General features: G+C 68.4%; 125 protein-coding genes, 4 tRNA genes and 1 pseudogene (1 of these 130 cut by a window edge). 51 read left to right on the top strand and 79 right to left on the bottom strand.

What is annotated here, in order from left to right; translation table 11 throughout:
* The 3 genes from OPU66_RS04165 to OPU66_RS04155 all read left to right on the top strand — a co-directional run.
* Positions 1–97, top strand: partial view of a cytochrome b gene (locus tag OPU66_RS04165; RefSeq protein ID WP_498552344.1) — the final stretch only. Its footprint begins 500 nt before the window's first position; only the last 97 of its 597 coding nucleotides appear in the window; its start codon lies off the left edge, out of view; its stop codon occupies positions 95–97.
* Positions 98–291: 194 nt separating this feature from the next.
* On the top strand, positions 292–1,164 hold the full coding sequence (locus OPU66_RS04160) for an imm11 family protein (RefSeq protein ID WP_498552343.1): 873 nt from the start codon (positions 292–294) through the stop codon (positions 1,162–1,164).
* Between the two features lie 38 nt (positions 1,165–1,202).
* Positions 1,203–2,000 carry an Imm43 family immunity protein gene (locus tag OPU66_RS04155; protein ID WP_498552342.1) on the top strand — a complete coding sequence of 266 codons (798 nt, stop codon included), beginning with the start codon at positions 1,203–1,205 and terminating at the stop codon, positions 1,998–2,000.
* A 112-nt stretch (positions 2,001–2,112) separates the two neighbouring features.
* On the opposite strand, the gene OPU66_RS04150 is transcribed toward OPU66_RS04155, so the two are convergent.
* The gene (locus OPU66_RS04150) at positions 2,113–2,991 is read right to left on the bottom strand and encodes an N-formylglutamate amidohydrolase (RefSeq protein ID WP_498552341.1); all 879 of its coding nucleotides are present in this window, start codon (positions 2,989–2,991) and stop codon (positions 2,113–2,115) included.
* A 162-nt stretch (positions 2,992–3,153) separates the two neighbouring features.
* Between OPU66_RS04150 and cpdR the strand changes: the two genes are divergently transcribed.
* The 3 genes from cpdR (at position 3,154) to OPU66_RS04135 (ending at position 4,422) form a co-directional block, all read left to right on the top strand.
* Positions 3,154–3,531 carry a cell cycle two-component system response regulator CpdR gene (cpdR, locus tag OPU66_RS04145; RefSeq protein ID WP_498552340.1) on the top strand — a complete coding sequence of 126 codons (378 nt, stop codon included), beginning with the start codon at positions 3,154–3,156 and terminating at the stop codon, positions 3,529–3,531.
* Positions 3,532–3,607: 76 nt separating this feature from the next.
* Positions 3,608–3,682: transfer RNA gene (locus tag OPU66_RS04140), tRNA-Val, on the top strand.
* A 140-nt stretch (positions 3,683–3,822) separates the two neighbouring features.
* A complete protein-coding gene (locus OPU66_RS04135) occupies positions 3,823–4,422 on the top strand; it encodes a pyridoxamine 5'-phosphate oxidase family protein (protein ID WP_498552339.1) in 600 nt (199 codons plus the stop codon).
* Between the two features lie 190 nt (positions 4,423–4,612).
* Here the strand turns inward: OPU66_RS04135 and OPU66_RS04130 are convergent.
* Together OPU66_RS04130 and OPU66_RS04125 are read right to left on the bottom strand one after the other, a co-directional pair.
* Positions 4,613–4,688, bottom strand: a tRNA-Ala gene (locus OPU66_RS04130).
* A gap of 134 nt (positions 4,689–4,822) precedes the next feature.
* Entirely contained in the window at positions 4,823–5,137 is a 315-nt protein-coding gene (locus tag OPU66_RS04125; RefSeq protein WP_160592652.1) for an FYDLN acid domain-containing protein, read from the bottom strand.
* Positions 5,138–5,306: 169 nt separating this feature from the next.
* Here OPU66_RS04125 and aroA point away from each other — a divergent pair, with 169 nt between their 5' ends.
* Genes aroA through OPU66_RS04110 form a run of 3 tightly spaced genes read left to right on the top strand, consistent with a single transcriptional unit; the run spans position 5,307 to position 8,556 of the window.
* On the top strand, positions 5,307–6,620 hold the full coding sequence (gene aroA, locus OPU66_RS04120) for a 3-phosphoshikimate 1-carboxyvinyltransferase (protein WP_498552338.1): 1,314 nt from the start codon (positions 5,307–5,309) through the stop codon (positions 6,618–6,620).
* Positions 6,617–7,915, top strand: a complete 1,299-nt coding sequence (locus OPU66_RS04115; protein ID WP_498552337.1) for a tetratricopeptide repeat protein — start codon at positions 6,617–6,619, stop codon at positions 7,913–7,915. Before aroA ends, OPU66_RS04115 begins: the two co-directional genes overlap by 4 nt.
* Entirely contained in the window at positions 7,912–8,556 is a 645-nt protein-coding gene (locus OPU66_RS04110; RefSeq protein WP_498552336.1) for a (d)CMP kinase, read from the top strand. Before OPU66_RS04115 ends, OPU66_RS04110 begins: the two co-directional genes overlap by 4 nt.
* Before the next feature lie 211 nt (positions 8,557–8,767).
* Here OPU66_RS04110 and OPU66_RS04105 read toward each other — a convergent pair whose 3' ends face one another.
* Entirely contained in the window at positions 8,768–11,083 is a 2,316-nt protein-coding gene (locus tag OPU66_RS04105; RefSeq protein WP_498552335.1) for an EAL domain-containing protein, read from the bottom strand.
* Between the two features lie 482 nt (positions 11,084–11,565).
* Here OPU66_RS04105 and rpsA point away from each other — a divergent pair, with 482 nt between their 5' ends.
* The 5 genes and pseudogenes from rpsA to OPU66_RS04080 all read left to right on the top strand — a co-directional run.
* Entirely contained in the window at positions 11,566–13,272 is a 1,707-nt protein-coding gene (rpsA, locus tag OPU66_RS04100; protein WP_160592657.1) for a 30S ribosomal protein S1, read from the top strand.
* Between the two features lie 232 nt (positions 13,273–13,504).
* Positions 13,505–13,783: an integration host factor subunit beta gene (gene ihfB, locus OPU66_RS04095; RefSeq protein WP_498552334.1), complete on the top strand. Its 279-nt coding sequence runs from the start codon at positions 13,505–13,507 to the stop codon at positions 13,781–13,783.
* Between the two features lie 194 nt (positions 13,784–13,977).
* Positions 13,978–14,115, top strand: a complete 138-nt coding sequence (locus OPU66_RS04090; RefSeq protein ID WP_498552333.1) for a hypothetical protein — start codon at positions 13,978–13,980, stop codon at positions 14,113–14,115.
* Entirely contained in the window at positions 14,067–14,468 is a 402-nt protein-coding gene (locus OPU66_RS04085) for a hypothetical protein (protein ID WP_498552332.1), read from the top strand. The genes OPU66_RS04090 and OPU66_RS04085 overlap by 49 nt, the downstream gene beginning before the upstream one ends.
* Before the next feature lie 542 nt (positions 14,469–15,010).
* Positions 15,011–15,115: pseudogene (locus OPU66_RS04080) on the top strand (PEPxxWA-CTERM sorting domain-containing protein); the annotation flags it as partial.
* 18 nt (positions 15,116–15,133) lie between these two features.
* On the opposite strand, the gene OPU66_RS04075 reads toward OPU66_RS04080, so the two are convergent.
* From OPU66_RS04075 to OPU66_RS03935, 29 genes are all read right to left on the bottom strand, one after another.
* The gene (locus OPU66_RS04075) at positions 15,134–17,788 is read right to left on the bottom strand and encodes a hypothetical protein (RefSeq protein WP_498552331.1); all 2,655 of its coding nucleotides are present in this window, start codon (positions 17,786–17,788) and stop codon (positions 15,134–15,136) included.
* Positions 17,785–18,255: a hypothetical protein gene (locus tag OPU66_RS04070; protein ID WP_498552330.1), complete on the bottom strand. Its 471-nt coding sequence runs from the start codon at positions 18,253–18,255 to the stop codon at positions 17,785–17,787. The genes OPU66_RS04075 and OPU66_RS04070 overlap by 4 nt, the downstream gene beginning before the upstream one ends.
* A gap of 121 nt (positions 18,256–18,376) precedes the next feature.
* Complete coding sequence (locus tag OPU66_RS04065) at positions 18,377–18,964, bottom strand: hypothetical protein (protein ID WP_498552329.1); 588 nt, start codon at positions 18,962–18,964, stop codon at positions 18,377–18,379.
* 22 nt (positions 18,965–18,986) lie between these two features.
* Positions 18,987–19,295, bottom strand: a complete 309-nt coding sequence (locus tag OPU66_RS04060) for a hypothetical protein (protein WP_498552328.1) — start codon at positions 19,293–19,295, stop codon at positions 18,987–18,989.
* On the bottom strand, positions 19,292–19,774 hold the full coding sequence (locus tag OPU66_RS04055; protein WP_498552327.1) for a hypothetical protein: 483 nt from the start codon (positions 19,772–19,774) through the stop codon (positions 19,292–19,294). The genes OPU66_RS04060 and OPU66_RS04055 overlap by 4 nt, the downstream gene beginning before the upstream one ends.
* Positions 19,771–20,388 carry a glycoside hydrolase family 19 protein gene (locus OPU66_RS04050; protein ID WP_498552326.1) on the bottom strand — a complete coding sequence of 206 codons (618 nt, stop codon included), beginning with the start codon at positions 20,386–20,388 and terminating at the stop codon, positions 19,771–19,773. Before OPU66_RS04050 ends, OPU66_RS04055 begins: the two co-directional genes overlap by 4 nt.
* A complete protein-coding gene (locus OPU66_RS04045) occupies positions 20,378–20,515 on the bottom strand; it encodes a hypothetical protein (RefSeq protein ID WP_498552325.1) in 138 nt (45 codons plus the stop codon). The genes OPU66_RS04050 and OPU66_RS04045 overlap by 11 nt, the downstream gene beginning before the upstream one ends.
* Positions 20,512–20,856 (bottom strand): hypothetical protein, encoded by a 345-nt coding sequence (locus tag OPU66_RS04040; protein WP_498552324.1) that lies wholly within the window; start codon positions 20,854–20,856, stop codon positions 20,512–20,514. Before OPU66_RS04040 ends, OPU66_RS04045 begins: the two co-directional genes overlap by 4 nt.
* 37 nt (positions 20,857–20,893) lie before the next feature.
* Positions 20,894–21,154, bottom strand: coding sequence for a hypothetical protein (locus OPU66_RS04035; protein WP_498552323.1), 261 nt, complete (start codon positions 21,152–21,154; stop codon positions 20,894–20,896).
* Positions 21,139–21,666: a hypothetical protein gene (locus tag OPU66_RS04030; RefSeq protein ID WP_498552322.1), complete on the bottom strand. Its 528-nt coding sequence runs from the start codon at positions 21,664–21,666 to the stop codon at positions 21,139–21,141. Before OPU66_RS04030 ends, OPU66_RS04035 begins: the two co-directional genes overlap by 16 nt.
* Position 21,667: 1 nt before the next feature.
* Positions 21,668–23,761, bottom strand: coding sequence for a hypothetical protein (locus tag OPU66_RS04025; RefSeq protein ID WP_498552321.1), 2,094 nt, complete (start codon positions 23,759–23,761; stop codon positions 21,668–21,670).
* A complete protein-coding gene (locus tag OPU66_RS04020; protein WP_498552320.1) occupies positions 23,761–24,585 on the bottom strand; it encodes a hypothetical protein in 825 nt (274 codons plus the stop codon). The genes OPU66_RS04025 and OPU66_RS04020 overlap by 1 nt, the downstream gene beginning before the upstream one ends.
* On the bottom strand, positions 24,582–24,944 hold the full coding sequence (locus OPU66_RS04015; RefSeq protein ID WP_498552319.1) for a hypothetical protein: 363 nt from the start codon (positions 24,942–24,944) through the stop codon (positions 24,582–24,584). Before OPU66_RS04015 ends, OPU66_RS04020 begins: the two co-directional genes overlap by 4 nt.
* Entirely contained in the window at positions 24,944–27,907 is a 2,964-nt protein-coding gene (locus tag OPU66_RS04010) for a phage tail length tape measure family protein (RefSeq protein WP_498552318.1), read from the bottom strand. Before OPU66_RS04010 ends, OPU66_RS04015 begins: the two co-directional genes overlap by 1 nt.
* Before the next feature lie 11 nt (positions 27,908–27,918).
* A complete protein-coding gene (locus OPU66_RS04005; RefSeq protein WP_498552317.1) occupies positions 27,919–28,593 on the bottom strand; it encodes a DUF6441 family protein in 675 nt (224 codons plus the stop codon).
* A 147-nt stretch (positions 28,594–28,740) separates the two neighbouring features.
* Positions 28,741–29,421 (bottom strand): hypothetical protein, encoded by a 681-nt coding sequence (locus tag OPU66_RS04000; protein ID WP_498552316.1) that lies wholly within the window; start codon positions 29,419–29,421, stop codon positions 28,741–28,743.
* Between the two features lie 13 nt (positions 29,422–29,434).
* Entirely contained in the window at positions 29,435–30,658 is a 1,224-nt protein-coding gene (locus tag OPU66_RS03995) for a hypothetical protein (protein ID WP_498552315.1), read from the bottom strand.
* A 10-nt stretch (positions 30,659–30,668) separates the two neighbouring features.
* Positions 30,669–31,100, bottom strand: coding sequence for a hypothetical protein (locus OPU66_RS03990; RefSeq protein WP_498552314.1), 432 nt, complete (start codon positions 31,098–31,100; stop codon positions 30,669–30,671).
* The gene (locus tag OPU66_RS03985) at positions 31,097–31,420 is read right to left on the bottom strand and encodes a head-tail joining protein (protein ID WP_498552313.1); all 324 of its coding nucleotides are present in this window, start codon (positions 31,418–31,420) and stop codon (positions 31,097–31,099) included. Before OPU66_RS03985 ends, OPU66_RS03990 begins: the two co-directional genes overlap by 4 nt.
* A gap of 2 nt (positions 31,421–31,422) precedes the next feature.
* Positions 31,423–31,728: a hypothetical protein gene (locus OPU66_RS03980; protein ID WP_498552312.1), complete on the bottom strand. Its 306-nt coding sequence runs from the start codon at positions 31,726–31,728 to the stop codon at positions 31,423–31,425.
* A gap of 11 nt (positions 31,729–31,739) precedes the next feature.
* Complete coding sequence (locus OPU66_RS03975; RefSeq protein ID WP_498552311.1) at positions 31,740–32,066, bottom strand: DUF2190 family protein; 327 nt, start codon at positions 32,064–32,066, stop codon at positions 31,740–31,742.
* An 84-nt stretch (positions 32,067–32,150) separates the two neighbouring features.
* The gene (locus tag OPU66_RS03970) at positions 32,151–34,238 is read right to left on the bottom strand and encodes a prohead protease/major capsid protein fusion protein (protein WP_498552310.1); all 2,088 of its coding nucleotides are present in this window, start codon (positions 34,236–34,238) and stop codon (positions 32,151–32,153) included.
* A complete protein-coding gene (locus tag OPU66_RS03965; RefSeq protein ID WP_498552309.1) occupies positions 34,171–35,721 on the bottom strand; it encodes a phage portal protein in 1,551 nt (516 codons plus the stop codon). Before OPU66_RS03965 ends, OPU66_RS03970 begins: the two co-directional genes overlap by 68 nt.
* The gene (locus OPU66_RS03960; RefSeq protein ID WP_498552308.1) at positions 35,721–35,912 is read right to left on the bottom strand and encodes a phage head-tail joining protein; all 192 of its coding nucleotides are present in this window, start codon (positions 35,910–35,912) and stop codon (positions 35,721–35,723) included. Before OPU66_RS03960 ends, OPU66_RS03965 begins: the two co-directional genes overlap by 1 nt.
* Before the next feature lie 9 nt (positions 35,913–35,921).
* Positions 35,922–37,901 (bottom strand): phage terminase large subunit family protein, encoded by a 1,980-nt coding sequence (locus OPU66_RS03955; RefSeq protein ID WP_498552307.1) that lies wholly within the window; start codon positions 37,899–37,901, stop codon positions 35,922–35,924.
* Positions 37,786–38,436 carry a terminase gene (locus OPU66_RS03950; RefSeq protein WP_498552306.1) on the bottom strand — a complete coding sequence of 217 codons (651 nt, stop codon included), beginning with the start codon at positions 38,434–38,436 and terminating at the stop codon, positions 37,786–37,788. The genes OPU66_RS03955 and OPU66_RS03950 overlap by 116 nt, the downstream gene beginning before the upstream one ends.
* A 340-nt stretch (positions 38,437–38,776) precedes the next feature.
* On the bottom strand, positions 38,777–39,367 hold the full coding sequence (locus tag OPU66_RS03945; protein WP_498552305.1) for a hypothetical protein: 591 nt from the start codon (positions 39,365–39,367) through the stop codon (positions 38,777–38,779).
* Positions 39,364–39,903, bottom strand: coding sequence for a hypothetical protein (locus tag OPU66_RS03940; protein WP_498552304.1), 540 nt, complete (start codon positions 39,901–39,903; stop codon positions 39,364–39,366). Before OPU66_RS03940 ends, OPU66_RS03945 begins: the two co-directional genes overlap by 4 nt.
* Before the next feature lie 67 nt (positions 39,904–39,970).
* Entirely contained in the window at positions 39,971–40,195 is a 225-nt protein-coding gene (locus OPU66_RS03935; RefSeq protein WP_498552303.1) for a phage replication initiator YdaU family protein, read from the bottom strand.
* Between the two features lie 492 nt (positions 40,196–40,687).
* Between OPU66_RS03935 and OPU66_RS03930 the strand changes: the two genes are divergently transcribed.
* The gene (locus tag OPU66_RS03930) at positions 40,688–40,873 is read left to right on the top strand and encodes a type II toxin-antitoxin system HicA family toxin (protein WP_498552302.1); all 186 of its coding nucleotides are present in this window, start codon (positions 40,688–40,690) and stop codon (positions 40,871–40,873) included.
* Between the two features lie 86 nt (positions 40,874–40,959).
* On the top strand, positions 40,960–41,361 hold the full coding sequence (locus OPU66_RS03925) for a type II toxin-antitoxin system HicB family antitoxin (RefSeq protein ID WP_498552301.1): 402 nt from the start codon (positions 40,960–40,962) through the stop codon (positions 41,359–41,361).
* 17 nt (positions 41,362–41,378) lie between these two features.
* Here OPU66_RS03925 and OPU66_RS03920 read toward each other — a convergent pair whose 3' ends face one another.
* The 11 genes from OPU66_RS03920 to OPU66_RS03870 form a co-directional block, all read right to left on the bottom strand.
* Positions 41,379–41,765, bottom strand: a complete 387-nt coding sequence (locus tag OPU66_RS03920) for a hypothetical protein (RefSeq protein ID WP_498552300.1) — start codon at positions 41,763–41,765, stop codon at positions 41,379–41,381.
* A 26-nt stretch (positions 41,766–41,791) separates the two neighbouring features.
* Positions 41,792–42,034 (bottom strand): hypothetical protein, encoded by a 243-nt coding sequence (locus OPU66_RS03915; RefSeq protein WP_498552299.1) that lies wholly within the window; start codon positions 42,032–42,034, stop codon positions 41,792–41,794.
* The gene (locus OPU66_RS03910; RefSeq protein ID WP_498552298.1) at positions 42,034–42,273 is read right to left on the bottom strand and encodes a DUF2312 domain-containing protein; all 240 of its coding nucleotides are present in this window, start codon (positions 42,271–42,273) and stop codon (positions 42,034–42,036) included. The genes OPU66_RS03915 and OPU66_RS03910 overlap by 1 nt, the downstream gene beginning before the upstream one ends.
* Entirely contained in the window at positions 42,266–42,829 is a 564-nt protein-coding gene (locus OPU66_RS03905) for a hypothetical protein (protein WP_498552297.1), read from the bottom strand. The genes OPU66_RS03910 and OPU66_RS03905 overlap by 8 nt, the downstream gene beginning before the upstream one ends.
* Positions 42,826–43,206, bottom strand: a complete 381-nt coding sequence (locus tag OPU66_RS03900; protein ID WP_498552296.1) for a hypothetical protein — start codon at positions 43,204–43,206, stop codon at positions 42,826–42,828. The genes OPU66_RS03905 and OPU66_RS03900 overlap by 4 nt, the downstream gene beginning before the upstream one ends.
* A complete protein-coding gene (locus tag OPU66_RS03895) occupies positions 43,203–43,904 on the bottom strand; it encodes an MT-A70 family methyltransferase (protein ID WP_498552295.1) in 702 nt (233 codons plus the stop codon). The genes OPU66_RS03900 and OPU66_RS03895 overlap by 4 nt, the downstream gene beginning before the upstream one ends.
* A 200-nt stretch (positions 43,905–44,104) precedes the next feature.
* Positions 44,105–44,542 carry a hypothetical protein gene (locus tag OPU66_RS03890; RefSeq protein ID WP_498552294.1) on the bottom strand — a complete coding sequence of 146 codons (438 nt, stop codon included), beginning with the start codon at positions 44,540–44,542 and terminating at the stop codon, positions 44,105–44,107.
* A gap of 150 nt (positions 44,543–44,692) precedes the next feature.
* Positions 44,693–44,854: a hypothetical protein gene (locus OPU66_RS03885; protein ID WP_498552293.1), complete on the bottom strand. Its 162-nt coding sequence runs from the start codon at positions 44,852–44,854 to the stop codon at positions 44,693–44,695.
* Complete coding sequence (locus OPU66_RS03880) at positions 44,854–45,039, bottom strand: hypothetical protein (RefSeq protein WP_498552292.1); 186 nt, start codon at positions 45,037–45,039, stop codon at positions 44,854–44,856. The genes OPU66_RS03885 and OPU66_RS03880 overlap by 1 nt, the downstream gene beginning before the upstream one ends.
* A gap of 1 nt (position 45,040) precedes the next feature.
* A complete protein-coding gene (locus OPU66_RS03875) occupies positions 45,041–45,619 on the bottom strand; it encodes a hypothetical protein (protein WP_498552291.1) in 579 nt (192 codons plus the stop codon).
* On the bottom strand, positions 45,616–45,831 hold the full coding sequence (locus OPU66_RS03870) for a hypothetical protein (RefSeq protein WP_498552290.1): 216 nt from the start codon (positions 45,829–45,831) through the stop codon (positions 45,616–45,618). The genes OPU66_RS03875 and OPU66_RS03870 overlap by 4 nt, the downstream gene beginning before the upstream one ends.
* A gap of 105 nt (positions 45,832–45,936) precedes the next feature.
* Between OPU66_RS03870 and OPU66_RS03865 the strand changes: the two genes are divergently transcribed.
* The 22 genes from OPU66_RS03865 (at position 45,937) to OPU66_RS03760 (ending at position 57,084) form a co-directional block, all read left to right on the top strand.
* A complete protein-coding gene (locus OPU66_RS03865; RefSeq protein WP_498552289.1) occupies positions 45,937–46,575 on the top strand; it encodes a helix-turn-helix domain-containing protein in 639 nt (212 codons plus the stop codon).
* Between the two features lie 24 nt (positions 46,576–46,599).
* On the top strand, positions 46,600–47,037 hold the full coding sequence (locus OPU66_RS03860) for a hypothetical protein (protein ID WP_498552288.1): 438 nt from the start codon (positions 46,600–46,602) through the stop codon (positions 47,035–47,037).
* A gap of 128 nt (positions 47,038–47,165) precedes the next feature.
* Complete coding sequence (locus OPU66_RS03855) at positions 47,166–47,606, top strand: hypothetical protein (protein WP_498552287.1); 441 nt, start codon at positions 47,166–47,168, stop codon at positions 47,604–47,606.
* A complete protein-coding gene (locus OPU66_RS03850; RefSeq protein WP_498552286.1) occupies positions 47,606–47,764 on the top strand; it encodes a hypothetical protein in 159 nt (52 codons plus the stop codon). The genes OPU66_RS03855 and OPU66_RS03850 overlap by 1 nt, the downstream gene beginning before the upstream one ends.
* A complete protein-coding gene (locus OPU66_RS03845; RefSeq protein WP_498552285.1) occupies positions 47,761–48,042 on the top strand; it encodes a hypothetical protein in 282 nt (93 codons plus the stop codon). Before OPU66_RS03850 ends, OPU66_RS03845 begins: the two co-directional genes overlap by 4 nt.
* On the top strand, positions 48,042–48,530 hold the full coding sequence (locus tag OPU66_RS03840; RefSeq protein WP_498552284.1) for a hypothetical protein: 489 nt from the start codon (positions 48,042–48,044) through the stop codon (positions 48,528–48,530). The genes OPU66_RS03845 and OPU66_RS03840 overlap by 1 nt, the downstream gene beginning before the upstream one ends.
* Positions 48,530–48,916, top strand: coding sequence for a hypothetical protein (locus OPU66_RS03835; RefSeq protein WP_498552283.1), 387 nt, complete (start codon positions 48,530–48,532; stop codon positions 48,914–48,916). The genes OPU66_RS03840 and OPU66_RS03835 overlap by 1 nt, the downstream gene beginning before the upstream one ends.
* Positions 48,913–49,590 carry a 3'-5' exonuclease gene (locus OPU66_RS03830; protein WP_498552282.1) on the top strand — a complete coding sequence of 226 codons (678 nt, stop codon included), beginning with the start codon at positions 48,913–48,915 and terminating at the stop codon, positions 49,588–49,590. The genes OPU66_RS03835 and OPU66_RS03830 overlap by 4 nt, the downstream gene beginning before the upstream one ends.
* On the top strand, positions 49,583–49,924 hold the full coding sequence (locus tag OPU66_RS03825; RefSeq protein ID WP_498552281.1) for a hypothetical protein: 342 nt from the start codon (positions 49,583–49,585) through the stop codon (positions 49,922–49,924). Before OPU66_RS03830 ends, OPU66_RS03825 begins: the two co-directional genes overlap by 8 nt.
* Positions 49,917–50,195, top strand: coding sequence for a hypothetical protein (locus tag OPU66_RS03820; RefSeq protein ID WP_498552280.1), 279 nt, complete (start codon positions 49,917–49,919; stop codon positions 50,193–50,195). Before OPU66_RS03825 ends, OPU66_RS03820 begins: the two co-directional genes overlap by 8 nt.
* A gap of 1 nt (position 50,196) precedes the next feature.
* Positions 50,197–51,243 carry a DUF5131 family protein gene (locus tag OPU66_RS03815; RefSeq protein WP_498552279.1) on the top strand — a complete coding sequence of 349 codons (1,047 nt, stop codon included), beginning with the start codon at positions 50,197–50,199 and terminating at the stop codon, positions 51,241–51,243.
* Complete coding sequence (locus tag OPU66_RS03810; RefSeq protein ID WP_498552278.1) at positions 51,236–51,604, top strand: DUF4326 domain-containing protein; 369 nt, start codon at positions 51,236–51,238, stop codon at positions 51,602–51,604. The genes OPU66_RS03815 and OPU66_RS03810 overlap by 8 nt, the downstream gene beginning before the upstream one ends.
* Positions 51,597–51,884: a hypothetical protein gene (locus OPU66_RS03805; protein WP_498552277.1), complete on the top strand. Its 288-nt coding sequence runs from the start codon at positions 51,597–51,599 to the stop codon at positions 51,882–51,884. Before OPU66_RS03810 ends, OPU66_RS03805 begins: the two co-directional genes overlap by 8 nt.
* Positions 51,881–52,120, top strand: a complete 240-nt coding sequence (locus OPU66_RS03800; protein ID WP_498552276.1) for a hypothetical protein — start codon at positions 51,881–51,883, stop codon at positions 52,118–52,120. Before OPU66_RS03805 ends, OPU66_RS03800 begins: the two co-directional genes overlap by 4 nt.
* Positions 52,117–52,803 carry an HNH endonuclease gene (locus OPU66_RS03795; protein ID WP_498552275.1) on the top strand — a complete coding sequence of 229 codons (687 nt, stop codon included), beginning with the start codon at positions 52,117–52,119 and terminating at the stop codon, positions 52,801–52,803. Before OPU66_RS03800 ends, OPU66_RS03795 begins: the two co-directional genes overlap by 4 nt.
* Positions 52,800–53,258, top strand: coding sequence for a hypothetical protein (locus OPU66_RS03790; protein ID WP_498552274.1), 459 nt, complete (start codon positions 52,800–52,802; stop codon positions 53,256–53,258). The genes OPU66_RS03795 and OPU66_RS03790 overlap by 4 nt, the downstream gene beginning before the upstream one ends.
* Positions 53,255–53,608 (top strand): hypothetical protein, encoded by a 354-nt coding sequence (locus OPU66_RS03785; RefSeq protein WP_498552273.1) that lies wholly within the window; start codon positions 53,255–53,257, stop codon positions 53,606–53,608. The genes OPU66_RS03790 and OPU66_RS03785 overlap by 4 nt, the downstream gene beginning before the upstream one ends.
* On the top strand, positions 53,605–55,284 hold the full coding sequence (locus OPU66_RS03780) for an SNF2-related protein (RefSeq protein WP_498552272.1): 1,680 nt from the start codon (positions 53,605–53,607) through the stop codon (positions 55,282–55,284). Before OPU66_RS03785 ends, OPU66_RS03780 begins: the two co-directional genes overlap by 4 nt.
* Positions 55,281–55,418: a hypothetical protein gene (locus tag OPU66_RS03775; RefSeq protein ID WP_498552271.1), complete on the top strand. Its 138-nt coding sequence runs from the start codon at positions 55,281–55,283 to the stop codon at positions 55,416–55,418. Before OPU66_RS03780 ends, OPU66_RS03775 begins: the two co-directional genes overlap by 4 nt.
* Entirely contained in the window at positions 55,415–55,672 is a 258-nt protein-coding gene (locus tag OPU66_RS03770; protein WP_498552270.1) for a hypothetical protein, read from the top strand. The genes OPU66_RS03775 and OPU66_RS03770 overlap by 4 nt, the downstream gene beginning before the upstream one ends.
* Before the next feature lie 172 nt (positions 55,673–55,844).
* Positions 55,845–56,843, top strand: coding sequence for a tyrosine-type recombinase/integrase (locus tag OPU66_RS03765; RefSeq protein WP_498552269.1), 999 nt, complete (start codon positions 55,845–55,847; stop codon positions 56,841–56,843).
* Positions 56,844–56,998: 155 nt separating this feature from the next.
* Positions 56,999–57,084: transfer RNA gene (locus OPU66_RS03760), tRNA-Leu, on the top strand.
* 46 nt (positions 57,085–57,130) lie between these two features.
* Here the strand turns inward: OPU66_RS03760 and rnhA are convergent.
* On the bottom strand, positions 57,131–57,595 hold the full coding sequence (gene rnhA, locus OPU66_RS03755; RefSeq protein ID WP_498552268.1) for a ribonuclease HI: 465 nt from the start codon (positions 57,593–57,595) through the stop codon (positions 57,131–57,133).
* Positions 57,592–58,530 (bottom strand): homoserine kinase, encoded by a 939-nt coding sequence (gene thrB, locus OPU66_RS03750; RefSeq protein ID WP_498552267.1) that lies wholly within the window; start codon positions 58,528–58,530, stop codon positions 57,592–57,594. The genes rnhA and thrB overlap by 4 nt, the downstream gene beginning before the upstream one ends.
* Before the next feature lie 138 nt (positions 58,531–58,668).
* Between thrB and OPU66_RS03745 the strand changes: the two genes are divergently transcribed.
* Positions 58,669–61,890, top strand: coding sequence for a WD40/YVTN/BNR-like repeat-containing protein (locus OPU66_RS03745; protein ID WP_498552266.1), 3,222 nt, complete (start codon positions 58,669–58,671; stop codon positions 61,888–61,890).
* A 166-nt stretch (positions 61,891–62,056) separates the two neighbouring features.
* Here OPU66_RS03745 and rplL read toward each other — a convergent pair whose 3' ends face one another.
* The 5 genes from rplL to OPU66_RS03720 all read right to left on the bottom strand — a co-directional run bounded on the left by rplL (position 62,057) and on the right by OPU66_RS03720 (position 67,325).
* On the bottom strand, positions 62,057–62,434 hold the full coding sequence (gene rplL, locus OPU66_RS03740; RefSeq protein WP_498552265.1) for a 50S ribosomal protein L7/L12: 378 nt from the start codon (positions 62,432–62,434) through the stop codon (positions 62,057–62,059).
* A 24-nt stretch (positions 62,435–62,458) separates the two neighbouring features.
* On the bottom strand, positions 62,459–62,974 hold the full coding sequence (rplJ, locus tag OPU66_RS03735) for a 50S ribosomal protein L10 (protein ID WP_498552351.1): 516 nt from the start codon (positions 62,972–62,974) through the stop codon (positions 62,459–62,461).
* Positions 62,975–63,247: 273 nt separating this feature from the next.
* Positions 63,248–64,393, bottom strand: coding sequence for an NAD(P)/FAD-dependent oxidoreductase (locus OPU66_RS03730; protein ID WP_498552264.1), 1,146 nt, complete (start codon positions 64,391–64,393; stop codon positions 63,248–63,250).
* A gap of 113 nt (positions 64,394–64,506) precedes the next feature.
* A complete protein-coding gene (locus tag OPU66_RS03725; protein WP_498552263.1) occupies positions 64,507–66,552 on the bottom strand; it encodes a putative bifunctional diguanylate cyclase/phosphodiesterase in 2,046 nt (681 codons plus the stop codon).
* 122 nt (positions 66,553–66,674) lie between these two features.
* Entirely contained in the window at positions 66,675–67,325 is a 651-nt protein-coding gene (locus OPU66_RS03720) for a peptidylprolyl isomerase (RefSeq protein WP_498552262.1), read from the bottom strand.
* A 286-nt stretch (positions 67,326–67,611) separates the two neighbouring features.
* Between OPU66_RS03720 and OPU66_RS03715 the strand changes: the two genes are divergently transcribed.
* From OPU66_RS03715 to OPU66_RS03705, 3 genes are all read left to right on the top strand, one after another.
* On the top strand, positions 67,612–67,752 hold the full coding sequence (locus tag OPU66_RS03715) for a hypothetical protein (protein WP_498552261.1): 141 nt from the start codon (positions 67,612–67,614) through the stop codon (positions 67,750–67,752).
* A 163-nt stretch (positions 67,753–67,915) separates the two neighbouring features.
* On the top strand, positions 67,916–69,211 hold the full coding sequence (locus OPU66_RS03710; protein WP_498552260.1) for a dicarboxylate/amino acid:cation symporter: 1,296 nt from the start codon (positions 67,916–67,918) through the stop codon (positions 69,209–69,211).
* A 384-nt stretch (positions 69,212–69,595) separates the two neighbouring features.
* The gene (locus OPU66_RS03705) at positions 69,596–69,940 is read left to right on the top strand and encodes a UrcA family protein (protein ID WP_498552259.1); all 345 of its coding nucleotides are present in this window, start codon (positions 69,596–69,598) and stop codon (positions 69,938–69,940) included.
* 106 nt (positions 69,941–70,046) lie between these two features.
* On the opposite strand, the gene OPU66_RS03700 is transcribed toward OPU66_RS03705, so the two are convergent.
* Together OPU66_RS03700 and OPU66_RS03695 are read right to left on the bottom strand one after the other, a co-directional pair.
* Entirely contained in the window at positions 70,047–70,805 is a 759-nt protein-coding gene (locus tag OPU66_RS03700; protein ID WP_498552258.1) for a LytR/AlgR family response regulator transcription factor, read from the bottom strand.
* A complete protein-coding gene (locus tag OPU66_RS03695; protein ID WP_498552257.1) occupies positions 70,792–71,916 on the bottom strand; it encodes a sensor histidine kinase in 1,125 nt (374 codons plus the stop codon). The genes OPU66_RS03700 and OPU66_RS03695 overlap by 14 nt, the downstream gene beginning before the upstream one ends.
* Before the next feature lie 153 nt (positions 71,917–72,069).
* Between OPU66_RS03695 and OPU66_RS03690 the strand changes: the two genes are divergently transcribed.
* Together OPU66_RS03690 and OPU66_RS03685 are read left to right on the top strand one after the other, a co-directional pair.
* The gene (locus tag OPU66_RS03690) at positions 72,070–72,309 is read left to right on the top strand and encodes a hypothetical protein (RefSeq protein ID WP_498552256.1); all 240 of its coding nucleotides are present in this window, start codon (positions 72,070–72,072) and stop codon (positions 72,307–72,309) included.
* Positions 72,310–72,508: 199 nt separating this feature from the next.
* Positions 72,509–73,060: a hypothetical protein gene (locus OPU66_RS03685; protein WP_498552255.1), complete on the top strand. Its 552-nt coding sequence runs from the start codon at positions 72,509–72,511 to the stop codon at positions 73,058–73,060.
* Between the two features lie 21 nt (positions 73,061–73,081).
* Here OPU66_RS03685 and OPU66_RS03680 read toward each other — a convergent pair whose 3' ends face one another.
* From OPU66_RS03680 to map, 10 genes are all read right to left on the bottom strand, one after another.
* Positions 73,082–74,230 (bottom strand): mechanosensitive ion channel family protein, encoded by a 1,149-nt coding sequence (locus tag OPU66_RS03680; RefSeq protein ID WP_498552254.1) that lies wholly within the window; start codon positions 74,228–74,230, stop codon positions 73,082–73,084.
* Between the two features lie 119 nt (positions 74,231–74,349).
* The gene (locus OPU66_RS03675; RefSeq protein ID WP_498552350.1) at positions 74,350–74,799 is read right to left on the bottom strand and encodes a BLUF domain-containing protein; all 450 of its coding nucleotides are present in this window, start codon (positions 74,797–74,799) and stop codon (positions 74,350–74,352) included.
* 215 nt (positions 74,800–75,014) lie between these two features.
* A complete protein-coding gene (locus tag OPU66_RS03670) occupies positions 75,015–75,434 on the bottom strand; it encodes a hypothetical protein (RefSeq protein ID WP_498552253.1) in 420 nt (139 codons plus the stop codon).
* Between the two features lie 74 nt (positions 75,435–75,508).
* A complete protein-coding gene (locus OPU66_RS03665) occupies positions 75,509–75,778 on the bottom strand; it encodes a hypothetical protein (protein ID WP_498552252.1) in 270 nt (89 codons plus the stop codon).
* Entirely contained in the window at positions 75,775–75,945 is a 171-nt protein-coding gene (locus OPU66_RS03660; RefSeq protein WP_498552251.1) for a hypothetical protein, read from the bottom strand. The genes OPU66_RS03665 and OPU66_RS03660 overlap by 4 nt, the downstream gene beginning before the upstream one ends.
* Before the next feature lie 113 nt (positions 75,946–76,058).
* Entirely contained in the window at positions 76,059–77,621 is a 1,563-nt protein-coding gene (locus OPU66_RS03655; RefSeq protein ID WP_498552250.1) for an MBL fold metallo-hydrolase, read from the bottom strand.
* Between the two features lie 120 nt (positions 77,622–77,741).
* Positions 77,742–79,154 (bottom strand): type I glutamate--ammonia ligase, encoded by a 1,413-nt coding sequence (gene glnA / locus OPU66_RS03650; RefSeq protein WP_498552249.1) that lies wholly within the window; start codon positions 79,152–79,154, stop codon positions 77,742–77,744.
* A 114-nt stretch (positions 79,155–79,268) separates the two neighbouring features.
* Positions 79,269–79,607, bottom strand: a complete 339-nt coding sequence (locus tag OPU66_RS03645) for a P-II family nitrogen regulator (protein ID WP_160592676.1) — start codon at positions 79,605–79,607, stop codon at positions 79,269–79,271.
* A 178-nt stretch (positions 79,608–79,785) separates the two neighbouring features.
* Positions 79,786–81,963, bottom strand: a complete 2,178-nt coding sequence (locus OPU66_RS03640) for a PQQ-dependent dehydrogenase, methanol/ethanol family (protein ID WP_498552248.1) — start codon at positions 81,961–81,963, stop codon at positions 79,786–79,788.
* 298 nt (positions 81,964–82,261) lie between these two features.
* On the bottom strand, positions 82,262–83,083 hold the full coding sequence (gene map, locus OPU66_RS03635) for a type I methionyl aminopeptidase (RefSeq protein WP_498552247.1): 822 nt from the start codon (positions 83,081–83,083) through the stop codon (positions 82,262–82,264).
* A gap of 59 nt (positions 83,084–83,142) precedes the next feature.
* On the opposite strand from map, the gene OPU66_RS03630 reads away from it, so the two are divergent.
* Entirely contained in the window at positions 83,143–83,901 is a 759-nt protein-coding gene (locus tag OPU66_RS03630) for a competence/damage-inducible protein A (protein ID WP_498552246.1), read from the top strand.
* A gap of 116 nt (positions 83,902–84,017) precedes the next feature.
* On the opposite strand, the gene OPU66_RS03625 is transcribed toward OPU66_RS03630, so the two are convergent.
* Both OPU66_RS03625 and OPU66_RS03620 read right to left on the bottom strand, forming a co-directional pair.
* On the bottom strand, positions 84,018–85,262 hold the full coding sequence (locus OPU66_RS03625; protein ID WP_498552245.1) for an MFS transporter: 1,245 nt from the start codon (positions 85,260–85,262) through the stop codon (positions 84,018–84,020).
* 62 nt (positions 85,263–85,324) lie between these two features.
* Positions 85,325–85,398, bottom strand: a tRNA-Gly gene (locus OPU66_RS03620).
* Positions 85,399–86,174: 776 nt separating this feature from the next.
* Between OPU66_RS03620 and panB the strand changes: the two genes are divergently transcribed.
* From panB to OPU66_RS03605, 3 genes are all read left to right on the top strand, one after another.
* Positions 86,175–87,032, top strand: coding sequence for a 3-methyl-2-oxobutanoate hydroxymethyltransferase (gene panB, locus OPU66_RS03615; RefSeq protein ID WP_498552349.1), 858 nt, complete (start codon positions 86,175–86,177; stop codon positions 87,030–87,032).
* A 96-nt stretch (positions 87,033–87,128) separates the two neighbouring features.
* Positions 87,129–87,809, top strand: a complete 681-nt coding sequence (locus tag OPU66_RS03610) for a tetratricopeptide repeat protein (RefSeq protein ID WP_498552244.1) — start codon at positions 87,129–87,131, stop codon at positions 87,807–87,809.
* Positions 87,810–87,883: 74 nt separating this feature from the next.
* Positions 87,884–89,254, top strand: coding sequence for a PQQ-binding-like beta-propeller repeat protein (locus tag OPU66_RS03605; protein WP_498552243.1), 1,371 nt, complete (start codon positions 87,884–87,886; stop codon positions 89,252–89,254).
* 26 nt (positions 89,255–89,280) lie between these two features.
* On the opposite strand, the gene OPU66_RS03600 is transcribed toward OPU66_RS03605, so the two are convergent.
* Together OPU66_RS03600 and OPU66_RS03595 are read right to left on the bottom strand one after the other, a co-directional pair.
* Positions 89,281–89,631, bottom strand: coding sequence for a hypothetical protein (locus tag OPU66_RS03600; RefSeq protein WP_498552242.1), 351 nt, complete (start codon positions 89,629–89,631; stop codon positions 89,281–89,283).
* 18 nt (positions 89,632–89,649) lie between these two features.
* On the bottom strand, positions 89,650–91,311 hold the full coding sequence (locus OPU66_RS03595; RefSeq protein WP_498552241.1) for an alkaline phosphatase family protein: 1,662 nt from the start codon (positions 91,309–91,311) through the stop codon (positions 89,650–89,652).
* Between the two features lie 129 nt (positions 91,312–91,440).
* On the opposite strand from OPU66_RS03595, the gene OPU66_RS03590 reads away from it, so the two are divergent.
* Positions 91,441–93,510 carry a protein-disulfide reductase DsbD family protein gene (locus OPU66_RS03590; RefSeq protein WP_498552348.1) on the top strand — a complete coding sequence of 690 codons (2,070 nt, stop codon included), beginning with the start codon at positions 91,441–91,443 and terminating at the stop codon, positions 93,508–93,510.
* Positions 93,511–93,527: 17 nt separating this feature from the next.
* On the opposite strand, the gene OPU66_RS03585 is transcribed toward OPU66_RS03590, so the two are convergent.
* From OPU66_RS03585 to OPU66_RS03555, 7 genes are all read right to left on the bottom strand, one after another.
* A complete protein-coding gene (locus tag OPU66_RS03585; RefSeq protein WP_498552240.1) occupies positions 93,528–94,139 on the bottom strand; it encodes a hypothetical protein in 612 nt (203 codons plus the stop codon).
* Entirely contained in the window at positions 94,126–95,781 is a 1,656-nt protein-coding gene (locus tag OPU66_RS03580; RefSeq protein WP_498552239.1) for an amidohydrolase, read from the bottom strand. The genes OPU66_RS03585 and OPU66_RS03580 overlap by 14 nt, the downstream gene beginning before the upstream one ends.
* Positions 95,778–96,644: an NAD(P)-dependent oxidoreductase gene (locus OPU66_RS03575; protein WP_498552238.1), complete on the bottom strand. Its 867-nt coding sequence runs from the start codon at positions 96,642–96,644 to the stop codon at positions 95,778–95,780. Before OPU66_RS03575 ends, OPU66_RS03580 begins: the two co-directional genes overlap by 4 nt.
* A gap of 54 nt (positions 96,645–96,698) precedes the next feature.
* Positions 96,699–99,029, bottom strand: a complete 2,331-nt coding sequence (glf, locus tag OPU66_RS03570) for a UDP-galactopyranose mutase (protein ID WP_498552237.1) — start codon at positions 99,027–99,029, stop codon at positions 96,699–96,701.
* A gap of 393 nt (positions 99,030–99,422) precedes the next feature.
* Positions 99,423–101,372: an ATP-dependent zinc metalloprotease FtsH gene (gene ftsH, locus OPU66_RS03565; RefSeq protein ID WP_498552236.1), complete on the bottom strand. Its 1,950-nt coding sequence runs from the start codon at positions 101,370–101,372 to the stop codon at positions 99,423–99,425.
* A 65-nt stretch (positions 101,373–101,437) separates the two neighbouring features.
* Positions 101,438–102,388, bottom strand: a complete 951-nt coding sequence (gene tilS / locus OPU66_RS03560; protein ID WP_498552235.1) for a tRNA lysidine(34) synthetase TilS — start codon at positions 102,386–102,388, stop codon at positions 101,438–101,440.
* Positions 102,389–102,501: 113 nt separating this feature from the next.
* Positions 102,502–102,714, bottom strand: coding sequence for a hypothetical protein (locus OPU66_RS03555; protein ID WP_498552234.1), 213 nt, complete (start codon positions 102,712–102,714; stop codon positions 102,502–102,504).
* 166 nt (positions 102,715–102,880) lie between these two features.
* Between OPU66_RS03555 and OPU66_RS03550 the strand changes: the two genes are divergently transcribed.
* Positions 102,881–103,054, top strand: a complete 174-nt coding sequence (locus OPU66_RS03550) for a hypothetical protein (RefSeq protein WP_498552233.1) — start codon at positions 102,881–102,883, stop codon at positions 103,052–103,054.
* Between the two features lie 24 nt (positions 103,055–103,078).
* On the opposite strand, the gene OPU66_RS03545 is transcribed toward OPU66_RS03550, so the two are convergent.
* From OPU66_RS03545 to OPU66_RS03530, 4 genes are all read right to left on the bottom strand, one after another.
* Positions 103,079–103,675 carry an MT-A70 family methyltransferase gene (locus OPU66_RS03545; RefSeq protein WP_498552232.1) on the bottom strand — a complete coding sequence of 199 codons (597 nt, stop codon included), beginning with the start codon at positions 103,673–103,675 and terminating at the stop codon, positions 103,079–103,081.
* A gap of 72 nt (positions 103,676–103,747) precedes the next feature.
* Positions 103,748–104,659, bottom strand: coding sequence for a tol-pal system YbgF family protein (locus OPU66_RS03540; RefSeq protein ID WP_498552231.1), 912 nt, complete (start codon positions 104,657–104,659; stop codon positions 103,748–103,750).
* 160 nt (positions 104,660–104,819) lie between these two features.
* Positions 104,820–105,968 carry an alpha-hydroxy acid oxidase gene (locus OPU66_RS03535; RefSeq protein WP_498552230.1) on the bottom strand — a complete coding sequence of 383 codons (1,149 nt, stop codon included), beginning with the start codon at positions 105,966–105,968 and terminating at the stop codon, positions 104,820–104,822.
* Positions 105,968–107,413 carry a hypothetical protein gene (locus tag OPU66_RS03530; RefSeq protein WP_498552229.1) on the bottom strand — a complete coding sequence of 482 codons (1,446 nt, stop codon included), beginning with the start codon at positions 107,411–107,413 and terminating at the stop codon, positions 105,968–105,970. Before OPU66_RS03530 ends, OPU66_RS03535 begins: the two co-directional genes overlap by 1 nt.
* A 104-nt stretch (positions 107,414–107,517) precedes the next feature.
* Here OPU66_RS03530 and OPU66_RS03525 point away from each other — a divergent pair, with 104 nt between their 5' ends.
* Positions 107,518–108,519 carry a D-alanine--D-alanine ligase family protein gene (locus OPU66_RS03525; protein ID WP_498552228.1) on the top strand — a complete coding sequence of 334 codons (1,002 nt, stop codon included), beginning with the start codon at positions 107,518–107,520 and terminating at the stop codon, positions 108,517–108,519.
* 220 nt (positions 108,520–108,739) lie between these two features.
* Here the strand turns inward: OPU66_RS03525 and OPU66_RS03520 are convergent.
* The coding region (locus OPU66_RS03520) for a LytTR family DNA-binding domain-containing protein (RefSeq protein ID WP_498552227.1) at positions 108,740–109,126 on the bottom strand (387 nt) is incomplete at its 5' end.

Genomic DNA, 109,126 nt, shown 5'->3' with positions numbered 1-109,126 from the left:
GGCGCTGCATGTCGGGGGCGCGGTGCGCCATCATTTCGCGCATGGCCGGACCTTCCTGTTCCGCATGATGCCGGGGCATCGCAGCAGCGGCGTCTGAGGCCGGCGTCCGAAACGGACCTTAATCTCCGACCTTCCCGCTTCAGCATCTTGCCCGTCGCAACCCTGACGGGCAGTCAAAGTCTGCTTGGGAAATCTTGCCTGCCCGATCCGCAAAACCCCTAGCTTGAAGCTTGGCGCGGATTTCCTATCTTCACTTTAGCGCGCGGGAGTTCCCCCCCTTTTCTCCCCGCGTTGATCGCGCCTTCGGGCGTGTTCCTCCCTGAACCTTGGCCGCTCCGCGCATCGCGCGGGGCGGCTTTTTTATTTGCGCCACACCGTTATCATCCGCCTGCGGGAGCTGGGTGGCCGGATTTCGGATCGGCCCGCGACCGTCAGAGCATTTCTGTTGTCGAGGACCTGCCAGACATGATGACCCCGCCGCCGCTGCGCCCCGGCATGTTGCCGCCCAGCCCCGATCCGCTGCCGATGCCGGATCTGAAGGACGGTGAGTGGGTCTGGTATCAACCGCCGGTGCGGCCCGAAATGGGGGAAAGCGGCTATTGGGCATTCAAGGATCCGCACACATCGTCGTCCGCCGATACGCTGTGGGTCAATAGATCCGACTTTCCGGGGGTGGGGCCTTCGCGGGAGGAGTTTTACGACAACCGCGTGTTGCCGCATTTTCTGTCGACGCGGCCGGCGCCGAAGCGGATGGGCGAATATTATCGCGGGCTGAGCCATATGGTGTCGGAGCGCGTCGTCAACATCTTCCGCGATTTTGACCCTGACGGCTTCAAGTCGATCGAGATCAACATGGAGTTCAAGGACGGCTTGCGTCCGGAGCAGCGTTATTACTGGATCTATGTCACGCGACAGGTCAGCGCGATAGACTACCCCAATTCGAGAATATATTATAAAAAGACAGAAGGGTATCCAAGCCGTCCTGCGGGATGCAGCTTCACAAGGCTTCTGCCCGAGGCCTATCAATTTCCGTATTTTTGCAACTTTCCGAGACCGGGCGGGCGGTTGATATTTGTCTGTGATGAAATGAAAAAGCGTTTCATCAAAGACAAAATCCGTTACGTCAAGCTCGTCGATATTTCAAATCCGATCACGAGCTTGTGATTGATCTTTGACCGATGCCCGGACGTGTTTGCGGCCAGATGGCGATAGCGTCCGGGCGGCGATTGTCGCCGGAGCAGCCGGATTTCGGTGCGTGCTCCGACCGTCAGAGCATTTCTGTTGTCGAGGACCTGCCAGACATGATGACCCCGCCGCCGCTGCGCCCCGGCATGTTGCCGCCCAGCCCCGATCCGCTGCCGATGCCGGATCTGAAGGACGGTGAGTGGGTCTGGTATCAACCGCCGGTGCGGCCCGAAATGGGGGAAAGCGGCTATTGGGCATTCAAGGATCCGCACACATCGTCGTCCGCCGATACGCTGTGGGTCAATAGATCCGACTTTCCGGGGGTGGGGCCTTCGCGGGAGGAGTTTTACGACAACCGCGTGTTGCCGCATTTTCTGTCGACGCGGCCGGCGCCGAAGCGGATGGGCGAATATTATCGCGGGCTGAGCCATATGGTGTCGGAGCGCGTCGTCAATATCTTCCGCGATTTTGATCCTGACGGCTTCAAGTCGATCGAGATCAACATGGAGTTCAAGGACGGCTCGCGTCCGGAGCAGCGTTATTATTGGATCTATGTCACGCGACAGGTCAGCGCGATAGACTATCCGAACTCCGAAATAAAGTATCACAAGTCAGCAGGATATCCAAGCGGCCCCGTCGGATACGGTTCTATCAGACTGCTTCCCGAGGCCTATCAATTTCCGTATTTTTGCAGCTATCCAAGTCCGGGCGAGCGGCTGATATTTGTCTGTGACGAAATGAAAAAGCGTTTCATCAAAGACAAAATCCGTCACGTCAAGCTCGTCGATATTTCAAGCCCTATCGCGAGCTTGTGATTGATCTTTGACCGCTGCCCGGACGTGTTTGCGGCCAGACGGCGATGGCGAATTGGCGGCGATTGTCAGCGGAGCAGGGGCAGGATCGGCGCGCGCCCCGGCTGAAAACCCCTTATTCGGCGGCGACGGCGAAGGGCGCGCGGGGAATGGCGGCGTCCAGCCCGGCGATCATGTCGCGGACAAAATCCTGCACGCGCGCCAGGCCTGCCGGGTCGCAGCGGTCGAGCGCTGGGTCGAGATACAGGCTCCGGTCCAGCTCGATCTGCAGCGCATGCACGCCCCGGCGCGGGTCGGCATGGCGTTCGATCACATGGCCGCCGGCATAGGGATGGTTTTCGCGCCAGGACAGGCCGGCGCGTGCGGCGGCTGCGATCACCGGGGCCACAAAGGCGCGGTGACAGGTGGCACCGTGGCGCGTGCCGATCACCAGCCGCGGCGGCTCTGCCCCGGCCAGTGGCGGCATCGAATGCAGATCGACCAGCACCGCACAGCCATTGCGGGCGCGGGCGCGGGCGATCAGCGCGGCCAGCGCGGCATGATAGGGGCGGTGATCCTCGGCGATCCGCCGGGCGATGTCGGCGGCGCTCAGCCGCCCCGCCCACAGTTCGCCCAGCCCATGCAGCCGGCGCGGCACCAGCCCCAGCCCGCTGCGCACCTTGGGCGACAGGGTGAAACCGCCCGCAAGGCCCGAACCGCTGGCCCGGTTCGGGTCGGGCGCGATCATCTCCGGGTCGATCTCGGTCTCGGCGCGGTTGAGGTCGATCCACAGCCGGGGGCGGCGGGCGATGAGCATTGGCACGTCCGTCACCGCCTGCGCCACTTCGTCGATCCGCCGGTCTTCGAGCGCGGCCAGCTTTTCGGGCGGCGGGCGCAGCATCGCCAGCATGGCCGGCGGATAGTCGCGCCCGGCATGGGGCACCGACATCACGACCGCGCCGCCCGCATCGGCGGCCAGCAGGTCGAAGCTGGCCGGGGGCGGGGGCTGCGACATGCCCCGGTGCTAGAGGCTCGCTGCCCGACCCGCAAGCCGCGGAAAGCTGCACGCCCGGGCCGAACGCGGCGATGCGGAACGGCTGGAAAAAATTAAGCTCTTCGCGCATAATCGGTTTGCACGGCGCGGCCCGGATCGGGGGGCGGCCCGGCGGGGATGCCAATGATCAGAATCTTGCTGGCCGAAGATGACGAGGCGATGCGCCAATATCTGCACCGCGCGCTCGAACGGGCCGGCTATGCGGTGACGGCGGTCGATCGCGGCACGGCGGCGCTGCCGCTGCTTGAAAATGACCGGTTCGACCTGCTTCTGACCGACATCGTGATGCCGGAAATGGACGGGATCGAACTGGCCCAGCGTGCCGCCGCGCTCGCGCCCGACATGCGGGTGATGTTCATCACCGGATTCGCGGCGGTGACGCTCAAGGCCGGCAAGGCGGTGCCGCAGGCCAAGGTGCTGTCCAAGCCCTTCCATCTGCGCGACCTGGTGCTGGAGGTCGACCGGATGTTCGAGATCGGCAGCGCCAGCGGGCTCAGCTGAAAAAAAAAGCCGCACCGGAGGGTGCAAAGCCGCTTGCGCCGGTGCGCGGGCTTGGCTAATGGCTGCCCTCCCTTGGGGGCGCGTAGCTCAGTGGTAGAGCACTGTGTTGACATCGCAGGGGTCGCAAGTTCAATCCTTGCCGCGCCCACCATTTGAAAACCCCGCCCGCCGGACCGGCTGGCGGGGTTTTTCATGTCCGGTCGCGGTGACGCGGGGATGCGCCTTTCCTTTGCCGGCCGGCCGCGCCAGAACGCGCCCGGCACCCCTTCAGCCTGCACAGAGAGGAGCTTCATGCCCCAGCCGCTGTCCGCCCCGGCCACACTTGACGAGGCGCTAGCCCATGGCCTGGCCGAGCTGAGGCGCGGCGTTGCCGACCGGCGGCATGGCCTGCGCACCGTCAATGTCGCCAGCATCGGCACCGATGGCGGCCCCGATGTGCGCACGATGGTGCTGCGCGCGGTCGATCCGGCGGCGCGGACGCTGCGGCTGCACAGCGATGCGCGCAGCGGCAAGATCGCGCAGATCGCGCGCGATTCCCGGGTGATGGTGCATGGCTATGACGCGCGCGCGCGGTTGCAGCTGCGGCTTCGGGGGCATGCGGTGATCGACCGCGCGGGTGCGGTGGCCGATGCGGCATGGGCGGCGTCGCAGCCCATGGCCCGGCTCTGCTACGCCCCCGATATCGTGCCCGGATCGCCGATCCCCGCCGCGCCGCTGACGCCCGCGACCGAGGAAGCCGGCGCGCGCGCGCATTTCGCGGTGATCCTGGTCCGCTTCGATATGCTGGAATGGCTGTGGCTGGCCGCCGACGGCCATAGGCGGGCGCGGTTCGTGTGGGATCAGGGCGGCGATGGCGCTGCGCCCGATCAGGCGATGTGGCTCGCGCCCTAGAGCATTTGCAAGCCGGGTTGGATCATCCGGCGACTCGGAAAATGCGCCAAATCAAAGGCCTGGAGCGGCCGATTCGATACAATCGGATCGGAAACCGCACTAGCGCGGCTGGGGCGCGCAACTCATTCAGACCAAAGCTGCGCGCACCGACAATCGGGCAGTACAGGGTCTGGCGATCTTGTCAGGGAAATGGTGGAGCCGAGGGGGATCGAACCCCTGACCTTCGCAATGCCATTGCGACGCTCTCCCAGCTGAGCTACGGCCCCACATTTTTCAAGGCTGCCGGTCCGGGACCGGTGGCCCGCCGGGCTGGTCCCCGGCGTTTGAGAGCGCCGCCCTTAGACCGGGCGGCGCCCCCTTTGCAATCCGATTCTTCAAAAAAATGTCGTCGATGTGCGGATCAGTTTTCGTCGCCATCATCGCCGGTGTCGACGCCGAGATCGTCGTCGCCGCCCAGATCGACATCCTCGTCCGGCGACACTTCGCCGTCGTCAATGTCCAGATCCTCGTCGCCGACGAGCACCGCGTCATCGCCCTTGGCTTCTTCCTTCTTGGGCGCGTCGAACGGCAGCGGCTGCTTGGACTTCAGCACCGGTTCCGGCTCCCAGGCATAGCCGCAGTTGATGCAGGTGACGGGATCGTCCTTGCCGAGATCGTAGAACCGGGTCGCGCATTTCGGGCAGCTGCGCTTGCTGCCCCATTCAGGCTTCACCATCTGTGGCCGTGCCTCCGAAACCAAAGAAAAAGGGGCGGCGCATCGTGGTGATGCCCCGCCGGACGGGCCGCGCCTTGCCATAGTGCAGCCGCGCTGTCAAAAACTGCCGCCGTCCGGTGCCGCCCTCTGGCCCGCCGGGAGCAGATCAGGGACAATGACCGTGCAATCGATGAGTTTTGCGGCCGCGCCGCCACTGAGCGGGATCGTGCGCGTCCCCGGCGACAAGTCGATCAGCCACCGTGCCCTGATGCTCTCCGCGCTGGCGGTCGGCACCAGCCGCATCACCGGCCTGCTGGAGGGTGAGGATGTGCTGGCGACGGCGGCGGCGATGCGCGCGATGGGCGCGGGGATCGCCCGCGCGCCCGACGGGCTGTGGACGGTCGACGGGGTCGGCGTGGGCGGGCTGTTGCAGCCCGAAGCCGCGCTCGACATGGGCAATTCGGGCACATCGACGCGGCTGCTGATGGGGCTGGTCGCCAGCCATCCGGTCGCCGCCACCTTTACCGGCGATGCCTCGCTCAGCCGCCGGCCGATGGAACGGGTGATCGCGCCGCTCAGCCAGATGGGGGCGGAGATCACAGCGACGCCCGGCGGCCGCCTGCCGCTGATGGTGCGCGGGGCCTGCCCGGCGGTGCCGATCCGCTACCGGCTGCCGGTCGCCTCGGCGCAGGTGAAATCCGCGCTGCTGCTGGCCGGGCTCAACGCGCCGGGCATCACCCATGTCGAAGAGCCGGTGCCGACCCGCGACCATAGCGAGCGGATGCTCAAGGGCTTTGGCGCCGATCTGACCGTCGAGACCGAAGGCGGCGTGCGCCATATCCGGCTGCGCGGCGAGGCGGAACTGTCGCCCCAGACCATCGAGGTGCCGGGCGATCCGTCTTCGGCCGCCTTCCCGGTCGTCGCCGCGCTGATCGTGCCGGGGTCGTCGATCCGGGTGAACAATGTGGGGATCAACCCGACCCGGTCCGGCCTTTACGAGGTGTTGCGGATGATGGGCGCGGACCTTGATTTCGCCGATCAGCGCGTCGTCGGCGGCGAGCCGGTTGCCGATATCGTCGTCCGCCACAGCGCGCTCACCGGCATCGAGGTGCCGCCCGAAATCGCCCCGGCAATGATCGATGAATATCCGGTGCTTGCCATCGCCGCCGCCATGGCCGCCGGGCGCACGGTGATGCGCGGGATCGAGGAGCTGCGCGTCAAGGAATCGGACCGGATCGCGGCGATGGTCGCGGGCCTGCGCGCGATCGGCGTTGCGGTCGAGGAGCTGCCCGACGGGATGATCGTCGACGGGCGGGGCGGCGATCTGCTGCCCGGCGGGGCGACGATCGCGTCGCTGCTCGACCACCGGATCGCGATGAGCTTTGCCGTGGCGGGCCTCGCATCGCGCGCGCCGGTCACCATCGACGACATGTCGCCGGTTGCGACCAGCTTTCCCGATTTCGTGGCGCTGCTTGACCGGCTGGGCGCGGGGCAGGCGCGGTGATCGGCGCGCTGCTCGCCACGGCGTTGCAGGCCGCAACCCCCGCGATGGCGGCCAACCCGGCCAATTTCATGCTGGGTGGCGATGGCAAGCCGGTGGTGATCGATCCGGCCTGCATGGTCGCCAGCGAAGCGCTGCTGGCATCGCGCCCCGGCTGTGCCGAACGGCTGGCGCGCGGTGAAACCGGGGTGGCGCTGCAACTGGCGGCCCAGCTTGCCGCCGGCCCGCCCAGCGGAGCGCCGCGCGCGCTGGCGATCCTCGAGCGGGCGATTGCCGCCGAGGATCATCCGGCGGCGCATTATCTGCTCGGCGCTCTGCTCGGGAATGCCGAGCGGCTGCCCCCCGATTATGCGCGCGCCCGGCGGCATCTGCAGATCGCGGCCGATCGCGGCAATGTCGCGGCCGCCGATCTGCTCGGCACGTTGCTGATCGATGGCAAGGGCGGCCCGCGGGATGCGGCAGGTGGACTTGCGTTGCTCGACCGGGCGGCAAAGGCCGGTTTTCCCGGCTCGTCGGTCAAGCTTGCCTTGACGCTGTTGCAGGGGCGGCGGGTGCCGCGCGATGTTGCGCGGGGGCTGGCGGTGCTCGATGCGGCCCAGGCGGCGGGCGACCGGCAGGCGCAGATGCTGCGGGTGATGGCGACCAGCACCAAGGTGCATAATGTCCAGCTGTTGCCCGCCCCCGATCCGGCTCAGGTGCGCGCGCAGAATTATTCGGTGATCGACAATCCGCGCATTCCCCCGGCCTTCGGCTTCGATGTGGAGATGCAGCGGCTGCACGATCTGCCGTTCAGCGATCAGGCGGTGCTTGACGATCTGGCGCGCCGCGCGCCGACCGGGCCGACGCCGCTGCTGTATGAGCTGGCGCGCCGTCAATCCGGCATTGACGCTGAACGGGCGCTCGCCACTTATATGCTGGCCAAGCTGCGCATGACCTATGACGCTGCGCGCTGCGTCGATCCGGCTGCGGACGAGGCGCTGACCGCCTGGGACCGGCTGGTCGGCAGCGACATGGCCTTTTTGACCCGCTGGCGCGGCGATGCCCGCTACCGCGCTGCAATCGACGCCGCGCTGGCGCAGGAGGCTGCACTGCCGGGCGATGCCGAGCCCTGGTGGGTGTGCCGCGCCGGGATGGCCGCGATGACCGCCGCGATGGGCGGCAATGCCGGGCCGCTGCGCCTGCACCCGCGCGAGCGCTGGCCGGCGCTGCGCGATGCCGCGCGGGCGGCGCTGCGCGCGCTTGCCGTCAACGGCACAGATCCGGCTGCATCCGCGCCGGCCAGCAAGGATTCGCAATGATCATCGCTGTCGACGGACCGGCGGCCAGCGGCAAGGGCACCATCGCCCGCGCGCTCGCCCGCCATTATGGCCTGCCGCATCTCGATACCGGGCTGCTTTACCGCGCGGTCGGGCAGGCGGTGCTTGATGCCGGGGGTGATCCGGCCGATCCCGATCAGGCGCTGGGCGGCTGCGGCTTTGACGATGCGCTGCTCGCCGATCCCCGGCTGAAGCTCGATGCCGCGGCGGTGGCGGCATCGCAGGTGTCCGCTCATCCGGCGGTGCGGGCGGCCTTGCTCCAGCGTCAACGCGACTTTGCCGCACGCCCGGGCGGGGCGGTGCTTGACGGGCGCGACATCGGCACGGTGGTCGCGCCCGACGCCGATGCCAAGCTGTTCGTCCGCGCGACATCGGCGATTCGCGCCCGCCGCCGGCATGACGAGCTGGCGGCCGCGGGATCGCGGCTGAGCTATGATCGGGTGCTCGCCGACATCAAGGCGCGCGACCTGCGCGATTCGACGCGCGCGACCGCGCCGCTGCGCCAGGCCGAGGATGCCGTGCTGCTCGACACCAGCTACATGTCGGTCGAGGCGGCGGTCAGCCACGCGATCGAGATCGTCGAACGCCAGCGCGCCGCACGCCGGGCCGCCGCCGGGGGCTGAACGGCGGCCAAGCAAAAGGGGCTTCGGATCGCTCCGAAGCCCCCCATCACAAAATGACGTCCAGATCAGCTCAACGGATACCGAAGATGGTACCAACCAGCGTCCAGAAGCCACGGCCCTGCTGGGCAGTCTTCTTAGCCATAATCGTTCCCCTTATCGACACGGGCGCAGAACATGATTCTTTGCCCAGAAATCAGGGTTAACGAGGCGTTTACGAAATGACAACCCGCAGCTTTTGCGTGGTGGTATCGGCCGAAAGCATTGCCGACAGCTGGGTGCAGGGCAGCGGTTTGCCGATCAGATAGCCCTGCGCGATGTCGCAGCCGAGCTCGCGCAGCAGCCGCATCACCGCTTCGTTTTCGACCCCTTCGGCCACGACGCGGCGGCCGAGATTATGCGCCATTTCGAGCGTGGAGCGGACGAGGATCAGATTCTGGGCATTGCGGTCGAGATCGCTGATGAACGTGCGGTCGATCTTGACTTCCTGCGAGGGCAGGCGGCTCAGATATTCAAGCGTCGCATTGCCGGTGCCATAATCGTCGATCGAAATCTGGACGCCGGTCGCGGCCAGTTTTTCCATCATCGCGATCTTGGCGGGCGTCGACAGCAGCTCCCCGGTCTCGGTGATCTCCAGCGTCAGCTTGGCACGGGGCACGTCGTAGCGCGCGAGCAGGGTTTCGACCCGCTGGACGAGATCGGCATCGTCGAGCATCTGCGACGACAGATTGACCGCCATGCCAATGTCATGGCCGGCCGCGCGCAGCCCGGCGAGATCGCGGAGCGCGGTTTCGAGCACGAAATAGGTCAGCTGGCCGATGCGGTTGTGCGCCTCCGCAGCGGCAACGAACTGTTCCGGGCTGATCGCGCCGGCGGTCGGGTGCAGCCAGCGCACCAGCGCCTCGGCCCCGACAATGTCGCGCGTCGCCATATCGACCTTGGGCTGATAGGCGACCCACACTTCGCCGCTGTCGATCGCCTGGCCCAGCCGGCTCATCAGCGACAGCTGCCATGCCGCCTGGTGCAGGCGCTGCGGGTCGTAGAGCTTCCAGACGTCATTGCCGCGCGCGGCTTCTTCGGCCGACAGGATCGCGCTGCCGATGCGGCTGCTGAGCGGGCGTTCGGGATCGGCGTCGACGCCGAAGGACAGCAGCAGGTCGACCTCCCGGTCGCCGATGCGGATCGACTGGGCGGTCAGCTTGTGCAGCCCGGTCAGATGGTTGGCGAGTTCCTGGCCCATGGGCTGGGGGGTGAACCAGAGCAGCGCATCATCGCCGTGATAGATTTCGCTCGCATCCCCCGACACGCCGATGCGGCGGCGGATTTCGGCATAGATTTCGCGCTCGACCTTCACTTCGAACGAGGCTGCGATTTCCGAATGGTTGCGCAGCTTGGCGGCAACTAGCGTGCCCGGATTGCGTTCATGATCCTCTTCGAGCGCGACCAGATTGGGCAGGCCCGAGGCCGGGTGGTGACGGCGCGTTTCGCGCTGCCGGCGCAGCATCGCCGAGCGATAGGCAACCGTCAAGAACAGGAGTGCCGCCGGTACGATATCAACCTCAATCAGCTGATAATCGAGATAGACGGGCAGGAACCCCAACGCGATCACTGCGATTATCACCGTCGTGCTGCGAACTGCCCGGTTGGACGTGCAAAGGCATATGATGGCCAGAACGGTCGCAAGTACGAACGGAGGGAACCACCGCCACCTGCTCGGTATGCCCCGCTTGAGTGTTTCGGCGCCGACGACGTGAAAATAGACCCCGGGCTTGATCCCCTGCGAAAGAATATTGTGAACGTCCCGGAATGAAGGGGCCGTCCAGCCGATCACGACGTCCTTCCCGCGGATCTGTTCGGGCCTCACTCGTTTTTTCAGAATGTCGACGAAGCTGACCGTAGGGATCGTGTCCATCTGAATGGACCAGTCGGGGCGGTAAAAACCGGGTTCAGGAGGGCTTACCCCCGCAAGGCTAGCAGAAAGCGAGGGAACCATCCGGCCCTCAAAGCTGTCGCCGAGGCTGAGTTGCGCAGACAAAGAAAACGGGGTCGGCAAGCCGGTGAGCGACCGATAGCCGGTTGCATCGCGGAACAAGCGCATCGGAATGGTGACTTCCTTGTCCTGTCCCTCAAGCCAGGGCGTGGCTGCGCCCAGAAAGACCCGGCCACGGTGACGCCTGAGCGTGGCGGCAAACGCGCGGTCAGCCTCAACGGTCGTGCTATCCGCGTAGATGCGGTCGAAAAATACGCGCTTCGCGCCCATCGCGAACAGATTTTCGATCACCTGCGCATCGACCCTGCGATCAAAGCCGAATCCGCCCATGTCCGCGCCGGTGCGCTCATCGACGCCGACGACGACGATCGATCCGCTGGCCGGCTGGCGGCGGATATAGTCGCGCCCGGCCTTGATCACGTCCTCAAGCGGCTCGCCAAACTCGATCGCGCCGCAGATCAGGCTGATGATGAACGCCCACAGAAAGATGCGCAGCCGCGGATTGGGCTTGGCGGGCGTGCGGGCGGTGCTTTTGCTCATGCCCGTGCGCGCCCCGAGCGCCGGTTGGCGGGGGCAGGGGCAGCCGGTGCCGTGCCGACGGACAAGGCCGCGGCAGCGATGGGCGGGCGTGACATGGCGGGCAGCGATAACGCAAAGTCGTTAATCATGACTTATCCGCCTGAAATGACGGCATCTGCCGTTTCTGGCTGCCGGCCAGCGCCCGGTGCGCTTGCCGGGCGCGGGCTTTCGGGCTATGGGCGGCAGGTCTGACGGCTGACCGTGGACGGAATGGGAAGGCGCGGCGGGATTCCGGCGCGCCCTTTGGCGTTGAGCATCGGCGGTGGCCCGGGATCGGGCATCTCTCCGGTCCGCGCCGCGTTCCGGCCCTGCGCTCTGCTCGCCGGATGCACGTCCGGCACGGGGCCGGGCGGGCGGATTGGCCTTGGCCCGGCCTCAAGCCGGGCTAGACCGCCGGAGACAACCGGCTGGCCAGCAACGACAGTTGAGGAAGACCTAGCTCTATGGCCACGGCCGCATTCCCCTCGCGCGATGATTTTGCCGCGCTGCTCAACGAAACGCTTGGCGACAATGAAGGCTTTGAAGGCCGCGTCGTCAAGGGCACCGTCACCGCGATCGAAAACGACATGGCGGTGATCGATGTCGGCCTGAAGTCCGAAGGCCGCGTGCCGCTGCGCGAATTCGCCGCGCCGGGCCAGAAGGCCGATCTGAAGGTCGGTGACGAAGTCGAAGTGTTCGTCGACCGCGTCGAGAACATCCATGGCGAAGCGATGCTGTCGCGCGACCGCGCGCGCCGCGAAGCCGCATGGGACAAGCTCGAGCATGAATTCGCCGCCGGCAACCGCGTCGACGGCGTGATCTTCGGCCGCGTCAAGGGCGGCTTTACCGTCGATCTGGGCGGTGCCGTGGCCTTCCTGCCGGGCAGCCAGGTCGATATCCGTCCGGTCCGCGACGTGCAGCCGCTGATGGATATTCCGCAGCCCTTCCAGATCCTGAAGATGGACCGTCGCCGCGGCAACATCGTCGTGTCGCGCCGCGCCGTGCTCGAAGAAACCCGCGCCGAACAGCGCACCGGCCTGATCCAGTCGCTGGCCGAAGGTCAGGTGATCGACGGCGTTGTCAAGAACATCACCGATTATGGTGCGTTCGTCGATCTGGGCGGCATTGACGGCCTGCTCCACGTCACCGACCTCAGCTACAAGCGGGTCAACCACCCGTCGGAAGTGCTGAACATCGGCGACACCGTCCGCGTGCAGATCATCCGCATCAACCGCGAGACGCAGCGCATCTCGCTGGGCATGAAGCAGCTGGAAAGCGATCCGTGGGAAGGCGCTGCCGCCAAGTATCCGGTCGGCGCGAAGCTGTCGGGCCGCGTGACCAACATCACCGAATATGGCGCGTTCGTCGAACTGGAAGCGGGCATCGAAGGCCTGGTCCATGTCTCGGAAATGAGCTGGACCAAGAAGAACGTCCATCCGGGCAAGATCGTGTCGACCAGCCAGGAAGTCGATGTGATGATCCTGGAAGTCGATCAGGACAAGCGCCGCATCTCGCTGGGCCTCAAGCAGGCCCAGGCCAATCCGTGGGAAAAGTTCGCCGAAGAACATCCCGTCGGCTCGGTGGTCGAAGGCGAAGTCAAGAACGCGACCGAGTTCGGCCTGTTCATCGGTCTCGACAACGATGTCGACGGCATGGTCCATATGTCGGACATCGCCTGGGGCATTTCGGGCGAGGACGCGCTCAACCTGCACCGCAAGGGCGAAATGGTGAAGGCGATCGTGCTCGACGTCGATGTCGAGAAGGAGCGCATCTCGCTCGGCATGAAGCAGCTTGAGCGTGGCGCTCCGGCGGCTGGCGGCGTCAGCGACGGTTCGCGCCTGCACAAGAACGAGATCGTCACCGTGACCGTTCTCGAAGTGCGCGACGGCGGCCTCGAAGTGCAGGCCGGCGAAGACGGCGCGACCGGCTTCATCAAGCGGTCGGACCTTGGCCGCGACCGCGACGAGCAGCGCCCCGAGCGCTTCCAGGTCGGCCAGAAGTTCGACGCGATGGTCACCGGCTTCGATCGTTCGAAGAAGCCGACCTTCTCGGTCAAGGCGATGCAGATCGCCGAAGAGAAGCAGGCCGTTGCCCAATATGGTTCGTCCGATTCGGGTGCATCGCTTGGCGACATTCTGGGCGAAGCGCTGAAGGCGCGCGAAGGCAAGTAAGCCTCTCCCGCTTTTTCACTGCTAAGTATCTGATCCGCCGGCCCAATCGGGCCGGCGGACTTTTTTGTGCCTGCCCTCGCGCTGCCGGCAGGGCTTTGATATAACTCATGTTCCGAGTGGCGTAGCGGGCGGATGTTGACACCGTGATCAGGGGGGATCGCGGCGGCGACAGACCGGGCGGCGGCCATCCGGCCGTGTCGCATCATCGAACAAGGCGGGGGATGAAGCGCTTATGATCCGATCGGAGCTGGTCCAGCTGATCGCCAAGGACAATCCGGGGCTGTCGGCCAAGGAAATCGAACGGATCGTCAGCATCTTCTTTGACGAGATCAGCGACCGTCTGGCCCAGGGCGGCCGTGTCGAGCTGCGCGGCTTCGGAGCCTTTTCCACCCGCGCGCGCGACGCCCGTGTCGGCCGCAACCCGCGCACCGGCGACACCGTCGCCGTCGACGCCAAGCGCGTCCCCTATTTCAAACCCGGCAAGGAAATGCGCCTGCGCCTCAACATGTAAGGCGTGATCGTGGGCAGGCCGGCGCACTTGACCGCCAGCCCCGGTCCATCCCACAAGCCGATCGCCGCCGGGCGGACGTGGCGAAATCGGTAGACGCAGCGGACTTAAAAGCCGCTGATTCTGCAATCAGTTCAATGTCATTTCCGACATGTTCCTTGTTTGTACCCTGACATGAACTCAAGGGCTTAGAGGCAATGTCTGAACGCGCGCAGGGTGGCTGGCAGGTCAATCCGGCGCTGTCCGGCATGGGCGATGTTCGCCATCCGTTCTATATCCGCAGCGGATGCGAATCGAGCATGACGAACTGGTGTTCCGTGCCCTGGCGGCGCTGACCGATGCGGCCGAGCGGTGCGGCGACGCGCCGCTCGCGGCGACCGGCGAGCTGCGCTTTGCGCTGCTGATCGCATGGGCGGCGGGCAGGGGGCCGCGCGATCCGTTTGATGAGTTCTGGCGCGCGGTGCGCGATCCGGTGCGCCATGCGCCGCACCCTTCCGCCGCGCGGACCCACCGTCAGCTCTATGCCCGGCGCGCGCTGGAGGCGATCAAGATTGCGCTCGGCGTGCCCCCGCTGCCCGAGGTCGAACAGGCGATCAGGCGAGGCGCGCGCGGCGACCGGCAAGCTCTGGCGGCCTATGCTGCCGCGATTGATCGCTGGCGCGCGGAGCGCCGGCCGGGCCGGAACTGATCCGATATGGTCGCAAATCGGGACGCGGCTTGTTTGTTAACCCTCTCGACAAACGGTTAACAGCCGTTAACCCTCCGTGCGTCAAAGGGGAGTTTGATATGATCAAGGGGTTGATCGCGGCGGTGGCCGCGCTTGCGGCGATGCCGGCTCAGGCTGCGGACATCGATCCGGACAGCTTTGGCGTTTATACCAACAGCATCACGCGCGAAGGCGCGGCGGGCACTTGGGCCGGAACGTGGTGGTGGATGACCTTCAACTTCAACCGCCTGCCCGCAGTCGACCGCGCCGCTGACTTCACCATCAACGACGCGACAGCCTCGCTCGGCGGGAGCCTGTCAGCGGGCAACCCGATCACGCTGGAATACAACGCCGCGCTGGACCGGCTCACGATGTTCGGGGCCAATGGCGGGCAGAATGTCGTCAACACCACGAACGACTTTTTCGCCACCATCGACAACGTGTTTCGCGGGACCCCCACGGCTGGCGAGATCACGTTCAGCCTCGCCAGCGCCCCCGGCGGCGTCTGGCGCTCAAACTACAGCCTCGCGGTCGTTCCAGAGCCCGCCGCCTGGGCGATGATGATCAGCGGCTTCGGGCTGGCTGGCGCAGCGGTACGTCGTCGCCGCGTCAACCTCGCCTTCGCCTGAACGGCGCGCGGATCGGGGCTAGACAAAGGCCCCGATCCGCGACGTGCCGGCGACACGCTCGATGCCGGCCAGATCGACCGGCGGCGCTGCGCCGCTCGCCGCGAGCACGATGCTGCTGCCATCGCCCCGCCGGGTAATCTGGAACGTCGCCTGTCCGGTCGCACCGCCCCCGGTCGTGTCGCGGTTGCCCTGGCGACCCCATTGGCTGTTTCGGGAATAGAAGCCCCGGTCGAACAGCGCATTGCCGCTGCCGGCCGTGCTGATCCCCGAGAGATAGCTGTCGGTGATGCTGGCGCAGTGCCACCGCACATGCGGCTGGTTGGCATAGACGATGATGTCGCCGCCATAGAGGCCCGGATATGCGAGCGTGGATCCGCGCACATAGAAATCGCTGATGGGCGAGCTGATCTCGGGGGACGCTCCACCTCCCCAGAAGAAGCTGTTGCGGATCGCCAGCCCATTGAGGCAGGCGCGCGCGCCGAATGTCCGGCCGCTGATCGCCGCGCCAGAGAAGGGCGCGACCGGCTGATTGGCACCGTTGACCGTTTGCCGCACCTCCACCTGCGTCGGCGAAATCACCCGCTGGACGATTGCGCTGCTGCCGAGCGCCGGAGCTGACCCGTCGGTGATGTGAATCAGATCGCCGCGCCGGATGTTCGGGTTGGCTTGCAGGAAGGTCAGCGTGTTCCCCGACAGCGAACAGGTGCCGAACACCTCGCGCGGCAAGCCCCACTGCCAGAGCTGATACTGCTCCGGGGCGTCCGCATTGACGTGCGAGATCATGATGTTCTCGGCATTGTCGCTGATCGCGAAGCCGCCGGCGTTCGTGCCCGGCTGGCCGAAAAACGCATGGTTGCCGTGATGGCGCAGGCAGCGCAGGCTCGCGACCGGGCCGGGGTCCGTGAACAGCCAGACGATGCGGTTGGCGCTGTCATAGCCGCAGATCGAATGGCCCAGGTCGGGGCGCACTGCCCAGAGGCCGTTGATGCTCGGCGGCGACGGCGGGCCGATCGTGTCGATCCAGTTTCCCGCCGCCCGGCTCAGCGGGTTCAGGATTATGTTGCCCCCGGCGTCGAAGCATTGTGCGAAATGCTGTCCGTGGCTGGTCGACGGGATGTTGGTGCGCGCCGCGATGGATGGCGCGTTCGTCCAGTCTGGCCCGGTGCTGTAGAACAGGCCGGTGCCAGGCCCGGGCGCGATCTTGACCTCCCACAGGGTGCGCGCCTGCCCGGCGATGGTGAATACGCGGGGCGTGACCGTCTCGACCGTCAGGTCCAGCGCATCGTGCATGCGGACGTAGAAATTCTCGAGGCCGGTCACGGTCACATTGCCGACTGACTTGCCTCGATAGAGCGGGAGGTTTTGGAAGAAGATCAGGCTGTAGGCGACCTGCCCTTCCATCTCCCAGTATTTGTGCGCGCCCCCGATGTGCGTCGTCCGCACTCGCACCGGGTTCGCGGCCGTGCCGATGACGGCCATGATGCCGTTCTGGTCGCGATTGAATGCGCTGGGATTGCGCCCTTGCCCGAAAATCTGGGACTGGGGCACCCCGACCGGCCGGCCCTTGTCGTTCGGCCCCCAGCAGTTCGCTGAAGCGAAAGGCCCGCCGGCGGCGTCGAAAAGATCGCAGCCCGGCCCGAAAATGATGGAGCCATTGCCGGGCGTCGCCGTCGCGGTGACGAAGCCAGCGCCAACCGACAACCCGCCATCAGCGGTCTGCCAGGTGTCGATCTGGAGATCGAGCAGCATCAAACGGCGCACGCGGAATCGGGCCGTCAAATCGGCACTCGCCCCGCCCATGATCGCGCGAACATCGGCCTTGGCGACGCCCGGTGCCGGGCTGGCCGTGATCGGGCCGGTGTTGTTCACCGGATTGCCGAACAGGCTCAGCCCGTTGTTGATCGTGGCGCCAAACTCGAACGTCCCCGGTAGGATGTTGATATGCCAGCCCGACGCCATCAGGCTGGAGTTCTGGGCATAGCCCTCGGTCGCACCCAGCCAGCTGCGCTTCGCGGTGCCGGCCGTCAGCCCGTCATTGCTGTCGTTGCCGTTGACCGGGTCCATCCAGCGCACCGGGCGCGGCAGGGCAGGCACCCCGCCCGAACGGCGCGTGTTGAGATAGACGGTGAAGTCGACGAACCGAGGCCGACCGCGACGCGGGAACACCGCGCACCGCCCCTGGACGAAGCCGCGCAGCGCCGGCCCCGTCTCGGGGCAGCGCACGCGCACGGCCAGGCCATGTCGCAGCTTGCCGTCGATCACGACCAGCCCCGGCCCGGTCGGGAAGTTGGCGGAGACGCCGCCAAACTCCACCCAGCCGTGCGAGAAGCCGTCGTCGTTTCCGATGTCCATCTCGAAGAACAGCACCTTGCCGTTCTCCGCCTCAATCGGCTCGAAATCCTCGGAGTTCATCAGGCTCAGCACCGCCTGCCCCGGATAGGAGAAACCGGTCGCGGGGTTGGTCAGCGCCGTCTCGGTATCGACGGCCGTGAATGCGGGCGTGGCGTCAAAGATCGTCGGCTCGAGGGTGGGGACGCCCGGCACCGGCGTCGGGGTGGGCGTCGGGCTGGGCGCGGGCGCCGGGCTTGGCGATGGGCTGGGGGCAGGGGCCGGCGGCGGGATGATCGCGCCGGTCGCGGTCTGCGCCAGCAGCAGTGCGATGATCGCGCTCATGCCAGCACCACCACCTGCGGGCCACCTACCGTCTCGGCCAGCACGATCTCAGCAAAGCCCATGCGGTTCCCGAACGGCGACCAGAGCCGGACACGCCAGAAGCCCGGCGTTCCGCCTGCGGTGCCGAAGTCGAGCGAGATTTCCTGACCGGCATCGGGAGGAGTTTCCCAGAACACCGCAGTGGTGCCTTTTTGGGTCCAGCTGACGCCATCGGTCGAATAGAGCAGCGCGGCCGCGCCTGCAAAGTTGGCAGCACTGCCGAACGTCGCCGAGCGCCGCAGCCTCAACTGGCGAACATTCCCGGAACCCGTAAAAACAAACGTCAGCTCGGCCGGCGTCGTCCCCGTGCCGGGAGGATCGCCCATGTTATTGCCATTATCGTTGAAGCGCAGGTCCGTCCCCGCATTGCCATCGAACGCCCATGCCAGCGGGAACCCCGGCTCCGGCGTGTTGCCGGTCAGCGTCACCGTCGCCGTCCCCCAGCCCGGGGCGGGCGTGGGCGTCGGGCTGGGCGCAGGCGCGGGGGTGGGGCTGGGAGTGCTGGTTTGCTGGCTGAGGATCCAGCTCATGATCGGGGAGCCGAACATGTCAGCGCACCACGAACGGACGGATGATCAGCCCGGCGGCGGTGTGCGTCGGCGTCCCGCGCGTCACCCCCACCATCCACACCGATCGCATCCCGGCCACCGACGCGCCCTGCGCATCGCCGCGCAGGCCGAGGGGGCGGTTGCCGGGCACCGCGACATGCGCGATCCGCGCGCCGCCCACATCCTCCCAGTCGCCGGCCGCCACCGTCACCCGGCCCAGAAACTCCGATGCGTGCGCGTCGCTCAGGCCGCCGCTGGCCGCGTTGATCGCCCCCATGCTGACGGATTCGGAGAAGAAATACAGGTCCAGCGCGGCCCCCACATCGTCCCGGTCGATCAGGGTGACGGAGGCGAGCAGGGCCGGGCGGCCGTCATAGGCGGCGTTCGCGATCTCGGTCGCCACGAACAGCACATCACCGCTGGCATAGGCCGCCGTGTCCAGCACCGGCTGGATGTCGGGCATGAAGGTGTCGGATGCGACGACAGCAGGGCCGCCCGGGCCGGCCACAACCTGCGCAAACGTGCCGTCGCCCATGTCGCGATAGCGCATCGGCACTCCGGCCACGAACCCAATGATCTGGTCAGGCATGATGGTCTCCTTCAAAGCGTCGTCAGCGGCAGGCGAAGGTGGCGGCGGCGATGGCATCGCCCCGGTTCTGGTGGCGCAGGGCCTGGGCCGCGACGGCGGCGGCCTTCTGCGCCGGGGTCAGCGCCGCCCAGGCGGCGGCGTCATATCGGTCGCGCAGCGGCACCGGCGCGGCGGGTCGGTCGCCGGCAACGCAGCCGGTCGCGACCGGCACCGGCACGCGCTCGACAACGGGCAGGGGCGGGGCCTGCAGGCCGGCGCAGCCGGTCAGCACCAGGGCGGTCAGCAACAGGGCGGCGATCCGGGCGGCTGCGATCAGGGGCGCGCGCGTCACAGGCCGGCCTCCCGCAGCGCATCCAGCACCGCCTCGGCCTCGCGCAGGTCGCGGGCGCAATCACCGCGCTCGCGGCGGTCCAGCGCCATGGTGTCGAACCGGCGCAGCGCTTCATCGCGCCGCCGCATCGCGGCCTCGGCCGTCGCCCGCGCCTCGGTGCTCATCGTCTTCAGCCGCGCGGTCTCGGCGGCCAGATCGGTGATGCGGGCCGACTGGATTTCGGCGGTGGTCTGCCACTCGCGCCGCGACGCGGCGAGTTCCCCGATCCGGCGCGGGGCGCTGCGCCAGTCGATCCGGCCGCCCAGCGCGGTGCCGAGGGCGGACTGCACCTCGCCGCGCCAGGCCGACAGCGCCTCGGCCTCCGCCCGCCAGTGCGCCCGCCGCTCGTCCAGCCGCCAGATCCATGCGACCAGCACGGCAAGCGCAACGACCGCGCCGATCGCGCCATACAGGCGCAGCCCAGTCAGCCCGGCAATCACAGCAGCACGCGCCGCGCGCGGGCCGTCAGCTCGCGCCGGTCCTCGATGCCGTTGGTCCCGCCGTTGATTAGCCAGGTAACTTGCTCCAGATCATCGTCATCGGCGGCATCGTTGATGTTGCGGCTGCGCCAGTAATCGGCCGCCACCAGCACCGCGATGTCAGGCCGCGCGGCAAGCTCCGGGCTGGCCTCGAGCGGCAGGCCGAGCCGCGCCCCTGCGTCCCTGTAGTTGGCGCGCCCGGTCAGCTGGATGATGCCACGCCCCAGATAGCGGCGGCCGTCGCCGGGCCGGACATTGCCCAGGGCGCGACGCCCCTCATAGCGCTGCTGCGTAGGCGACGGTCCCCAGATTTCCACGAAGTGGCGGAACCGCCCGCTTTCATGCGCGGTCTGGCCCAGAAAATGCGCCAGCCGCCGGCCCGTGGTGATGTCGTAGCTGCGCAGGTGCATGTTCGCGCCCACGCCCAGATCGCGGCCGATGCCGCCCAGCTCGCGCCCGGCGACGAAGGAAAACAGCCTGGCATAGGTGCGCGGACCCAGCCGGCCGTCCACCGCACCGGGGCTGAACCCGGCCTCGGTCAGCCGGCGCTGGAGCCGGAAAATGTCAATCGTCATGGCGGGCCTCCACCTTGTGGATCTGATCGATCAGGGATTGGGGGGTGCGGTACGCATTCACGGCAGCGAGCAGCGAGATGCAGGCGGACAGCGCGCCGATCGCGCACAGGATCGTCTCCACCGTCACGGCTGCACCTTCGGCAGCTTGGAGCGGATCACGGATTCGAGCGCATGGACAAAGAAGGCGAAGCCCAGCGCCCCCGAAACCAGCGCCGCGATCACGGCGGCGACGGGGGTCAGCCAGCCCTGCCAGGCGGCCAGCACCGACAGGGTGGCGAACATCGGCAGCGCCGCGAACTCCGACGCCACCAGCCATCGCCGCCGGCGCTGCCAGCGCGCCAGCTGCAACGGGTCATCCGGCGGGTCGACGGTGACGACGCCCAGCATGTAGACGATGCGCGCGACGAACGCGCAGAGCGCCGAGCCATAGGCAATCAGCCACAGCACCGCGGCGTCGCGATGGGTCATGATCAGCTCCTCAGGTGATGCGGCAGCGCCGCGGGGATCAGGTGCCGATGTTCCGGCGGCAATGCCCCGGGCCATCGCCCAGGATCAGGAAAACCGTGTCGATCACGCGCTCCGCGATCAGCGCCCAGCGCTTGCCGGCCACCGCCGCGCGGCCGACGCGGCTGCTCAGCGTCTCATCCCGGTCAGGCATTGCCATGTCGTCGATCGCGACGTGCAGCAGGCCGCCCAGCACCAGATGCAGCAGCTGCGACAGGCTGGCGCCGATCTGGATCAGCAGCGCGGTCAGGCGGCGAACCATGTGCCGTCCAACACCGCCGCCCAATCGACCTCGGCCGCCGCCAGCTTGGCCTCCGGTGTCTCGGCCGCCTGCACCGCAACAATCGCCCCGCGCCGCGCCGCCTCGATCCGCGCATCCAGCAGCCGCCAGTGATCGGCGGTGGCGATCACCAGCGCCGCCACATCGGCAACGCTCATCCCGGTCGCCTCGGCCTCAAGCGCCAGATGCGGATGCTCGGCGGGGTCGGGCGATGCAGTCGCCACCCATGCGCGGGCCTGCGCCTCCTTGACGAGATAGGTGCCCATCTGCCCCGGCACATCGGTGATGAAGCGCCGCCGCACCTCGCCCGCCTCGGCGCTGATCCGCGCGTGCAGATCGACATCGCCGGGCGCGTCGATGAACCCGCCGGCCTCGGCCGACCAGATGCAGCCCAGCGCCCATTCGACGACGCGCTCCCCCTCGCCCGGCACCGGCGCGGGCGACACCGGGCCGGCCAGCAGCGCGTTGTCGGTGATGCGGATCAGCGCCCACATGTCAGTTCTCCGGCCGGAAAAAGGATCGCACCGGGTCGGTCGCCACTTGCCCGCCGACACGCGACAGGACGAGGCGCAGGTCGTAGTTTCGCGCGACGCCCCCGCTGTTGGTGAGTGAGCCGGCGAGATCGAACGCCGTCGGCTCGAAGGCCGCATAGGTTCCGCTGCCCGTGGCGACGACAGACCAGGAGTTTGCGCCGGATTCCGACACCTGAATCTGCGCCGTCAGCGTGCCGCTGTTGGCATTCGACACCGTGAAAACGCTGCCGATAAAGCTGCGCGACCCGCCCGCGCCGATCCGCACCGCCTGCGGATACGGGATCGTGACCGGTCCGGGATTGAGGTTGGCCGACACCGGCTGGGGTGCATATCCGGCGGGGCCGGCAACACCGTCGCGTACCTTGACCAGCGTGACGCGGATTATTGCGGCCACGGTGCCGCTGCGCAGCCCCCGGACCTCCACGCTCGCGCTGTCAGCAGACATCGCGCTCACTGTCAACGTCTGCCCGCGCGACCCGCTCAGCGCGGCCGTGCAGCCGGTCGCCGCGATGATCTCGAACAGCGTTGCAGCGTCGGCCGCCAGATCGCTGCTTTCGCCCTGTCGCAGCTCGAACGTCGTTGCCTTCGGCAGTTCGCCGGCCTTCGGCGTTCCATCAGCGCTGCAGGCGATGGAGAATGCGAGTGACGCCGGGGCCAGCGTGAACCCGGCGGGACCCTGCGTGCCGTCCGCCCCGTCCGCCCCGTCGGTCCCGTCAACCCCGTCCGCTCCCGCCGCCGCCAGCACCCGCCAGAACGCATTGCTGGTCGCGGGCGGGGCGGGGGGCGCATTGCCGCTGGTCGGGGCGGGGTTGATATAGACCCAGCTCGCGCCGCCCGACTGAACGATATTGCCCTCGCGATACGTCTCGGCCGCCGAATAGGCCCCGCGGTCGATCAGCGTCGTCTGGAACGCGATATCGCCCAGCTCATGCACCGCCCATGTCGGCTCGCCGCCCAGCCCCAGCCGCCAGAATGGCGCTCCCGCCTCAAGCGCCTCGACCGCCGCGACGGGCGGCAGGGCGGTGCCGTCGGCGGCAAGGGTCAGCGTCGGTGCGCCGATGGCGACCGGGGACACGAACAGTTGCCCCAGCCATGACACGCCGGCAACCGCGTTGAGGCTTGCCGCGATCCGCTGGATCAGCTCCCGCGCTGTCGTCTGCTGCTCGATCTGCAGCGAGATGTCATAGGGCCGGGCCGCATCGAGCGCGCTCAGCGAAGCCTCGTTGATGCGCCCGGCACCGCCCGCCAGCAGCGCGATCCGGCGGATGATCCGGCCCGGCCGGCGGACCCAGCCGTCCGGCCCGGCGCGGTCGCCAAGGAGGAGGAACGACACCTTGCCGATGGGTGGCGCGCCGAACCGCACGAGCCCTTCGGCAAGACAGGTTGCCCAGCGCCCGGCCGGCACCGTGGCAGCGACGAGTGCCGCATAACTGCCATGGTCGCCCGCCGAGGGGCCATAGCGCAGCAGCCGTTCGAGCGCCGCCTCGACGCCCTGAATCGCGCCGTAAGCCGACACCTGCCAGACCGAGTTGACCGGATCGATCAGCGACCCGGCGACGAAGCGCGGCGCGCCCAGCGCCAGCGGCTTGGGCTGGCCTTTGAGCGCCGCCACCCCTTCCGCCCCGCCGGTGCCGGCATAAAGCGACAGCAGCGGCGTATCGAGCCACCGGTCATCGACCGCGAACGCGATTTCCGCCACGCCCTCCCGGATGCGCGGCTGCGCGGTCACCCGGCCGTCGAAGCGCAGCGACCATGCTGCCCAGGGCGCGCCGGCCGCGCCGGTCCAGATGCGGATGCGCGCATCGGCCATCGTCCAGCGCGCGAGGTTCGGCCAGGGCGCAGTGGCCAGCGTCAGGCTCGACCCCGGCGTGGCGACGCGCCCGGAAAACGACCCGTCGAACAAGTCATAGCGCAGCCGGGGCAGGGTGATGAGCGCGGGCCACCAGCTTTGACCGTTCAGGTTGCAGACGCCCACGTCATCGTGCGACGCCGCGCGCAGCGTCACCGCCGCGCCCGCCACCGGGTCCCATGCGTCGATCTGGATCACCACCGGCATCAGAACAGGCTCACCAGATTGACGCGCGCTTCCCAGCTGCGCGCGGTGCGCCAGACAGCGCCCAGATCGCCGACCAGCGGCCCGAAATAGCAGCGCCGCTCGCGCATCGGATGCGGTGCCGGGTCGGTCACCAGCGCGACGGGGCCGGTGCCGCCCAGCTGCTCAAGCAGGGGCAGCACCGCCTCTTCGGCCTCGTCGCGCTCGATCGCGGGAAAGCTGATGCCGATGGTGCGCAGCTTCGGTGCCTGCCGGCGCAGCAGCACGGCGCGGTTCGAGAAATCGGTCTGCCCGAAGTCGCGGACTCCGAAGGCACCGCCGAACGCGAAGTTGCGCTCCAGATCGATCCGCTTGCCGACGACGACGCGGCCGATCTGGACTGAGCCGCCGGCCAGATCCAGAAAATCGATGTACACGTAACGCACCGCGCCCGGCGGGATCGGCCCCGCATTTGACCACAGACCGACGCCGAAGCCGTTGGCGAGCCGGTTGGACGCGGCATACAGATCGACGGTAGGGCTCAGCCAGAAATTGCCAACACCGACCCCGCTCGACGTCGGCACGCCGTTGAAACTCGGCCCCTGCGCTGTCGTCGCCCCACGGATGCGGATACGGGCAGAGCCGACGGCGCTGGCGATGCCGAAAAGCGCGACGGTGTCCACGACCAGATCGCTGCCCAAATCCAGGGACAGCGCCGCGATGTCACCGGGTGTCGATCGCCAAACGATGCCGGCGTAATCGGACGCCACATTTTCGGCCGCAAATCCCGGCTGCGCCGCGCCAACTGCGCTGACGATGGGCAGGGGCGGGATGATCCATGCGCTCATCCGAACAGCTCCAGCGCGGTGCGCTCGGCCTCAAGGTCGAGCTCGATCCGGGTGACGAGGTGGGGGGCGGCGACGCTCAGTTCGCCGTCGGTCAGCGTGACGGTCGGCGCACCGGCGGCCGGGTCCAGCCACAGCTCGCCACCCACCTCGACGGCAAAGCGGCGGCGTTCGGTGCCCAGCAGCGCGCCGCGCGCATCAGCCATCGCCTGCGCGTCGGCCAGCGCGTCGAAATAGCCCTCGCCCGGCTCGGCCAAGCCGTCGCGGGCGTTGGGATAACGCGCCTTGACGGCCGTCGATGACCATTCGGCCGTCGCCGCGGCGCGGATGGCCCGGCCGATATCTGCGGGATCCGCCGGCATCAGACGAACGCCCGCTGCGATCCGATGAACGCGCCGCCGCTGCTGCTGCTCAGGCCCACCCGCTCGGCAATGGTCGCCAGCAGCTCGGTATGCTGGGCAAGGATTTCGACGGTGGTCTGCGCCGCCTCGGCGGTGGTGGCGCTGGCTTCGGCCGTCGCCCGCGCGAAGGGGCCGGCATCCCGGATCGGGTTGGCATTGTCGATCCGCTCGATCGCGCGCGAGGTCGCCGCCTGAATCCGGTCGAACTCGGCGAAGAAGACCTCGGTCGACCCGAACAGGCTGCGCTGGATGTCCAGGAACCGCCCGGCCGCCTCCTGATAGGCCTGGGTGTCGATGGCCTGCCCGGCGTTTATCTGGGCAAGGAATGGCTCCAGCCGCGCCCGCGCCTCGGCCGACTGGTCGCGCAGCGACAGGGGGGAGCTCGTGCCCATGCGCAGCTCGGACAGGAACGACCGCAGGCTGTCGGCCTGATTGCCGACCCGCCGGACGGTTTCCTCCCGCTCGAGGTTGTAGAGCCGCTCCGCGTCCCTCAGCTGCTCCGCCGTGCCGCCGGCATCGATCAGCGTGCGGCGCAGCGTCTCGAACTCCTTGTTCAGCTCGTCCAGCGCCGCGCCCAGCGGATCGTCGATGGCGCGCAGCCGCTTGCCGATGGTCTCGATCGACACCGCCTGTTCGATGGCCTTTTGCAGGTCGCCGCCGCGCGCCAGGATGTTGCGCGCTGCCGCGCTGATCCCCGAAATCACGCCATCCGACAGCGCGTCGCGCACCGCAGCCTCGGCCGCCGCCGCGGCGTCCTGCCCGAAATCAAGCACACCGGCGCGCAGCTTCGTCCGGCCCTGGCCGGTGGTATCGACGCGGAAGCTGTTGTTCCGCACGCCGATGGAGGTCGAGATCGGCCCCGAAAGCTGGCCGCCCAGCTGCTCGGCGATGCTGCGCAGCGTATCAGCCACGCCGCCCGCGCTCTCGGTCGACCTCTGGATGCGCGATCGCGAGTTGCCGCGCGACGACACGACGTCCAGTTCGCCCCCGTCGAAACCGAGCGTGGCTGAGCCCCGGCGCGCCGGCGCGATCAGCCGCGTCAGCGGCCCGACGGCGAGCAGCCCGATGGACACTGCCGCCCGCAGCGGATCGTTGCCCAGCAGCTTGCCAATGCCCCCGCCCAGCCCGGCCTGCGCGGCAGGCCCGGCACCGGGCATGAACGCGCCACCCCAGCCCGCGGCCGTGCCGAAGCCACCCGCCTGCGCGATGGCGCCGCTTGCGCCGGCCTTGCCGCCGATGCCCAGCAGTCGTGCGACGCCGGTCAGCCCCGACCCGATCGTCTGGCCGAAAATGCCCCCCTGCGCGCCGAACACGCCCTGACCGGTGCCGAGCGCCCCGATGACGTTTCCCAGCGCCGGCAGCTTCTGCCCGCTGATCAGCGCGAGCGTATAGGCCGCCGCGATCTCGGCGATGGCGCGCTTGCCCTCGGCCTTGAACCGCCGCCAGATCGAGCCGGTGTTGCCGCTGAACAGGTCCTCGTAGATCGTGGCAAGGTTCTGGATGTCCTGCCGCTGCCGTTCGGCCAGCCGGTCCTGGGCTTCGATCATCGCGCGCGCAGCTTCATCCTGTCGCTGGGCCCGCCGCTCCTCTGCCTTGGTGGTGATCTCCTCCCATTCGCGCAACGCGTCGATCTGCGCCGATTCAGCGCGTTCGGTGTAGACAGGGGTTCGCTCGATACGCCCGAGTAGCTGATCCAGCGTCTCAGCTTGTTTGGTGGCCTTTTCGAGGTCATCACGGACGCGGGTGACGCGGCTGGTCTCGGCCGTGGCCATAGGCCTCGGTGCGCGCATGAAGCCTTCAAGTCCGGAAGAGCCGAACCCCCAGATGGACTGGAAGCGGCGATCTTGAACATCCATCTCGCGTTGGCGTGCCTGCCGCCGCTGATCGCGCGTGACCGCTTGTTGGAAATCGCCGGCCAAGTTGGACGGCGTTCCGCGCGCACCAAACAGGCCTGCCACGCTGTTGCCCGCGTTGCGCAGCAGATCGACGCCCCGCAGGATATTGGTCAAGTCCTCCTGAATTTCCTTTAGCACGCGGACGACGCCGCGCTTACCGAACTCCTCGAGCTTGTCGATTGCACGGTCGGTAGCGAGGATGAGCGGGTCGAACACCTTCTCGATGCCGGCCCAAGTGCTCTGGAGGATCGAGGCGGCTGAGCCGGCTTCGGCCGCGAGACTGCGCTGCTTTTTGCCAGCTTCGTCGGATTTCATACCAAAGGTCGCGAGGATCGTCCCGGCCGCGAGCATCGCCGCGCCGTACGGGCCAGCGAAAAACCGCGCTGCCGCTCCGGCACGGCCTGTCAGGTTGGTCAGAGACGATGCGACCTGACCGCCCTGCTGCCCGAGGATCACCAGCGGGCTAATGCCGGATGCAAGCGATGCCGAAACGTCCTGAATCTGAAAACCGAGCTGCTGATACAAGGCGCGCTGCTGCTGGACCGTCATGCCGGCCTGGCGCTGCGCTATCCCGAACGCATTGGTCGCCGCGGTGACCCCCCGCAATTCGGCCTCAAGCCTGTCCAGCGCGGCGGCCTCGGCCGTCAGGGCCGTCGCCTTGTCGCGCGCTTCCCGCGTCGCCGCGTTGGCGGCCTGCAGATAGATGCGCGTCTGCTCGGAATTGTCGTTGTTCGCGGCTGCTGCCCGGCGCGCGGCCTGCTCGATCAGCGCCAGCGCCTGAGCCTGTTGCTGGGCGGCGGCCGCCGCTTCGCGCGCGCCTGCGACATCAAGCGTGATGCCTTTGGCGTCGATCCGCGCGGTCTGCGCCAGCCGCTGAATGTCCGCGAACGACTTTTCAAATGCCGACTTCTGCCGCCCGGCGGCATCCTGCGCAGCGCGCTCGAGGCCGACAAACGCCTTGGCGCTTTCGCTCGAAAACTGCTGCGCGTTGAGCGTGAGCCGGGCGACGATTTCGCGAGCACTGGACATCAGCTACCTCGTCAGATGGAGGTGGCGGCCGCGATGGCCGCATATCGGTCGCCCAGCCGGCCCGCGACGGGCGCAACCACCTGGTCGATCGAAAAGGCGTTCCGGAACGGCACGAACGGCACCAGCACGAAGATCGGCACCGTCTGTTCGCCGCGCATGAATCCCCGGCGGGCGTCGGCTGCGGTGCGCGCGCGGGTGATCGGGCGGAACGTGCCGGTGCGCGCGTTGATGGTTCCCATGTCGGCGACGAGCAGCCCGGGCTTGCCCGGCCTATAGACAAGGCGCAGCCGCTTGCCGGTCTGCCGCTCCCAATCCCCCGGCGTCAGGTTGCGGGTGCGGCCACGCGGCCCGGCGGCGGGCAGGGGGATCGCCAGCCACTGCCCATTTCGGCCCTGTATCCTGCCGGGGCTGGTAAAAAACTCCAGCGCGCCGCGGCTCCGCGATCCCCCATTGATCGAGACGATGCCCGCCGGCTCCCGCGAGATTCCTGCCTTGGGGTAGATGTCGCTGCGCCAGGCGCGCCACAGCCGCCCCGGCACTGCCTCGCGCGTGCGCTCCTCAAGCGCTTTCTCGACCTCGCGCGTGACCTCAGCCGCCGCCTGCCGCGCCGCCTTGAGCTCGCCCCGGATGATCCGGTCGCCCAGCGCGGCAAGGTCATCAAAGCTGATCTCGACCTGTGTGGTCATTGGCGCGGTCCAGAATCGCGAAGGCCTGCATCAGCGCCGCCGGCTGCTCGCCGGCCGATCCCGGGCAGGGCAGGGTGGGTTGATCGCGGCCGACGCGGCGGCAAAGCGCCCAGAGGTCTATGACGGGCCAGATCCACGCCGGCAGGGTCAGGAGCGGGTTTTCCGGCCAGTCTTGCTCCGCGACCCGCCAGCCGCCGGGGACGGTTCGTCCGAAGGCGAAGTCCTGTGGTCGCCGCCGGACTTCGAGGGCGGCGAGGAGTTTTTTTCCTGCCCTCCCGCATAGAGCAGCTCGAAAGCGTGCAGCCCGGCGACCCGCAGCTCCACCGGATCGACCGCGGCGAGCGCGTCCATCGTCACCAGCCCGTCCGCGCCGCGCGCATAGGTGCCCGGCACATTTTCCCACCCGACGCAGAAGCGGCGAAAGGCAAGGATCCCGGCCAGCTGGTCGCGCCGGGCGATTTGCGCCGCGAGCGCGCGATATTCGGGCCAGTGCTCGGTCAGCACATCGCGCGCCCGCACCAGCGCGCGGGCGTCGTCGTCCGGCAGCTTCTGCCCGCTCGCCTCGGCCCGCTGCAGGTCGATCAGCCGCTCGGCATCGGGATCATCGGGCATCAGCGCCGCGATCCCGCCGGCAAAGGCCGCCAGCAGCTGGAAATCATAGACCGGCCCGGCGCGGTGTTCGCCCGCCAGCTCGGCCTCGAGCATTCCGCGCTCGATGACGTCGCCCGCGCGGATCAGATAGGTCGGCGCGTCGGCCGGGGCCGGCCCGTCCTGCGGGCGCAGCCATGGCGGGACGAACCGGATCGGTGCTTTGCTGGTCACGATCATGTGATGGCCCCGATCAGTAGAAACAGATGATGCCGTCACCGTCGCGCGCGACGGAATCGAGGCCGGGCGACAGCACCTGATAGCCGATCTGCTCGGACCGCAGCTGACCGCGCGTGCCGGGCGCGGCGCTGGCATGGGTCAGCTGGGGGAAGGTGATGGCGAACCGGTTATTGGCGACGGTGCCGAAGCGGGCCACGCCGGTGAAAACCGACCCGCCGGCCAGCGCCGACAGCGTATCGCGCACGGCAATGAGGCTCTTGAGCGGATCGAGCGAGAGCAGGGGCTGGCGCTGGCCGATGATGCCGGGGCCGAAGCCGAAAGGGGTGTTGGGATCGGCCGGGCTTTCGCTCTGGCCCTGCGTCTGCAGGCTGAAGCTGCTGATTGGCAGGCCCGAGCGGTTGATGAGCAGCGCCGGCGAGGCGTTGGTCGGCCCCTGCACCAGCTGCGGCGCGATCTGCGGCGGCAGCGAGATGCCGGCGGGAATGGCCGCATCGCTCTGCCCGGCAAAGACGCCGATCACCCGCCAGGTCACGAACGCCGGGCGGGCGACGTCGGCGCTGATGCTGTCGATCACCGCGCGGCACCCGGTGAAGCGCAGCAGCGTGCCATCCTCATAGAGGTAGATGGTGGCGCTCGGCTGATCGGTCGCGCGCGCGGCGGCCGAGCCGGGCGAGGTGCCGGCATAGGTCCAGTTGGCCGGGATGCCCGCCTGCGAGGTGGTGTCCAGCGGCGGGCCGAAGCTGTCGGCCAGCGTCGCGACCCGGCCCGCCGTGTAATCAGTGATCATCGCGACCCGGCCCGCGCCTGCGCCCGCGCTGATCACCAGCGGCTGGCCGCGATACAGCTGCGCCGTGGCGGCGAACGCGACCGGCAGCGTGGCGCTGGTGGCGGTGCCGGCCGTCAGCGCCGCGGCGGCGACGCTGGCGGTGAACAGGCCCTTCATGCCGCAGATCAGGAACATCGGGTGCAGCGGGGGGCGAACCGACGCGGTGTAGGGTGCGGCCGCGCCCTTGATGCGCGACCGGAAAGTGATCTCGGCAGGCTGACCGACGACAAGCGGCGCGCCGGCGACCAGCGATCCAGTCGCCTCGTTCGACTGCTCGACGACATAAGGATAGTTATAGCTCAGCCCGTCGAGCTCGAACGGGATCGCGTCGGCGGCGGTCGGCAGGCTGTCCACGCCTTCGGTGGTCTCGATCTTGACCAGCATCGCGCTGTTCTGGGGTCGCAGGGTCATCGCTCAGTCCTCACAGTTGGGCCGGTTCGCCCCGGCGCGTGATGAAGGTGATCTCGAACTCGGCGAGGAAGCCGAGGCGGCGCGCGCTTGCGAGCTGCGCGACACTGAATCGCACGTCGATTTCGTCGATCGTCTCGGCCAGCCCATCCAGTGGCGGCTCGGTGATCAGGGCGCGGATCAGCGCGCCGTACAGCTCGTTGATCTGGGCGGCGGCGGCGGGGCCATCGGCGGTCTCGACATAGCCCTCGATGCTCGGCCGCATCGCGTAGCGGGTGACATTGGGCTCGGCCTGATCGCGCAGCACGGTCTGGTCGCCGTCGTTCAGGATCAGGGCCGGGAAGCTCGACGGATCGCCGCTGATCATCCGCTCGGCCTGGGCGACGCCAGGAACTGCGGCGAGGCGCGCCAGCAGCGCGGAAAGGATCTGTTCGCGCACGATCATTGTGCAGCCTCGGCGTTCACGGTCCACGCACACGTCGCGCTGTCGAACTCGGCGTCGATGACGCGCCAGCGGCGCTCGCCGGGCTCACCGGGACGCTCGACAATCACATTCCCGGCACCGGGACGCAGCGGCAGATCGCTGGCCGCGACCTCGAAAGAGATGCGCCGCAGCGTCTGGCCGGCGCCCTGAAAATCGGGCGCGGCGACATCGGCCTTGATCGCGCGCAATGGCGCCGCGCTCAGCCCCGCCCCCGTGTAGGAGACCGGAATGCCGAACGCGGCGCGGATTGCCCCCTGCGCGACCGCGAAGGGGTCGGCCACCGTCAGGCCCTCGCCGAAGTCCGGCGGGACTTCCGGCCGGCACCGGTGCCGGCGTCGGGCGTCCCGGCCGGGGGCTGGTCGTCGCCTTCATCCTCGTTGTCGCTGCCGGTGTCGTCATCGTCGACCCATTCGGCGCCGCCGGCTTCCACAAGCGCGATGGCATCAGCGCGGTCGATTTCATTGTGGGCGATCACCTTGCCAGTGTCTTCGTCGACGACTGCGACGCGCAGCGTTTCGCCGGGGTGCGCGATTGACACCCGCCCGTCCTGCCGGCGCGGCGCAGAGGTGTGCAGATAGATGCTCTTCATGACGATGCTCCTCAGAAGCTGCCGTTGAGGCGGACGCGCACGGTCGCTGCGCCCGAGCTGGCGGCCTCGAGCGCAACCCCGATCCGGGTGTTGCCCGACGCGGTGGTGGTGACGTTGCGGGCGGTGTTGTCCCAGAACACGGCGGCGCCCTGGGTGATTGCGCCGGTGGCCTTGTTGAGGTCGACGACGCCATCGACGCGCACCTCGACCGCCGTGCTCATGGCAGCAGCCGACAGCGCGACACCGAAGATGACGCCGACGAGAAGCCCCTGGCCGGACGTCACGGCATAGGGGGCGGTGAGGGTGACGGTATCACCGTCCTGGACATAGTTGCGCATGGTCTCGATTCCTGTGTGCGAGGGAATGGCGTGACCGGCGGCGCGATGATGCGCCGCCGGTCACGAGGCAGTGCAGGGCGCGGATCAGGCGCCGTCGTTGCGGTCGAGGCCGCGCCAGTCGATCGCCGCAGTCGCGAAATCGAGGCTTGCCTTGATCTCGACGCCGTCGACCGTGAAGCCGACACGGTCGGAAAGCTGCGGTCCCTCGAACCCTTCGAGGTAGCAGTATTCAACGGTGTCGCAGCCGCTCGCATCGGGATCGGTTGCCAGATACCAGCGGGTGGCAGAGTTGCCGTCGAGCACGGCTTCGACGATCGGCTCGAGCGCGGTGCGGCCGCCAGCGCGGAACTCATTGATCGCCGTCGACTGCGCCGGAACGAACTGCGCGCTGGTGAACTGATAGGCCGCCTGCTCCAGCGCGGCGGGCACAATCAGATACGCGGGCGCGATGTTCAGTTCCTCATTCTGCAGGCCGCGCTGCTGACGCATCCGCGTCCGCCCGGCGGCGAGCGAGCTCACCGAAATCGCGGCCCCGGTGCCAGCGATGTTGCCATGCGGGGCCGAGAACAGCGCGTTGTTGTCCGGCATCACGGGGTTGCCGGTCAGCTGGGCATAGACCATGCGGTTTTCCAGCCGCGCGGCGGCGGATGCGAAACCGCTGGTCGCCCGGTCAAGGGCGCGCAGATCGTCGTTGATGATCAGCTGACGGGTGACCGCGATGATCCGGCCATAGGTGACGATGCGGTAGCTGACCGCGCCGTCGGACGCGCTGCCATACCGGTATTCGCCGCCCTCATTGACCTGCAGCAGGTCGGGCAGGGCCGACATCTGCACCACTTCGATGCTCTTGAAGTTGGGCGCGTTCGGTGCGCGCCGTGCCCAGCGCCGATAGCTCGGCTGATTTTCGTCGTACGCCTGCCGCAGACGCCGGTTCATCGACGTCGAGATCAGGCTCGGAAAATCCGATCCGGTGTGCAGCGCACGATCAGCGATCTCGCCCGGGGTCATCCCGCGCACGCTGATGCCGCGAAGCCCCTGCAGCTCCTCGGCCATGCGCAGCAGCGACATGCCGCGATAGCTGCGCGCGATCTCGGGCATCTGAGAGCCCGGCGTCACGCGGTACAGCAGCGCCTCGCGCATCCCCTCAAACGCCGTATCGCCGGCATCGCGGGTGATGGTCACCCGGCTCTGCTGGGTGGCGCCCTCGTCCCGCTCGGCAAAGCGGCGGCCGATGTCGGCCATCAGCGCATCGCGGGTGAACGGCTGATCGGCGTGGCGAGACAGCAGCTCGATCTGGGCGGCATGGTCCAGGCCGGCATTGACCGCAGCCGTGCGCACGGCTTCGGCATTGACCGTGGCGGGCGCGGCCGGTGCCGGTGCGGTCGGCTGCGCCTGGGTGGGTTCGGTGCGGGTCTCGGTCGCGGTGGGTTCGGCGGCATTCCCGCCGGGGAGATTGCGTCGCAGCATCTCTTCGTCCTCTTCGTTGGTGCCGTTGGCGGCGGGGGTGGGGGTGGCGCTGGGCTGGTTGCCGCTGATCGACCGAACCCCAGCGTTCGGATCGGCGGGTACGGAGACGAGGCTGACCTCGAGCAGCTCCCAGTCGGTCGCGCGCCAGACCTGATCGTCGCCTTCAAGGACTTCGGTCAGCTGCCAGGAGCGCACGAGATAGCCGATGGAAATCCCGGTCAGTTCGCCGCGCGACACCATGCCTTCGGCGGCGCGGCCCTCTTCGGTGTCGGCAAAGCGGATGGTGCCGACCAGCTGACCGCTCTCGATCCGAGCACTGACGACAGTGCCGAGCACCGCGCCCATGTCCCACTGGTTGTGGCTGTTCAGGAACGGGCACAGGTTGCGCTCGACGCGGCTCAGGTCGACGACCGCGTCATCGAGCCCCAGTTCCTCGAACCCCCACCACCGGCGAACGCGGCTCCCGGCCGAAAAAACAGCTTCGACAGTGCGGGTTTCGGCGCTGTAGCTCGCCGCAGTGAACGCCGCCGCACGCGTGCCGCGGGCCTCCGGCGGGCCGCCGCGCTCGCGCTCCCCGGGGGCGGGTGGCGACCGGGTCAGCACGGATCTTTGCGCCCGGTCCTGCCGGCGCGTGTCGTCAGGCGGCAGCATCGGCGCGCGCGCCGTCGGCACCGCCGGCAGCGGCGGCTTCACGGTCTTGTCCATCGGGGGTTCCTTGCTTGGGCGTCTTCCGGGGATCGCCGTCGAACATCATGTCCGGCCCCAGCGCTTCGGCCTGGGCTTGCAGATCGGCGGCGTACTGGCCGAGGAACTCGAGGTAATCATACCCCTTTTCCTCGACGAGCTGCGACGGCGTCACCGTGCCATTTCGCAGGTTAAGCAGCTCCGCCTGCGCGTCCTTGTACGGGTCGACGCTGATAAAGCCGGGCGGGGTCCAGCGCATGCCGAAGTCGGCGACAGGGCTCCGGCCGATCGCCTGCAGCGCCTCGCGGAACCGGAAACCGATCGGGCGGCAGGCCTTGTGGACGAGCACATGCCATTGCTTGCGCTCCATCCGTCGGCGGAAGCCGTGATGGCCGGCCCGCCAGCTGGAATAGTTGACCTGCCGGAAATCGCCGGTCGCATGCTCGTACATGACGCCTGCGGCCGCCGCCGCCTGTCGCAGCATCAGGGTCGCGAACTCGCCAACGCCTTGAGCCGGCGCAGGCTGGGCGATCTTGATATCTTCACCGGGGCGCAGCCGCGCGATCATGCCCGGCGCGAACTTGTCGACGGGCCGGCCCGCGCTGTCGCGCTCGCGCTCGCGCTGGCCGTCCATCAAGGGCAAGCCATCTTCGTCGGCGGTCGTGATGAAGCCCGCCAGACAGCTTTCGATCCGCTTGCGCACCAGCTCGGCCTCGAAATAGCCCTGCAAGTCGCGCAGCGTCATGACGGCGGGCGCGAGCAGCGGCATTCCGCGGTCCTGCCCGGGCCGTAGCTTCGAATAGAGGTAGATCACCTCCGATGCCGGAACGAACGAGCTCAGGCGAGCGCGGGTGCGCAGCCCGAACTGTGCGACGTCACCGGGATGGTGATCGAACAGCCAATATCCCTCTTTGCGGCCCTGCGCGTCATACTGGACGCCGCGATCGATGACGCCGCCGGTACTCGTGGTGCCGACCTTCATCGTGTCGATGAAATCGGGTTCCAGCACCTGCAGCCTGAGCGGGGCGACGATCGTGTTGGCATCGAACGAGACCCGGCGAAGCCGGATCAGGACAGCGCCCGATTCCTCCATCGCCTTAGCCGCCAGCCATTGCAGGCCATAAAGGTCATGATCGCCGTCGAAATCGCACTCCGCCGCCCAGGCACCGAAGTCCTCGACCAGGCGGCGGCGGTTCCGGCCGCGCACGCCAACAGGGGTGCCGATGATTCCGGTGCCGACCACATGATCGGCTACGGTCTCGACGATCTGGGCGGCGAAGCCGTTGTTGCGGAGCAGATCGCGGCTGCGATTGCGCACCACCTCTTCCGCGTCTCGCGCTTCGGCGTTGGCGCTGGAGCTGGCGGCGCGCCACGACGAGGTTCGGTGATCGCGCCGGGCCGCGTCATAGGCGCGCGCATGAAGCTCCAGCGCGCGGCGGTGCGCGATGCGTCGCGCGCCGGCAACCGGATCGATCCAGGCGATCAGCCGATCGAGCGGGTTCATCAGAATCCGGCCACGCTATGACCGCGCGGCAGCGGTCCGCCGGCGGCCGAGGCCCGCGCCATGCGCAGCACTTCGCGCATTTCGGCGAGCGAACGATATTGCACCTCACGATTGTCGGGGAAGCGAACACGAAGCGTGCCGGTCGCCAGCGCGCGCTCGAGCTGCTCCACGTCGTCTGCGGTCAGGGCCATGACGTGTCCTCAAATCCAGTCGTCGCCCCCGCCGACCCAGTCTCCGCCCTGCTGGCGGGTCCAGGCGTCAGGGGCAGGTTTCGGCGCGGCCGGCGGTGGCGCAGGGCGGCGGGCTGATGCTTTCGGTCGGGCGGCCGGTGCCGGTGCCGGTGGTTGCGCTGAAGCAGGCTTACGAGCCCGTGCACGGTGATCCGTCAGCTTTGCCCACTGGGGTTCCTGCCAGCGATCCGCGCCCAGGGCGTACGCGGCAGCGCGGGCATAGACCCGCATGTCGATGGCTTCGTTTCGCGCGCCGCCGGGATTTTGCCATTCGTAGCGCACCGCGCCGGTGCGCTTTTTCACCTTCACCAGCTGTTCGGCGACGAGCTGCTTGATCCAGGTGTCGGTCGTGCCCTGCGGAAGATGGATGTAACCGGCCGGGTACGGCTCACCGTCGATCGGCTGATTGAGGTTCAGCCAGGCGTACGTCTCGCTCTTGAAAACTGCGACTGCGACCGTCCACAGCTGGGCGCCGCGCCGCAGCTTTCGGCCGCTCATCGTGATATCCACCCAGGTCGGGCCGGACACCGGCGCGGAACTGTCGAACCGGGGAACCCCTTTGACGGCCATCACCAGCCGGGGATGGCGGCGCGCCCAGCGATAGACCTGGGTGGTCGAATATCCGTCGCCGGTATCGATCGCCCAGCGGGCGGGCCGCATCATGCGGCCGCCTGCGGCCTCCCATTCGCGGCCGAGCAGCTGGTCCATCTCGGCCCAGATTTCGTCCTTCGCCGGGTCGCCATCGATGACGAGATGATCGACTAGGGCGCTTTGCAGCCCCGGCCCCCATGCCCAGATGTCAATCTCGATGCGATTGCGCTGCACGTCCGCGCCCGCGGTGAGCAGCCCCGCCCAGTCCGGCACCTGGCCCAAGGTCAGATCCTTCGATCGGCGCTCGTACAGGCGCTCCCACTGCGGGGCCTCGCCCTTTTCCGCCCAGGTCTCGCCGAGGGCGGTGTTCGTCCACGTCTTGAGCGTCTCCGGATTGTCCTTCGCGTCGAGGAAGGATTTGACCGTCTCCGCCAGCTTCACCCAGCTGGAATAAGCCTCCCAGATGTGAAAGCCGGCCACCCCGCGAAAAGGCTGCGTCGCGCGCCACTCACCCCTGCGGATCGCGGCCCAGCGCTCGGCATCGGTCCAGATCGTGCCGCAGTCCTCGGCAGCGCAGAGATATCCGGCCGTCTGGTGGAGGTGCTCGCCGCTCGGGCTCTTGTCCCAGCGAACCTGCTCCCATTTCAGCACCTGCATGTGCCCGCAATGTGGGCATGGCACGAAGAAATAGCGCTGATCGCTCAGCTTCCAGGCCGCGTCGATGCGGCTCACGCCGTCGATGGTCGGCGTCGATCCGGCAAGGCGCTTCCGGTTCCAGAACGTCGTGGTGCGCTTGAACGCGAGCGAGAGCGGGTCCCCCTCCGATCCGGCCGAGGCCGGATAACGGTCGATCTCGTCGGCCAGCACCACACGGATCGGTCGCGAAGCGAGCGAGGCCGGGCTGTTGCCCCCTGCGATGGTGATGTGCCCGCCCGCGAACTTCTTGTGCAGGATCGTGTTGCCACTGTCGCGCGCCTTGCTGTCAGCGATCCGGGCCGTCAGGCACGGCGTGTCGCGGATCATCGGCGCAAGCCGGTCCTTCGACCAGGCCTCGCCCATCTCCAGCGTCGGCTGCAGCACCAGCATCGGTGCCGGATCCTGATCGACGAAATAGCCGACGATGTTCCCGATGATCGCCGTCCACCCGACCTGGGCGGACTTCTTGACCACGATATCGGTGACCGTCGGGTCAGAGACCGCGTCCATGATCCCGCGCTGATATTCCGCGCGGGCGGTGTCCCATTTACCGGGCTCGGCGCTGTCCTCGGGGCTTAGATACCGGTTTTGATCGGCCCACTCGCTTACCGTCAGCTTTGGCGGCGGCGCCAGCACCGGAAACCACGTCGCTGCCGCTTCCACGATCGCCTGGCTCGGCAGCAACAGGGGCGGGAGCTTCGCTCTCACCGGCGCCGGGCTGGGCTTCGTCTGCCGGCGGGGCGAGCGCGACTTCGGTCGAGGCGAGCTCGGCGAGCGCTTCATGCACGAGCTCCGTGAGCTTGCCTTGAACCTCCAGCGCCGTCTGCATGGCGACCACCTGCGGCGCGGCGCGGGTCGGCAGGGCAAGGATCTTGGCGCGCACGCGGCCGAATGCTCCCTGGACAGCGCCGGCGACCTCGGCGCGGGGAAGCAGCTCAAGCCGCATCTGGGCGTTTTTCATTTCGGCGGCATCAGCCTGCGCCTTGGTCAGTCGCGCGCGTTCCGCATCGAGATCGAGATCGCCGCCACCTCCTGCGGCCTCAAACTTGATCGCGTAAAAGGCCTCGATGTTCTCGGCGAGCGTCGCGCCTTCGGCGGGCATTGAACCCCGGCTGCGCAGCTCGCCAATCCAGCGCTCCGAAACGCCGAGGACAGCAGCGATCTGCGCGCGGGTGGGCTCGTGCAGGTCGATTTCCACGGACTTCCCCCTCGAAAGCGCAAAAAAGCCCGGAAAACCGCCAAAAAATCCCAGAGGGAGGAGGAACTATAGAAATCCCTGGCGCTAGAAAAACGTCGGGCCTTCGCCCCCCGCATACCTCCTTGGCGGGGAAGGACCCGCGACCGGGGGGGGGGCTGGTGCCGGGGCGGGGCTGGCACGGAGCGCCCGGCATGTGGCTCGGCTGGCCTTCTTTCTCCAATGCTTCTAAATCCGCCGGGAGCGCACTCCCGTCGGGTAGAGGGCGAGGGCAGTGAAGGTGGCGTCCTGCGCTAAACGGGGCTCGCCCGCACCCAACTGACACCATGCTCGCCGAAGCGGCTCAAGCCGCTGCGCCGATAACCGGCTGTTCCCGGTTTGTTACCTCATCAGGCACAAGATGCCAAGAGGCGACGCGCACGCGGAAGCGGCCGCCAAACGCCACCACGTTGAACTTGCCGCGGCCACCCTCGACGACACCGCTCATGCCTGCGAAAATCCCGTCGGGCACACGCACCGACTCTCCGCGCTTATAGGGCTGCGCCTTTCGCCGGATCCGCTGCTCGCGCGCTGTCTGCTCTGCCGCACGCAACTCGCGCAGATCGCTGTCACCGATCTCCGGCACCTTGCCGGCCCAGCGGAAAACCGAGAACGCGGGATGCTCGCTGGTCACCGCTTTCGACAGGGCGAGCAGATCGGTCAGGTGCCCATACCGGGCAAACACGAATGTCGGCAAAATCGGAATCTCGATCTCGCGCCGCACCTTCTTTCGCGGGACGCACCGTTCGACCAGCTGCACCGGCGTCCACGCCTCGATCCCCGCCTCAGCGAGCGAGCGGGCGAGGCCGATTGTCGAGCGCGGGTTCGTCCGCAGAATGATCCAGCCCATGCCCATGTTTCGCGCGCTCCCTGTCCTCGTCATCGTGTCGATCAAGCCGCCGCCTGCTCCGGCGCCACACCCGCCGCGCTGAGATCGTCGGCGCTGATATGCCCGGCCGCGAGCCCCATCCGGACAATATGGGGCGGCAGCCGGCGCAGCTCCTCGGCGCTCAGCGGGCGGGCGCTGCAATCCGTCAGGCGCGGGGTGGCAGCGGCGGCCACCTCGGCCATCAGCCGCTCCAGCCGCATGATCGCGCGCCGGTGCCGGGCCTCGATATCCCGCGCCTTGGCCCGCACATGCCCGTCCACCTCGCTCAGAAACTGCATCGGCACATGCAGCGCCTCGCGCGCCGCCTTGATCGCCGTCCTGGGCGCGAGGTCGGACAGGGCCGCGACCAGCGCCACCAGCCATGCCTTCGCCTGGTCGGGCGCAAGATGCGGCGCGATCTTCGCGCCGATCGGGCGGAGAGCATTCTCCAGTTTCTGCGCGGCTTCGGCCTTGGCAGCGCCGTCCAGTGCTTTCAGCGGCGCGAGCGATGCCTGATAGGCCGCGACCGTCGCCGCCACCGACGCGCCGTCCCGGTCGATCATCTGGCGCGCCGCCTCAGGCCGGAAAATGTCCTCCAGCGCGAGCGCGGCCAGCGCATGTTCCGCGGTTTCAGTGCTGGAGCCAGCCACTCGGTTTTCCATTCGATCCATTGCGGTGATCCTTCGGTGCGAACACGGTTTCCCAGCCTCGCTCGGTGGCAAGGTCGATCATGTCGCCGGGCGGCCAGCCGGCCTCGGCCAGCTCGGCCAGTTTCCTGCCCAGCAGGGCGTAAGCCCGCTCGGTCAGCGGCTTGCGGCGCTGGCGGACGAAACCAGTCCACTGCTCGTCCGTCACCCCAGCCGGGGCCGGGAAAGCCGCGGCCTTACGTGCGCGCGGTATCCCCTCCGGGTGGGGGCGTGGGGGTGGGGGTGTTTGGGGGGTTTGGGGGGGATTAGGGGGAGGGGGAGAGGGGGCGGGTTCGTCCGTGATGTCACATCCTGTCACGTGACATTCCGTGACGTTCTGTGACTGCGCGGACCGCGCCGCCCGGCTTTCGGCCTGCCGCTTGCGATCACCAGCCCGTCGCCGCTCGAGCGCAGCCGCCGCCGCGTTGGCCTCGGCAAGCGCCATGGCAACATCGGCGACGAGGTCAGCCGGCGTTCCGGCCGCGATCAGGCGAGCGAGCAGGTCCGCGCTCACCGATCAGCCCCGCACATTTTAGTTGTGCTTGGCCCGGCCCCACGGTCCGTCGCGCGCAAGATTGTGCGCAAAAAAATACACACGGCCCATTGACGCGGGCGCGCATCGTGTGTATATATTTGCGTATAGAAAGGAGGAAGCAAAGCGATGGGTGACAGCGATGAGATCATCCGGCGCTTGAAGAAGGAAGGCTGGCACGAAGTTTCCCACACGGGCAGCCACAAGACCTTCAAAAAGGCTGGAATGGAAAAGCTGGTCACCGTTCCCCATCCGCGAAAAGACATTGGAAGGGGGCTAAAACGGGCGATCTGGAAGGCGGCGGGGTGGCTCTGAGAGCCGCCCCGCTCGCGGGAAACCCGATTTAGCCGTTCGTAGCTTTCACCTTTTGAAGTGCATGAAACCATAAACGGGGAACGACCATGTATTATCTGACTTTTGTATTCGATGATCCCGGCGGCTTCGGCTTCGTCGCACCCGATGTGGAGGGCTTCACGGCTCATGTTGAGACCGAGGACTTTTCCGTCGCGGTGTCCGAGGCCCGCAAGGTGCTCGCCGCTCACCTGACGGCTCTTCTCGATGCCGGCGGCCAGCTCCCGCGCGCGCGCTCCATCAAGGAACTTGCCGCTCAGGAGGATCTTCGCCCCGATTTTGAGGAGGCCTTGACCACTGTGATGCTGCCGGCGCTGGTGAGTTCTGGTCGCACAAAGCGGGTCAATCTCAGCCTCGACGAGAATACGATTCAGCTGATTGATCAGGCGGCGCGCGAGCGTGGTCTGACCCGTTCGGCATTCGTTGCCGAGGCGGCAAGGGAGCTGGCCTGAAATGGTCCAGGGGGTGCTCACGCCAGCACCCCCCAATCCCTTAGCCGCTCCAGCCCTTCGTCGACGCTGCGAAACACCGCGTGCCGGACGCCGCGATGCTCACACCAGAGGCGGAAATCCTCCTGCGCGTCGGTCAGCGCGCCGCGCCCATGCTTGGCCTCGAGCGCGCCCGCGCCGTCAGCCCACATGAATGCGTAATCTCCCACGCCGACATGCATGCCCATGGCGCGCGAGATCGCCGCCCGGACGCCGGTGCGGTGCCCGAAGCACAGTTCCTGCGCCGGGTGCAACCACACCGCCCGCAGCCGGCCGTCGAGCGTCGCGGCGCGCAGCTCGTTCGCGAAGGCGACGCACATCGCGTCCTCCGGCCCCGGCCGCGCACCGCGCAGCGGCCGATACGCCATGAGCCGCGCCAGAAAAGCCGGCACCCTCACCGGACGGCCCCCGATTCCACCTCAAGCCGCAGCTGCGCCAACCGTTCGGCACGGCGCTGCTCGGCCGCCGCCCGGCGCTTGGCGGCAGTGGCCCGGCCGCCCGCGCGCAGTCGCCGGTCGGTGTCGGCAAGCGTTGACGCAAGCTCCTCATTGAGGAGCCGGATGTGAGCCGCGGTGCGCGCGCAGCTGATCGCGCAGATCGCGCAGCACAAGACGGAACAGAAAATGGCGGCCGTCATCAGTCGAGCCCCAGCGCGGTGCGATAGGTCTCAAGCAGCGCGTCGGCCTCCTGCCGGGCGTTCTTTTCCATCCGGCGCAGGCGCACGATCGCCCGCATGGTCTTGACGTCATAGCCATTGGCTTTGGCCTCGCCATAGACGTCGCGGATATCGTCGCTGATGCCCTTCTTCTCGTCCTCCAGGCGCTCGATGCGCTCGATGAAAAGGCGCAGCTGTTCGGCGGTCACGGTATCAGACATGTCGGGTCTCCTCGGTGTTGGATTGGGCGCGGCGCTCGGCCGCATAGGTGTCGGCCCAGCCGATCTTGCCGGGGGCGTTGCGCGCGCGGCGCTCGAGGGTGCGGCGCTTGTAGCGCACGGGCAGGCCCGCCTCTTCGCGCCAGCGCTGCACTACGTCGTAGCTGACCCCGTAATGGGCGACCGCGCTCTGGATGCCGAGCTCGGCGATCCGCTCGGCCAGATCGGCCGGGCGCGGGAATGCCCGCCGCGTGCCCCGCGACTTGTGCTTGCGCGCGACCTCGGCCGCCCAGCGGGACACCGTGGCCTGCCCGGTGCGATAGTGCCGGGCGAGATCGCTGATCGACATGGTGTCGGCCAGCAGCGCGAAGTCCGACGGCCGTGGCCGCCGCTTGGGGCTGCGGTACGGCTCAAAGCCGCGGGCGATGCAGCGGCGCAGCGCCTCGACCGATCTGCCCATCAGCAGCGCGCAGGTGTCGAGCGTGTGCACCTCGCGCAGCCGCTTGAGCCGCGCGCATTCGGCCGCCGTCATGTGATGGGGAAGGCCGCGCGGCGTCATCCGGCCGCTCCGTCGATCAGCCGGATCGTCCGCCGCAGCATCCGCTGTTCGGGCTGGGTGAGCGCGCGCTGCCGGCTGATCCGGTCCAGCTGATCGAACCGCGCCCGGGCGCAATCGAGCAGCGATGTCGTCGGCCGCCACGCATCCGGCACCGCGATGCCGGGCGCCAGACAATAGCCGGCACGGGGCGGCTTGCGGCTGTCGATCGCATAGCCGGCCGCGCGCAGCTGCATGATCTGCGCCTTGAGGCAGCCGACGCTCACCACCTCGGCCCAGATCGTCAGATCGGTGCCGTGCAGCCAGTCGCCGGCGGCGGCCAGCGCGCCGACGATGGCGCGCTGCTGTGGCGACGCCGGCGGGGTGGTGGTGTTGGTCATGCCGAGGCCTCGAACTTGCCGACCTCATTGCCCCAGACATTCCAGCCCGGCCGGACGGTGCGGGCGAACAGCTCGAGATACGGGCCGCCGACCAGCGCCTCGATCCGGGCATATTGCTCGTCAGGCTTGCGGCTGTGCTCCCGGCGCGGTGCGATGATGGCCTGGCGGACGCTGGCTGAGCGGCGGCGCGGGTTGCCGCGCGTGAACAGCCAGCACGGCTCGACCTGCTTGCGCGTCCAATAGCCGAAGCTGATGCGCGGCTCCGCGATGTCCCCGGTGAACATGTTCACCTGATCCGCGTCGATCATCCGCTGCTTGAGCCAATAGAACGCGTCGGTCTTGAACTCGAAGCCCCACGCCCGGGCAAGCTCTATGCCTTCCGCCAGATGCGATCCGACCAGCCACATGAACAGGGCACAGTCTTTCGCGGCAAACTCGCCGACGGGCAGCGCAGCGAGCTGCTCGAGCGTGAGGGTCCGGTAATGATCCTCGGCGCAGCGGTGCGGCGTCATGTTCTCGCCGCTGAACGTCCGAAACGCCCATGGCGGGTCGGCCAGGATCGCGCCGAAGCGCTTTCCCCCAAGCGCCCGCCGCATCGCGGTCGCATTATCGATCGTCTCGCCGGGCAGCTGGAAGCATTCCGGCGCCGGCGGGTTCAGCGCATCCTCGGCGTCGACGAGCGCGCCCTCGCCCGGCACCAGCCCGGCAAGCGCTTCTGCCTCCGCCGTCGCAACGCCCGCGCGGCGCGCGACGCGATAGCGGCGCAGCTGCAGCGATCCGGCCGGGGCGGGTGCGCCGGGCAAGGCTTGAGCGTTCCCGGAAGCGGGGGCTTCCGGGGCGGTTTCGGCAGTCATGTGATCCCCTCTCCGGGCGGCCCCGGCGTGTCGGCCTGTCCTCGTCAGCCGTGTGTGATGGCGCTCTGCATTTCAGCGATCAGCTTGCGCGACCGGCTGCGGAGCTTGGCGTCCTCGACATGGTCGATGCGCCCGTCCGCGCGCGCGGTGCAGATTTCGGCGGTCAGCTGGGCGGCCTCCGCCGCCACGACATCCCAGCCGGTGTCCTTCGGCTCGATGGCGGCCAGGCTGTGGCCGCTGTCCTCGATCAGCATCGAACAGAGGTCGCTCAGCCCCGGGATCCGCGCCAGCTTGATGAAAACCTGGAGCGGCATGGCCGATGCTTCGCGGCTGGGCAGCGGCTTGTAGCTGCGCAGCGTGTCCTCCGGCGTGCCGGTCGCCTTCGCCAGCACCGCGATGGAATAGCCGCGGCTGTCGGCAGCCACGAGGAACGCCTCCTGCCGGGCCTTGAGATTTCGGACAATCGGATCGTCGCGGGTCATGATTTCAGACGTCCCTCGGCAGATTGTGGCAGCATGGAAAAGACAGCCCCCCGACACGGCGACGACAGCGCGTCAGAAACGCGCCGCGCCGCCGCGCGCCCGGCCGCCAAAGGGGGGAAGACGGCGCGAGAGGGGAACGGATGGCCGCGCTCATGCAGCGGCCTCGATGTCGTGTTCGCGCGGCGCGCGCGCCGGGCAGGCGGCGGCGACACAGCGCGCCACCTCGGGATGCCAGGCACTGACGCCGCACCGGTCGCAATAGCGGGCGCAGTCATTGGCCGGGCGCTGGCGGGGGGTGTGAATCGTCAGCATCACATGACGTCCTTGAACCAGTTGGAAATCGCCCGCGTCGCCCCGCGCAGCGCGAAAGCGCGATGCGCGACAAGCGTGCTGGGCAATCCCGCGCCGGACGCGAACACCGCGACTTCGATCATGTCGCGCTGCACGTCCATGCCGGCGGTCGGCACAGGGCGCGGGGGACGGGGAGAGCGGGTCATCTCAGCCTTCCCGTTCCGCAAAGCGGTCCTTGTCGGCGATGGCCGCGTCATACGCCGCCTGCTGATCCGCGATCATTGCGTCGAGGGTGTAGCGATCCACGTCGATATCCATCGCAATCGCCGTTTCGCGCAGGTCCTTCAGCAGGCTCAGGCGCTGTTCTGCGCGCCGCGCGATGGCGAAACGCTGCCAGTAGTTCGTCGTCCGGTCGAAGGCCGTATCGATCGGGTCAGCCGTGCCGATCTGCGCGCCGACGCTGCCCGCTTGCGGGGGATTGTCCGCCGGGCGCGCGCCGATCAGCAGCCAGTTGAGCAGGGCGCGGCAATCGGCCTCAAGCAGGCCGGGGTCATCGCGGCTGAGCGCGATGTCGTCGAAAACCGTTTTCACGACTTGCTGCCGCAGTTCGACTTCGGGAGTGGGTCGTGTGCGCCCAGGCCGCTTGATCTCCCGGTCCCCCGCTTCCGCCAGAAAGCGCGCGATCCAGTGCGCGTGTTCAATCCAGTCGGGCAGGTTGCTTGTGCTCGATCCGATCAGATGCCTTGCGGCAAGCCGATGGTTGATCGTGATTTCGGGCTTATTCATGCGGCCTCCCGGTCATGATCATCGTCGAGCCCGAAGAAGTCGTTGGCCGTCACCGCGCCGCCGGTCGCCGCGACGATACGCGGCATCAGCTTGCGGCTGGGGATCGTCACGCCTTCGGCGGCACGGGTGATTGTCGACAGCGAGACGCCAAGCTGCTCCGCGAGGCGGGATGCAGAGTTGCCGGGGATGTCGAGCCATTGCCGGAGTTTCATAGCACCCCCGACATTGCATATTATGCAAGTTGCATCAAGCCTGAACTTGCATGTGGCGCTCTGGTCGGAGGTTGCGTGTCATGCAAACCCATGCGGATGCGCATAATGCTGCCACAGCTTCGCGAAGCGCTGGGCCTCACCCAGGACGATATCGCTGACCGGCTGCAGGTCTCGACCTCGCAGGTCAGCCGCTGGGAAAGCGGTCGCTCGAACATCCCCAGCGAACGTCTGCCGCAGATTGCGTCGGCATATCAGTGCCGTATCTCCGACATCTTCAATGATGGGGATGGACAGTTTCAGTCTGTCGGGCCTACCCTTTACGTCAAAGGTGAGGTCGCGGCAGGTGTTTGGAAACAGGCGTGTGAGTACGAGCCGGCGGATTGGGAACCCTACACCGGCAGGCCTGATATAACCGTGCCGGTCGCGAGCAGATTTGGCCTCGTCGTCGTCGGCGAGAGCATGAACGAGGTCTACCCCCCGGGCACCATCCTCGATTGCGTGAGCATCCTCGCAGGCGTCGAGGTGGTGAACGGCAAGCGGGTGATCGTGCAGCGCGTCAACACCGCCGGCGACTGCGAAGTGACCGTCAAGGAGTATTTCCAAGACGATCAGGGCGTGGAATGGTTGGTCCCGCGTTCGCGCAACCCGTCGTTCCAGTCTCCGATTCGGGTGGATCAGCCTGAGGACGACATCGTCGAATGCAGCATTGTCGCTGTGGTGGTCGGGTCTTATCGCAAGGAGTGACGGGCGGTGCGTGAAGGCGGTGCAGTGCTGATCGTGATCGGTGTCGTCGTCAGCATCGCCTCATTCTTCCTCACAACCACAGTGGACACCCCGGCCGATCTGACGGGTATGTCATCGCAGGTATTCAACAGCGGCCTGCTTCAACGCCAGATGATGGTGCTCCATGTGGGCCTGGCGATCGGGATCTCTGGAACATTGCTGTTTGCGGCCAGCGAGCTTGCGGCGCGCCGGCCGCCGATCGATCATCAGGTGCAACCCGCCCCGCGAACTGCGGTTGAGCAGCCGGGCGCAACCACCCCGTCGCCGCCTGCAACGCCGGCTACGCCGGCCAGCCCAGCCGCGAGCGCTGTCCCAGTCGACGACGATGAAAACGGCAAGACCGGTCGCCTGTTGGTGGCAGTGCTTTTCCTGCCGGCGGTGGTCGTTCTGCTGGCGGTGATGGCGATGCTTACGGCATCGTAACGGTCGCCAGTTTGCACATTGTGCAAGTTTTGGATTGATCAAGATTGCGTAATATGCAAGTAAGCGCGGACAGGCCCTGACCTGCCGCGCCCTCCTGGCCGGCACGAGAGACGGGCCGGGAGGCTGCAATGGTTTCACCCGTCGACGACGATCCGGACGTGCGCCAGGCCGTTCGGGATTTCCTGCCGCTGGCCGCGCTGATCCGCGAGCGCCGGGCGGAGCTGGCCCGCCTGGGCGATCAGGCCGGTCAGGCTGTGCGCGACCATATCCGCTCGCTGATGGGCGACATCCAGACGCGCGCCGCGCGCATCGGTGTCGATTTCGATGTGCTGATGGTGCTGCTCAATGCCGAGCTTGACGCGCGGTGGCGGGGCGGGGGCAGGGCGCCCACCCGGCCGGGGCCTCAGACGCTGCTGACGGCTGTCGTCAACGCCGAGGCGGCGGTCGATCAGGCCCGGCAGGAACTGCTGCGCGCGCAGGCCCGCCTCCGCGGTGCCGAGAATAATCTGCGCGCGGCCGAGGCGGCCTATCGCAGCTATGGCGGCGGCAAGCTGGTCGAGGCGGCGTGATGCGCGCCTTCCGCTTTCCCCGCCTGCCGGGCCGCCCCGGCTTTGACGCGCGCTGCGCGCCCCCGCCGCTGCTTTCGCTCGCCCAGATCGTCGGCGCCCTGATCATGGGGCCGGCGCTGCTCGCCCTCATCTGCCTCACACTCATGGTGATGCCGTGACCCACCGGATTATCCGCCACCCGCTCGATTACAGCCCGCCGCGCATCAGCGATCTGCCGCCCGATCACGCGCGCATCGTGCTCGCCGCGCGGGACGATGCCGCCCGCGACCGCTGGATGCGCGCGCGCCAGCCGGCCGGCTTGCTCGCCCGCCTCCGTCAAAGGTTCCTCCCGCACCGCGCAAGTCTCTCTCTCCGCGCGGCACCTCGTGCCGGCACTGGCGATCCCGGTGCCGGCACCCTTTTCCGAGGACGCGGCGGGGAAGGGGAGGCGGCCTGATGCAGCCCGATCTGATCGGATATGCGACCCCGGCCGAACTCGGAGAATGGGCGGAGACGTACATGTCGCAGCGGCCGGCCGATTTCGTGATCGGGCCTTCCGCCAACCCCTATCTCCGTCGCTGGTGGCTGATCCCGCGCAACGCGCGCTGCAACGTCTATCTGCACGAAATCCTGCGCAGTGACGACGATCGGGCGCTGCACGATCACCCTTGGAACAACATCTCGCTGCTGCTGAGCGGCAGCTATATCGAGCATACCCCCGAGGGCGTTTTCAAGCGCCAGGCCGGCGACGTCGTGGCGCGCGCGGCGACCGATTCCCATCGGCTGGAAATCCCGGAAGGCGGTCGGGCGGTGAGCCTGTTCATGACCGGGCCGAAGGTGCGCGAATGGGGTTTTCACTGCCCGCGCGGCTGGGTGCACTGGCGCGATTTCACCGCCGGCCCCAACGGCGAGCTGATTGGCCGCGGCTGCGGGGAGATGGCGTGATGGCGGCCGGTCTGCCCGATCTCGCGCCGAACGAACGACTCCTGCCCACCGAAGCGCGTTTCCTGCCGCCGGTCGTGCCGTCGAAGCACAACAGCTGGCGCGCGGTGCGCGGCGAGGCTCAGCGCTATACCGAGTGCCAGCTGCGCGCGCTGCGCGAACGCGGCGTGGATCCGGCGACCGTCGAGGATGTGCTGGTGCGCCAGCCGATCAGCTCGCGCGAGTTCGTGATGCCGATGATCAAGAACCCGACCTACGTCATGCCGTGCCCGATCCTGCGGCGCAGCCCGCAGCTCGGCGAACTGCTCGTGATCGCCCCGGCAGGCGATCTGCGCTGGGTCACAGCCGATGGCCGGATCACCAACCGCAAAGTCTGGGGGCGAGCATGACACATGTGATGATCGATATCGAAACGCTCGGCACCAGGCCGGGCAGCGTGATCCTGTCCATCGGCGCGGTCGCATTCGACCCCTTTAACGGCGCGGTCTTTCAGAGCGGCGACCCTTGGTACGAAAGCTTCTACACACAGGTTTCGCCGCGCAGCTGCCAGAATCACGGCCTCACGATCGACCCTGAGACCGAACAATGGTGGCACCGTCAATCACCCGAAGCGCGCGATGCCGCGCTGGGCAAGGGCGTGTCGCGCAATGCTGGCGGCGGCAGGACGGGCAAGCCGACGCTCAAAGAGGCTCTCGCAGCCCTCGACAGCTGGTGGCGCACTCTCGATCCCAAATTCATCTGGGCGCACGGCCCCGGCTTCGATCTCCCGCTACTGGAAGCCGCATATCGCGCGATCGGCTGGCGCGAGCCGTGGCGCTATGACGCCGCCCGCTGCACCCGCACGATCTACGACCTCGCCGGCGTCAAGCCGGACCGCAGCCAAGGCACCCATCACCACGCGCTGGACGATGCAATCGCCCAGGCCAAGGCCGTGATCGACGCCTATCACAAGCTCGGCCTGTCCCGAGCCGCGCGGGAAGCGGCGTCCGCCGCCGCCGACCATGTGCTTGGCCTGAAGCCCCGCGTCGAAGCGCATGAAGCGGAGGGCCGGGCCGATGGCTGATATCGAAAATCGGATTGCCGAGCTGAACGCGGAAATCGCGCGGCTGCGCGAAGAACTGCGCAAGGCCAATACGCCGTTGTGGTTCTACGCCCTTGATTGTGAGGACATGTGCGCCTTTTCCGTTCAAGAGGCGATTGAATGGCACGATCTCGATCCGGGCGATCATGTCGTTCGCATTTCGACGGCGCGGCCTTGCCCGGATCTGTGGTGCGCCGTCCGGGTCACATCCGACCCGGACGCTGACCAGCGACACACCTTCACCGAGCACGCCACCGAACAAGCCGCGCGCGCGGCCCTCGCCAAAGCCAAAGCGGAGGGCCGGGCCGATGGGTGAGCAGGTAGAATTCAGCGTGCTTGCCCGCGGCAAGGCGTGGGACGCCCCCGCCACCGCAGCCTTTCGGTCGGATGACCGGGCGAGCGTCATCCTTGAGATCACCGATCTGGATGGACGGCTGCCGCAACCGTTCGTCGCGCTCTCGGTGGTCTGCAACGGGCGCGGCGTGAAGGGGCTGATCCACGCTGCCACAGCGCGCGATCTGGCGGCACAAATCATCGCAGCAGCCGACCTGCTAGAGGCCGGCGCAGCGTCCTTGGAGGCGCAGTAAGATGGCTGAGCACACGCACATCGAATGGACCGAGGCGACCTGGAACCCGATCACGGGCTGCTCGGTCACCTCGCCGGGCTGCACCAACTGCTATGCGATGGCGCTGGCCGGGACGCGGCTGGCCGACCACCCGAGCCGCGCGGGGCTGACCCAGCCGAGCAAGGCCGGGCCGGTCTGGACCGGTGAGGTGCGGCTCAACGAGCAATGGCTGGACCAGCCGCTGCGGTGGAAGCGCCCGCGCATGATCTTCGTCTGCGCGCACGGCGATCTGTTTCATGAGGCGGTGCCGGATGAGTGGATCGACCGCGTGTTCGCCGTCATGGCGCTCTGCCCCCAGCACACCTTCCAGGTGCTCACCAAGCGGTCGGCTCGGATGCGGGATTATCTGAATGCTCGCGGCGGACATGGTGACACGCCGGGCCATCACATTATGCACGCAATGGACGGCATCACGCGCGAGAGGTGGCCGCAACTGTCTTGGCCTCTCTCGAACATCTGGCTGGGCGTGTCGGTGGAGGATCAGGCGCGCGCCGACGAGCGCATCCCCGATCTGCTCGCCACCCCGGCGGCGGTGCGCTGGATCAGCGCCGAGCCGCTGCTCGGGCCGGTGGATTTGCGGCATTTGCCCGCCTTGATAGCCGGTGTTGATCGGCCTCTGCTCCGCACTGATGCGTTACACGGCAAGCACCATTGCGGGGCGGGTTGGTCGCCGGTTCAGAGGCTCGACTGGGTCGTCGTCGGCGGCGAGAGCGGCAAGGGCGCGCGCCCGATGCACCCTGATTGGGCGCGCTCCCTGCGCGACCAGTGCGCGGCGGCGGACGTGCCGTTTTTCTTCAAGCAGTGGGGAGAATGGTTCCCCTATGGCGAGCTGGACGCCGACGGGCACCAGAACAGCCGCACAAGAGGCGAGCAACCCGGGCTGTGGCACACCTGGGCGAACGGCGGAGGGTTTTCGGTCAAGATCGGCAAGCGCCGCGCTGGCCGCCTGCTCGACGGCAAACTCCACGACGCCACGCCGCGCGCTGCGGAGGGCCGGGACAATGCCTGAGCGGGTCCAACTGTCGCGCCGCAAGGGCTGGCGCATGCCCCCGAACACGGTCAGCGTCGCGCGTCCGGGGAAGTGGGGGAACCCGTTCACAGTGAGGGGGTGCCGCGCGGCAGGCTTTGTCGGCACGGATGCCGAGCTTGCCGCGCGCGTCGTCGGCGCGTTCCGAGCGTGGCTGACCAGCCCGCACTGGCGCGAGAACTGGTCGGGGCCAGAGGCCGAGCGGCGGCGGAACACTATTCTCTCCGAACTGCCCAGTCTGCGCGGCAAGAACCTCGCCTGCTGGTGCCCGCTCGATCAGCCGTGCCACGCTGCCGTGCTGCTTGAACTGGCGAACGCTGCGGAGGGCCAAGCGCATGGCTAAGCCGACCGTCATCGATGAGGTCGAGCAGCGGCTCCAGGCCGCCGAGGCATCATGCGGCAGCTACGCCGACGATCCGGGCGGCTTCCATGCGCGTCACCGGGCGGCGATGGCCGAGCTGGCCGAACAACTCGCCGAGCGCTTCGACGCGCGGATCAGCGTTCGCTGGGACGGGTGCCGCGTCACCATCGCAGGCATCTCGGCAACCAGCACAACAGGACTGTACGGGGCGCTCCGCAACTGGATCCGCGCCGCCCGGCGCAAGGAGGCACAGCAGCCATGAAGAACAAGCTCCGCGACCTCAACGACCATCTCTTTATGGCCTTGGAGCGGCTGAACGACGAGGACTTGGACGCCGAGAAGATCGAGCGGGAGGCCCAGCGCGCGGACGCGATCGTGAAGATCGCCGATCAGATCGCCCGGGGCGTCGATCTGCAGCTGAAGGCTGTGCACCTGATCGCCACCCATGGCGACCGGTTCAAGGGGCATCTCACCATGCTCGAAAGCAAGCCGCAATGAAGAGGCGGCCGATCATCTACAGCGCCGATGAGCTGGCGTGGCTGGAGGCAAACCGGACTTTGCCGATCAGCGAGTATCACGCCGCCTTTCTGGCCGCGTTCGGTCGGGAAGACGTGTCCGCCGGCCACCTCCATGCCCTGCGCAAGCGCAAGGGCTGGAAGACGGGGCGAACCGGGCAGTTCGCGCGGGGTGCCGTGCCGGTCAACAAGGGGCAGAAGTGCCCCGAAGGTAAGGGCGGGCGTCACCCCAATGCGCGGCGCACCCAGTTCAAGCCGGGGACGCGCCAGGGCGTGGCGGTCAAGCTCTACAAGCCCATCGGCACCGAGCGCCTGAGCAAAGAGGGCTATGTCGAGCGCAAGATCCACGACGGCCTGCCGCTGCAATCCCGGTGGCGCGCCGTCCACCTGCTGCGCTGGGAAGAACAGCACGGGCCGGTGCCGGCCGGTCACTGTCTCAAGTGCCTCGACGGCAACCGCACCAACACCGATCCGTCCAACTGGATCGCTGTGCCGCGCGCGATGATCCCGCGCCTTGCAGGCGGCAACCGCTATCGCCGCGTCGTCCCGTACGATCAGGCCGCGCCCGAACTGCGGCCGCTCCTCCTGGCCGCTGCCAAGCTCGAGCACGCCGCGCGCACGAAGCGCAGCCGTAAAGGCAAAGCATCCGAGGACGTGGAGCCATGAGCTACGCCGAAACCACCAAGGTGCCGTTCGAGAGCAGCATCGCCGAGATCGTTGGCGTCGTCCGCAAGGCCGGCGGCAGCCAGATCGTGCAGGCTGACATGGGCGACCACTTCGCGCTGATATTCACGCTCGCCGGCCGCATGATCCGGTTCCGGGTGTCTTTCCCGACGCCGGAGCAGGTCAAGAAGATGACCGGCCCGCGCCAAGATCCCGAACGGGTCGCAGAGCAATGGCGTCGCCAGCGCGGCCGGGCGCTGCTGCTCGTCATCAAGGCGAAGTTCGAGAGCATCGCGGCGCACGTCGAGACGGTTGAAGAGGCGTTCCTGGCGAACGTCGTGATGGCGGACGGCCAGACCCTCTACGACCGCGTGAAGGAGCCGATCGCGCTCGAATACCAGTCCGGGGTTTCGTCGCCGCTGATGCTGACCGGCCCGCAGCCGGGAGGGCGCGCATGAGCGCCCTCCGAGAACTCTTGATTCCGCTGCGCACCGCCCGCCTGCGCGTCGGCACGGAAGCGCAGCTGCAAGCAGATATCGGCGCAGCCTTGACCAGTCTCGGCATATCGTTCGAGGCCGAAGCCCGCCTATCGCAGCGCGACCGGATCGACTTCCTGACTGCTGAGGGCATTGGGATCGAGGCGAAGGTCAAATATCCGAAGCGCGCGATTTTCCGCCAGCTCGCGCGCTACGCTGAGCACGATCAAATCAAGGCCCTTGTGCTCATCACGGCCACTGCGCTTGGCCTGCCGCCAGAGATCAGCGGTAAGCCTGTCTACTTCATCTCGCTGGGGAGGGCCTCGCTATGAGCTATGGCGAGCTTCGCTTTGAGCCCGGCCCGCCCGCCAAATGGTGCGTCACCCGGCTCGCGCCACACGTCGCGGTGAAGTTCAAGCGCATGTTCCCGAACGTGCCGCAGTCGGCCGTCGAGATCACGCTGTCCGACACGGATGACGTCCGGGCCGACCTCGAGTGGTTCCTCGTCCGCTACCCGCTGGAGGGAGCCGACCGACACCTGTTGGCGGAAGGCACCGCGCGGTTGACCAAGCGACTGGCCGAGCGCGACCGGATCCTGCTGCCGGACTGGACGCCGGGGCCGCTGACGGGCTTCCGGCCGGGCTTCGCGCCGTACCGGTATCAGGCCCAGGCCGCAGCCATCGCGCTCAAGACCGGAGCCCTGCTGCTGGGCGACGATGTCGGCCTCGGCAAGACGATCACCGCTGCGGCGATGCTCACCGGCGGCGCACCGCTCCCGGCGGCGATCGTCGTGCAGCCGCATTTGTCCGGCCAATGGAAGGCGCAGATCGAGCGCTTCACGACCCTCCGGGTGCACGAGATCACGACGACGAAGCCTTACAGCCTGCCCGAGGCGGACGTGTACGTGTTCCGTTACTCGAATGTCGGCAGCTGGAGCGACGTGATCGCGCAAGGGCTGTTTCGCACCGCAGTCTACGACGAAATCCAAGAGCTGCGCGGCGGCCTCGGCACGAACAAGGGTGTCGGGTGCCAACGTCTCTCGTCGCACGCTGAAGTCCGCCTCGGCCTGACCGCGACGCCGATCTACAACTACGGTTCCGAGATGTTCCACGTCATGGGCTTTGTGAAGCCGGATCTGCTGGGCGGCTGGCACGAGTTTGCTCTGGAATGGTGCAAGTCGACCGACTGGAAGGTCGTAAAGGATCCGGACGCGCTCGGCTCCTATCTGCGCGACACCGGCCACTTCCTCCGTCGCACCGAGGATGACGCTGCCGTCGACGCGGCGATGCCACCGCCGAACGTGATCGATTTCGAGGTGCCTTGGAACGATGCCGATGCCGATGCCGAGGAAGAGCTGGCGCGGACGCTCGCGCTCAAGGTCTTGCACAGCACCGACTTCATGGAGAAGGGCCGGGCGGCCCGTGAGCTTGATCTGATGATGCGGCAGCTGACCGGCGTTGCCAAGGCCCGCGCGGTCGCCACCTATGTCAGACTGCTGCTAAACGATTGCGACCGTGTACTCCTCGCCGGTTGGCACCGGGAGGTCTACGAGATCTGGCGCACCGAACTCGCGACGTTCGACCCTGTGCTCTACACGGGCAGCGAAACGGCCGCAGGCAAGGCCCGCAGCATCGAGGCATTCACCAAGGGCAGCGCGCGCGTGATGATGATCTCGCTGCGCTCAGGTGCTGGCCTGGACGGCCTGCAGCATCATTGCCGTGATATCGTGTTCGGAGAGCTCGACTGGTCGCCACAGGTCCACCATCAGGTGATCGGACGCCTTCGCCGGCCGGGCCAGCGCGACCAGGTGACGGCCCACTATCTGCACACGAACGGCGGCAGCGACCCCGTGCTGTTGGAGATGCTCGGCATCAAGAGCGATCAGAGCCGGGGCATCAATGCGCCCGGCCAGCTGGCGAAGGCCCGCTACACGGACGAAAGCCGTATCAAGCGGCTTGCGGCCTTCGTGCTCGGAGCCGGTGATGCAAATGCCGAGGCCGCCGCATGATCCCGCGCATCACCACCTACCGCTGGGGCGGCGGCGACGACGACTGCCCGACTTGCACGGTCGAAGGCTTCGGAATCGAGCTGCGCTGGCTCGGCCTGTATCTTGAACTCAACTTTGGACGCAGACGCCCATGAACGCTCGCGCTCTCCCGCTCGATCGCCTTCCCGACTGGCCCGAGGCCCTGACCCGGGAGGAGGCGCTCGCTTACACGAACCTCGCCGAGAAGATGTTCGACCGGCTGGAGCGCGCCGGATCAATCACAGGTCGGTTGATCGGCCGCAATGGCGCGAAGCTGTACCTGAGGGATCAGCTGCGGGCGGTGACGCACAATCTGTTCGGCAACGGCGCCAACGATATCGACGACGAGTTTGAGGGCATCGGTGGCTAAGGTCGCGCTCCCGAAATACATGATCCCGAAGCGCCGGGCCGACGGGTCGACCTGCTATTACTGGCAGCGCCCCAGCTGGGCACGCCCGCCGGCTGAGCGCCATGGTCGGCTATGCCCGGTCGCTTCGGAGACGCTGGGCACGGATCTCGCCGCCGCGATCGGCAAGGCTGAGATGCTCAACCGCCAGTTCGAAGAATGGCGGGTCGGGCTGGAAATGAAGCCCGCCGAAGGCACGGTGAAAGGGCTGCTGGCATGGTATCGCACACAGCCTCGTTTCGCCGACCTCGGGCCGCGCGCGGCGCGGGACTATCGCCACTATATGGGCCGGATCGAGGCATTCCCGCTCAAGTCGACCGTGCTTGGCGCGCGGAGGGCCGCTGAGATCGAGGCCCACCATGCCGACGCGATCTATCGCGCGGTGGCGAAGCGCGACGGTAAGCGCGCCGCGGCGTATTGGATGCAGATCCTGCGGCGGGTCTGGAACGAGGCAATCCGGCACCGGAAGATCAAGGGGCCGAATCCGTTCGCGAAAATGGGCATCAGCATGGTCGCCCAGCGCGGCAACCGGGCGACCAGCCGCGCCGAGTTTGATCGCTTCCGGCTGCAGGCGCGGGACATGGGCTTTCAGTCAATGGCGACGGCCGCGGCGCTCAGCTTCGAACTGGTGCGGCGCGTCAGCGACGTGTTTGGCTACCTGTTCGATCGGGCCGAGGATGAGGCTCCCACGATCGCCTGGGAGGACTATCGCCCGGGCGTCGAGATCGCCTTGCGCCAGGGCAAGACCGGCGATGCCCAGATCATCCCGCTTGCTGACGAGCACGGCCGGCCGCTCTATCCGGCGCTCGAGGAGGAGCTGGCGCGCATGGAGCGCGCGGCGGGCCATATCGTGATCTACGAGAAGACCGGGCGGCGGTTCACCGAGCAGCAGTCGATCAAGCTGTTCAACAAGATCAGGGATGCGGCCGGGCTACCCGGCGGGCCGGGCGGCATGACGCTGACCGGCTTCCGGCACGGTGGCGCGACCGAACTGGGCGACGCTGGCGTCGATGACATCCGGCCGATCTCCGGGCATCGGACGCTGGGGCAAACCGCGACTTACAACAAGGTGACCAAGACGAAGGCGCGCAACGCGGCGGCGCGCCGGCGGGCGCATGTTGAGACCAAGAGGTAATCTCGTTTCGGCCGTCGTTTGCATGGGTGGATTCGAGAGCGCATCGTCGGTAGGAACAAACCGCGATTGTCGGAACGTGTCTGAAAGCATTGTCTGAAAGACGCGCGCCGGACGCGCGAAATCAACCGCGAAAAGCACGCTTTTCCGGACGCTTGGCGGACGTGGCGAAATCGGTAGACGCAGCGGACTTAAAATCCGCTTCTCGACGAGAGTGCGGGTTCAAGTCCCGCCGTCCGCACCAGCGCGGGGCGGTTGGCCGCCCCCATGACCCTGCTCACCAGCCCTGCTTACCGGCTGCCGCGCAGCGCGTCGGCGGCGTCGCTCGCCAGCCGGTCGGCGCGTTCATTGTCGGGGTGGCCGGCATGGCCCTTCACCCAGATCCAGTCGATCCGGTGGGGGGCGGCGGCGGCGACCAGCCTTTGCCACAGATCGGCATTCTTGACCGGCTTGCGGTCGGCGGTGCGCCAGCCGTTGCGCTGCCAGCCGGGCAGCCATTTGGTCAGCCCGTCAAGCACATAGCGGCTGTCGGTCGACAGCCTGACGCGGCATGGCCGGTTGAGCGCCTCGAGCGCCATGATCGCCGCGGTCATTTCCATGCGGTTGTTCGTCGTCGGCGTTTCGCCGCCCGACAGGTCCTTTTCCCGGCCGCCAAAGCGCAGCACCGCGCCCCAGCCGCCGGGGCCGGGATTGCCCTTGCAGGCGCCGTCAGTTGCGATTTCGACGATGGGCAGTTCGGCAGGGGTGTCGGTCATCGCCGCGCGTAATGGTCGAGCCGGCGCAAAAAGGCGAGGGGGTCCTTGCGCGTCACCAGCGCGTCGGCGGGGGTGTTCAGCCAGTCCCATGCGCGGGTGAGCAGGAAACGCAGGCACGCCCCGCGCGCCAGCACCGGCAGCGCATCTTCCTCGCGCGCGCTCAGCCCATGGGCGGCGGCATAGCCGGCGCGCAGCGCGGCATCGATAGCCGGGTCGAAATCGGCCCCGTCGGCGCTGAAGCACCAGGCGGTCAGCGTCACCGCCAGATCCCAGGCGCGGATTTCGGTGCAGGAAAAATAGAAATCGATGATGCCGGTCACCCGGTCGCCCAGCATCAGCACATTGTCGGGGAACAGATCGGCATGGACGACCGCGCGGGGCAGGTCATCGGGCCAGTGCGCGTCGAGAAAGGCGAGTTCCGCCGCCACCCGCGCGCCCAGCCCGGCGGCAATGGCATCGAGCTGGTCGCCGCAGCGCGCGGCGAGCGCGTGCCAGCCCGCCGGGCCGAGCGTGTTCGGGCGCGTCCGCGCAAAACCCGCCAGCGCCCGGTGCATCTCGCCCAGCGCCACGCCCGCCGCCCGCGCCTGCGCCGCTGTCGGCTGCGACAGCGACACGCCGGGCAGAAACTCGATCAGGCAGGCCGGGCGGCCGGCGACCGTCTGGATCTGCGTTCCCGCCCGGTCGCGGATCGCGCGCGGCACCGGGCAGCCGGCGGCGGCGAGATGATCGGTCAGGGCGAGAAAAAAGGGCAGGTCGCCGGCATCGACGCGCTTTTCATACAGGGTCAGGATGAAGCGGCCGCCGGTCGTCTCGACAAGGTAATTGGAGTTTTCCACCCCCTCGGCAATGCCCTTGGCCGAAATCAGCGTGCCGGCATCATAGCCGGCGAGCAGCGCCGCCATCGCCTCGGCGGAAACCTGGGTATAGACAGCCATCGCCGCCGGTCATGCGGCCTTGCCGGGGAAAAGGAAAGACCGTGCATCGCCGCCTGCGCTGCGGCATGTCCCTGCCGCTTGCCCTCACCCCCGGCCATGCTAAGCCTTTGCCGCGAAAACAAAGGGGAGGAATGGGCGATGCGGCATGGATATGGGCGCTGGTGGGCGGACCCTGCGCTGGGCGCGCTGGCGGTGGCGCTGGCCGCGGCACCTGCGGCAGCGCGGGAGCCAGCACAGGATGTCAAGACCGGGTTGACGGCGACGCCGAAAGCCGTTGCCGACAAGCCGGCGGACGCCAAGCCTGCCGAGGATGCCGGCGATCCCCGCTTCGCCGCGCTCACATGGCGCAATATCGGTCCCAATCGCGGCGGCCGGTCGATTTCGGCGGCGGGCAGCACCGCGCGGCCCAATGAATATTATTTCGCGGCCGTCGGCGGCGGGCTGTGGAAGACGCGCGACGGCGGCACCAGCTGGTCGAACGTGACCGATGGCAAGATCCCGACCGGGTCGGTCGGCGGCGTTGCGGTGTGCGAGGCCAATCCCGACATCGTCTATCTGACCACGGGCGAGACGCAGCTGCGCGGCAACATCCTGACCGGCAATGGCGTCTATAAATCGGTCGATGCCGGCAAGAGCTGGACGCATGTCGGGCTGGCGGCCGTGCAGAATTTCTCGCGCGTGCGCATCCATCCCAAGGATTGCGACACGGTGTTTGTCGGCGGCTTTGGGCGTTATGGCGCGGAAAATGCCGATCGCGGCGTCTACAAGAGCAGCGACGGCGGCAAGAGCTGGCGGCGCACTCTTTACCGCGATCCGCGCAGCGGCGCGGTCGACATTTCGATCGATCCCGCCAATCCGCGCATCATGTTTGCCGCGCTGTGGGAGGCGTGGCGCAAGCCCTGGGGGATGAGCTCGGGCGGGCCGGGCAGCGGCCTGTTCCGCAGCGAGGATGGCGGCGAAAGCTGGACCGAGATCACCCGCGCCCCCGGCCTGCCCCAGTCCGGCCCGGTCGGCAAGATCGGGGTCAGCGTCTCCCCCGCCGATGGCCGCCGCGTCTATGCGATGGTCGAACATCAGCAGGGCGGGGTGTTCGTGTCCGACGATGGCGGGCAGAATTGGACGCGCACCAACGAAAGCCGCGACCTGCGCCAGCGCGCCTTTTACTACACCCGCATCGTCGCCGATCCCAAGGTGCGCGACCGGGTCTATGTGCTCAATGTGCAGTTTCACCGGTCGGACGATGGCGGCAAGACCTTTGCCAAGAAGATCAAGGTGCCGCACGGCGACAATCATGATCTGTGGATCGCCGCCGACGACAATCAGCGGATGATCCAGGCCAATGACGGCGGTGCCAATGTCAGCGTCAATGGCGGCGACAGCTGGACCGCCCAGACCTATCCGACCGCGCAGATCTACCGGCTGGGGCTGACCCATCACCAGCCGCCCTTCGCCTGTGGCGGGCAGCAGGACAACAGCACCATCTGCGTGCCCGTGCGCGGCTGGCGGCACCGCGACGTGCTTGGCGGCTATGGCTTTGCCGCCGGCGGCGGGGAAAGCGGCTATGTCGCCAATGATCCGCGCAATCCCGACATTTTCTATGCCGGCAGCTATGGCGGCGAGCTTGACCGGTTCGACGCCCGCACCGGGCAGAGCCGGGCGATCAATGTCTGGCCCGACAATCCGATGGGCTATTCGGCCGGCGACCTGAAGGAACGGTTCCAATGGACCTTCCCGATCGTGTTCGATCCGCAGGACCCGAAGACGCTCTATGTCACCTCGCAGCATGTCTGGCGCAGCACCGACGAGGGGCAGAGCTGGCAGAAGATCAGCCCCGATCTGACCCGCGCCGATCCGGCGACGCTCGGCCCGTCGGGCGGGCCGATCACCCGCGACCAGACCGGGGTTGAAACCTATGCCACCGTGTTCGCGCTCGCCCCGTCGCGGCGCGAGGCGGATGCGATCTGGGCGGCGTCGGACGACGGTCTGGTCCATGTGACGCGCGACAATGGCGGCAGCTGGCAGAACATCACTCCGCCGGGCCTGCCGCCCTTCATCAAGTTCACGACCATCGAGGATTCGCCGCACCGGCCCGGCACCGCCTATCTGACTGGCCACCGCGTGCTGCTCGACGATCCCGCGCCCTATGTGCTGAAAACCAGCGATTATGGCCGCAGCTGGACCCGGATCGATGCCGGGCTGCCGGCGGACGAACCGGCGCGCAGCATCCGCGAGGATCCGCTGCGCCCGGGGCTGCTGTTCCTCGGCACCGAACGCGGCGTCTGGGTATCGTTCAACGACGGCAAATCGTGGGACAAGCTCCAGCGCAACCTGCCGGCCGTGCAGGTGTCGGACCTCGGCGTGGCGGGCGATGATCTGGTGATCGCCACCCATGGCCGGTCCTTCTGGGTGATGGAGCGGATCAATGTGCTGCGCCAGCTGGGGGCGAAGGAAAGTGCGGCGCGGCTGTTTGCGCCGGCAACCGCGCTGCGCGGCCTCGATAGCGGGGCGGCAATCGACTATTTCCTGCCCGCGACGCCCGCCAGCCTGAAGATCGAGATCCATGACATGGACGGGCGGCTGGTCCGCAGCCTTGACGGGGTGAAGCCCGATGCCAAGCCCAAGGGCGGCGAAGCGGGCGATGACGATGAGGATGACGGCCCCAAGGGACCGCCGCCGCCGACGATGAAGCCGGGGCTGAACCGGTTCAGCTGGGACATGCGCCATCCGGGCTTTGTCGATTTCCCCGACATGATCCTGTGGACCAGCCGCAATCGCGGCGGCCCGCTGGCACTGCCCGGCCGCTACCGGGTGACGCTGACTGTCGATGGCCGCGCGCAGAGCCAGATGCTCGAGATCGGCGTCGATCCGCGCGTCACCGATGCCACGCCGGACGCGCTGCGCGACCGGTTCGCGCTTGCCATGCAGGTGCGCGACCGGGTGAGCCAGGCGAATGAGGCGGTGCTGCTGATCCGCGGCGTCACCGATCAGGCGCGCGCCCGCGCGGCAGAGGCGCGCGATCCGGCGCTGAAGGCGGCGCTTGACGGGCTGGTCGCCGGGCTGCGCGCGGTCGAGGGGCGGATCTATCAGGTTCGCAACGAAAGCCGGCAGGATCCGCTCAACTTCCCGATCATGCTCAACGACAAGCTGGCCGGGCTGCTGGGCGTGATCGAAAGCGCCGAGGCGCGGCCGACCGACCAGACGCGCCGGGCCTTTGCCGAGCTGTCGGGCCAGCTCGACCGCGAACTGGCGGCGATGGCGGCGCTGCTCGACACTGATCTGGGCCGGGTGAACGCGGCGCTCAGCGGGGCGGGGCTTGCCCCGATCACGCGCACGCCGCAGGCGCCCAAGCCGGCGGCCTGAACCGCGCAGGCGGGGAGGGCGGGGATCCGCCTGGTCCTCCCCGCCCGATCCTCCCAGTTGCTTTGGCTGCCGGCGTCGGTCACGCCAAGCAGCGGCGACGCAAAAAAAGGGGCGACCCGTTGCCGGGCCGCCCCTTTTTTCTGCTCGGTAAACCGGGCGGTCGAACTTACTTGAGTTCGACGGTCGCGCCGGCTTCTTCGAGCTGCTTCTTGATCTTTTCGGCTTCGTCCTTGTTGACGCCTTCCTTGACGGCCTTCGGCGCACCTTCGACGAGCGCCTTGGCTTCGGTCAGGCCGAGACCGGTGATCGCACGGACTTCCTTGATCACGTTGATCTTCTTGCCGCCGTCGCTGACGAGAACGACGTCGAACTCGGTCTTTTCTTCAGCAGCCGGAGCGGCCGCGCCACCGGCGGCCGGAGCCGCAACCGCGACCGCAGCAGCGGCCGAGACGCCCCACTTTTCTTCCAGCAGCTTCGAGAGTTCAGCCGCTTCGAGGACGGTGAGCGCCGAGAGCTGTTCGACGATCGAATTCAGGTCTGCCATGTGAAATCTCCAATCGGGTAAAGGTTATGCGTTTTCCTTGGTCGCATAGGCGTTGAACACGCGCGCGAGCTGCGCGGCGGGCGCCTGAGCGATCTGGGCCAGCTTCGTTGCCGGCGCCTGGATGAGACCGACGAGCTTCGCCCGCAGTTCGTCCAGCGAGGGCAGCGAGGCCAGAGCCGTAACACCAGCCGGATCCAGGACGGTCTCGCCCATTCCCCCGCCGACGATCTCGAGCTTGTCGGTCGTCTTGGCGAACTCGACGGCCACCTTGGCGGCGGCAACCGGGTCCTGGGAATAAGCCAGGCCGATCGGCCCGGTCAGCATCGACTGGATGCCGACATAGGACGTGTCCTGGAGCGCGATCTTGGCAAGGCGGTTCTTGGCCACCTGATAGCTGGCGCCGGCTGCGCGCATCCTGTTGCGAAGCTCGGTCGACTGCTTGACGGACATGCCCAGGTTACGGGTCACGACCACAACGCCGGCTTCGGCAAAGGTCTGGCTCAGCTCTTCGACCAGCTCGGTTTTTTGAGCTCGATCCATGCCATTCTCCTCAATGGCCCAAAGGCAAATGCCCAGGGGCCGCGTCATCAGTCCGCGATGGGGAATGGCGCGCCGGCACTGGCCCGGCCGGAAAAGGCGGAGCGGTGCAGACCCGATATCTTTCCCCGTCTAGGCTGGAGATTAAGGGGCATGCCCCACCAGCTGTCTCGGACGGCAATCAGGCAAAACTCTGCCTGATTGAGCGCGGGCCATTAGCAGATCCGCAGCCGGCGTCAACCGCCACGCGGCCCAGACCGGTCAGGCCCAGACCAATCAGGCGCAAAGGGCGGCAAGGCGTTCCGGGGTGATCGCCGCCGGGGGCGCGCCGGCCTCGGCCAGCCCGTCCGGCCAGTCGCCGCCGGTGATCAGCGCCGCGCTGATCCGCGCCATGGCAGGTGCGGTCTGCAGGCCATAGCCGCCCTGACCGGCCAGCCAGAAAAACCCCGGCGCATCCGCCGCCCAGCCCGCCACCGGCACCCTGTCGGCGGTGAAGGTGCGCAGCCCCGCCCATTTGTGCGTGATCCGCCGGATATCGAGTGTCGTGATCGCCATCACCCGCTCGGCGGCGACGGCCATGTCGATCTCTTCTGGCTGGGCGTCGCCCGGCTGATCGGGATGCTCGTCGACCGGCGAGGCGAGCAGCCGCCCGCCATCGGGCAGGAAATAGACATGGTCGGTCGCTGTCTTGACGAACGGCCAATCGCGCACGTCAAGAGAGGGAGACGGATCAAAGGCGATCACCGTGCGCCTGAGCGGCGACAGGCCGAGCGGCGCGACCCCGGCCATCGTCGCCAGCCCGTCGGCCCACGCCCCGGCGGCGTTGACCAGCACCGGTGCGGTCCAGCGCGCGCCGGTCGCGCTCGTCACCTGCCAGTCGCCGCCGGCGCGCGCGATCGCCGCGACCCGCGCGCCGGTGATCACCGCGCCGCCATGCCGCCTGACCTGCCGGGCATAGCCGCTGAGCATCGCATGCGGATCGAGCCGCAGCCCTTCATGATGGACAAAGCCATGGGTGATCGCATCGGCCCCGAACCGCAGCGCCGGGCACAGCGCCGCCATGCCGGCCTCGTCCAGCCGCTCGACCCGGTCGGTCAGGCCGCGCGTGATCGCCTCCAGATTGTCGAGTTCGGTACGCATGTCCGCCGTCGCGACGAACAGCGCCGGCGTGACCCGGCACAGCGCGTCGAACCCGTCGGGGGGATCGAGGAAAAATGCCCGGCTCCACGCGGTCAGCCCGCGCACCGTCCCGCCGCCAATGCCATAATGCGAGAATGTGACGCTGCGGCCCGAGCTGTGATAGCCGGTCGCGGCCTCCGCCTCGAGCACGACCGTGCGGCCATGGGGCGCGAGCGCCGCCGCTGCCGACAGGCCGGCAACGCCGCCGCCGATGATCAGGAAATCCGCCGTGCCGCCGTCCATCCGCGCCTCCATGGGCACGCTAGCGGCTTGCAGCGCCCGGCGGCAATCCGTTCGCGGGGTTCGCTCTCAGATTTTCCGGGCTGACGGGTCAGTCCACCCGGCCTGAAACCGCGCTAGCTGCCATCGCCCGCGCCGCCGACCAGCTGGTTGAGCCGGTCCTGGCCGACATGATCGTCGAAGCGCACGCCGATGCGCCGGTCGGCCGACCAGCGCACGGTCGCGCCCATCATGCCCATTCCCTGCAAGGCGATCCGCACCGGCGTTTCTTCCCAGCCGCCGGGCAGGCTCAGCCCCTCGACCAGCGCGCCGCCATCGGAAATGTTGCGGATGATGACATCGTTGGTGCGCCCGCCCAGTTCCATCCGCGCACGGCGCAGCACCTTGTAGCGCATCGCCCGCGTCTTGAACCGGCTGACCACCTGGGCAACGCCGCCGCCCTGTTCCAGCTGCGCCCGCACCTGTTCGGGGGGCAGCGGCACGCCGAAGGCAAAGCCCTGGATGTGCGAACAGCCAAGGCTCTGGATCAGGTCGATCTCGTCGAGCATCTCGACACCCTCGGCGGTCGTGTCCATGCCCAGCGCATTGGCAAGGGTGACGATCGCCTGGATGATGGCGGGATTGCGCGATCCCTCCAGCGCCGCGCCGCGCACGAACGACTGGTCGATCTTGATCTTGTCGAACGGCGCTTTCTGCAAATAGCTCATCGACGAATAGCCGGTGCCGAAATCATCAAGCGCGAGCCGCACGCCCAGTTTCTTCAGCCGCGCGAACATCGCCGCGCTGCCGCTTTCATCGCCCAGGAACACGCTTTCGGTGATTTCCAGCTCCAGCCGGTCGCAGGCAATGCCCGACCGGGCGATGGCGTTCATCACCAGCGCCGGCAGCTCGGGATTGGCGAACTGGATCGGCGAGACATTGACCGCGATGCGGACATCGGCCGGCCACCCGGCTGCCGCCTCGGTCGCGCGGCGCAGCACCCATTCGCCCAGCGGCTCGATCAGCCCCGACTCCTCGGCAATCGGGATGAACACGCCCGGCGAGATCGGCCCCAGTTCCGGATGGGTCCAGCGCAGCAGCGCCTCATAGCCGACGATGCGCCGGTCCAGCGTGCCGACAATCGGCTGATAGACGAGGTTGAGCTGGTTCTGCGCCAGCGCGTCGCGCAGATCGTCTTCCAGCCTTTTGCGGTGGCGCGCCTCGGCCAGCATCTTGTCGGCAAAGAACCGGTGGACGCCGCGCCCGCCGGCCTTGGCCGCATAAAGCGCGAGATCGGCGTTGCGCACCAGCGTTTCGGCATCGACCCCGTCGGCGGGCGCGATGGCGATGCCGATCGAACAGCCGATCGTGACGCTGGTGTCGGCAATGTAATAGGGCTGGGACAGCGACTGGATGATCTCGTCGGCGAGTGCCGCGATCGCGTGCCGGTCATCGGTGTTCGACATGACGATCTGGAACTCGTCGCCGCCCAGCCGGCCGACGACCGCGGTGTCGCGCACGCATTGCAGCAGCCGCGAGGCGACCTGTTTCAGCAGCTCGTCGCCCGCCGGATGGCCGAGCGTGTCGTTGACCGCCTTGAACCGGTCAAGATCCATCAGGAACAGCGTGGTCGGCCGGTAAGTGGCGGCCGACTGGCTGAGCTTTTGCTGGAGCACCAGCTGCATGCGCTGGCGGTTGGCAAGCCCGGTCAGCGCGTCGAACAGCGCCAGCCGGGTGATCTCCGCCTCGGCCCGCCGCTTTTCGGTCAGGTCGCTGCCATGGCCGATATAGCCCAGCGGATGGCCGAGCCGGTCGAGGATCGGCCGGCCCGAAATCGACCAGTGATGATCGGGCGACCGGGTGCTGCACACCGGCAGGTCGCTGAACGCCGTGCGCGACGACAGATGAAAGGCCAGCGTGCGGCCGCCGGCATCTTCCCCCTCCGCCGTGTGGAACAGCGTGGTCAGCGGCAGGCCGATGACGCTGTCGCCCGGCGCGCACAGCAGCCGCGCGACCTTGTCGGATATGTAACGCAGCCGGCCATGTTCATCGGCTTCCCAGAACCAGCCGGCGCTTTGCTGCTCGAACTCGCGCACCAGCCGCTCGGCGAAATCGCCGCGCATCCGGCCTTCCTCGTCAAGCGGGGTCTGGTTGCTGCCCGGCTGGCGCCTGCGCCCCGTCACGCGCTGGGAGGAGGAAAAGAACATGGCCCAACGGACTAGGCTGTGCTGGTAAATGATCGCTTAGGGCCGCTGGTTAACGCCCGCCCGATCCGGTCCGTTCCGGTGTGAATGCGGGGATGCGATCAGCGCCCGAACAGCAGCCAGGGCTTGATCCGGCCGGTCGGGCGCGGCGTGCCGTCGAGCCGTTCGGTCTTGAGGATCAGGACCGGTTTCAGGATCATCTGGCCGCGCATCGCGTCGCGCCCGCCGCCGGTGGGCAGGGCGAGGATTTTCCTGACCGTCGCCATGCCCGCGACCACCCGCCCGAACGCCGCATAGCCGGGATAGCCGGGCCGGGCGTCGAGCGCCGGATTGGCGCCGACGCCGAGCGTGAAATTGCCGCTCGCGCTGTTGGGACTGATGCCATGCGCCATCGAAATCGCGCCATCGCCGTGGCGGATGCCGGTCTCGCTGGTCGGCTCCAGCCGGATCGGGGTCAGCGCGCGGCGATAATCGGTGTCGATCCCGCCCTGGATGAAGCCGAAGCGCGGATCGCTGCGCCGGCGCGAGGCGCGGTAGAAGCTCGTCCCCTCCAGCCGCCCGTCATCGACATAGGCGAGGAAGTTCGCTGCCGTGACCGGCGCCCGGCGGGTGTCGAGCGCCACGGTGATCGACCCGAGCGACGTGACCAGCCGCACCCGCACCACCGGCGGCTCGGCATGTGGCCGGGAGGCGGGGCGCGCCGAAGCCAGTCCCGCGCCAAGCGCGACCGCGGCGATCAGCAGCGCGCGCACCGCCCGTCGCGCAGGAACGGCGCGTCGGGGTGCGGACAGGGGGGCGGGGCAGGGACGGGCGGACATGGCCGCCGTCGATAATCGAGCCGGGCCACGAATGCGAGCGATGCGGAGAGGGGGGCGATCGGGCCGGGCGGCACGCGCAAACCGTGGGGCGCGGGCGACGGGCCGTGGCGGTAAACCGCTGATTGGCGACGAATGCGGCCGGTCCCGGCTTGCAATGTGCGCGCCTCTGCCGCATCGACCATCCGGCCGCGAAGGTTCATCCAACAGAGGCAGTTGCGTTTTGATCGACCCACTCTTCCTTGTCGGCCTTGGCCTTGCCATGCTGCTGTGCATCGGAGCTGTCATCGGCTATTATTCGGTGTACCGCCCGTGGCAGCGGCGGCGGCTGGAGCGCGAACATCATCGCAACAAGCGCCGCTGAACCCGGCCCGTCGGCCGGAACTGCCCGGACTGGTCCCTCGAAGGCCGGAACCGGCGCTCCCGCTACAGCCAAAGCGCGGCTTTACCCGGCACAGCCCCGGCTTGCTTGAAAAGTCGCAGCCAAGCGGCGAAAGCGGCGCGACCATGACCGGATCCCCGCGCCCATGAGGGCCTTGCTCTCGCCCCCCGCCCGCATCCTCATCGCCCTTGTCGCTGGGCTGCTGCTTGGCGTCGCCGCCGCGCGCGCCGGAGCTGCCGGCCTGCCGGTGCTGCTGACGCTGGGCGAGACGGTCGGCGGGCTGTGGCTCGATTCGCTGCGCATGACCATCGTGCCGCTGCTCGTCGCGCTGCTCGTGACCGGCATCGCCGCCAATGCCGAGGCGGCGCGCGCGGGCGGCATCGCCGCGCGGGCGGTGATCGCCTTTGCCGTGCTGCTCGTCTGTTCAGCGACGCTTGCCGCGCTGATGATCCCGGCGCTGCTCAGCCTGTTTCCGCTGTCGGCAGAGGCGGCATCGGCGCTGCGCACCGCGCTGGGCCAGGTCGCGCCCGCGCCCACCGACACGCCGGGCATCGCCAGCTTTCTGCGCTCGGTCGTGCCCACCAATCCGGTGGCGGCGGCGGCCAATGATGCGATCCTGCCGCTGATCCTGTTCACCGCCGTGTTCGGCTTTGCGGTCACCAGGCTGCCCGATGCGCCGCGCCGGCTGCTCACCGATTTCTTCGCCGCCGTCGTCGAGGCGATGCTGATCATCATCAACTGGGTGCTCTGGCTCGCCCCGGCCGGGGTGCTGGCGCTCGCCTTTGTCGTCGGCGCCCGCGCCGGGCTGGGGGCGTTCGGCGCGCTCATCCACTATGTGCTGATCGTGTCCAGCGTGGGGGTCGTGATCTGGCTGACGGGGTTCGTGATCGGCACGCTGGGCGGGCGGGTGACGCTGGCGCGCTTTGCCCGCGCTGCCGCTCCGTCGCAGGCGGTTGCGATCAGCACGCAAAGCTCGCTGGCCAGCCTGCCGTCGATGCTGCGCGGGGCCGAGACGCTCGGCGTCCCGGTCAGCGCCGCCGGGGTGGTACTGCCGCTCGCGGTCGCGATCTTCCGCGCGACCGGCCCGGCGATGAACCTGGCAGTCGCGCTCTATGTCGCGCACTGGGCGGGCATCGCGCTTGGCCCGGCGCAGATTGCCGCCGGCATCGCCACCGCGTCGATCACCACGCTGGGCGCGGTCAGCCTGCCGGGGCAGGTGAGCTTCGTCACCTCGATCGCGCCGATCTGCGCGGCGATGGGCGTGCCGGTCGAGCTGCTGGGGATCCTGATCGCGGTCGAGACGATCCCCGACATTTTCCGCACGCTCGGCAATGTCAGCATGGATCTGGGCGTGACGGCGACGGTCGCGCGCGGCGCGCCGCGTGCGGCGGTGGATGCGGCGCTGGACGAGCTGGTCGATCCCCACCCGGCGGAACGCTGATCCGGCCGCCCCCGTGGTGCGATGACAGATTGATTACAGTTGTAGTCGGTCGACGCTGATCGGCCGTTCGTCCGCCGATTGCGGGCTTTGCCGATGGCCGGCTGCCGCCGGTCGAACCCGTGCTGCGGCCCCGTTCCGCCCTTGTTACCAAGGCAATGCGCGGCGGGCCCCAAAGAGCTCCCCGGCCCCTGACGGGCCCGTCGCCACCCCCCGGGACGGCCCGTTTTTCCCCCTTTTCGGGCCGTGCCGGTTCCCCGCTCCGGAGCGGATCCGGCCCGGCACTGTCGGCTTGAACGTTCCGTGTTGTTGATTTGGAGCTGGTCCTGGCGATCGGGTGATGCCGCCCGGCGCGATGATGCTCCTTTGTTCAGAAGGATTTGTGCGATGCGTGTGTTGAAGAGCGCCATTCTGGCCTGCGCCGCCGCCGGCCTGACCATGATCTCCACCCTGTCGCCGGCCGCGGCCGCTGCGTCGGCCCCGGCGGACGAGGCCCGCTCCGTCGATGTCGCCTATGGCGATCTCGACCTGTCGACCGCCAAGGGGCAGGCGCGGCTTGCCCGCCGCATCGACCGCGCGGCCGAGCAGGTGTGCGGGGCGGTGGCGCGTGCACCGCTCGCCCAGCAGCAGATCATCAGCGCCTGTCAGCAGGATGCGGTCGCCGCCGCCAGCCTTGAGATGAAGAATGCCGTGGCCCGTGCCGAGGGCCGGGTGCGGGTCGCCGCCAACTGACCGGCAAACAGCCCGCAATGCGCCCGGTGCGTCGCTGGCCGGCCGCACGCCTGAACGCCCCGGTGTCCGCACCGGGGCGTTTCTTTAGGCGCATTATCTCCGTTGGTCAGCGGCCGGTCATCGCCTTGGCGGCGTCCAGATAGGTGCGGCCGATGCGCACTTCGTCGCCATCGCCCAGATCGGCCCACCACACGCCGCCGCCGTCATGGCGCAGCGCCTTGATGCGGTCGCGGCGGACGATGGTCGAGCGGTGCAGGCGGATGAAGCGCGCCGGATCGAGCCGTTCTTCCAGCGTGCTGATCGTCTGGTGCAGCAGATAGCTGCGCTGGCCGACATGCAGCCGCATATAGTCGCGCTCGGCCTGGATGCGGTCGATATCGGCGGCTGCGATGCGGATCAGTTCGGCGCGGTGCGGCACCCAGAATTCCTCGACATAACCACCGCTTCCGCCGGGGGCGGCCGATTGCTGTGCCCCGCGCCGCGCAATCACGCGCTCGAACGCCCGGCTCAGCCGGTCGGGGGCGACGGGCTTCAGCAGGTAATCGAGCGCGGCAAGATCGAACGCCTCGACCGCAAAGCTGTCGAACGCGGTGACGAAGATCACCGCCGGGCGGTGCGCCCGCCCGGCCAGCGCCCGGGCGACGTCCATCCCGTCCAGCTCCGGCATCGAAATGTCGAGCAGCACCACCTCCGGCTCCAGCCCGTCGACCAGCCGCAGCGCGGCGGCCCCGTCCGATGCGGTGCCGACCAGATCGATCATCGGCTCGCGCGCGCACAGCAATTGCAGCCGCTCGATCGCCAGTGGCTCGTCATCGACGATCAGCGTCCGGACGGGCCGGGCATCGGCCTGTTTAGGATCGTCCATTGTCATACACCTCGGGGAGCGAAAGGGTGACGCGGAAGCCGCCTTCGGCCAGGGCCTCGGTGGTCAGCCCGGCGGCGGCGCCAAAGCGCGCCTGCAAGCGGTCGCGGACATTGGCGAGGCCGATGCCGGCCCCGCCGGCCGCTTTCGCGCCGGGCTTTGCGCCCGGCCCGTCATCGCTGACCTCGAGCCGCAGGATGCCGCCATCGTGCGACGCGCGGATGGTGATGGTGACCGGCCTGGTGCTGCGCGACACGCCATATTTGATCGCGTTTTCCACCAGCGGCTGCAGGATCAGCCCCGGCACACAGGCACCGCGCAGCGCGTCCGGAATGTCGATCTCGGTCCGCAGCCGGTCGGGGAAGCGCACCGCCTCGATATCCAGATACAGGCGCTGGAGGCGCACTTCCTCTTCCAGCCGCACATCGTCGAGCGGGTCGCCCGACAGGCTGGTGCGGTAGAATGTCGACAGGTTCATGATCATCGCCTCCGCCTCCGTCTCCCGCCCGGTGATGACGAGGGAGGACAGCGAGTTCAGCGTGTTGAACAGGAAATGCGGATTGACTTGATAACGCAGCGCGCGGATTTCCGCTTCCTGCGCGGCCTGGGCAAAGGCGGCGATCCGCCGCTCGGCGTCGCGCACGTCATTGGCATAGGAAATCGCCAGATACAGCGTCGCCCAGGCGGCGATGAAGAAATAGCGCGACACCGCCGTTTCGGCGACGCTGCGGAACAGGCGCGGCTTTTCGGCGATTTCCTTCAGGATGTTGGGGTCGCTGAACAGCGCCTCGGGCTTGTAGAGCGTGAACAGATAGGCGTTGACCAGCCCGATCAGCATCGCCGCCGGCACCGCACAGGCAAAGGCGACCGCGATGCGCGTGCCGAACGGCCGGCGGTCGAACCGGCGCAGCACCAGATAGAGCAGGAAGGTGATGACGATGCCGACCGCCGTCACCATCATCCGCCGTTCGGCCATTTCGCCCTGATTGGGCCAGCCCTGGATCCAGGCCTGGAGCGAGACGATCGCGACGTAGAACAGCCAGAAGCCGAGGATGGAATAGATCGCAACCTCATGGCCGACGCCGCGCCGGGCGCCGAGGGAAGAGCCGTGCATCCGTCCTGCTTAGCGCCGACCCCGCGTCTGCGCGAGGGGGCGGGGCGGCGCTGGTCGAACGCGCGGGCGCGTTGATCGAAGCGGAACCGCCGGGCTGGCCGTTGGTTGATCGACCGCCGCGCCCGCCTGGCCGGTGATGACCGGAGAGCCGCCATGCCTGATCCGTCGCGCGACACCGATACGCCGTCCCAGACTGTTCAGCCGCTGCGCAGCCCGCGCCAGGATGCCGGGCAGGATGAGTCGATCCGCCGCCGCCTGCGTCGCAATCCCGATGACGAAGATGCGCGGATCGATGCCAGCGTCGACGAGTCGATGGACGCATCCGACCCGCCTGCGACATCGGTCCCCGGTGCGCATCGCGACCCGGCGCTGCCGCCCGAAAATGGCGGCTGACGCAGCGTTTTCGAGGTCTCCGATCGGCCTTGTTGCTGCGCCGCTTGCCTGACATTTCGTTGCGTTAAAGTGCGGTTGGTCGAAATCCTGTTGCACTGCAAAAAAGTTTTTGCTTCGATTCTGTCCGGAAGGGGCGGTTAACGGGCGATCAACCTCATTCCCCGCAAGATCGCCTCCGACAGCAAGGTCGGAGAAGACAATGGGTCATAGGGTCGGGCCTGCCGCAGGTGCGCTGGCGCTGGTGGAGATGAAAGAGTTCGCCAGCTTTCCCTCGCGCACGCAGCGCTACATTCGCCGCTCGCTCGATATCGGGCTTGAACGGGACGATGCGATCAACCTGTGGTCGCGCGATGTGGTCGAGGCGGCCAGCATCAAGGCACAGATGCGCGTCTATGAACGCCTGCCCGGCCTGCGCAATATGGTGCCTGACGACAGCGGGCTGGACGCGATCGAGCCGTTCATGACCCCGCTGGTCACGGTCAGCGCCTTCGATCTGGGGCAGGACCGGCTGGCGAGCTTTTCCGCCTATCGTTTTCTGTATGAGCGGCTGATCGGGCCGGCGGTGCGGCCCTGGCTGCCGAGCGCGTTTTGCGCGGCGGCAGCGCTGCCGCATCTGCATCCCGACAAGCGCCGGCGGCTGCTCCAGTCGATCAGCGAGGCGGCGGCGACCGCACCGGGCTGGTCCAGCCGCTCGCCCGCCTTTTTCCCGCAATGGGTGGAAAAGATCGACACCTCCGCCGCCCGCCACTGACGGGCGGCGCGGGCCGGGCGCTCAGCCGTCCCGGTCCGCTGCGGTCGCATAGGGCATGACCAGCCGCCCGTCCGGGGCGGCGGTCAGGGTGGTCTGGGTCGGATAGGCGAACTCCAGCCCATCGCTGCGGAAGCGCGTCAGGATCGCCATGCCGAGCGCGTGGCGCGCGGCGATGAACGTCTCGTAATCGTCCGACTCGACATCGAACTCGAGCTCGAAGTCGAGCGAACTGGCGGCAAAGCCGACAAAACCGGCGCGCACGAAATGATGCCCCAGCCCCTCGACCAGCTCGCGCAGCAGGGCGGGCAGGGCGGCCGCCCGGTCCGGATCGGTGTGGTAGACCAGCGACAGCAGAAAGCGCCCGCGCCGCCGCTCCAGCCGCGACATGTTGCGGATTTCCTTGTCCAGCAGCTGCTTGTTGGAAATCACCCGCTGCTCGCCGCTGACCGCGCGCAGCCGCGTGGATTTCAGCCCGATGGCCTCGACGGTTGCCGATGTCTGGTCATAGGCGATGGCGTCGCCGCGCCGGAACGGCCGGTCGAACAGGATCGACAGCGCCGCGAACAGATCGGCGAAAATGCCCTGTGCGGCGAGGCCGATGGCGATGCCGCCAATGCCCAGCCCCGCGACCAGACCGGTGACATTGACGCCGATATTGTCGAGAATGACGATGGTGGCGACGATGAACAGCGCGACCGTGACCAGCAGCCGGATCAGGCCGAGCGCGCTGCCGAGCGTGTCATGCTGGCCGGCCTCGGTCCGGTATTCGATCAGCCCGATGATGATTTCGCGCGCCCACAGCGCCGCCTGCAGGGTGACGGCGACGACGAAGGCGATGCGCACCGGCTCGGCGATCGCCGCCGGCGCGTCGGAGTAATTGACCACCAGCCGCGCGGCGACCGCCAGGATGAACAGATTGCCGGTGCGGTTGACCGCGCGGCCGAGGATCGCGGCCCAGCCATGGTCGTTTCCCTCGCGCCGGCACAGCTGCGACCCGAGCCGGCGCAGCCCCAGCAGGACGGCGACAAGCAAAGCGGCCGCGGCCAGCGCGAGCAGCAATCCCGCGCCCTGATCGCGGATCCAGACGATCAGCTGGTCGACCAGCGCAGACAGGCGCGTTGAAAAGCGGGCGGACAGGCCCGCCCAGTCGGCATCGGGCGTGGTCGGCAACGAATGTGTCTCCTGATACTGTCATGCATCGGGGGCATGCAGCGCGGCACGGGGGCACCGTGCACGCCGTCCCGACGGGCAATGCCCGATGCGCAGGATCGTTCCGCGTCCGGCGGCGGTCAAGAGAGGGAGGGCACCGGCGTCTGGCGGGCGATGAAGCGGCTGGCGATGCCCAGAATGCGGTCGGCGGCGATCACGCAGGCCGATCCGCCTTTGCGCAGGCAGGTGAAGGGGGCGATGTGCCGGTCGACGAAATGCGACGGGCCGGAATAGGCGCAGGCCCAGAGCGCAAAGCGTCGCTCCGCCAGCGGGCCGCGCAGCAGGATGGTGACGTCGCCATGACGGCGGTCTGCGGCGATGCGCGCGATCAGCGGATCCAGCCGGTCGGCCTCGCCCTCCAATATCTGCGCGAAATGCCCGCCGGTGTAGAGCAACGCCCCGGAGATGTCGGCAACCCGGTTCGCCTGCATCGCACGGTCGACAATATTGTCGACCTCCTGCCGCGCATCGGCGGCCGGGATCAGCGATCTGCTCACATATACAATCGTCTCGAGCAAGTTATTCCTCACATGGATCAGTCTTGTCGGACGCAATAAAAGGGCGCGGACAATTGCCCTGAATCTTGTCGCACTGGCGCAGCAGGAACGGAAAAATATTTCCGTGATGAGACGCACGTATCGAGATTCTGATATCACATCATGCGAAATTGCAGAAACGATATCGACATGGCGTCGATTTTGCCTGTCCCCGATGTCGAACCCGTGGCGGCCGCGCACGACCTTTGTCAGGTTTCGGTCTGTGCAAGCACCAGCTGGACAATCAGCTCGCTCAGCCGGCGGGCGGCATCGTCGCGTGACAGCGGCCCGAAATCGTCGACCAGAAACGCCCGGATCTGGCGGTCGAAATAGGTTGCCTCGCCCGAATAGGCGGTGTGCCAGCCGCCAAAGCCGCGGCTGTCGATTTCCTCGCGCAGGACCAGCCGGTGATGCTGGCCCTGCCGCACCACGGGAAGCATGCCGATGATGCCGTCCAGCCCGGCTGGCGACCCTTCGATCAGTTCGGCGCAGTGCGCACCGGTTGAAATCCACGCCCCGGTCAGCGGTTCGGTCGACGTGCGGATAATCGCCCCGCAAGGCACGAAATCAGGGCCGATCCGCGCGCCCGCACTCGGTGTCTTGCTGACGAGGATGATCCGCTCGAGCATGGCGCGATGGTGTCGGGTCCAAAGGGAATGCTTCCGGCTATAGCCATGGCCGGCGGCGCGCCAAGCTGGGGTTTCTACACTGGTTCGCCGGTTTCGATCGTTAATGCCTCGATGACGATCACGTCGTCCTGCACCCGGACGGAAATATCGGCGACCAGATGCCCGGCAAGGGCAAACTCCTGCTCGCCAAGCGATGCGTCCGGGGCCGGGCCGCGATAGTGCATGACATGCCGCATCCCGTAAAATGTGACGCTTGCCCAGGGGGTTGTCTCGGACGACAGCAAGGTCCAGCTGGGATAGAGGCGCACCAGTGCGCGGTGCAGGGCGCGGTGCGGATCGGTCATTGCGGCTGGTCCAGAAACGCCTCGATCCGCGCGGCCATGCGCGCGGTCGGCTCGCGCCCGCGGCGCATGTCGAACACCAGCCGGGGATCGTTGGCGACCGTGCGGCCGAACCGCGTCGGGGCCATGGCATGGTCGCGCAGATATTTCTCGATTCGCCTGAGGATCATTGCGAAGACTCCGGATAGGGCATTGAATAGGCATTTCCCTATCCAGCGCTCATATTCCTATTTGTCTAGGTAGAATCCTAGGCATTCTGCTCCAGAATGGAGTTGTTCGCCGGTCAGGGACGGCGATAGGCGTCCAGCACCGCGCGCAGTTCGGCGATCGCGGCGCGGCGGCGGGCAGGGTCTTCGATCCGGCCCAGATCGCGGCGCAGATTGACCGCAAGCTCGGCATAATCATTCTGCCAGCCGCGCCCGAGGATCTCGCGCACATCGGCGCGGGCGGCGCCCCGACGGACGGCGGGGCCGGCCGGGGTCAGCACCCAGGTCTCGCCCAGTGCCGGCGTCGCGACATCGGCAAAGTCCGCGCCCAGCGCTCCGGCCAGCGCTGCCAGCGCGTCCGCCTCGCCGTGCGTGAGGAACAGCGTGCCCGCCACCGGCCGGCGTGCCCGTGCCCAGGCGATCAGTCCGTCGCGGTCGGCATGGGCGGAATAATCGTCAAGCTGCCGCACCGTCAGCCGCACGGCGACGTCATGGCCCGAAATCCGCACCCGCTGCGCGCCGTCAAGGATCGTGCGCCCCAGCGTGCCGGTCGCCTGATAGCCGATGAACAGCAGCGTGGAGTCGCTGCGCGCCAGATTGTCGATCAGGTGATAGCGGATGCGCCCGCCCTCGCACATGCCCGACCCGGCGATGATGATCGCCCCCGACAGCCGTTCCAGCGCGCGCGACTGTTCGACCGTTTCGACATAATGAAACGCCGGATGCGCGAACACATGGGCATCGTCGACATCGTCCAGCCGGGCCGCATGGCGGGCAAAGACACGGGTGATGCGGGTGGCGAGCGGCGAATCGATGAAGATCTGCGCGTTGGGCAGCCGGCCGCGGTTGATGAGCACGGCCAGGTCGAGCAGCAGCTCCTGTGTGCGCTCGAGCGCAAAGCTGGGGATCAGCAGATTGCCCCCGCGCGCCCGCGCCGCCATGACCTCGGCGGCAAGCAGGTCGCGGCGCTGCTCTTGGTCGAGCGGTGCGCGTGTCCGGTCGCCATAGGTCGATTCCATGATGACATGGTCGATCCCCGCCGGGGCCTGCGGGTCGGCGACCAGCGTCGCGCCATCGGGGCCGAGATCGCCTGAAAACAGCAGCTTCATCCCCCGGTGCGTGACCAGCGCCGATGCCGAGCCGAGAATATGGCCGGCGTTCCACAGCTCGACCGTCACGCCTTCGACCGGCACGAACGGCGTGCGCAGCGCCACTGGCTGGAGCAGCGTGAGCGCGCGTTCGGCATCCTCCAGCGTATAGAGCGGCTCGACCGGCGGCTCGTCCGCCCGGTCTCGCCGCCGGTTGCGCCGTTCTGCATCCTGCTCGCTGATCCGCGCCGAGTCGCGCAGCAGATGTTCGAGCAGCTCGGCCGTCTCGGGCGTGCAATGGATCGCGCCGTGAAAGCCCGCTGCCACCAGCCGGGGCAGCAGCCCCGAATGATCGAGATGGGCATGGGTCAGGATCACCGCCTCGATCCGGCGCGGGTTGAACGCAAATGGCTCCGCGTTCAGCGCCTCAAGGCTGCGCGATCCCTGGAACAGCCCGCAATCGATCAGCAGCTTCCTGCCGCCAAGGTCGAGTTCGTAGCAGGACCCGGTGACGGTGCCGGCCGCGCCGTGAAAGGCGATGGTGCTGGTCATGGGCCGAGACTGGCCGGGGGCGGGCGGCCTGCCAAGCAAAAACGCCGCGCATCGCTGCGCGGCGTCTTGTCGCGGATCGACGGTGCGGGCGGGCCGGCAAATGGCCCACCCGCCGGCCGGTCAGCCGCTGTAATACATGTCGAACTCGACCGGGCTGGGGGTCATTTCCCAGCGCGCGACCTCGGCCCGCTTCAGCTCGATATAGGCCTCGATCTGGTCGCGGCTGAACACATCGCCCTTGAGCAGGAAGTCCATGTCCGCCTCGAGCGAGTCGAGCGCCTCGCGCAGCGACCCGCAGACGGTCGGCACATTGGCAAGCTCGGCCGGCGGCAGATCATAGAGGTTCTTGTCCATCGCATCACCCGGATGGATGCGGTTCTGGATGCCGTCCAGCCCCGCCATCAGCAGCGCTGCATAAGCGAGATAGGGGTTGGCGAGCGCGTCGGGGAAGCGGAACTCGACGCGCTTGGCCTTGGCCCCCGCGCCATAGGGAATGCGGCACGAGGCCGAGCGGTTGCGGCTCGAATAGGCGAGCAACACCGGCGCTTCATACCCCGGCACCAGCCGCTTGTAGCTGTTGGTCGTCGGGTTGGTGAAGGCATTGAGCGCCTTGGCATGCTTGATGACGCCGCCGATGTAGTAAAGGCACATTTCCGACAGGCCGGCATAGCCATTGCCCGCGAACAGCGGCTTGCCCTCGGCCCAGATCGACATGTGGGTGTGCATGCCCGAGCCATTATCTTCCTTGATCGGCTTGGGCATGAACGTCGCGGTCTTGCCATAGGCATGCGCGACCTGATGGACGACATATTTATAGACCTGCATCCGGTCGGCGGTTTCGACCAGCGTGCCGAAGGTCAGGCCGAGTTCGTGCTGGGCGGCAGCGACTTCGTGATGATGCTTGTCGCAGGGCAGGCCCATTTCCAGCATCGTCGAGACCATCTCGGCGCGGATGTCGACGGCGCTGTCGACCGGCGCGACCGGGAAATAGCCGCCCTTGGCGCGCGGGCGGTGGCCCAGATTGCCGGCATCATAGGCGCGGCCGGTGTTGGTCGGCAGCTCGATATCGTCGATCCGGTAATAGCTGGTGTTATAGCCATTTTCGAACCGGACATCGTCGAACATGAAGAACTCGGCCTCGGGGCCGACATAGATGGTGTCGCCGATGCCGGTCTGCTTCAGATAGGCTTCGGCGCGCTTGGCGGTCGAGCGCGGGTCGCGGGCATAAAGCTCGCCGGTCGACGGCTCGACGACGTCGCAGAACAGGATCAGCATCGGCGTGGCCGAAAACGGATCGACATAGGCGGCATCCAGATCCGGCTTCAGGATCATGTCGCTTTCGTTGATCGCCTTCCACCCGGCGATCGACGAGCCGTCGAACATCAGCCCGTCGGTCAGCGCATCCTCGTCCATCACGCCGGCGCACATCGACAGATGCTGCCACTTGCCATGGGGGTCGGTGAAGCGAAGATCGACCCACTCAATCTCTTCGTCCTTGATGCGCTTCAGAATGTCGGCAGCGGTGGTCGGCATCAGTCTGTCCTTGGTGGTGCCCCGGGCCGGCATGGCCGGGGCGGGTGGAAACTGGGGCGTCAGCGCCCCGGAAAAGGCGACACCGGCAGCCGCCCCAAAGCCTGAACCCGCGCCTTACAGCGCGTCATTGTCCCGTTCGCCGGTGCGGATGCGCAGCGCGGTCTCGACCGGCAGGACGAAGATCTTGCCGTCGCCGATGCGCCCGGTCTTGGCGGCGTTGCTGATCGCTTCCACCACCCGCTCGGCCAGTTCGTCGGCAACGACGACCTCCAGCTTCACCTTGGGCAGGAAATCGACGACATATTCGGCGCCGCGATACAGCTCGGTATGGCCTTTCTGGCGGCCAAAGCCCTTGGCCTCGGTCACGGTGATGCCGGACACGCCGACTTCGTGCAGCGCCTCCTTCACCTCGTCGAGCTTGAAGGGTTTGATGATCGCTTCGATCTTTTTCACTGGCTGCTCATCCCCCCGGGCGTGTGTCCGCCGCCTGACCCTGCATAAGCCCGCCGCCCGGCGAGTCGCAAGCAAGCGCCGCTGCAAATGCGAAATGTCCCGCCCGTCTGCCCATTTGCTGGGCAGACGGGCGGCAAATGCCGCGCAATTGGGCAGTTTTCCGGCGCGCCCCGGCCGGTCAGCGCGTGCCCGCCGATCCGCCCGCACCGGCTGCCTGTTGCTGGCTGCGCGCATAATGCGCCTCCCCGGTCACATAGGCGCGCAGCGCCTCCGCCCCCGCCGCATCGACCACCGCGCGGAAACTCACCATCCCGCGCTCGGTCAGCGCGCCATCGCGCACCACCGACGCCCATGCCGCGGCATCGCCCAGCAGGCCCGACCGGCGCAGATCGGGCGTCACCCCGCCGCCGACCGCGCCCGAGCCGTGGCACACCGAACAATAGCGCGCGAACAGCCGCTTGCCCGCCAGCACCGTTTCGGCCGATGCGGTCTGGACGGGCGGATCGAACGGCAGCTCGACCGTCTCCGCCGCCGGCAGCCGGGCCTTGCCGCCCAGTTTCAGCACGATCAGGCGCGGGATGCTCGGCACCTGATTGGCCGCGCCGCCGGCCGCCCCTGCGGTCAGCGGCCACGCGCCGCCCCGACCGGTCGTGAAGGCGACATATTGGGTGCCATCGAGCGTATAGGTCGCCGGGGCCGCCATCACCCCCGACCGGGTCGGCAGCGACCAGAGCTGGCGGCCACTGTCGGCGGCATAGGCGCGCAACTCGCCCAGCGCTGTGCCCTGAAACACCAGATTGCCCGCCGTCGCCAGCGTGCCGCCATTCCAGGGCGTCGGATAATCGACCCGCCAGCGCGCCCGCCGCGCCGCCGGATCCCAGGCGACCAGCGCCCCGCGCGTGGCGGCGATGGCGGCCTTGACCAGCACCGGGTCGCGCGGCAGCCCGCCCTCGGTCAGGTTCGTGCCGGTGTTGAAGCCGAGCGGGCGTGGCTGATCGTCGCCGGGCAAAAGCGGCGGCAGATAGCCAAAGGCAATGTCGTTGACCGGCAGATAAACCAGCCCCGTCGCCGGGCTGAAGCTCATCGGTTGCCAGCTGTGCGCGCCGATGGGGGCGGGCACGGCCAGAAACGGTTTGCCGGTGCGGTAGAAGCGCGCCTCCGGGGCCTCGACCGGCCGCCATGTCGCCGGATCATAGCCGGTCGCCCAGTTCACCTTGGTAAACATGTCCGCCGACAGCGGCCGCCCGCTGCGCCGGTCAAGGACGAAGAAAAACCCGTTTTTGGGCGCGTGATACAGCACCGGCCGCCCGTCCAGCTCAGCGAGGATGATCGGCTGGGTCGCGGTATAGTCCCAGGTTTCGCCGGGCGTTTCCTGATAATGCCACAGATATTCGCCGCTGTCGGGCCGCAGCGCCACGATCGACGACAGGAACAGATTGTCGCCTTCGCCCGCCGAGCGCAGGCCATGGTTCCACGGATTGCCGTTGCCGACGCCGATATAGAGCTGGTCGAGGGCCGCGTCATAGACGATCGCGTCCCACACCGTGCCGCCGCCGCCCGACTGCCGCCACTGGCCGCCGGCCGACCATGTCGCCGCCGCATGGGTGCCAAGCGCTGCATCCGATGCCTCGCCATCGGGCCGCCCGTCCGGGTTGGGGACGGTGTAGAAGCGCCATTTCTTCGCGCCGGTCGCCGCGTCATAGGCGGTGACATAGCCGCGCACGCCAAACTCCGCCCCGCCATTGCCGATGACGACCATGTCCTTCACGATCCTCGGCGCGCCGGTGATCGTGTAGGGGCGGGCGGGATCGGTGGTCTGCACGCTCCACAGCTGTCGCCCGGTCGCCGAATCGAGCGCGATCAGCCGCCCGTCGAGCGCGCCGACGAACACGCGCCCCTTCCACACCGCCACGCCGCGATTGACGACGTCGCAACAGGCGCGGACGGCGGTTTCGCCGGGAACCTTGGGGTCGTGCGTCCATAGCAGGCGCCCGGTGCGCGCGTCATAGGCGAACACCTTGGACCATGGGCCGGTCAGATACAGGACGCCGTCGACCATCACCGGGGTCGCTTCCTGGCCGCGCGCATCGGGCAGATCGGCCCACCAGGCGATGCCGAGACTGGCGACATTGCCGGCGTTGATCGCATCAAGGGGGCTGAACCGCCGCTCGTCCGATCCGCCGCCGACCGAGGGCCAGTCGGTGCCGTTGCCGCCCCTCGCCAGATAGGCGGCATCGACGCCGCTGCCCGGTCTGGCCTTGCCCGACCCCGCACCGCCCGGCGCGCCCGCCAACGCATGGGGATTGGCCACCGCCGCGACGCCGACCATCAGCGCCGCCACCATCACTGCCCGCATCGATCCTCTCCTGCCCAGCTGCCGCGATCATGCGTCGCGGTCATCCGGGTCGGGAGAGTGCCGAGATCAGTTGTAAATCGCTACTTCTTTTTTTGGAAGAACGGCACCGGGAGTTTGTGTTTGGGAAGAGCGGCACCGGCCCGCACCCCCACCCGGCCTCCCCACGGCAGGATACGCTATGGGAGGCCGGGTGGGGGTGCGGGCCGGTGCCGCCCGTGCGGCGTGAGCCGCACCACAAACAACCCGCCGCCCCCGCGCCGACAGGCGCGGCACAAACAACCCCGCCCCCGCGCCGGCGTTACAGATAGGGGCGGTCGAGGCCCTTCGGGCTCTTGGTGAAGATCTCGCAGCCGGTTTCGGTGATGCCGATCGAATGTTCGAACTGCGCCGACAGCGACCGGTCGCGCGTCACCGCCGTCCAGCCATCGTCGAGCAGCTTGGTGTCGGGCCGGCCGATATTGATCATCGGTTCGATGGTGAAGAACATCCCCGGGCGCAGTTCCGGCCCGGTGCCGGGGCGGCCGACATGGACGACTTCGGGCGCGTCGTGGAACAGCCGGCCAAGGCCATGGCCACAGAAATCGCGCACCACGCCGTAACGATGCCCTTCGGCATGGCGCTGGATCGCATGGGCGACATCGCCCAGCCGGTTACCCGGCCGCGCCTGTTCGATGCCCAGCATCAGCGATTCATAGGTGACGTCGACCAGCCGCCGCGCCTTGATCGGCACATCGCCGACCAGATACATGCGGCTGGTGTCGCCGTGCCAGCCATCGAGCAGCGGCGTCACGTCGATATTGACGATGTCCCCATCGCGCAGCGTCCGGTCGGACGGGATGCCGTGGCACACGACATGATTGATCGAGATGCAGCAGCTGTGCGTATAGCCGCGATAGCCGAGCGTCGCCGGCACCGCGCCCGCGCGCAGCATATGGGCGCGGATGATGTCGTCGAGCGCCGCCGTGGTCACGCCGGGGACGACATGGGGGGTGATATCGTCCAGAATCTCCGCCGCCAGCCGCCCGGCCCGGCGCATGCCTTCAAAACCCTCGGGGCCGTGCAGCCGGATGGCGTTGGTGCGGGCAAGGCTGGTGTCGTTGGCGTCGATATAGCTGGTCATCCCCCCGCATATAGACACGAACGCTTGTCAATCCAACGCCGTTGGATGAAGGAGCGGGCATGACCAGCGAACGCATCTGGACCGCCGGCCTTGTGATCATCGGCGACGAAATCCTGTCGGGCCGCACGCAGGACCGGAACATCGCCCAGATCGCCCTGTGGCTGAACCTGCAGGGCATCCGCCTGGCCGAGGTCCGGGTGGTGGGCGACACCGAAGCCGCGATTGTCGAGGCGGTGAACGCACTGCGCGCGCGCAACGATTATCTGTTCACCACCGGCGGGATCGGCCCGACGCATGACGACATCACCGTCGATGCCATTGCCGCCGCGGTGGGCGTGCCGGTGATCGTCCATCCGCGCGCCCGCGCGGTGCTCGAGGCCTATTATGCCAGCCGGGGCGGGCTGACCGAGGCGCGGCTGCGCATGGCGCGCGTGCCCGACGGCGCGGACCTGATCGAAAACCGCATGTCGGGCGCGCCGGGCATTCGCTGGGGCAATATCTTCATCATGGCGGGGGTGCCGAACATCACCGCGATGATGCTCGATGCGCTGTCGGGCACGCTGGAGGGCGGGCGGCCGCTCCTGTCGGCGACGCTGGGCTGCTGGGTCGCGGAAAGCGAGGTCGCTGACCTGCTCCGCCAGACCGAGGCCGCGCATGACGGCTGCCAGATCGGCTCCTATCCGTTTTTCCGCGAGGGGCGGGTGGGGGCGAACTTCGTCATCCGCTCGACCGATCAGGCCGCGCTCGACGCCTGCGCCGCCGATCTCGCCGCGCGGCTGGCGGCAACCGGCCGGGACAGCGTGGCCGACGGAATCTGAACCCGGCGCGCACCGGCCCGCACCCCCACCCGGCGTCCCACGCCCACATCATGTGGGAGGCCGGGTAGGGGTGCGGGCCGGTGCCGCTCCCGCGCCCAGAGGCGCGCAGAAACGATCTAGCCGACCGCGCGCGGCAGGCGGCGGAGCAGCGCCAGCGCGAGCAGCGCAAAGCCCGCCGCGACCAGAAACGCCGCGCCTGACTGCCACAGCGGCGCGCCCGGCCGCGTCGTTTCTGCCATCACCCCGGTCAAGGCGAGTGGTGCGACAATCGAACCGAGGCCAAGCGCCATGCTGGCAATGCCCTGCACCTCGCCCTGCGTCTCTGCGGTCGCGCGGCGCGACAGCATCGCCATCAGGCTGGGCTGGACCAGCGACTGGCCGGCGATGAATGCCAGCGCGGCATAGGCCATCCAGCTTTGGGTGATGAATGCATAGGCGACAAAGCCGCCAATCGCCGCGATCAGGCCCAGTGTTGCCGCGTCGCGCTCGCCCAACCGGTGCACGGCGCGCCCGGTGAGCAGGGTCTGGCTGGCGGCGATGACGATGCCGACCGCCGCGAGGCTCAGCCCGATCATCGCGTTCGACCAGCCGAACCGCGCAATGCCGTAAAAGCTCCAGGTCAGCGGATAGACGAGGCTGGCAATCTGCCACAGCGTCAGGACGAGCGCAGCATGGATCATGCCCGGCGCCGCGCGCGCCGCCGCCAGCGCGCCGAGCGGATTGGCCCGCCGCCAGTCGAACCGCCGCCGGTTGGCGCGGGCCAGCGTTTCGGGAAACACGGTCAGCCCATAAAGCATGTTGAGCGCAGCCAGCGCCGAGGCGGCGTAGAAGGGCGCGCGGTCACTGAGCTGGCCGAGCAGCCCGCCAATCACCGGCCCGGCGATGAAGCCGACGCCGAACGCCGCGCTGACCAGCCCGAACCGCCGCGCCCGCGCCTCGGGCGCGGTCAGATCGGCAATCGCCGCCTGCGCGGGGGCATAGGAGCCGCCAAGCGCGCCCGACAGCAGCCGGCCGATCACGATCAGCATCAGGCTGTCGGCCAGCGCCAGCAGCAGATAATCGGCCGCCAGCCCGGCCAGCGCCACGATCAGCACCGGCCGCCGCCCGAACCGGTCGGACAGATTGCCGAGCACCGGCGCAGCAAAGAAGGTGGCGACGGCAATCGCCAGCCCCAGCCACGCCGCAATCCGGATCGCCCCCGGCAGATCGACGCCGCCCACCCCCATCAACAGCCGCGGCAGCACCGGGATGATCAGCCCGAACCCGATGGCATCGATGAAGATCGTGACCAGCACGAACCGCACCGCATGGCCATCAGCGGCAAGACCGGACGGCGCAGGAGTGGGGGCGGCGCTGGACATGCCCCTGCCTAGCCCGGCGGGGACGGCGGGGCAAAGGGGGCGGCAGAACGGGCTCTGAAAGCTGGAGCGGGTAGCGGGAATCGAACCCGCGCGTTCAGCTTGGGAAGCTGACAGGCTACCATTACATCATACCCGCTCGGTGGGCGTCGCGGGGGTGACCCCGGCTGATGCGGCGGCCCAGATAGCGGGCGCTGGCCGGCGCGGCAAGGGGGCAATGGCGGGCAGTGACGGTCGGGGGGGCGGGGCCGGTTTGGGCGCTGGCCTGTGCCGTCAATCCGCCGGCGCGACTCGCGGGTGCCGCTGCGGTCGCCGCGACTCGGCGACGGGGGCGGGCAGGGGCGCTGATGCCGTCCGAACCGGCCCCGGCGCACGATTCTGAGCCGCGATCATGCTGCGGCGCAATATTTGTCTACCGAAACGGTATTGAAATAAAATTGCAACATCGCTATATGCTCACCCACGCCGGCACTGCCGGTCGACGTTGCGGAGCGCCCACCCCCTTACGCCCGCAGCGTCTCTCCGGGCCGCGCGATTGCGCGGACGGAATATCGCCCGAGCGTGGCCGCCGCCCTCTCTCTCCCCCTTGGCGGTGGCGGACGCGCTCGGGCCAAAAACAAAGGAGACTGAGACATGAAGATGATTGCTGCGATTGCCGCCCTGCTGCTGGGCTTTGGCCTCACCGGTGCCGCCACTTCGGCCTTTGTGCCGCTGAACGTCGCCACCGGCTTCTGATCCCGGCCGCATCTGCGGTCTGACAAGCGGCGGAGCCGGGCCGGTCGTGCCCGGCTCCGCGCTGTCATTTGCGGGGGCCCAAGCGGCCCCGCTCCCCAGCCCCGCCGACCGCCGCGTCAATGTCCGGTTGACGCCAATCGCCGATGGACGGCCGCCGCCTTGCCCGCCTAAATGCGCGGCATGTCGACCACCTACACCCTTGATACCGCGACCAGCCGCGCCAACCCGACCCCGCAGCCGATGAAGCGGCTGACCGCGCCCGCGATCCGTGCGCGGAAAGGGGGCGAGCCGCTGGTGATGCTCACCGCCTATACGGTGCGGATGGCGCAGTTGCTCGATCCGCATTGCGACATGCTGCTGGTCGGCGACAGCCTGGGGCAGGTGGTCTATGGCCTGCCATCGACGCTGCCGGTCAGCCTTGACATGATGTGCGCGCACGGGGCCGCGGTGGTGCGCGGCAGCTATCACGCGATGGTTGTCGTCGACATGCCGTTCGGCAGCTATGAAACCTCGTCCGAACAGGCCTTTGCCAGCGCCGCGCGCATCCTGAAGGAAAGCGGGGCCGCCGCCGTCAAGCTGGAGGGCGGGGAGGCGATGGCGGAGACGGTCGCCTTTCTCGTCCGGCGCGGCATTCCGGTGATGGGCCATGTCGGGCTGACGCCGCAGGCGGTGAACATGCTTGGCGGCCACCGCGTGCAGGGGCGCGACGAGGCGACCGCGCAGCGCGTCGTCGCCGATGCCCGCGCCATTGCCGATGCCGGGGCCTTTGCCGTGGTGGTGGAGGGCGTGGTCGAGCCGATCGGCGTTGCCGTGACGGAGGCGATTGCCTGCCCCACGATCGGGATCGGCGCATCCGCCGCCTGTGACGGGCAGGTGCTGGTGGCCGAAGACATGCTCGGCCTGTTCGAACGCACGCCGCGCTTCGTGCGCCGCTATGCCGACATGGCCGCGCTGATCGACGGCGCGGCTGCCGCCTATGCCGGCGATGTGCGCGCGCGCCGCTTTCCGGGTGATGCGGAGATCTACGCGCCCAAATAAGGGGCATGTCCCGACCGCTTATCCCGCCAGCCTCTTTCCCCGCACGGCCCGCGCGGCTAAGACGGCGGCTGATTTCCCAACCGACGGAGAACTGGCTTGGCCCTTCCGCCGCAGAATAGCGACGCATTCATCCGCGAAGTCGACGAAGAGCTGCGCCGCGATCAGATCTTCGGATTCTGGGCGCGCTATGGGCGCACGGTGCTGGTCGTCATCCTGGCCGGGCTCGCCGTGTTCGCCGGCTATCTCTACTGGCGTCATTATCAGGACCAGCAGGCCGGGCTGACCGGTGAAAAGCTGCAAGCCGCCGTCGACAAGCTGTCGGCCAACCGGTTCAGCGATGCCAAGCCCGCGCTTGAGGAGCTGAGCCGGTCCGACCGTGCCGGCTACCGCGCCGCCGCGCGGCTGGCGCTGGGCGGTGTCGCCGCCCAGGCCGATGACGCGCGCACCGCCGCCGCGCGCTTTGCCGAAGTGGCCGGCGACACCGGCCTGCCGCAGCCGCTGCGCGATCTGGCGCTCATCCGCCAGACGGCGGTCGAGTTCGATCAGCTGCCCCCGCAGACGGTGATCACCCGGCTCCAGCCGCTGGCGACCAAGGGCAATGCCTGGTTCGGCAGCGCAGGCGAAATGGTCGCCGCCGCGCATCTGAAGGCCGGCCGGCCCCAGGCCGCCGGGCCGATCTTTGCCGCCATCGCCGCCGACCCGTCGGTGCCCGAGACGATCCGCACCCGCGCCGTCCAGATCGCCGCCCTGCTGGGCGTCGACAATCAGGGGCGCTGAGGCGATCCGCGCCCGCGCGCCGTTGTGTTGATCCTGTCGCCTTTCCGTTTCCGTTCCAGCCGAGTGCTTCCGCAATGATCCGCCCTTATTCCCGACCCCTGATCCTTGCCCTTGCCATCGCGCTGGCCGGCTGCGGCACGTTCAAACAGGCCAAGCCCAAGACGCCGGTTATCGGCAACCGGGTGCCGATCCTGGTTTCGGAAACCAATGCCGATGTCGATCCGGGGCTGGCGTCGGTCGACGTGCTGCTGCCCGTGCAGATCGTCAATGACAGCTGGACGCAGGCCGGCGGCAATGCCGCCAAGTCGATGGGGCATCTCGGGCTGGGCGCGACGCCGAAGCGCGTCTGGGATGCGCGCGTCAATGCGGGCTATAAAAAGCGTTCGCGGCTGGCGGCGGCCCCGGTGGTGGCCGGTAGACGGCTGTTCATCGTCGATGCGTTGGCGCGGCTGCACGCCTTCAACGCCGACACCGGCGCCAAGCTGTGGACGGTGTTCGTCGGCGATGAAAAGGATTCAAAGGGCGGCATCGGCTTCTGGAGCGGCGAGGCGACCGGGGTCAGCGGCGCGCTGTTCGGCGGCGGGGTGAGCGCCGAGGGCGACCGCGTCTATGCCACCAACGGGCTGGGCGATGTCGCCGCGTTCAACGCGGCCGATGGCAGCATGATCTGGAAAAAGCGCCCGGGCGGCCCGCTGCGCGGTGCGCCGACGCTGTTCGCCGGCAATCTGTTCGTCGTCAGCCAGGACAATCAGCTGTTCGCGCTGCGCCAGAGCGACGGCAATGTCGAATGGACCGACAGCGCGACGCTGGAAGTGTCGGGCGTGTTCGGCGTCGCCGCGCCGGCGGCCGGGCAGGGCACGGTGGTCGCCGGTTTCTCGTCGGGCGAACTTGACGCCTTCCGCTATGAAAATGGCCGGCCGCTGTGGCAGGATGCGCTGTCGCGGACCAGCATCTCGACCTCGGTCGCCACCTTGTCGGACATTGATGCGCCGCCAGTCGTCGATCAGGGCCGGGTGATCGCCATCGGGGCCGGCGGGCGCATGGTCTCGCTCGATCTGTTCACCGGCCAGCGGCTGTGGGAAATCAACGCCGCCGGCATTTCCATGCCCTGGGTGGCGGGCGAATGGGCGTTCGTCGTCACCGAGGATGCCCGGCTGCTCGCGGTCGCGCGGTCCAATGGCCGGGTGCGCTGGGCCACCCAGCTGCGCCGCTATCGCAATGAAAAGAAAAAGACCGGGGCCATTGGCTGGAAGGGCCCGATGCTCGCCGGCGGGCGGCTGGTGCTGATCAACAGCCGGGGCGAGATCGTGTCGGTCGATCCCGCGAACGGCCAGATCCAGTCGGTGATCGAAAAGGCCGGCAAGGGCTTTTCGCTGGCTCCGGTCGTCGCCAACAACATGCTGTTCCTGGTCGACGATCAGGGCCGCCTGACCGCCTGGCGCTGAGGCGCAGGCGCGGAAGACCGGGAAGGTCAGCCCGGATCGCTGTCGTTCCCGCCGGCGTCGGGGGCCGGCGCGACCGGTTGAGCGCCCCCCGCTTCAGGGGCATCGCCGGGTGCCGCCCCCTTATCGCTTGAGTTGACGGCTGCCGGGCCGGCGGGCCGGGCGGTCTCGCCCGGCTGATCCACCGTCAGATCGGCCTCCATCTGCGTCTCGGCTGCGCGCAGTGCCGCATCGACGGTGTCGACCGCGGCATTGGCGGTCGCCGCGACCGCGGCCGATCCGTCCGCCTCTGCCGTCTCATTGCCCGTGCCGCCCGCACAGCCGGCGAGCGCCAGCAGCGCGGGAATGGCGCACAGCGCGCGGGGCAGTCGGGACATCATACAGGCTCCATCGGCGGCTTATCTGACGGCGCAGCTGTCGGCGTCGCCCGCATCAAGGTCAAGGCAGCGGCCGTCAATCTCCGCCCGGTCAACCGGCAGGCGCAGCAGTGCGGCGAGCGTCGGCATGATGTCCACCGTCTCCACGCCCAGCGGCTGTTCGAACGGCTGCACGCCGGGCCACCAGAACAGGATCGGCACGCGCCGGTCATAATCCCAGAAGCTGCCATGGGTGGCGACATAGCCGCCGCGCGGATCGGCAATCGGCGTCACGCGCGGCTTGAGCGCCACGATCAGATCGCCCGACCGGCCCGGAAAATAGGAGGCGCGCGCCCGCGCGGCGAGCGACCAGGTCTCGGGCGGGCCTTCGGGCTGCGGCATCGCCCCCAATTCGGTGCCGGTGAACACCGCCTCGACCAGCGGGCTTTGCCGCACCAGCTCGGCGGCGCGGCGGATCACGGCGGCGCGGCGGCGCGCCGGCACGTCGCGGTGGACATAAAGGTCGCCGCCCTGCGCGATCAGCGCCGGGCCGGCGAGCTTCAGCTCGCGGCGGATCGCGGCATCAATGGCCTTGGGGTCGAAACGCTGGTCGACGCGCTGCGCGTCGGGGGCAGCGTGGCGGACATTGCGTTCGGGCAGGTCATGCCCGCCATGATCGGCGGTCAGCACCGCGACATAGCGGACGCCGCTGGCATCGAGCGCGGCGAACAGCCGCCCCAGCTCGCGGTCGAGCGCCATCAGCGTCAGGCATTGTTCGCTCCCTGCCGTGCCATAGGTGTGGCCGACATAATCGGGGGCCGAGGCGCTGAGCGCCAGCAGATCGGGGGCAGGGCCGCGCCCCAGCTTGAGCGAGTCGAACAAGGCGAGCGCGAGATCGACGGTCGCGGCATCGCTTTCGGGCGAGGCGCGGAAGGCGCGGGTGTCGCCCGCCGCCCGTGCGAAGCGGCCATCGCCCACGGTCTTGCCGCCGCCGATCGGCACCGCGCGGGCGCGGGTGTCGCACGGGGCGATCAGCTCCATCGCCGGGCGCGGCGCGGCAAGCCGTGCGGCCACGCTCGCGCGCACCGCCGCCACCGCCGGATCGGCGGTTTGGCCGGCGGGGCCGACATAGTCGCGGCCATTCCACCACCACATCTGGTCGGCGCGGTGGCCGCCCAGCATCACCGCCGCGCGGTCCTTGGTCGACACCGACACTACCCGGCTGGCGGGGTTGGCGGCCTTCATCCGGTCGCCGAGCGTCGGCACCTTCAGATGGACGGGCGAGACGGTGTAATTGGACGAACTGCTGCCCGCGACATTTTCGTCCTCGGCGCAATAGACGGTCTTGTCCGCGCGCGCGATCGACTGGTCCAGCCAGTCATTGGCGATGATGCCGCTGCGCGCCGGGCGGGCACCGGTCAGGATCGTCGAATGGCCGGGGCAGGTCTCGGTCGCGGCGTGCGACTGATAGCCGGAGGGAAAGACGACGCCCTGCGACAGCCGCTTCAGCCCGCCACTGAAATATTGGCGGTATTCCGCGAACAGGTCGGCCGAAAATTGGTCGACGGCGATGGTGACGACCAGATCGGGGGCGGCCGGCCGGGTGGCTGCGGGGGCGGGCGCGGGGGGCGGCGTCTGGGCAAGCGCCTGGGCCGATGCGCCCGCCAGCAACAGCGCGGGCAGCAGAGCGAGGGTGCGGATCACGGAACAGAATCTCCTTGGGCCATGGGGCCGGGTGCGGATAGGGGATGGCGCATGGCCGCTGAACCGACAAGCTCCTCCGTCCGCTGCGCCGGTTACGGCCTGCCTTATGCCGTTTTTCATGGCGCGGTGATGACGCTGCTCATGGTGCTGGCCTTGATCTGGTCAGCGGCTCCCGCCCGCGCGCAAGGCCCGGCGGGGGCCGCGGGGGCCGCCGCGCATATCCGCCCGACGCTGATCGCCGAAACGCCCGCGCCCGCGCCGGGCCAGACCATCGATCTGGCGCTGCTGATGCAGCCCGATGCCGGCTGGCACGGCTATTGGGCCAATCCCGGCGATGCCGGGGTGCCGCTCGCCGCGCGCTGGACGCTGCCGGCGGGCGCGCGGGTCGGTGCCTTCGCCTATCCGGTGCCCGAAAAGCTGCTGATCGCCGGGCTGATGAACTATGTGTTCGAACGCGATTATGCGCTGATCCTGCCCTTCACCGTGCCGGCAGATGCGCGGCGCGGCGATCGGCTGCGGATCGCCGCCGAACTCGACTGGCTGGCCTGCACCGATCAGGTCTGCGTGCCCGAACGCGGGCGCGTCAATCTTGTCTTGACGGTCGGCACGGGCGCAGCCGATCCGGCGCAGACGGCGCGGTTCGATGGCTGGCGGCGGGCGCTGCCCCGGCCGCTCGGCGCGCCGGTGCGCGCGGCGCGGGCGGGCAATGTCATCCGCCTTGCCGTGCCGCTGCCCGCCGGGATCGCGCTCGACCGGCCCTATGTGTTTCCGCTGACCGAGCGGCTGATCGACCATGCCCGGCCGCAATCGTTCAGCCGCAGCGGCGATACGCTGATCGTCGAGCTGCCCGCCGCTGCGGCGGGCGCGCAGCCGCTGGCAGGGGTGCTGCGTGTCGATGACCGCACCGCGCTGGCGTTCACGGCGGTGGCGGGGCCGGTGCCGCCGCCCGGCACGCCGGTCGTGACCGGCGACGATGGTGCTGGTGCGGGCGACGGGCTGGGCGGGGGCGCGCTCGGCCTGATCGCCGCGCTCGGCGCGGCCATTCTGGGCGGGCTGATCCTCAACATCATGCCGTGCGTGTTCCCGATCCTGAGCCTCAAGGCGCTCGGCCTTGCCCGGGGCGGGATCGACGAAGCGGTCGCCCGGCGCGAGGCGCTGGCCTATTCGGCGGGCGTGATCCTGACCTGTGTGGCGCTCGGCGGGCTGCTGCTCGCGCTGCGTGCCGGGGGCGCGTCGGTCGGCTGGGCGTTCCAGCTTCAGGATCCGCGCGTGATCGCGCTGCTGCTGCTGCTGGTCGTCGCCATCGCCTTCAACCTCGCCGGGCTGTTCGAACTGGCGAGCATCGGCGCGGGGGATGCGCTTGCCCATCGCGGCGGGACGGCGGGGGCGTTCTGGACCGGCGCACTGGCGGCGTTCGTCGCCACGCCCTGCACCGGGCCGTTCATGGCCGCTGCCCTTGGCGCGGCGCTCGTCCTGCCGGTGATGGCGGCGCTGGCGATCTTTGCCGGGCTGGGGCTGGGGCTGGCGCTGCCGTTCCTCGCCATCGGGTTCGTGCCCGCGCTGCGCCGCCGCCTGCCGCGTCCGGGCGCGTGGATGACGACGCTGCGCCGCATTCTCGCGGTGCCGATGTTTGCAACCGCACTTGGGCTCGCGTGGATCCTGGGCCGGCAGGCGGGGGGCGACGGCATGGCGCTGGGGCTGGCGGCGGCGCTGCTGCTTGGCCTTGGCCTGTGGTGGCTGGGCGTGCGGCAGGCGGGCGGACGGCGCATCTGGCCGGCGCTGCCGGTGCTGCTGGCGGCCCTCGCGCTGACTGTCACCGTCCGGCCCGCAACCGGCGCGGCGGCACCGGCGGCCAGCGGCGCGTTTGCCGTCCGGCCGTTCAGCGACGCGGCGCTCGCCAGCGCGCGCGCATCGGGACGGCCGGTCTTTGTCTATTTCACCGCCGACTGGTGCATCACCTGCAAGGTCAATGAGCGCGCCGCCATCGACCGGGCAGACACCGCCCGCGCCTTTGCCAAGGCGGGGATCGAGGTGCTGGTCGGCGACTGGACCAATGGCGATCCGGCGATCGGCCGCTTTCTTGCGGCGCGCGGGCGTTCGGGGGTGCCGCTCTACCTGTTCTACCGCCCCGGCGCGGCTGAGCCCGAGGAACTGCCCCAGCTGCTGACCCCGGCGATGCTGACCGCGCTGGCGGGTTAAGCGCAGGAGAAGGCGCGTCAGGCGGGCGGCGCGGCGGGATCCTCGGGCAGCGGCGATGCGGCGGGGGCGGCCGGGGGCTGTGCGGGGCCAAGGCACGCCTCGCGCACCCGCCTGACCGACACGCCGCCGGGCAGCGTCAGCTGTTCGCCCGCGCCGCCGATCAGCAGGATCTGCGCCTGCGGGGCGGCCATTGCCGCGAACAGCGGATCACCGGCCGTCAGCCGGGCCTGCACCCGCGCGGTGCCGGCCGGGCGGGCGGGCATGTTGCGTTCCACATCGCCGGCGCGCAGCGTCAGCACATCGCCGTCGCCGGCGCGTTCGACGACGATCTGGCCGCGCGGCCGGTCACAGCTGAGCGCGAGCAGCGGCGCTTCGCCGGCCGCGCCGAACGAGGCGGTGGCCCCGCTCACGCTCCAGGCCGGGGGCGGGCCGCCCACCTCTGCCGGCGCGTCGGCGTCGACCAGCTCGGGTTCCGGGTTCACCCGCACCTCGCCCGCGCGCTGCTCGCGTTCCTGCGGCTTGATGTCGGTGCAGCCGCCAAGCGCCGCCATCTCGGCGATCAGGCCGGCGATCAGGCCGGCAGGCAGAAGGCCGGCGCAGCGCCGGGCAGGGGCATTATTTCGCGGCATGGACCCTTTCTCCCCCGATCCAGGTTTCCAGCACGCGGGTCGCGCGCAGCTCGGCCATGGTCGATTGCAGCGGATCGGTGTCGAGGATCAGGAAATCGGCGCGATAGCCGGGAGCGAGCCGCCCGATCCGGTCCTCGGCAAAGCCCGCATAGGCAGCCCCGGTGGTGAAGCCGGCCAGCGCCGCCTCGCGCGACACGCGTTCCTGCGGCTGCCAGCCGCCCAGCGGTTCGCCGTCGGCATCCTCGCGGCTGATCGCCGCCGCCAGCCCGGCAAAGGGATTGGGATGTTCAACCGGCATGTCGGAGCCAAAGGCGATCGGCGTGCCCTGACGGCGCATCGATTCCCATGCATAGGCACCGTTCAGCCGCGCCGGGCCCAGCCGCGCTTCGGCCATCATCCGGTCGGACGTCTGGTGAACCGGCTGCATCGACGCGATGATGCCGTGCCGGGCAAAGCGCGGCAGATCGGTCGGATCGACGATCTGGGCATGTTCGATGCGCCAGCGCCGGTCGCCCTTGAAGGTTTCGGACAGCTCCTCGATCGCGCCCAGCACCTGATCATTGGCGCGGTCGCCAATCGCATGGGTGGCGACCTGAAACCCGTCCATCGCCGCGCGCACCATCAGGTTGCGCAGCCGCGCATCGCTGAGCAGGCCCAGCCCGGTCTGGTGATGATCGTCGGCATAGGGGGCCTTGAGCCACGCTCCGCGCGAGCCGAGCGCGCCATCGGCATAAAGCTTCATGCCGACCATGCGCAGCCGATCATCATAGAGCCACGGCGTCGGCCCGGCCCCGGCAACGGCGAGCAGCGGATCGAGCCCCGCCGAATAGCTGATGATGCGGACCTTGAGCACCCCGGCATCGCCGGCGCGGCGGAACACATTCCAGTCATCGGTGGTGCTGCCCATATCGGCGACTGCGGTCACGCCATTGGCGATCAGGATCGCCTGCGCCTTGGACAGAGCGATGTCGCGTTCGCGCGGCAGCGGGGCGGGGATGGCGCGTTCGATCAGCTCGCGCGCGGCGTCGACGAACACGCCATTTTCGATGCGCCCGCCCGCCGGGGCCTTGGTGTCGGCGGTGACGCCCGCGGCCTTGATCGCCGCGCTGTTCGCCCAGCCGGCATGGCCGTCGACGCGGACCAGCCAGACCGGCCGGTCGGCCACCGCCTGATCAAGATCGGCATTGGTCGGAAACCGGCCCAGCCCCCATTTTTCCTGATTCCAGCCGGTGCCGATGATCCATGCCCGGTCGCTGTTGGCGGCGGCATAGGCGGCGATCATCGCCTTGGCCTCGTCGAGCGAGCGCGCCTCGGTCAGGTCGAGCTGGATCGCCTTGAACCCCAGCTCCATCACATGGCCATGCGCGTCGATCAGGCCGGGGATCAGCGTGCGGCCCTGCCCGTCATGGCGGAAATCCAGCTTTTCCGGGCGCTTGTCGCGCGCCTTGAGCAGGCTGACGACGCGGCCATCCTTGCCGATCACCAGCCCGGTAAAGCGTTCGACCTGACCGCCTGCGCCGATGGTCATGCCATTGACATTGTCGATCAGCCCGTCGGCGCGGGCGGGGGTGGCGGCAAGCATGAGCGGCGCGAGCATCAGCGCGGCTGCCATCCGGGCGGCGCGCGTCCGGCGGGTGATCATCGGGGCAATCTCCTGACAAGGGCGCTGGTGTCCTCGCGGCCACCGCCCAGCGCCTGCACTTCGGCATAGAATTGATCGACCAGCGCGGCGACCGGCAGCGTCGCGCCGTTGGTGCGCGCCTCTTCGATGGCAAGGCCCAGATCCTTGCGCATCCAGTCGACCGCGAACCCGAAATCGAACCGGTCCTCGGCCATTGAATGCCAGCGGTTGAGCATCTGCCAGCTCGCGGCCGCGCCGCCCGAAATCGCCTCGAACACCCGGTCGGTATCCAGCTCGGCGCGCTGGGCGAAGCGCAGCGCCTCGCTCAGCCCCTGAACGACGCCGGCAATCGCGATCTGGTTGACCATCTTGGTCGTCTGCCCGGCACCCGCCGGCCCGACATGGGTGATGCGCGCGGCATAGGCGGCGATCAGCGGCTCGGCCGCGCGCACCGCATCCTCGCGCCCGCCGCACATCACCGACAGCGTGCCGGCTTCGGCGCCCGCCTGTCCGCCCGATACCGGCGCGTCGACGCACAGCAGATCGCGCCCGCGCCCCTCGACCGCGAGCTGGCGGGCGATGCGGGCCGACACGGTGGTGTGATCGATGAACAGCGCGCCCGCGCGCATCGCCCGGAACGCGCCGTCGCGGCCCAGCGTGACATCGGCCAGATCATCGTCATTGCCGACACAGGTGATGACGGCGTCGGCGTCCCGCGCCGCCTCGGCCGGGCTTGCCGCCTGCACGCCGCCATGGGCGCTGACCCAGGCCTCGGCCTTGGCCGGCGACCGGTTGAACACGGCAAGTTCATGCCCCGCTGCGGCCAGATGCCGGGCCATCGGCCCGCCCATCACGCCCAGCCCGATAAATGCGATGCGTGCCATGCCCGCTGCCTAGAGCAGCGGGCCGGGAAGCGAAAGCCTTGGTGTGCGCCCGGCCTATTCGGCCGGGGTCACTGCATCGCGGTGCGGGGGCGCGGCGGCGGAACCCGCAGGCGTGCGGTCGGACCCGGTGAACATGACCGGTCGCTCGCCGGCGGTGGCGGCAACCGGCTTGCGATCGGCGCGCGCACCGCGCGGAGCCTCGGCCAGCCGGCGATAGGCCGCCAGCGCCTGTCCGACCACCTGATCCATGTTGTAATAGCGATAGGTGGCCAGCCGGCCGACAAACACCACGCCCGGTTCGGCCAGTGCCAGCGCCTCATAGCGTTTGAACAGCGCCTGATTTTCCGGCCGCGGGATGGGGTAATAGGGATCGCCACTGGCCGAGGGATATTCATAGCTGATGCTGGTCACGGGCGCGGCCTGGCCGGTCAGATGCTTGTATTCGGTGATCCGCGTATAGGGAGTGTCGGCGGCGGGATAGTTGACCACGCCCACGCCCTGCACCCATTCGCGGTCATGCGTCTCGTGCCGGAACTCCAGCGAGCGATAGGGCAGGCGGCCATGGCGATAGCCGAAATATTCGTCGATCGGCCCGGTGAACACCAGCAGATCGAAATCGACGGCCTCCCGGATGTCCGCGAAATCCACGCCCAGCCTCACCTCGATCCTAGGATGGCTGAGCATCCGTTCGAACATGCGGGTATAGCCGTGACGCGGCATCGCCTGATGCCGGTCGGTGAAATAGCGATCGTCGGTGCTGGTGCGGGTGGGCACCCGCGCGGTCACCGATTTGTCCAGCTCGGACGGGTCGATGCCCCATTGCTTGGCGGTATAGTCCCTGAAAAAGGTTTCGTAGAGTTCGCGCCCGACCCGCGCCACGACCATGTCGGCGGCGTTGCGGATGTCGGCCACCGGCTCCGCCCGGGCGGCCAGAAACGCCTCGGCATCCGCGTCGCTTTCCAGACCCGCGCCATAAAGGAGGTTGAGCGTCGTGCGGTTGATCGGCATCGGCACCAGCTGCGCGCCGACCGCTGCGAGCACCCGGTGCTCATAGGGCCGCCATTCGGTGAAGCGCGACAGATAGGCGAACACATCGTCGCTGTTGGTGTGGAAGATGTGCGGGCCATATTGATGGATCAGGATGCCGGCGTCGTCGGTGCGGTCATAGGCATTGCCCGCGACATGCGGACGCCGGTCGATCACCAGCACGCGCTTGCCGCCATCGGCGGCCAGGCGTTCCGCCATCACCGCCCCGGCAAAGCCCGCGCCGACCACCAGCACATCGTAATGCGGCCGCTGCGCGCCAGCACGGCGGGCCTTCCCGGCGCGGGCCGCATCCTCGATCCGGGCAGCGATCGCCGACGCCGTTGCATCCCATGACATCGTCGCCAGCAGCCGGTCGACAGGTGCCAGCCAGTCGCCTTCGCCCCGGCCCAGTGCCAGCTGCGCGGCGCATGCGGCGACGAACGCATCCGCATCACCAGCGATGGCAACACCGTCCAGATCGCCATAATGGCGCACGACATCGGCAATCGGCGTCGACACCACCGGGCGCCCGGCAGCCAGATATTCGGGGGTCTTGGTCGGGCTGATGAACCGGGTTGCCGCGTTGATCGCAAACGGCATCAGCGCCACGTCCCAGCCCGACAGATAGGCAGGCAGATCGGCATAGGCGCGCGCACCCAGCCAGACGATGTTCGGTCGGCGCGGCAGCAGGGCAGGGTCGATCTTCGCCACCGGGCCGATCATCACCAATGTCCAGTCCGGCCGCGCCGCGGCCACCGCATCGATCAGCGCCAGATCCAGCCGCTCGTCGATCACCCCGTAAAAGCCGAGCCGCGGCCCGGGCAGGCAGGCCTGATCCGCCGGCTCGGCCCCGGCCAGGCGGGCAGCGCCGAAATGGGCGCGGTCGACGCTGGAGGGAAAGGGATGGACATTGGCGTTCCGCCCCCGCTTCGCCTCGTAGAGGCTGTAGCCGCCGGTCGTCACCAGATCGGCGCGGTCGAGCAGTTCGGCCTCCAGATCGAGCAGCCCGTCGGGCGCGAAGTCGAAATTGGCCAGTTCGTCCATGCAGTCATAGACGGTCGCATCCGGCGCCAGATGCCGCGAAAAACCCAGCATCATCGGCGTGTAATAGCAGCACACCAGCTGGCCATGGCGGGCCTGCGGGCGACCGCCCAACCCTTCGGCGGCGACGAGTTCGTCGAGCAGCCGGCGCAGCTGTGCCTCATGGACATGGCCGGGGTCGGCCGGGTCGAGATGCGGCACCAGCACCGTGACCCCGCTGTCCGGGCAGCGGGTGCGGCCAAGCCATGGCGCACCGGCCGCATCCATGATCGCTTCTTCCCAGAAAAACACGCGGTAGCGCGCGGCAAGGCGTGTCATCAGCTGTTGCGGGCGCTGAAAGACAAAGTTCCAGCGAAGATGTGAAAAGCAAATCAGCATCCGGTCGGGCGCGCGGCGCGCATCTTCGGCGGACGAGACAAGATAAGGGGAATTGTTCACGGTCCCGCTGCTCCCTGGTCATGACGGATCACATGGCAGCATCCGCCAGGATGGGGATGCGCGCGTCACTCATCTGATCGCAGACAGGAAATCCGCGAGGGCACATCTTTGTTCCGGTCCCCGCGCAGCGCGAGGGTTCGGGGGGGCTTAGGGGCCGCAAGCGGAGACCGCGCGCGGTTCCGGGCCGGGCCACTGCGGCCGCCCGGATGAAAAAAAGGGGCGCGGTGCCGGGTCCGGCAGCCGCGCCCCTGATCGGGACCATCTGGGTCTGGCTCAGGCCCCTTGCGGGGCGGGATCGCCGAACGGACCCGGCTTTTTCGGGCGGGTGCGCGGGATCGAGCTGCCCGCGACGGCTGCGGCCGGGCGGTTCTTGTCGCCCTCGCCTCGGCCGATATCCTCGCCCTTGATCGCGCGCTTGGCCTCTTCGCCGGTCAGCGTCTCATATTCGAGCAGCGCCTCGGCCAGCTTATGCAGTTCATCGAGATTGTCGGTGAGCACCTGGCGCGCGCGGCCCTCGGCTTCCTCGATGAAGCGGCGCACTTCCTGATCGATCAGCCGGGCGGTTTCTTCCGACACATTCTGCGACCGGGCGACCGAATGGCCGAGGAACACCTCGTCCTGATTGTCGCGGTAGCGCAGCCAGCCGAGCTTTTCGCTCATGCCATATTCCATGACCATCGACCGGGCCATGTCGGTCGCCTGCTGGATATCGTTCGACGCCCCGGTGTTGAGCGCGTCGGCGCCATAGATCAGCTGTTCGGCGATGCGCCCGCCAAAGCACAGGGCAAGCCGCGCCTTCATCTGGTTCATCGACATCGAATAACGGTCGCGCTCGGGCAGGTTCCAGGTCACGCCCAGCGCGCGGCCGCGCGGGATGATCGTCACCTTGTGCAGTGGATCGCAGCCGGGAACGTGGAGCGAAACGAGCGCATGGCCCGCCTCGTGATAGGCGGTGGCGCGCTTTTCATCCTCGGTCATCACCATGGACTTGCGCTCGGCGCCCATCATGACCTTGTCCTTGGCCTCTTCAAACTCGCGCATCGCCACCAGCCGCTTGCCCTTGCGGGCGGCGAGCAGCGCGGCCTCGTTGACGAGATTGGCAAGGTCGGCACCCGAAAAGCCCGGCGTGCCGCGCGCGATGGTGCGGCTGTCGACATCGGGGGCCAGCGGCACCTTCTTCATGTGCACCGACAGGATCTTCTCGCGGCCCTCGATATCGGGGCGCGGGACGACGACCTGGCGGTCGAACCGGCCCGGCCGCAGCAGCGCCGGGTCGAGCACGTCGGGGCGGTTGGTGGCGGCGATGATGATGATGCCTTCATTGGCCTCAAAGCCGTCCATTTCGACCAGCAGCTGGTTGAGCGTCTGTTCGCGCTCGTCATTGCCGTTGCCGAGGCCCGCGCCGCGATGGCGGCCGACCGCGTCGATTTCGTCGATGAACACGATGCACGGCGCGTTCTTCTTGGCCTGTTCGAACATGTCGCGGACGCGGCTCGCGCCCACGCCGACGAACATTTCGACAAAGTCGGACCCCGAAATGGTGAAGAAGGGCACATTGGCCTCACCCGCGATCGCGCGGGCGAGCAGCGTCTTGCCGGTGCCGGGCGAGCCGACGAGCAGCGCGCCCTTCGGGATCTTGCCGCCCAGCCGGGCAAAGCGGGTCGGGTCCTTCAGGAAGTCGACGATTTCCTGCAGCTCCTCGCGCGCCTCGTCGATGCCGGCGACATCGTCGAACGTCACCCGGCCATGCTTTTCGGTCAGCAGCTTGGCCTTGGACTTGCCAAAGCCCATCGCGCCCGAACCGGCATTTTTCTGCATCTGGCGGATGACGAAAAACGCAACGCCGAGGATCAGCAGGAAGGGCAGCGACTGGTAGATCAGGATCATCCAGAAGCTCGGTTCCTCGCGCGGCTTGGCGGAGAATTTCACGCCCTTGGCGATCAGCCGGTCGATCAGCCGGGGATCATCGGGGGCCTGGGTGCGGAACGCGCTGTCATTGGTCAGCGTGCCCGACACGATATTGTCGGCGATCGAGACTTCCTTGACCGAGCCGTCCTCGACGCGTTGCAGGAACTCCGAATAGGCAATGCCCTCGCCGCCCGCGACGCGGGTGCGGCTGTCGAACAATTGCACGAACAGCACCAGCGCAAGCACGACGCCGAGCCAGATCATCAGGCTCTTCATCCAGGGGTTGGTGCCGTCGGGTTGGTTCTTGTCGTTCATCGGGACGAGACTCGAGCAAAGGCGCGGACGCCAAGGGGTTCCGTGCCAAGATAGGATGAGACGGGTTAAGTAACAATGGCAGGTGGTGGGGCAGGCGGTGGGGCGGCCGGCGGGGCTTTTGTCGTGGCCCGGCGCGGCGGCGCGGGCACGAACCGCCAGACCGGGCCGGGCAGCGCCTTGACGCCGCCCAGCGTGGCCGGCCGTCCGGCCTCGAGCGCGGCGATCAGCCGGGCAAGGCGCGGCCCGTCCGCCGAGGTGCCGAACCCGTCCAGCAGGCGCAGCACCAGCCGCCGCACCAGCTCCGCCGGCAGGCCGCGCGGATCGAGCGTGTCGCCCGCGATCCGGTCCGCTGCCAGCTGCGTCGCCGCCCAGTCGAGCGCCGCCTCGGCCTCGGCCAGAATCGCCGCGCTGTGCGCCAGCCGCGCCGGATCGAGCAATGGCGTCGCCGCGATCAGCCGGCGGGCATGGGTGCGGTCGAACCGGGGATCGTCGTTCGACGGATCGGCGGCAGGCACGATCCCGGCGGCATCGACCACCGCGCGCAGCTCCGCCCGCCGCCAGCCGAGCACCGGGCGAATGAGGGTGATGCCGGGGGCAAGCGGGCGCTGGCGGCGGACCCCGGCCAGCCCGGCCAGCCCGGCCCCGCGCGCCAGCCGCATCAGCAGCGTTTCCGCCTGATCATCGGCATGATGGGCGGTGGCAACATGGCTGAGGCCCGCATCCGCCGCCCAGCCGGCAAGCGCATGGTAGCGTGCCGCGCGCGCGCCGGCCTGCACCGATCCGGTGACCTGCACCCGCAGCACATCATGCGCGACGCCCAGTTGCGCGCAGATCTGGCCGACCATCCGGGCCTCCGCCACCGCCTCGGCGCGCAGGCCATGATCGACGGTTGCGGCATAGACCCGGCCCGGCCGCTCGCCCGCCGCCAGCAGCAGCAGCGCCAGCGAATCCGGCCCGCCGGATACGGCAATGCCGATCCGCGCGTCTTCGGCGATGTCGGACAGGATGGGGCGCATGATCGCCCGGTCTAGAGCGAATCACCCTTGGGGGAAATGCGCCTTTCCCGCCAAGGGCACGCCATTCCGGTCTGGCTGCCGACCCGGCGGAGGAATGCCGGGCCGGTCGGCGCTCAGTGCACGGTGCCGTCAGTTTCGGCGGCGGCCAGGAACAGCACCAGCCGCTCGACCTGACGCCAGCGGCAGAAATCGATCACATTGCCCAGATCGCGGCTGCGATCGGCGCGCGCGGCGGCCTCGAATCCGGCATCGTCGCCGAACCGTGCCAGAAGATCGGTGGCGGCGGCCAGCGTCGCCCGATCGGCCACATAGAGCATCTGCTCCATGCATCACTCCCCTTAAGTCCGCCAAGCATGATCCAAGTCGCGTGCCAGAAACGGGATTTTCGCCTGTGCGGCGGCTTGCAGAGGTCAATGGCGCGTTGACCAAGTGCCAGCGGGGGACAGATGGAGCGGCTGGCGTATCGTGGCGGGACATGGCATGGGCCGGCGCGTGGCTGAACCCAAATCCCCCCGCGCCGCTGGCTGCCTGTTTGCGATCCTGCCTCTGGGCGGGGCGATTGCCCTTGGTCTTGCCGGTCAGCCGGTGATCGGCCTGCTCGCCGGGACCGGGCTGGCGGCGGTGCTCGCCACCCTGTTCTGGCTGGTCGACCGCCGCCGCGCCTGAGCGGGCGGGTCAGGGAGCGGCGGGTCAGGGGGCGGCGGGGCTGCCGTCCGGCCCGAATTTGCCCACTTCGTCGCCCCACAGGTCCCAGCCGGGGCGCAGCGTGCGCGCGAACATCTCCAGCCGGCTCGCCTCGGGATAAAGCCGCTCGATCGCCTCGGCGACGGCATCGGGCTTCTGGCTATGGGCGCGGCGCGGGGCGAGGATGACGTTCGACACCGCCTCGTCGGCCAGCTTCATCGGCCGGCCCTTGGCGACCCGGCTGGCGGCGATCACATATTCGGCGGTCGGCTTGACGATCGACGGGCGCACCCCCTGCGCGCGGATCGGGCCGCCATCCTTGCGCGCCTTCACCCAGACAAAGGCGATGCCCCGGAAATGCAGCTGCCATGCGGCAAGGCACGCCATGGCGACGTCGAGCCGGGGCGAGGTCGCCCACAGGAACAGCACGCCGCGTTCGGCCAGCAGATCGGGGATGGGCAGGCGGACAATCGCCTCGTCGGGCGCGGTCGCGTAGAACTTTGCCGCCGCACCCCATTTGTTCTGCTGGCCGTAATAGGACCAGGGCGGATCGGCCAGGATCACGTCATATTGCCGGTCGGGCAGATCGCGCCACCGCGTCATCGGCGATGCCCGGCCGCCGCTTGTGTGTCCGCCATGCCGCGTCTCTCCTCCCTTGCGGATGGCCGCACCCGCTCAGCGGCAGCGCGCGGCCTTGCGTCCCTTGTCGAACTGCGCCTTTTGCGCGGCGGTCAGGCTGCGGCCATAGACGCTGTCCAGCTCCAGATAGACCTTGCAGGCATCAGCGGGCTTTTTGAGCTGCACCAGCGCTTCGCCGAGCGCCAACAGGCTGTCGGTCGCGCGCGCGCCTTTCGGGAATTTCTGGTAATTTTCGTAAAAGGCGACGGCGGCCAGCGCGATCTTGCCATCGTCCATATACAGCCGGCCGAGCAGGTTCTGCGCATAGGAGGCGCGGCGGTGTTCGGGATGCTTCTCGACCACCTTTTTCAGCTCGGTCTCGGCGGCGGCATAGTCCTTGGCCTGCCACAGGCGGAACCCGTGAATATAGCTGTCCTCGGCATCGTCGCCGGTGCGCGGGCGCAGCACGGCGGTTGCCGCCGTGTCGGTGGTGACGGTGCGCGCGGGCGCAGGCGTCGGGGCCGGCGACGGAGCGGGGGCCGGGGCGGCTGTCGCCGGGCGCGGAGCGGGCGCTGCCACCGTGTCGCCGGTCGCCTCCGTCGCGGCCGGTGTCGCTGCCGCTGCGGCAGCTGCTTCGATCCTGGCCAGCCGCTCTTCCAGCTGGCCGAGGCGGAAGGCGTTCTGCTCGCTCTGCCCGGTCACCGTGCGCAGCGCCGCTTCGAGCGCATCGACCCGCGCGGTCAGATCGGCGAGCGGCGGCGTCGCCGGGGTGCCGCCGGGGCTGGCCTGCGGGGCCGCAACGGTCATTTCCGGTTCGACCGGCGCGCCGGCCGGAAACACCTTGCGCTGCACGGCGCGCAGTTCCTTTTCGATCTTCGTCACCCGGCCGGTCAGATCGGGGGCGGCGACTTGTGCAGTGGCGGGCAAGGCGACGCTCAGCAGCAGAAAGGCAAAAAACGGTTTGGACATGGTGGTTCCTGAACGGGCCGGGATCGGACGAATGGACGGTTCCTGTCTCTAGCCGCCCCGCGTCGCGGCTCAACCCCTGTCATGCGCGGCGTCATGCCCGGCGGGCCGGTGCGGGGGCGAGGGGTGCCGCGCGCGCGACGGGGCGCGGGATCGTCCGGCCTCAGCGCCAGCGCAGATTGTGCCGGCCGAGCGCCGACAGGTCCCGCACGCCCATCAGCTTCATCCCCCGTTCGATCTCGTCGCGCAGCTTGCCGAGCGCGCGGGCGACCCCGGCCTCGCCGGCGGCGGCCAGCGCATAGAGATAGAGCCGCCCGCCCGAACAGGCGGTCGCGCCGACCGACATCGCCTTCAGCACATGGCTGCCGCGCCTGACGCCGCCATCCAGGATGATTTCGATCTGCCCGCCGACCGCATCGACGATCTCGGCCAGCTGGTCGAACGGGGCGCGGCTGCCGTCGAGCTGGCGGCCGCCATGGTTGGACACCATGATCGCCGTCGCCCCGATATCGACTGCGCGGCGCGCGTCTTCGACCGACATCACCCCTTTCAGGCAGAACGGCCCACCCCATTCGGCGCGGATCGCCTCGGCCGCTTTCCAGTCCATCGACTGGTCGAGCATGGTGCTGAAATAATCGGCGACCGACAATGCGACGGTCGAGCCCTCGCGCACATGGGTGGCAAGGTTGGGCAGCGAAAACGGCTCGCGCAGCAGATAGTCGAGCGTCCAGCGCGGATGCGCGGCAAAGCTGAACGCCGAACGCGCGGTCAGGCGCGGCGGCGAGGTGAAGCCGGTGCGCAGGCAGCGTTCGCGATTGCCGCCGACAATGGTGTCGACGGTCAGCGCGATGGCGTCGAACCCGGCCTCGCGGCAGCGCGCGATCATCGACCGGTTCAGCCCCCGGTCCTTATGGACATAAAGCTGGAACATTTTGGGGCTGCTGACCAGCCGGCCGACCTCTTCGATGCTGACCGTCGCCAGGCTCGAAATCCCGAACCAGGTGTTGAACCGCGATGCGACGGCGGCGACCGCGCGTTCGCCCTGCCAGTGGAACAGCCGCTGCAGCGCGGTCGGCGACAGGAACAGCGGCAGGTCGATCCGCTTGCCCATCACCGTCACGCCCATATCGACCGTCTCGACCCCGGCGAGCACGCCCGGCACCAGATCGCAATCGGCAAAGGCCGCGGTGTTGCGCTGCCTCGTCAGTTCATCGTCGGCCGCGCCGTCGATGTAATGGAACACCGGCCCCGGCAGGCGGCGTCGCGCCAGTTCGCGGAAATCCTCGACATTGTGGCAGTCGGCAAGGCGCATCAGCCGGCAAGCTCCTCGATCGTGGTCGCGATCCTGTCCATATCAGCGGCCAGCCGGGCGGCGAGCATATCATCGTCCAGCGCGTCGAAGGCGACGACCTGCGGCATCGACAGCCCGAGGCGGAGCGTCGCGCCCCAGCGGCCATCCTCCAGCCGCACGCATTTGACCGGCTGGCCCAGCCGGATGCCGCGCCCGACCAGCGCGCGGTGGAGCGCGACCGCCGCGTCGAAATCGGGATGGCCGGCGCGGCGCGACAGATCGATGGTCGACAGTGTGCGCATTTCGATCGGATGGGCGTCACCCTCGGCGCGGTGGCCGGGCGGATAGGGGGCGACCCGCCGCCCGCCCAGCCGGTCGACCATCGCCGCGCGCACCGCGGCGTGAAAGGCCAGGATCACCCGCTCCACCCGGGCGAGCGGCAGGCGCTGGAACCGTTCCAGCTCGAACGCCGAAGCCTCGAGGCGCAGGGCCAGCCCGTCATTGCCGCTGTCGGGCAGGGCATCGGTCCCCGGCCAGCCCGCCGGCCATTCGGCGCGGCGGAAGATCGTCGCCAGCCCCATGGGCAGCGCCGGCGCGCGCGCGGCGATGCTCGGCGGCACGAGCGCGATGCCGCTGAACGGCGGGCCGCCCATGAACTTCGATCCGGTAATGAACAGGATGGCGTCGCGCGCCAGATAGGCGGCGATGGCGGGCGAGGTGATCCGCGCCTGACAGGCATCGACGACCAGCGTCATGCGCGCGCCATGCCGGGCGCGCAGATCGTCGATATCGTCGAGCAGCGGCAGGATCAGCCCGGTCTTGGAACCATGGACGACATGGACGAGCGCATGGGCATCCGGCTCCGCCTCGATCGCGGCGTCGATGCGGTCGCGGATCGCAGCGCTGGTATAGGCATGGCCCAGCGTGTCGCGCACCGGAATGTCGGTCAGGCTCACCCGCCCGCCCAGCCCGGCGACGGGCGCCGCCGGCACCGTGGCGATGCCAAGCGCGGTCTCGCCGGCGAAATAGCGGCCATGGGCGGAATGGATGCAGCCGCTGCCGACCTCGTCTGCACCCAGCAGAACATTGTGCAGCCGCGCCGCCCGGTCGGCGACACAGGCAAGGGCGACATATTCAAGATCGGTGCCCGAGGCGGCGAACACGATGCCGACATCGTCGCCCAGCCCGTAAGCGGCGCGGATGCGCTGCCTGAGCGCATCGAGCACCGCCGGATAGGGGCGGGGCGGCAGGGCGGCGACATGGGCAAAGGCCGCCGGCGAAATGTCGTTCGCGGTCGACGAGGCATAGGCCAGCACCGGCTGCGGCCAGGGGGCGGAATGATAGCGGTTGGCAAAGCCCGGCGGCGACAGGGTGATGCGGGCATCGCCGCCGCTGGCCATCAGCAGCGCAGCGGCGCGCCCGGCGGCGTCCAGCGCCGCAAAAGACGGGGCGTGGTCGGAGGTCATGGCGCTCCCTAAACCGGAGCTTGATCGCCCGCAAACCAGGCTTTTGGCCGGATCCTTTTTCATTGCCTTGGAGAATGGCGGCGGCGCGCTTATGTGGGCGCGCGATGACCGACATGATCCGTCCCACCGCCATTCCCGATGCGGCGCGCGAGCGCCTGCGGGTGATGTTCATCGCCAAACACGCCAAATGGGGCGGCGGCCTGCACCCCGAAGACGGCAATCACGCGCTCTACCATGTCGAGGTGCGCACGATCCTGGAGGGGCTGGGGCTCAACCTGCTGCTCGCCGACAGCTATGATGCGCTGTTTGCCAATCCGGGCGTCGATTTCGTGTTTCCGCTGCTCAACCGGGGCGGCTTTCTGAACTCGGAAATGCTGCTGCCGTTGCTGTGCACCCGGCTGGGCATCCCCTATCTGGGCGCATCGCCGATCCTGCGCGGCCTGTCCGACGACAAGCATCTGACCAAGCTTGCGGTGCGCGCGCGCGGCGTGCCGACCGCGCCCTGGGCGATCTTCCGGCGCGGCGCGCCGGTGACCGAGGCCGGCGTGCCGATGGCCGAGCGCATGGTGATCAAGCCCAATGCCTCGTCGGCAAGCTGGGGCGTGATGGACGCCCATGACTGGCCGGGCGTCGTCCGCGCGGTCGCCGAGATCCACGACATGGGCCATGACGCGATCCTTGAGCCGTTCCTCAACGGGTCGGATGTCGAGGTGCCGGTCATCACCATCGGCGATCCGGTGATCATGCCGATGATGCTGTTCGAACAGGCCGATCCCAGCCATTTGCGCACCTATTATGAGAAGCGCGATCTGGTCGACCGGGCGCAGAAATATCAGCTGGTCGATTTCGACGATGCCCGGCTGATGCCGCAGATCGCCGATTACACCCGCCGGATCATGGGCGAGTTCGTGCCGTTCGATTATGGCCGCTACGAGTTCCGCGTGAACCCGGAGACGGGGGAGATCAACTTCCTCGAGGTCAATCTCAACTGCAATTTGTGGTCGGAAAAGGTGTTCGGCCGGTCCGCCGTGCGGGCCGGGCTGACCCAGGCACAGCTGATCGAAACGATCCTCGCCGAATCGATGAAGCGCCACGGGCTGTTCTGAGCCAAGGGCAGACCCGGGTGCGGTGCCGGGAGGTTGTTATTGGGAAGAACGGCACCGGCCCGCACGCCCACCCGGCCTCATGGGCGGCAGGATACACTGTGGGAGGCCGGGTGGGGGTGTGGGCCGGTGCCGCCCCCGCGCCGCGAGGCGCGGCACAAACAACGCCGCCCCCGCGCCGGGGGGCGCGGCAAAGACAACACCCCCGCACCGCGAAAAACCCTCAGCCCTCCAGCCCGCGGGCGCGCAGGTCCGCCACCCGGTCGCGGCTGACGGGCACGATCAGGCCGTTGATCAGCCGCAGATTATGGTTGCGGCCATCGCGCTCGAGCCGGGCCATCGCGACATGGGCGACCCACCAGCTGCGATGGACGGCGGTGCCGCTGTCGGCGGGCAGTTCGCCCAGCGCATCGCGCATTCGGAGGAAGATCCGCGCTGTGCCGCGGTCGGTATAGACGCGCAGATAATGATCCTCGGCCTCGAGCGCGAGCACCATGCCGCGCACCCCCTCGGGCAGCCGGTCGACGAAATCGGGGCGCGGGGCGGGGGCGGGCGCGACCGGCGTGGGCGCAGCGGGGGGCGGGACGACCGCCAGCCGGGCAGGCTGCGG

This window comes from Sphingomonas sp. URJC2 (genome assembly GCF_059803575.1).
This window is presented reverse-complemented; position numbering and strand designations above follow the sequence as displayed.

Coding starts and splice junctions, on each gene's coding strand:
- OPU66_RS03855 (WP_498552287.1), top strand. CDS start 47,166: ATGGTTTCACCCGTCGACGACGATCCGGACGTGCGCCAGGCCGTTCGG.
- OPU66_RS03980 (WP_498552312.1), bottom strand. CDS start 31,728: ATGAAGAGCATCTATCTGCACACCTCTGCGCCGCGCCGGCAGGACGGG.
- OPU66_RS03535 (WP_498552230.1), bottom strand. CDS start 105,968: ATGCGCCTTGCCGACTGCCACAATGTCGAGGATTTCCGCGAACTGGCG.
- OPU66_RS04075 (WP_498552331.1), bottom strand. CDS start 17,788: ATGAGCGCGATCATCGCACTGCTGCTGGCGCAGACCGCGACCGGCGCG.
- OPU66_RS04040 (WP_498552324.1), bottom strand. CDS start 20,856: ATGACCCATCGCGACGCCGCGGTGCTGTGGCTGATTGCCTATGGCTCG.
- rpsA (WP_160592657.1), top strand. CDS start 11,566: ATGGCCACGGCCGCATTCCCCTCGCGCGATGATTTTGCCGCGCTGCTC.
- OPU66_RS03900 (WP_498552296.1), bottom strand. CDS start 43,206: ATGACCAACACCACCACCCCGCCGGCGTCGCCACAGCAGCGCGCCATC.
- OPU66_RS04155 (WP_498552342.1), top strand. CDS start 1,203: ATGGCGATAGCGTCCGGGCGGCGATTGTCGCCGGAGCAGCCGGATTTC.
- ftsH (WP_498552236.1), bottom strand. CDS start 101,372: ATGAACGACAAGAACCAACCCGACGGCACCAACCCCTGGATGAAGAGC.
- OPU66_RS04135 (WP_498552339.1), top strand. CDS start 3,823: ATGCCCCAGCCGCTGTCCGCCCCGGCCACACTTGACGAGGCGCTAGCC.
- OPU66_RS03745 (WP_498552266.1), top strand. CDS start 58,669: ATGCGGCATGGATATGGGCGCTGGTGGGCGGACCCTGCGCTGGGCGCG.
- OPU66_RS04110 (WP_498552336.1), top strand. CDS start 7,912: ATGATCATCGCTGTCGACGGACCGGCGGCCAGCGGCAAGGGCACCATC.
- OPU66_RS03800 (WP_498552276.1), top strand. CDS start 51,881: ATGAAGAACAAGCTCCGCGACCTCAACGACCATCTCTTTATGGCCTTG.
- OPU66_RS04025 (WP_498552321.1), bottom strand. CDS start 23,761: ATGCCGGTGGTGATCCAGATCGACGCATGGGACCCGGTGGCGGGCGCG.
- OPU66_RS03880 (WP_498552292.1), bottom strand. CDS start 45,039: ATGACCCGCTCTCCCCGTCCCCCGCGCCCTGTGCCGACCGCCGGCATG.
- OPU66_RS03910 (WP_498552298.1), bottom strand. CDS start 42,273: ATGTCTGATACCGTGACCGCCGAACAGCTGCGCCTTTTCATCGAGCGC.
- OPU66_RS03625 (WP_498552245.1), bottom strand. CDS start 85,262: ATGTCCAGCGCCGCCCCCACTCCTGCGCCGTCCGGTCTTGCCGCTGAT.
- OPU66_RS04050 (WP_498552326.1), bottom strand. CDS start 20,388: ATGACGATTGACATTTTCCGGCTCCAGCGCCGGCTGACCGAGGCCGGG.
- OPU66_RS03835 (WP_498552283.1), top strand. CDS start 48,530: ATGGCGGCCGGTCTGCCCGATCTCGCGCCGAACGAACGACTCCTGCCC.
- OPU66_RS03885 (WP_498552293.1), bottom strand. CDS start 44,854: ATGCTGACGATTCACACCCCCCGCCAGCGCCCGGCCAATGACTGCGCC.
- OPU66_RS03705 (WP_498552259.1), top strand. CDS start 69,596: ATGCGTGTGTTGAAGAGCGCCATTCTGGCCTGCGCCGCCGCCGGCCTG.
- OPU66_RS04085 (WP_498552332.1), top strand. CDS start 14,067: ATGCGAATCGAGCATGACGAACTGGTGTTCCGTGCCCTGGCGGCGCTG.
- OPU66_RS03820 (WP_498552280.1), top strand. CDS start 49,917: ATGGGTGAGCAGGTAGAATTCAGCGTGCTTGCCCGCGGCAAGGCGTGG.
- OPU66_RS03640 (WP_498552248.1), bottom strand. CDS start 81,963: ATGCGGGCAGTGATGGTGGCGGCGCTGATGGTCGGCGTCGCGGCGGTG.
- rplJ (WP_498552351.1), bottom strand. CDS start 62,974: ATGGATCGAGCTCAAAAAACCGAGCTGGTCGAAGAGCTGAGCCAGACC.
- OPU66_RS03665 (WP_498552252.1), bottom strand. CDS start 75,778: ATGACCGATCCGCACCGCGCCCTGCACCGCGCACTGGTGCGCCTCTAT.
- OPU66_RS03655 (WP_498552250.1), bottom strand. CDS start 77,621: ATGACCAGCACCATCGCCTTTCACGGCGCGGCCGGCACCGTCACCGGG.
- OPU66_RS03840 (WP_498552284.1), top strand. CDS start 48,042: ATGCAGCCCGATCTGATCGGATATGCGACCCCGGCCGAACTCGGAGAA.
- OPU66_RS03815 (WP_498552279.1), top strand. CDS start 50,197: ATGGCTGAGCACACGCACATCGAATGGACCGAGGCGACCTGGAACCCG.
- OPU66_RS03545 (WP_498552232.1), bottom strand. CDS start 103,675: ATGACGCGGTGGCGCGATCTGCCCGACCGGCAATATGACGTGATCCTG.
- OPU66_RS03960 (WP_498552308.1), bottom strand. CDS start 35,912: ATGGCCCTGACCGCAGACGACGTGGAGCAGCTCGAGCGCGCGCTGGCG.
- OPU66_RS03830 (WP_498552282.1), top strand. CDS start 48,913: ATGACACATGTGATGATCGATATCGAAACGCTCGGCACCAGGCCGGGC.
- OPU66_RS04150 (WP_498552341.1), bottom strand. CDS start 2,991: ATGTCGCAGCCCCCGCCCCCGGCCAGCTTCGACCTGCTGGCCGCCGAT.
- OPU66_RS03870 (WP_498552290.1), bottom strand. CDS start 45,831: ATGAAACTCCGGCAATGGCTCGACATCCCCGGCAACTCTGCATCCCGC.
- OPU66_RS03700 (WP_498552258.1), bottom strand. CDS start 70,805: ATGGACGATCCTAAACAGGCCGATGCCCGGCCCGTCCGGACGCTGATC.
- tilS (WP_498552235.1), bottom strand. CDS start 102,388: ATGCGCCCCATCCTGTCCGACATCGCCGAAGACGCGCGGATCGGCATT.
- OPU66_RS04015 (WP_498552319.1), bottom strand. CDS start 24,944: ATGCCGGCGGATCCCGCAGATATCGGCCGGGCCATCCGCGCCGCGGCG.
- glnA (WP_498552249.1), bottom strand. CDS start 79,154: ATGCCGACCACCGCTGCCGACATTCTGAAGCGCATCAAGGACGAAGAG.
- OPU66_RS03530 (WP_498552229.1), bottom strand. CDS start 107,413: ATGACCTCCGACCACGCCCCGTCTTTTGCGGCGCTGGACGCCGCCGGG.
- OPU66_RS03555 (WP_498552234.1), bottom strand. CDS start 102,714: ATGGAGCAGATGCTCTATGTGGCCGATCGGGCGACGCTGGCCGCCGCC.
- OPU66_RS03965 (WP_498552309.1), bottom strand. CDS start 35,721: ATGAACCCGCTCGATCGGCTGATCGCCTGGATCGATCCGGTTGCCGGC.
- OPU66_RS03770 (WP_498552270.1), top strand. CDS start 55,415: ATGAACGCTCGCGCTCTCCCGCTCGATCGCCTTCCCGACTGGCCCGAG.
- OPU66_RS03585 (WP_498552240.1), bottom strand. CDS start 94,139: ATGCCGCGAAATAATGCCCCTGCCCGGCGCTGCGCCGGCCTTCTGCCT.
- OPU66_RS03670 (WP_498552253.1), bottom strand. CDS start 75,434: ATGCTCGAGCGGATCATCCTCGTCAGCAAGACACCGAGTGCGGGCGCG.
- OPU66_RS03580 (WP_498552239.1), bottom strand. CDS start 95,781: ATGATCACCCGCCGGACGCGCGCCGCCCGGATGGCAGCCGCGCTGATG.
- OPU66_RS04020 (WP_498552320.1), bottom strand. CDS start 24,585: ATGAGCGCATGGATCATCCCGCCCCTGCCCATCGTCAGCGCAGTTGGC.
- OPU66_RS03925 (WP_498552301.1), top strand. CDS start 40,960: ATGTATTATCTGACTTTTGTATTCGATGATCCCGGCGGCTTCGGCTTC.
- OPU66_RS03600 (WP_498552242.1), bottom strand. CDS start 89,631: ATGATGTCCCGACTGCCCCGCGCGCTGTGCGCCATTCCCGCGCTGCTG.
- OPU66_RS03775 (WP_498552271.1), top strand. CDS start 55,281: ATGATCCCGCGCATCACCACCTACCGCTGGGGCGGCGGCGACGACGAC.
- OPU66_RS03995 (WP_498552315.1), bottom strand. CDS start 30,658: ATGACCCTGCGACCCCAGAACAGCGCGATGCTGGTCAAGATCGAGACC.
- OPU66_RS03920 (WP_498552300.1), bottom strand. CDS start 41,765: ATGGCGTATCGGCCGCTGCGCGGTGCGCGGCCGGGGCCGGAGGACGCG.
- OPU66_RS03690 (WP_498552256.1), top strand. CDS start 72,070: ATGCCTGATCCGTCGCGCGACACCGATACGCCGTCCCAGACTGTTCAG.
- rplL (WP_498552265.1), bottom strand. CDS start 62,434: ATGGCAGACCTGAATTCGATCGTCGAACAGCTCTCGGCGCTCACCGTC.
- aroA (WP_498552338.1), top strand. CDS start 5,307: ATGAGTTTTGCGGCCGCGCCGCCACTGAGCGGGATCGTGCGCGTCCCC.
- OPU66_RS03525 (WP_498552228.1), top strand. CDS start 107,518: ATGACCGACATGATCCGTCCCACCGCCATTCCCGATGCGGCGCGCGAG.
- OPU66_RS04090 (WP_498552333.1), top strand. CDS start 13,978: ATGTCTGAACGCGCGCAGGGTGGCTGGCAGGTCAATCCGGCGCTGTCC.
- OPU66_RS04030 (WP_498552322.1), bottom strand. CDS start 21,666: ATGTGGGCGCTGATCCGCATCACCGACAACGCGCTGCTGGCCGGCCCG.
- OPU66_RS04000 (WP_498552316.1), bottom strand. CDS start 29,421: ATGATCGTGACCAGCAAAGCACCGATCCGGTTCGTCCCGCCATGGCTG.
- map (WP_498552247.1), bottom strand. CDS start 83,083: ATGACCAGCTATATCGACGCCAACGACACCAGCCTTGCCCGCACCAAC.
- OPU66_RS03730 (WP_498552264.1), bottom strand. CDS start 64,393: ATGGACGGCGGCACGGCGGATTTCCTGATCATCGGCGGCGGCGTTGCC.
- OPU66_RS04010 (WP_498552318.1), bottom strand. CDS start 27,907: ATGTCCAGTGCTCGCGAAATCGTCGCCCGGCTCACGCTCAACGCGCAG.
- OPU66_RS03865 (WP_498552289.1), top strand. CDS start 45,937: ATGCTGCCACAGCTTCGCGAAGCGCTGGGCCTCACCCAGGACGATATC.
- OPU66_RS03795 (WP_498552275.1), top strand. CDS start 52,117: ATGAAGAGGCGGCCGATCATCTACAGCGCCGATGAGCTGGCGTGGCTG.
- OPU66_RS03790 (WP_498552274.1), top strand. CDS start 52,800: ATGAGCTACGCCGAAACCACCAAGGTGCCGTTCGAGAGCAGCATCGCC.
- thrB (WP_498552267.1), bottom strand. CDS start 58,530: ATGGCTGTCTATACCCAGGTTTCCGCCGAGGCGATGGCGGCGCTGCTC.
- OPU66_RS04035 (WP_498552323.1), bottom strand. CDS start 21,154: ATGGTTCGCCGCCTGACCGCGCTGCTGATCCAGATCGGCGCCAGCCTG.
- OPU66_RS03940 (WP_498552304.1), bottom strand. CDS start 39,903: ATGATCGACCGGGACGGCGCGTCGGTGGCGGCGACGGTCGCGGCCTAT.
- OPU66_RS03660 (WP_498552251.1), bottom strand. CDS start 75,945: ATGATCCTCAGGCGAATCGAGAAATATCTGCGCGACCATGCCATGGCC.
- OPU66_RS03540 (WP_498552231.1), bottom strand. CDS start 104,659: ATGTCCAAACCGTTTTTTGCCTTTCTGCTGCTGAGCGTCGCCTTGCCC.
- OPU66_RS03765 (WP_498552269.1), top strand. CDS start 55,845: ATGCTCAACCGCCAGTTCGAAGAATGGCGGGTCGGGCTGGAAATGAAG.
- OPU66_RS03890 (WP_498552294.1), bottom strand. CDS start 44,542: ATGACCCGCGACGATCCGATTGTCCGAAATCTCAAGGCCCGGCAGGAG.
- OPU66_RS03990 (WP_498552314.1), bottom strand. CDS start 31,100: ATGATCGTGCGCGAACAGATCCTTTCCGCGCTGCTGGCGCGCCTCGCC.
- OPU66_RS03575 (WP_498552238.1), bottom strand. CDS start 96,644: ATGGCACGCATCGCATTTATCGGGCTGGGCGTGATGGGCGGGCCGATG.
- OPU66_RS03780 (WP_498552272.1), top strand. CDS start 53,605: ATGAGCTATGGCGAGCTTCGCTTTGAGCCCGGCCCGCCCGCCAAATGG.
- OPU66_RS04065 (WP_498552329.1), bottom strand. CDS start 18,964: ATGCCTGACCAGATCATTGGGTTCGTGGCCGGAGTGCCGATGCGCTAT.
- OPU66_RS04125 (WP_160592652.1), bottom strand. CDS start 5,137: ATGGTGAAGCCTGAATGGGGCAGCAAGCGCAGCTGCCCGAAATGCGCG.
- cpdR (WP_498552340.1), top strand. CDS start 3,154: ATGATCAGAATCTTGCTGGCCGAAGATGACGAGGCGATGCGCCAATAT.
- OPU66_RS03695 (WP_498552257.1), bottom strand. CDS start 71,916: ATGCACGGCTCTTCCCTCGGCGCCCGGCGCGGCGTCGGCCATGAGGTT.
- OPU66_RS03810 (WP_498552278.1), top strand. CDS start 51,236: ATGCCTGAGCGGGTCCAACTGTCGCGCCGCAAGGGCTGGCGCATGCCC.
- OPU66_RS03875 (WP_498552291.1), bottom strand. CDS start 45,619: ATGAATAAGCCCGAAATCACGATCAACCATCGGCTTGCCGCAAGGCAT.
- OPU66_RS03685 (WP_498552255.1), top strand. CDS start 72,509: ATGGGTCATAGGGTCGGGCCTGCCGCAGGTGCGCTGGCGCTGGTGGAG.
- OPU66_RS03710 (WP_498552260.1), top strand. CDS start 67,916: ATGAGGGCCTTGCTCTCGCCCCCCGCCCGCATCCTCATCGCCCTTGTC.
- OPU66_RS03805 (WP_498552277.1), top strand. CDS start 51,597: ATGGCTAAGCCGACCGTCATCGATGAGGTCGAGCAGCGGCTCCAGGCC.
- glf (WP_498552237.1), bottom strand. CDS start 99,029: ATGACACGCCTTGCCGCGCGCTACCGCGTGTTTTTCTGGGAAGAAGCG.
- rnhA (WP_498552268.1), bottom strand. CDS start 57,595: ATGACCGACACCCCTGCCGAACTGCCCATCGTCGAAATCGCAACTGAC.
- OPU66_RS03905 (WP_498552297.1), bottom strand. CDS start 42,829: ATGACGCCGCGCGGCCTTCCCCATCACATGACGGCGGCCGAATGCGCG.
- OPU66_RS04105 (WP_498552335.1), bottom strand. CDS start 11,083: ATGAGCAAAAGCACCGCCCGCACGCCCGCCAAGCCCAATCCGCGGCTG.
- OPU66_RS03605 (WP_498552243.1), top strand. CDS start 87,884: ATGATCCGCCCTTATTCCCGACCCCTGATCCTTGCCCTTGCCATCGCG.
- OPU66_RS04005 (WP_498552317.1), bottom strand. CDS start 28,593: ATGACCACACAGGTCGAGATCAGCTTTGATGACCTTGCCGCGCTGGGC.
- OPU66_RS03915 (WP_498552299.1), bottom strand. CDS start 42,034: ATGACGGCCGCCATTTTCTGTTCCGTCTTGTGCTGCGCGATCTGCGCG.
- panB (WP_498552349.1), top strand. CDS start 86,175: ATGTCGACCACCTACACCCTTGATACCGCGACCAGCCGCGCCAACCCG.
- OPU66_RS03590 (WP_498552348.1), top strand. CDS start 91,441: ATGACGCTGCTCATGGTGCTGGCCTTGATCTGGTCAGCGGCTCCCGCC.
- OPU66_RS03825 (WP_498552281.1), top strand. CDS start 49,583: ATGGCTGATATCGAAAATCGGATTGCCGAGCTGAACGCGGAAATCGCG.
- OPU66_RS03930 (WP_498552302.1), top strand. CDS start 40,688: ATGGGTGACAGCGATGAGATCATCCGGCGCTTGAAGAAGGAAGGCTGG.
- OPU66_RS03785 (WP_498552273.1), top strand. CDS start 53,255: ATGAGCGCCCTCCGAGAACTCTTGATTCCGCTGCGCACCGCCCGCCTG.
- OPU66_RS03850 (WP_498552286.1), top strand. CDS start 47,606: ATGCGCGCCTTCCGCTTTCCCCGCCTGCCGGGCCGCCCCGGCTTTGAC.
- OPU66_RS03975 (WP_498552311.1), bottom strand. CDS start 32,066: ATGCGCAACTATGTCCAGGACGGTGATACCGTCACCCTCACCGCCCCC.
- ihfB (WP_498552334.1), top strand. CDS start 13,505: ATGATCCGATCGGAGCTGGTCCAGCTGATCGCCAAGGACAATCCGGGG.
- OPU66_RS03630 (WP_498552246.1), top strand. CDS start 83,143: ATGACCAGCGAACGCATCTGGACCGCCGGCCTTGTGATCATCGGCGAC.
- OPU66_RS03970 (WP_498552310.1), bottom strand. CDS start 34,238: ATGGACAAGACCGTGAAGCCGCCGCTGCCGGCGGTGCCGACGGCGCGC.